This window comes from Pseudorhodobacter aquimaris (genome assembly GCF_001202025.1).
Classification (GTDB): domain Bacteria; phylum Pseudomonadota; class Alphaproteobacteria; order Rhodobacterales; family Rhodobacteraceae; genus Pseudorhodobacter; species Pseudorhodobacter aquimaris.
In genome coordinates this window covers 57672-168818 of sequence record NZ_LGHS01000046.1, presented here as the reverse complement: position 1 = coordinate 168818, position 111147 = coordinate 57672, and the positions used below count along the sequence as shown (strand labels likewise).

Genomic DNA, 111147 nt, shown 5'->3' with positions numbered 1-111147 from the left:
GATTTCCTCTTCTGAGGTGCCCGCGTAGATCGTGATCTGACCGCTGTCCTCATAGGCCCCCGATTGCGCGAATATGGAATAGCACAGGCCCCGCTCTTCGCGCACCTTCTGGAACAGGCGGCTGGACATACCGCCCCCCAAGGCCATTGCGTAAATCTGTGCGGTATAGACATCGGGCGAAAGATAGCCCGGCGCATCAAAAGCCAGCGCGAAATGCACCTGTTCCAGTGCCTTGACCTCGCGCCGCTCGGCACCTTTGAAGACGGCGGGCTGGATGAGGGCCTTGCCCGTGGCTTTACGATCTCCAAACAGCGCCTCGGCCTGTGCAACGATCGCGTCATGGTCCACCGCGCCCGCCGCCGAAAGGATCATGCGGTCAGGGCTGTAATGTTCGGCCACGAAGCCGGTCAGGTCCTCGCGAGAAAAGCCGCTAACGCGTTCGGCGGGGCCAAGGATGCTGCGGCCAAAGGGTTGATCGGGATAGCAGGCCTCTTGCAGCCAGTCGAAGACGATATCATCCGGCGTATCCATCGCCTGTCCGATTTCTTGCAAAATCACATGACGCTCGATCTCGATTTCTCTGGGATCAAACACCGGGTTAAGAACGATATCGCCGATCACATCCAGCGCCAATGCCACGTCATCTTCCAACACGCGGGCATAATAGGCCGTCATTTCGCGGCTGGTATAGGCATTTATATAGCCGCCGACATCTTCAATTGACTCGGCGATTTGCAAGCTGCTGCGCTTTTCCGTGCCTTTGAAGGCCATATGTTCCAGAAAATGTGCGATGCCGTTCTGTTCTACCCGTTCATGCCGCCCGCCTGCGGTGACCCAGATCCCTACGCTGGCAGATTTCAAGCCCGGCATCGCCTCGGTCACAATGCGAAACCCGTTGGGAAGTGTTGTCAGCCGGCTTTTCAATTGGCGATCCTTTCGCGGATAAGGGCTTGCAAGGCGGCAAGATCATTGGGCAGGCGTGTGACGCGTTCATCGCGCTCAAACAGATCGGCCATCCGGTCAGGAAGCGCGGGACGGCTGCCCATGGCCTCTTCGACCGCATCGGGGAATTTGGCGGGATGGGCGGTGGCCAGCGTGATCATCGGCACCTCGCCCAGATGTTCGGTCGCAACCTTCACACCCACGGCGGAATGGGGGCAAAGCACCTCTCCGGTCTCGGTGAAAAAGCGGCGGATGGTGGCGCGGGTTTCATCCTCGGAACAACGCCCCGAGGCGAATTGCTCGCGCAGCATTTCCAGGGCACCTTGCGAGATTGTAAATCCACCCTCACGCAGTTCCGCCATCAGCGCCGAAACAGCGGCCCCGTCGCGCCCATAGGCGTCAAACAAGACCCGCTCAAAGTTGGAGGATACCTGAATATCCATCGACGGGCTGATCGAGGGTTTGACCCCGTCGGTCCGATATTCACCCTGTTTGATCGCGCGGTCCAGAATGTCGTTCTGATTGGTTGCGATCACCAGCTTTTCAATCGGCAAGCCCATGGCCCGCGCGATATAGCCCGCGAAAATATCGCCGAAATTACCGGTCGGGACGGTAAAGCTGATCTTGCGCTGTGGCGCGCCAAGGTTGGTCGCCGCGCTGAAATAATAGACCACCTGTGCCAGCACCCGCGCCCAGTTGATCGAGTTGACCCCCGCAAGACGCACCTCATCGCGAAAGGTCATGTCGTTGAACATATCCTTGACGCGGGCCTGCGCATCATCGAAATCGCCGTCAATTGCGATGGCATGGACATTTGCCTCGCTCGGGGTGGTCATCTGGCGGCGCTGTACCTCGGACACACGCCCGTGCGGATAAAGGATAAACACATCCACATTCGAGAGCCCGCGAAAGGCCTCCATCGCCGCCGATCCGGTATCGCCCGAAGTGGCGCCGACAATGGTGATCCGCTCTCCCGATTTGGCAAGCGTGGCCTGCATCATCTGGCCGATAAGCTGCATCGCGAAATCTTTGAAGGCCAGCGTCGGACCGTGGAACAGTTCCAGCAGAAAGTGGTTTGGCGCAAGCTGGACCAAAGGCGCGCGCGCCGGATGGCCAAAGCCGCCGTAAGCCTTGGCGAGCAGCCCGCGGAATTCTGTTTCGGTAAATGTATCGCCCAGGAAAGGCCACATCACGCGAAAGGCCACCTCTTCATAGGGTTGCCCGGCGAGGGCCGCAATATCCGCCGATGACATCTGCGGAATCTCTTGCGGGACATACAGCCCGCCGTCACGGGCAAGCCCGGTCATCATCGCCTCGGAAAAGCTCAGCTCCGGGGCCTGACCCCGAGTGGAGATATAGCGCATCAAACGCCCCCTTTATGCATGTTTACGCCTCATACGCCACAGCAGCAGGACTGTCATCCCCGCCCAGACAATCGCCAAGGAAAACCATGTAATCGCATAGTTCAAGTGGTTATTGGGAATGCCCGCGCTATCCACGGGTAAAGGCTCTATTCCGTCGCCAGATTGGCTGCGGGCGACAATCAGAACGGGTTCGGTTTTCAGGGCGGTCGCCATCGCAGGCAAATCACGCGCAAACCACAGCCCGCTTGCCGCATCGGGCGCAGGCGTAAACCCGTCCACCTCATCCGGCCAAAGCAGATTTCCCGTCACCTCTAGCTTGTGGGTCTCACGGGGCAAGCCGCGCGAAGCCTCGGCCAGAAAGCCGCGGTCCAGCAAGATCCGTCGGCCACTATCGGTTTCAAGAACCGCAATCACGCGAACACCCGCGCCAATATCCTTGCGGCTGACCAGAACATCCACACCCTCACCCGTCAGATGGCCAGAGGTGATAACCGGCAAAAATCGATCCGCCACCGGGTCGGGCTGTGCAGGCAAATCAACGGCGGCCGCGCCAATACGGGCATCAATCGCGGCCAAGGTTTCCTCTTTCCATGTCAGACGTTGCATCTGCCAAGTGCCAAGCGCCAACAAAATCGCGACCCCAAATATCCCGAAAAGCAAAGGCGCCACTGTCTGCCGTATCATTCGTTCTGTTCCATCTGAAAGCGAAGGGCGCGGCCCTTTCGGCCCGCGCCCTTGATGTGTCCGACCTTAACCCGTCATCCGGGTTTATTGGCCCCAAACGTAGATAGCCGCAAACAAAAACAGCCAAACCACATCAACAAAGTGCCAATACCAAGCAGCAGCCTCAAAGCCGACGTGCTGTTCGGGGGTGAAATGCCCCTTTTGCGCGCGCACCAAACACACGATCAAGAAAATCGTCCCGATCACGATATGGAACCCGTGAAAGCCGGTCGCCATAAAGAAGTTCGCGCCATAGATATTGCCCGCAAAGCCAAAGGCGGCGTGGCTATATTCATAGGCTTGCAAAAGAGTGAACAACCCACCCAGAACAATCGCAAGGATCAGGCCATTCTTGATGTCCTTGCGGTTGTTTTCATGGACCAGCGCATGGTGCGCCCAAGTCGCCGCCGCACCGGAACACAGCAAGATCAACGTGTTGATCAGCGGCAGGTGCCAAGGGTCGAATGTCTCAATTCCCGCTGGTGGCCAAACACCATCAATGCCGGGCGATAGCGGCCCCATCGGATACATCGCATGCTTAAAGAACGACCAGAACCAAGCCGCGAAAAACATCACCTCGGACATGATGAACATGATGAAGCCATAGCGAAGACCGATGCGAACAACGGGCGTATGATCGCCGGTTTCGGCCTCATGGACCACCTCGGACCACCAACCGAACATCACATAAAGCACAAGGGCCAAACCGATAAGCCCCATCCATGGGCCAGAGCCGTGCATCCAAATCACCGCACCGAACAGCATGATGAACGCACCGAGAGAGCCCATGAGGGGCCATATCGACGGCGGTAGAATATGGTAATCGTGGTTCTTGGCGTGGGCCATAGTCGTCATTCCCTCGTTTAGCGCTGTGCCGCTTTGTTTCGCGGTTTTTCTTAGTTTACTGCTCCGCTGTCAGGCTGGGCAAGGCTTGCTTGCTCCGTCTCTGGCAGTTCGGATTCATAAAAGGTGTAGGATAGTGTGATTTCGTGGACATATTTACCTTCGCGGTCATCCACAATTTCAGGATCCACATAAAAGGTTACGGGCATCTGAACCCGTTCACCAGGCTGCAACACCTGTTCGGTAAAGCAGAAACAGGCGATCTTGGTGAAAAAGCCCCCGGCCGAATCCGGCGCGACGTTATAGCTGGCCATACCGGCGACAGGGCGATCGGTCGGGTTATACGCCTCATAGAACGCCAGCCCGGTTTCGCCGATCCGAATCTCCATCTCTCGCTGCATGGGTTTGAAATCCCATGGCATACCGCGCGTTTTAGAGCCGTCAAAACGGACGGTAATAGTCTGATCCAAGATCACGTCCGAGGCGGCGGCCGCGGTCTGCGTGGTGCCCGCAAAGCCCGTCACACGGCAAAACCAGTCATAAAACGGAACCGCCGCAAAGGACAGCGACACCATCATGATGGCAACGCCCGTAAGCTGGATTGCAGTTTTCTGAATTGGCGTCATTGGCTTGGACCCTCCTCAACCGGGATCATTTCAGGGCGGACCACATGGTCAAACGCCTGCATTTCCCCCAAATTCATCACCTTAACCACCGTCAACCCAAAGACCAACGCAACAAAGGCCACCAACACAAGGCCCAGCCCGACATTGCGGCCAAGGCGACGTTTGTGCATCTCATGCTCTGCGCGGAATGCCATATTACCAGCCCCCAAGCCCGTAAGGTTTCAATGCGGCCTCTGCCAGAAAGGCCCCGAAATGCAGGAACAGATACAGCAGTGAGAATTTGAAGACCTGCTTTTCAACGGCATATTTATCCGCCTCGGCCTGCACCTCGTCGCGCTGCCAAATTCTCCACGCCCCCCAAAGGAAGCCCGCGTTCAGCACCGCTGACACCGCCAGATAAAGCGGCCCGCCAATAGAGGTAAATCCCGCACCGATCGCAAAGGGCACCAGCGCAATCGTGTAGACAAGGATATGATTGCGCGTGACCTTCTTGCCATGCGTCACAGTCAGCATCGGCACACCGGCCTTGCTGTAATCACTGTTCATGAACAAGGCCAGCGCCCAGAAATGCGGTGGCGTCCACATGAAGATCAGCATGAACATCAGCACCGATTCCACGGACACCCCGCCCGTCACCGCCGCCCAGCCGATCATGGGGGGGAATGCGCCCGCAGCCCCGCCAATCACGATATTTTGTGGCGTGGATCGCTTCAGCCACATCGAATAGACAACGGCGTAAAAGAAGATCGTAAAGGCCAACAGCCCCGCAGCCAGCAGGTTCGTCGCCAGCGCCAGCATGACAACCGCGATCCCCGAAAGCGCCAGACCAAAGCCCAAAGCCTCACGCGGGTGGACCTTTCCAGCGGGAATGGGACGGCCCGCCGTGCGCTTCATGATCACGTCGATATCGGCATCCCACCACATATTCAGCGCACCCGAGGCCCCCGCCCCAAGCGCGATAAACAAAATCGCCGTCATCGCCAGAAAGGGATGCACCGGCACAGGCGCCACCAAAACCCCGACCATTGCAGTGAACACCACAAGCGACATGACACGCGGCTTGAGCAAGGCGACATAGTCGCCAAAGCTCGCCTCTGCGTCTTGTGTATATGCCTGCGTATCGCTCATCACGTGGGTCCTTTACCGATAGTCTGGCGACGAGAAATCCCCGTCGCCGATGCTTTTAATCCGCCGATGCGACAGTGACCGGGGCCGCCGGAAGTCCCGCAAATTCCTGCTTGGCACCCGCCAGCCACTCGGCATAGGCCTCCTCGGACACGACCTTTACGGTGATCGGCATATAGGCGTGATCCTTGCCGCAAAGCTCCGAACATTGGCCATAGTAAATACCTTCACGTTCGGCATTGAACCACAGATGCGCCAGACGGCCCGGAACAGCATCCTGTTTTACGCCAAAGGCGGGGATCGTCCAGGAATGGATCACATCCGCACCTGTAACCGTCATGACGATGGTCTTGCCGACAGGCACAACAACAGAGGTATCCGTCGCCAGAAGATAATCGCTTTCGGCATAGCCATTCTCGGCCAGCTCATCCTTGGGCAACATGAAGCTGTCGAAACCAAACTCTTCGTCAACATATTCATAGCCCCAGTACCACTGATAGCCGGTGACCTTGATATTGATGTCGCCCTTCGGGATCTCTTGCTGCTTGAAAAGCACCGGCAAGGAGAAGGCACCGATCAACACCAGAATCACGATCGGAACAATTGTCCAGGCCACTTCCAGCGGGCTGTTATGGGTGAATGTCGCCGGCGTCTTGTTGCGCTTTTCGTTGAAACGCCATGCACACCACAAAACCAAGCCGGTCACCATCAGTGTGATGACCGTGATGATCACCAGAATGAAATCATCCAGCCAGTGAATATCGCGGGCCAACTCGGTCGCCGCTGGTTGAAAGCCCATCGAGCCGTTCACCGGCGCCCCCACAACTTCCAAATCCTGTGCAAAGGCCATCCCGGCCATCCACAGGGACCCAAAACCAGCAGCGATGCCGGAAATTCCTGTCATAATGCGCATTAGCATTTCCCGTTCGTTACGCGGCAGTTTTTGCCTGCTTTTTGAGATCCGCCAAAAGATAGGGCAGAATCCCGTTGTTTCCATCTATGGTGAAACCATATTAAGTCAGAAACAACAAGAGAAACCATAGCGGCATAACGTAGCCGTTTGATGTAAATCAAGGACACGCCCATGACAGACGCCCCTTTCCGCCCCTTTGAGCAGCATCTGGACGAGGCAAACACCCTTGATCTGTTGCGCAAAGCCACCCATGGTGCCGATGATGGTGAGCTGTTTCTGGAACGTCGCCGCTCAGAGGCGATTGTTTTAGACGACGGCCGTGTCAAAAATGCAACCTATGACGCATCCGAGGGCTTTGGCCTGCGGGCCGTTCGGGGCGAGGTTGCGGGCTATGCCCATTCTACCGAAATTTCCGAAGCCGCCTTGGGCCGTGCGCTGGAGACCACCCGTCTGGCCGTGGGTGATGGCGGCGGCACTTTGGCTGATGCGCCCAAAGGTACGAATCAAAAGCTCTATACCGATGCGAACCCGATGCTGGATGCCAGCTTTGCCGGGAAAATCGACCTGTTGCGCGAGATTGATGCCTTTACCCGCGCGCTCGACCCCCGCGTGGTCCAAGTATCCGCGACCATCGCAGCATCGCTGCAAGAGGTAGAGATCCTGCGCCCCGAAGGGCTGCGCCTTGCCGATATACGGCCTATGGCGCGGCTGAATATTTCCGTTATCGTGGAACAGAACGGACGCCGCGAACAGGGCGGCATGGGCGGCGGCGGGCGCTATGGGCTGTCGGGGCTGATGGAGCCTGCGCATTGGCAATCCGTCGCGCGTGAGGCCTTGCGAATCGCGGTGCTGAACCTCGACGCGGTGCCCGCCCCCGCAGGCGTGATGGATGTGGTCCTCGGGGCCGGCTGGCCCGGTATCTTGCTGCATGAGGCCATCGGTCACGGGCTGGAGGGTGACTTCAACCGCAAGAAAACCTCGGCTTTTTCAGGTCTTATGGGGCAACAGATCGCGGCCAAGGGCGTAACCGTTCTGGATGACGGCACCATCCCCGACCGCCGTGGTTCCATTTCTTTTGATGATGAGGGCACCCCCTCGGCGCGCAACGTGCTGATCGATGACGGCGTGTTGGTCGGCTATATGCAAGACCGCCAGAACGCGCGTCTGATGGGTGTGGCCCCTACCGGCAACGGGCGACGTGAGAGCCACGCGCATATCCCGATGCCGCGCATGACCAACACCTATATGCTGGGCGGCGACACCGATCCCGCCGAGATCGTCGCCAGCCTCAAGGATGGTATCTATGCGGTCGGCTTTGGTGGCGGACAGGTCGATATCACCAACGGAAAATTCGTGTTTTCCTGCACCGAGGCCTACCGTGTCCAGAATGGCAAAATCGGCGCGCCAGTCAAGGGGGCAACGTTGATCGGGGACGGGGCGACCGCACTGAAAAAGATCCGTGCCATCGGCAATGATATGGCGATGGACCCCGGCATCGGCAATTGCGGCAAAGCGGGGCAATGGGTGCCCGTTGGAGTGGGACAGCCAACCTTGATGATCGGCGGGCTGACCGTGGGCGGATCGGCGGCGTAAACACGAATGGCAAAAGGGGGCAACAGCCCCCCTTGTCTAACGCCGCCCGCAGCCCTATCTGTTGAATTGGCGGATCTGCTCGGTTTGTGATCAGCACATTTCCAGTGGCCCATAAGCAACTCCGAGGGAGCTGGCTCTGCCAAGATCTTGGTCTTGGTATCTGGCGCCCACCTGAAAACTCAGGCTCTCGGGAAATTCACGCAGACACGACTGCTGCGGTCCCCGCCACCCATGTCAGCGCCGCTTGGCGCCGACATTAACCCGTGCCAACTCTCCGGTGATATGCTGTTTCAGGCCGCCCTTGGGGCCGTCGTCAGGCGCCGCAAGGCTCATCACCGCATAGGCGAATTGTACACCAGCGAAAACGATGCCGTTGAACACAACCATCATCACAAACGCAAGCCAGCCCATTTCGCTGCCAGTCACCAGATGCCGCAAGCCACCCACATCAAAGAACACGATCGCCGAAACAAAGGCCAGCGCCAAGGCAAAGCCGATGGCAACGTTTACGATATAGAGTCGGATCAGTTTTGGCATAATATCCCCCGTTTCACAGATCAATATAGCATGGCCGGGGCATATTTCCACAATCCTAATCGTCGCAGGCTCAGAACGCCTCGGGTTTTGCCTCACGCGCCATGTGATCAAGCACGGCATTGACGAATTTTGATTCGCGGCCTTCGGGGAAAAAGGCCTTGGCGACATCGACGAACTCGGTGATCACGACCTTGGGCGGGGTCGGCAGTTCCAACATCTCGGCACCCGCGGCGCGAAACAGCGCGCGCAACACCGGATCAATGCGGGCGATGGGCCATTTTGCGACCAGCGCACGGTCGGTCATCTGGTCCACCCGCGCTTGACGGTTCACGGCATGGTTCAAGAGCGCGCGGAAATGGGTTACATCCCCCTCGGCCATCTCGTCCCCATCATAGGTCGCGCCGAAACGGTGGTTCTCAAACTCGCGCTGGATCGCCTCAACGGTCTGGCCGGAGCTTTCCATCTGAAAAAGCGCCTGTACAGCATAAAGCCGCGATGCGGATTTCATTTGCTTTTTCTGGTCTTTTTTTGGGTCAGGCTTGGTCATGCGCGAAAGCTATCCTCAGACGGGCGAAAGCCGATGCCTTTGCGCGCGCTGGACCAGCGGCGCGACAGGGCGATCAGGTGAAGGGCGGCAGCAGCAGCGCCGCCACCTTTGTTTTGTTTGTCGGGATTGGCGCGCACCTCGGCCTGATCCATATTCTCAACCGTCAGGATGCCATTGCCAATGCAGGCCCCTTGCAAGCCAAGCAATGAGATCGCGCGGCTGCTGTCGTTGCACACCGTATCGTAATGCGTGGTCTCACCGCGGATAACACAGCCAAGGGCGACGTAACCGTCATAGTTGCTCTGGCGTTCGGCCATCGCAATCGCGGTCGGCACCTCCAGGGCACCGGGCACCTCGATGACCTCCACCTCGGCACCGCAGGCAGCTGCCGTGGCGCGGGCACCGGCCAGCATCTGGTCGGCAATCGTGCGGTAATAGGGGGCGACCACAACAAGCAGTTTCACCGGCTTGTCGAACTCTGGCAGGGGCAAGGTGTAATGCGATTCAAGCGAGGCCATGATTCACCCTTTCGGAATGGCACGTGTGCCGGTGATTGTCAGATCATATGCGTCCAGCCCGACAATCCGCGGTTGGGGCGAATTGGTCAGCAAAACCATCTCTGTGATGCCGAGGCTCGACAGGATTTGCGCGCCCAGCCCGTATTGGCGCAAGGTTTGCGGGCTGTCATCACTGGCAGGTGTCATCTTCATATGCACATCGCGCAACAAAACCAGGGCGCCCCGCCCCTCGGCGGCGATCAGGCGCATCGCATCGCCAAACTCACCCGTCCGCCCGGCAGGGCCAAGCCCCGCCACATCCAAAAGCGGGTCCAGCGTATGCATCCGCACCAAGACAGGTTCCGGCGTGGAGATATCCCCCTTAATCAGCACCACATGATCCGCGCCCTCGGTATCATCGGTATAGATCCGCAACGTCCAGTCACCGCCGAATTCCGAGGTGACCGTGCGTTCCGAGTTCATCCGCACAAGGTTGTCATTACGGCGGCGGTAGGCGATCAGATCGGAAATCGTCCCGATGTTCAGCCCGTGCTTTTGCGCAAATGTGACCAGATCAGGCAGGCGCGCCATGGTGCCGTCATCATTCATGATCTCGCAGATCACGCCCGAGGGGTCCAACCCTGCCAAGCGCGAAACATCTGTCGCCGCCTCGGTATGGCCCGCACGCACCAGAACCCCGCCGTTGCGCGCACGCAGCGGAAACACATGGCCGGGACAGGCGATATCTTGGGGGCCTGCCTTGGGGTCAATCGCAACCTTGATCGTCAGCGCACGATCCGCCGCCGAGATACCGGTCGTCACCCCCTCACGCGCCTCGATCGAGGTGGTGAAGGCGGTTTCATGCCTGCTGGAGTTCTTGGCGCTCATCAACGACAGGCCCAAGGCATCGATCCGCTTTTCGGTCAGCGTCAGGCAAATCAACCCGCGCCCGTAGGTTGCCATGAAATTCACATGGGCCGCGGTGCACATCTGTGCGGGGATGACCAGATCGCCTTCATTCTCGCGGTCCTCATGGTCCACCAGAATGAACATGCGCCCATTGCGGGCGTCATCGATGATTTCCTCGATAGAGGCAATAGCATGTGTATATTCGGTCTGGGTCATTGTGGGCCTCACGTCTGGATGCCTTGCCCTTACCGCGCCTTGGAACCGAATGCCAGTGCAAGCGATGTTAAAACGGGGCGCTTATTGTTGTGCCCAATCGCGAAGGCGTGCGACATAACGCGCCATCGTATCCACCTCAAGGTTGATACGGTCCCCTACAGCCACATCGCCCCATGTCGTGGCGTGCTGTGTATGCGGGATGAAATTAACGCCGAAATCGGTGCCCGCCACCTCATTCACCGTCAGCGAAGTGCCGTTCAGCGCGACCGAACCTTTGGGCGCAATGAATCCCGCAAGTGCATGCGGCGCGCGAAAGGTAACACGGGTGCTGTCGCCCTCAGGGTGCATTGCGATCACCTCGGCCACCCCATCGACATGGCCCGAAACGATATGGCCGCCCAATTCATCCCCGACTTTCAGCGCGCGTTCAAGGTTAAGGCGCTTGCCCACACGCCAGCCGCCGATATTGGTTGCGCCCACCGATTCCGCGCTGATCTGCACGTCAAACCAGTTTTGCGGGCTGCGTCCCAGTTCGATCACAGTCAGGCACACCCCGTCACAGGCAATCGACGCCCCGATATCAATGCCCGCAATGTCATAGCTGGTCCCGATCCGCGCGCGCAGATCGCCCTGTTGCTCCAGCTCCAGCAGCGTGCCGATGTCTGTGACGATACCTGTGAACATGCCCATAACCCCCTGATTGTCGTCCAAGGCCTAGCGCCCCCAAAGCGGCTATGCAAGCGGCCTTAAATTTGGCCTCCCTTAACGACAAATTGCGATATTGCAGGAATAGACCCTTTACCAATGACAGAATTTGCAGTGGATAGGGGAAAAGGGGGCTCGATGCGCATATCAGGTGTAAATCGCCGGTTTTTGTTGTTGCAGGGGCCACATGGCCCTTTCTTCGGGCAACTCGCCGGGATGTTGACCAAGGCCGGGGCAGCGGTCTGGCGTGTGGGCTTCAACCGCGGGGACCGGGCGTTATGGCCGCATCCTGAATCCTACATTCCCTTCAAAGGCACAGCAAGGGAATGGCCCGCCACATTCACGGCCCTTATCAATTCACGGAAAGTCACTGATATTGTGCTTTACGGCGATACGCGACCGATCCATGCACAGGCCGTGCGAATCGCCAAGAGGGCGGACATTACGGTGCATGTGTTTGAAGAGGGCTATTTGCGTCCGCATTGGGTGACCTATGAGCGCGGCGGATCAAACGGCAACTCGCGGCTGATGGATCTGACGCTGACACAAATGCAAACCGCGTTGGAACATTACGACATGGACCTGCCCGATGCCCCTGCCCGCTGGGGCGATATGCGGCAACATATGGTGTGGGGCGCGCTTTACCATTGGTTTGTGCTGACCGGCTTTTGGGATTATCGCAACTATCGCCCGCATCGCACCCTGACTGTGTGGCAGGAATTTCTGCTGTACTGCAAGCGCTTGCTTTTGCTACCCCTTCACCGCTGGGAACGGATGCTGGCAGGTTTTCGGATCAAACACGGTGGCTTTCCCTATCATCTGGTCCTGCTGCAACTGGAACATGACAGCAGCTTTCAGATGCATTCGCCCTTTTCCACCATGACCGATTTTCTGAGCGTGGTGATGGAGGGGTTCGCACGCGGCGCAGCCCCCCATCATCACCTTGTTTTCAAGGCCCACCCGCTAGAAGATGGCCGCGTCCCCGTCGCTCGCGAAATCAAGCGTCTTGCTCTGCTGCACGGCGTCAAGGGGCGTGTGCATTTCGTGCGGGGCGGCAAGCTTGCAGGGTTGTTGAACCACGCGCGATCTGCGGTGACGGTCAATTCCACCGCAGCACAACAGGTGTTGTGGCGCGGTTTGCCGCTCAGGTCCTTCGGGGCCGCTGTTTACGACAAGCCTGAGTTTGTCTCATCGCAACCCTTGGACCGTTTCTTCACGCGACCGACCCGACCCGACAGCCGCGCCTACCGCGCCTACCGTCATTATTTGCTGGAAACGAGTCAGGTTTCAGGCGGTTTTTATTCTGCACGTGGCAGGCGCGAATTGCTGCGCCAAGTGGTTGATATGATGCTTTTGCACGATGACCCCTATGATGCATTGACCAAAGGAAGCGCGGCACCACGGCAACAGTTGCGCGCCGTGACGTGACAAGCCTTGGAAAAGCTGGAATTTTATCAGTCCTTTATATAGCGTGACAAAAAAATACTGAGGCAAAATCCAGAATATAAGGAGCCCGGGCAGTGAAAATTACGGCAAAAAAGGGGGCCAAAGGTCTGGCCCTTGCGCTTATCGTTACGGCTTTGGCTTCTTGTGGGTTGCCACGATCCGGGCCGAATAAGAAAGAAATCTTTGCAGGGTCCGTGCTTAAACAGGGCGATGCTTTTATTGTGTCAGTCAACAGCCGCGTGACCCGCGCGACATCGGTTGTTCCCGCGCTTGGCTTTGGGTCTGATTTCCGAAATGCAAGCATGATAGGATCGGATACAATCTCACCCGGGGATACCGTCGCGTTGACCGTCTTTGAAAACGTCAAGGATGATCCGCTTTTGGGCAATACCGGGCAACGTGTCTCAGCGCTGGAAGAAGTGCAGGTTGACGGCGCGGGCTATATCTTTGTGCCATATGCGGGACGGATCAAAGCTGCGGGCAACACACCCGAGGGGCTGCGCCGCCTGATCACACGCAAGCTTGATAGCCAGACGCCCGACCCTCAGGTAACCGTACAGCGGGTTGCGGGGAACGGGGCCACCGTGTCGGTTTCGGGCATGGTCGGCGGTCAGGGCGTCTATCCGATTGAGCGCCCGACACGCACACTTACGGCAATGCTCGCGCAGGCAGGCGGATCTGCGATTGAGCCTTCGGTCGCCATTGTGCGTGTGACGCGCGGCGGGAAAACCGGGCAGATCTGGCTGGAAGATCTCTATGCCAACCCCTCGCTGGATATCGCACTGCGGGCGGGCGACCGGATTGTTGTGGAGCGTGACACTCGCGCGTTTGTCGCGATGGGGGCGACCGGATCGCAAAACCGCGTCCCATTCGAAACTCAGTCCCTCTCAGCGATTGAGGCCATTGCGCAGGTTGGCGGGCTGAACACCAGCCTCGCGGATCCGACGGGCGTGTTTGTGTTCCGCAATGAGCCGGCTGAAATCGCAAATTCCGTCCTTGGCCGTTCCGACCTGACCGGCGATCAGCGCATGGTCTATGTTCTTGACCTGACCCAGCCAACCGGCATGTTTGAAGCACGCGATTTTCTGGTCCGCGATGGCGATACGGTTTATGTCACCGAGGCACCTTTCGTGCAGTGGCAAAAAACCATCTCCGCCGTCACCGGCACGGCCGGGGCTGCCGATTCACTTTCCTCAGTTGGCACTTCGGACTGATCACAAATGCAGGATCTGCCAATCGGATCAAACGCCGCCGGGGCATCCCCCCGGCGGCTTTTCGCGTATAATGCCGGGTTCTGGCGCGCCCCGCGGTTGCGGCGGATACTACAGCTTGCGGGGTATGAGCTGACCCTTGGCATTCCCGGCAAAGGCGATGCAGTTGCCGTTTGGGGTCATAGCCCCTATGCCAAACGTGGTGAGGCCATAGCGGCATGGCGGACAGCCGATTTAATACGGGTCGAGGATGCCTTTTTGCGTTCCGTCCGGCCCGGCCGCGCTGGTGATGCACCGCTAGGTTTGTTGATTGATCCTATGGGCGCCCATTTCGATGCCAGCCAACCCTCGCTGCTAGAGCATATTTTGACGACCGCCGATCTGGACAATGCGCATCTTTTAATGCGTGCGTCACGGGGAATAGCGCGTCTAAAGGCCTTGAACCTTACAAAATACAACATTCACGACCCAGAGCTGCCCTGCCCGCCACCCGGCTATGTCTTGGTGATTGATCAAACCAGGGGCGATGCGTCGCTGCGGGGATGCGGGCCGGATGTGTTTGACGAGATGCTGGCAATCGCCAAGCGTGAGCACCCTGACAAGCCTATTGTGGTAAAATCACACCCCGAGACCAATCTGGGCTTGCGTAAGGGCCATTTTCTTCCCTCTGCCGATTATACGCTATTGACCGCGCCCGTTTCCCCCTGGGCGCTGCTGGCTGGGGCTGCGGCCGTTTATACCGTATCGTCACAACTGGGGTTTGAGGCGATATTAGCGGGTCATCGCCCTCGGGTTTTCGGGGCGCCTTTCTATGCGGGCTGGGGTGCATCTGACGATACCGTTGCGCTCCCACACCGCCAACACCACCGGACCCCCGAACAGATATTTGCCGCCGCGATGATCCTTGCGCCGACATGGTATGATCCATGCCGCGACCGGTTGTGCAGTTTTGAAGAGGCCGTCGACCAGTTGGAGGCCGAGGTCCGCAGTTACCGCGAGGATCGCGCCGGCCACATCGCGCTTGGCATGCGTCTGTGGAAGCGGGGCCGGTTACAAGCGATTTTCGGACGCCACACCCCGTTGAGGTTTGCGACCTCCCCCAAAAAGGCCGTAACCGCCGCCACGACATCCAATGCCGGACTATTGATCTGGGCGGGCGCAGAGCCGACGGGCCTGACAGCACCCGTAGTGATCCGGCGGGTTGAAGATGGCTTTTTGCGCTCGCGCGGTCTGGGCGCAGACTTAGTGCCGCCGCTGAGCCTCGTTGCCGATGATCTGGGGATCTATTATGATCCCACCCGTGAAAGCCGTCTGGAACGGATTATCACCAGCCCCACACCACCGGGTGCCCAAGATCGGGCGCAAGCCCTGATGGAACGGGTGATCCGTGACCGCCTGTCCAAATACAACCTGCCCGCCGTGACAGTCCCCGATCTGCCCGCAGGCAGGCGCATTCTTGTACCCGGACAGGTAGAGGACGACGCCTCGATCCGCTTGGGCACGATGCTGGTCCGCGACAACCTTGCCTTGGTGCAAGCCACGCGCAAGGCCAATCCCGATGCCGTTTTGATCTACAAACCCCATCCGGATGTTGAGGCGGGTTTGCGCCCCGGCCATATTGACCCGACAGCACTGACAGCGCTTGTTGACCACATCGCCCATAGGGCAGATCCCATCGCCTTACTGGACCAGGTGCAAGAAGTGTGGACCATGACATCCCTTCTGGGATTTGAGGCATTGCTACGTGGCAAAAGGGTTACCTGTTTGGGCACCCCGTTTTATGCCGGTTGGGGGCTGACCAATGATCTTGGCCCCGTACCAAAACGACGTCTTTTACAGCCCGATGGAACGGCCCGCCGTCAAACCTCATTGAACCTTCTGGTCCATGCAACGCTGATTTCATATCCGCGTTACTTTGATCCCGTCAGCCGGCTGCCCTGCCCCCCTGAGGTGGTTCTGGACCGACTACAAAGCGGCGTATTTCCACGCCGCTCAGGTGCCAACCGTCTGCTTGCAAAAATACAAGGCGCATTGGCCAGCCATACCGCGTTTTGGCGGTAAACCATCAATAGATATACCGGATCTGATCTGTCCAATAGCGCTCCATCCGCTTGAGCGACTGGTTGATATTTTCCATACCTTCGCTGTTGATTATTCCGCGCTGTTCAAACCCTTCGGTATGACGCGCAAAAAGGTCATTCAGCACGGTGCGAATGTAGCGCCCCTTTTCCGTCAGGCTAACCCGCACGGAACGCCGGTCAATCTCGGACCGCTGATGGTGCATGTAGCCCAGGTCCACCAGCTTTTTCAGGTTATAGCTGACGTTGGACCCTTGATAATAGCCCCGCGATTTCAGCTCACCGGCCGTGACCTCATTGTCACCGACATTGAACAACAGCAGCGCCTGCACCGAGTTGATCTCAAGCACCCCCAAACGTTCAAATTCGTCTTTGACAACATCAAGCAACAACCGATGCAGCCGTTCGACCAGCGCAAGGCTTTCAAGGTAACTGGACATCAACGCCTTATCAGAGCCATCCAGCAAATTCGTATGTAGGGTCATTCTTTTCTCCGCCCCGGAAATGGATAGGGACAGATTCGGGACAAAACACAAACATTCGGTAAACTCGTGCTAGATTAGTCTAGAATTTGCGAGAATAACGCGCTTATTTCTTCAGGCGGCTGCGGGCAAAAACGCCGATCTCTGAAATCAAACCCTTGTAATCGTTGGGAGATTCGGAGTTCCCTAAAATCCAAGGCAAAATCTCCTGATCGTTTTCCCACAGCAGGCGATCGTAAAGGGTCAATCGCGCCTCATCCATGCCCACCAGATGCTCATCGGCAAAGGGGCCAAGAATCATGTCCATCTCCTTGGTCCCGCGCCGCCAGGACCGCATCTTCATACGCTTAAGCCGCGCATCAGGGGTTTCTTGCAGCATCGATTCTGGCATGTGGCTCATTGTCCTGTTTCCCGTACCATCGCGCGCAAACGCTTTTCCAGATGCCCCATATCCTGAGACAGCGCCAAGGCCATTGCGCGCATCCGTGACAGTTCTGCCAAGGCCGCGTTCAGATCGGTATCGCGCACCGGTACGGGCGGCTCAATGCCCTCACCCTCACCCGTCAACAGCCACCGCATAGAGACATTGAGCATCCCCGACATCATTTGCAGTTTGTTGGCGCGCGGTTCCGAGTGATCGTTTTCCCAGTTCTGAATTGTGGTCAGCTTGACGCCGATACGCCGGGCAAGCTCCTCTTGGCGCAGGCCTGCGGCCTCGCGGGCGCCAGCGACGCGATCGCCAAAGGTTGCCGCTTCGGCACTATACCAGTTTGCGCTGTCTGTATCCGTCATTCATCGACTCCCCAAGGCTCGTTATCGCTTGATCGTATACTGCGCGCATTCTATGACAAGAGGCCGCCAAGTACAAACGGGGCCGTCGCGGCATCTATGCCCCCTGAGCCGGAGCCTGCCAATGGCCTTTTTGTCCGATACCCTCGCCCGTGTGAAACCTTCGCCCACCATCGCCGTCACCACCAAGGCTAATGAGCTGAAGGCCGCCGGCAAGGATGTGATCGGCCTCGGTGCCGGAGAGCCCGATTTCGACACGCCGCAAAACATCAAGGATGCGGCCAAGGCGGCGATTGATGCGGGCCGGACCAAATACACCGCCGTGGACGGCATCCCCGAGCTGAAAAAGGCGATCTGCGCGAAGTTTGAGCGTGAAAACGGGCTGACCTATGCGCCGAACCAGATCTCTGTCGGGACGGGTGGCAAACAGATTTTGTATAACGCGCTGATGGCAACCTGTAATCCGGGCGATGAGGTTATTATTCCCGCGCCCTATTGGGTGTCCTATCCCGATATGGTCTTGCTGGCAGGCGGCACGCCGGTTGCGGTGGCCGCAGGGATCGAGACTGACTTCAAACTGCAACCCGAACAATTGGAAGCGGCGATCACGCCCAAAACCAAATGGTTCATCTTCAACAGCCCCTCGAACCCCACAGGTGCGGGCTATACCCGGGATGAGTTGAAGGCCCTGACCGATGTCTTGATGCGCCACCCGCATGTCTGGGTGATGTCGGATGATATGTATGAACATCTCGTCTTTGACGATTTCGAATTCTACACCCCCGCACAGGTGGAGCCCGGCCTTTATGAGCGCACGTTGACCTGCAACGGTGTGTCAAAAGCCTATGCCATGACCGGCTGGCGCATCGGCTATGCCGGTGGTCCTGTGGCGTTGATCAAGGCGATGGGGACAATCCAGTCGCAATCCACCTCCAACCCTTGTTCTGTCAGCCAATATGCCGCCCTGGAGGGGCTGACCGGCCCGCAGGAATTCCTGACCGACAACAAGGCCCTTTTCCAGCGTCGCCGCGATCTGGTGGTCGGTATGCTTAATGAGGCCGAGGGCATCGCCTGCCCCAAACCCGAAGGCGCGTTTTATGTCTATCCCGATATCTCGGGCTGCATTGGGAAAACCTCGGCTGCGGGCACCAAGATCACAAATGATGAGGTTTTCGCCACCGCCCTGCTAGAGGAAACCGGCGTGGCCGTGGTCTTTGGCGCGGCCTTTGGCCTGTCTCCGAATTTCCGCGTCAGCTATGCGACCGCCGATGATACGCTAAAAGAGGCCTGTACCCGCATCCAGACCTTCTGCGCGGGCCTGCGCTGATCCGAACCACCCGGCTGCGCGTTTTGCGTGGCCGCGTGTTGCCTCCGCCTTTCGCAGCGGGCGCCAAATGATCGTGCAACAGGGGAAAACAGATGGATAACCTGCCAAAGTATTACTTTCGGGTGCGCGACAACGGGGCGCTGGTGTTTCGCATCGGCACCGACAACCGCCAGCGCCGCATCGACATGGACCAGATCGCAACCGTCAACATCCGCAACGGCGAGGTAAAGCCCCAAGGCGATCACAGCCTGACCCCTGAAGATCTCACTGAAATCCAAAGCTGGGTCGCATGGCGCACCACCCAACTGGCCGAGCGCGAGGTCGATGACATTCTACGCACCATCGACCATATGAACCTGACCAGCCAGTGGGTGCAAACCCGTGCCTCTGATGCACAGCTGGACCAAGTGACTGATGCGCTGCTTATGGCGATGCATGACCTCAAATCGGTGCTGATACGCAAAAAAGCCGACCGTATGGCGCGCGATTCCGACTTGGAAAGCTGAGCAGGCGCGCCTTCAACGGCCTGCCCGGCCCCTCCGCTCTCTGCCGCTATAATCGCCTATTGATGCGGCAGCCGAAAAAGGGTCATATTCCTGATGATCTTTAATCGGGGTATCGACGATGTTGAATGCAGAAGTGGCCAAGCGCAAGGATGAGGCAATCTCGCGCGGTGTAGGCATGATGACGCAGATTTATGCGGAGCGCGCGCTTAATTCCGAGGTCTGGGATATCGAGGGCAACCGCTATATCGACTTTGCCGCTGGCATCGCCGTGGTCAATACCGGCCATTGCCACCCCAAGGTAATGGCCGCCGTGACCGAACAGTTGGGCCGCTTTACCCACACCTGCCATCAGGTCATGCCCTATGAACCCTATGTCCGTCTTGCCGAACGCCTGAATGCGGCGGTTCCCGGCGATTTCCCTAAAAAGACGGTGTTTGTCACCACAGGCGCCGAAGCTGTTGAGAACGCAATCAAGGTTGCGCGTATCGCCACGGGGCGCCCTGCCATCGTGGCCTTTGGCGGGGCTTTTCATGGACGCACATTCATGGGCATGTCGCTGACCGGCAAGGTAGAGCCTTACAAGAAAGGCTTTGGCGCGATGATGCCGGATGTCTATCACGTGCCCTTCCCACAGGACATTCACGGCATCTCGACCGCTGACGCAATGTCCGCACTGAACAAGCTGTTTAAATCCGATCTGGATCCGGGCCGCGTGGCCGCGATCATCTTTGAACCCGTACAGGGCGAGGGCGGATTTTATCCCGCACCGCCGGAATTGCTACGTGAGTTGCGGGCGCTTTGCGACACGCATGGCATCGTGATGGTCGCGGATGAGGTGCAGACCGGCTTTGCCCGCACCGGCAATATGTTTGCGATGGACGGCTATGATGTGGCGGCCGATATCACCACCATGGCCAAGGGCCTGGCCGGCGGTTTGCCACTGGCCGCGGTCACCGGCCGTGCCGATCTGATGGACGCCGCCCAGCCCGGCGGTTTGGGCGGCACCTATGCGGGCAACCCGTTGGGCGTCGCTGCGGCCAACGCCGTGCTTGATGTCATCGCGGAAGAAAGGCTTTGCGACCGCGCCAACGAGCTTGGCAGCCGCCTGCGCCAGAAACTGGAATCGATGCGCACCACCACCCCCGAGATCATGGACATTCGTGGTCCCGGCTTTATGGTCGCAGTGGAATTCGGCAATCCGGCGACCAAGGCCCCTGATGCCGATTTCACCAACCGGGTGCGGCTTGAGGCCCTGAAGCGCAACCTGATCCTGCTGACCTGCGGTGTCTACGGCAACGTGGTCCGTTTCCTCGCGCCGATCACCATTCCCGATGATCATTTTGCCGAGGCAATGGATATTCTGGAGGAAGCTGTCGCCGCCGCGCGCAAGGGCTGAACCCTTTTGAACACCCGGAAAAGGAGGTTCTACCCTCCTTTTCCGGGCCTCATCACGTTTTTTTGAAACTTTGCGGAACAATTTGGCGGCTTGGGCGTTCCCACTTCAGTCAGTTATTTTGAATGAGGATGTCATGAAAACGTTACTGCTTTCCCTTCCCGTTGTCGCGCTATCCCTTGCGGGCTGCCAAACTGCCAACCAGAATGCGGCCGCAGGGGCCGTCGCGGGCGGCGTTTTAGGTGCCGCCGTTTCTGATAAGGATGACCGTTTGACGGGCGCCGCCCTCGGGGCCGCGGCCGGTGTTGCGGCCTCTACGTTGATCGGCACGGCGCCCGGCAATGACCAATGCTACTATCGCAACAGCCGCGGCGAACGTTTCATCGCTGATTGCTGATCTCGGGCGCAGAACCAATTGCCCCGAGCCTTGGCAGGGGCGGGCAGGCAGGTTAAACCCTCCCATAACCGCCTCCCCAATCGATTGCGACTATGCCCCTGCCAAACCATCCCGCCGGACTAATGCTTGAAAATGTCGGCCTTACCGTTGCCAGCCGGGTGATTTTGTCTGGCCTGACACTGACGCTGACCGAAGCGCGCATCGGCATTGTCGGGCGCAACGGATCGGGAAAGACCAGCCTGCTGCGGCTGCTTTCCGGCCTTGTGCCACCCAGTTCCGGCACAGTGCGCGTCGATGGGCTGGACCCTGCCCGCGCGCGTAAGGCGATGCTGTCGCGGCTCGGCATCCTGTTCCAGAACCCCGACCATCAGATTATCTTCCCGACCGTGGCTGAGGAATTGTCCTTTGGCCTGCACCAACAGGGCATGACGAAATCTGCCGCGCAAACCGCCATGCGCGCGATGCTTGCACAGCATGGCCGCAGCCATTGGGAGGATCGCCCCGTCACCGCCCTGTCACAGGGTCAGCGTCATTTCCTGTGTCTGCTCTCGGTGCTGGCAATGAAGCCCGCCACGATTTTGCTGGATGAGCCTTTTGCGGGCCTTGATCTGCCAACACAATCGCGGCTGACGCGGACCTTTGATGCCTTGCCGCAACGCCTGATCCTGATCACCCATGATCCGGCGGCACTTGCGGGTTATGACCGGATAATCTGGCTCGAAGAGGGGCGTATCCGTGCCGATGGCCCGCCATCCACGATCCTACCCGATTTCACAGCCGAGATGGCCCGTTTGGGAGAAGTCGATGCTGACACTGACCTGCCCGATTAAGACCCCCCTGCACCGCATCGCCGTGGGGCCGAAACTGCTGGCCCTCGCGGTGACCAGCGTCGCCCTATTCCAATTACAGAACCTCTGGCTGATCGCGGCGATCATGGCTGTGGTGGCGGGGCTTCATCTTGCTTTTGGGCGTGCCTTTGCCCGTCATGCGGCGGCCATGCTGCGCCCGCTTTGGCCGTTTTTGCTGATATTGGGGGTCTGGCACGGCTGGACCGGTGAATGGGCCACGGGGGCCGCTTTGGCTGGCAAGATGCTGGTGGCCGTGGCGCTGGCCAATCTGGTTACCATGACCAGCAGGCTAGAGGATATGATCGCCCTTATTGAACGCCTCTCGCGCCCTTTGGCCCGCTTTGGCCTGTCGCCCCGTGCGCTGGCCGTGGCAATGGCATTGGTCATCCGCTTTACGCCGGTTTTGATGGAGAAAACGGCCCAGCTTGGCATGGCATGGCGCGCCCGATCCACGCGCCGCGCCAATTGGCGCATCATGCTGCCCGTCAGCCTGATGGCGCTGGATGATGCCGATCATGTGGCCGAGGCCATCCGCGCCCGGGGCGGGTTGTGACGCCTTAGCCGTGGCTGGCCAGATAACGCCGTGCCAAAACAAGCGTGCGGGCGGCGAAATCGGGGGCGAGCATTTGCGGCTCGGGGGCCTCGATGTGGCTGCCGATCCACGCCAAAAGCGCCATACGACGCAGCATGATGAAGGTGTCGATCTCGGCCTCATCACGGGCAGAGAGGGGCCGCACCTTCCGGTAGCCCCGCAACCAAGCCGCGCGCAAGGCGGGGATCTGGGGGTGATCCTCAATAAAGCTGATGCCGGCTGCGAAATCGTACAGATGCCAACCCAACCCGCAATCGTCAAAATCGATCAACCGCGTGGTCGCGCCATCAATCAACAGATTTGCCAGACGCATATCCGCATGGATCAACCCATAGCGATCCGCCCCCTTGCCAAAGACGCACAGACGGCGGCGGACGGTGGCCTCGGCCTGTTCCAGCACCGTGACAATTTCGGGGGTGACATTCGGGGCGGCACGCCAATCCCCCCAAGTGGGGTTCGGGCCAAAGACCGCCTCATCATCCCAGATCAAACGCTCCAGCGGGGTGGTCGGCTGCCACTTTTGTGTGTGCAGATGCATCGTGGCGGCAATAGCGCCCAATGACGCAAAGGGCGCGGTCAGATCGTTATTCTCATCCGGTTGCGCGCCGGGGGCAAAATCAAACAGCACCATAAAGCGCGCCCCGTCCAGATCGGACGCATGGCCCTGCTGCACAAATTTGCCATCCCGCCCCGCGATCGGCGCAGGGGTCAGTATGGCACCCTCCGCAGCCAATGCCTGTGACCACTCCAGCTCTTGCTCTATCCCGCGGCGGGAATGATAGGCGGCACGGTGGATACGCAGGACCGCGCGCAAATCAGGGGCCTCCACCAGCCATGTGGTGTTTTCCGACACATTGATCAACCGCAGAGTCGCCCCTTCGGGCACAGGCCACAGCGGCAGCGATGCCTGTGCCAGCCGCTCCAACCGGGGCAAAAGATCGGCCAGAGACACCATCAGCGCGCAGCCTCCAACAAGCCAGAGACATCCAAGTGTGCCTCCAGATGCGCGGCAAGGCTGTCTAATGCTGCCTCAACCGCCGCGCTATGGCTATGGCTTGAGGATACGCCGAGATTGGCCAGAAAGGCCGCGCGAAAGGCATCATCCGAGAACATCCCGTGCAAATAGCTGCCCGTGACCCGCCCGTCAGCGCTGATCGCACCCTCGTCTTCGGCACCGATGCGGGCAAAGGGGCGGGCGCGGTCGGGGCCGTCGCTGCGGCCGATGTGGATCTCATAGCCCTCCAGCGGTGTATCGCTGACGATATGGCGGCCCTGCGCTTGGGTCAGGCGTTTATCGCCGGTCATCACCGTGTCGACATCCAGCAAGCCCAGCCCCGCGGTGGTGCCCGCAGGCCCCTCCGCCCCCTCAGGGTCCGCGATAGAGCGGCCAAGCATCTGGTAGCCCCCACAAAGCCCAAGGATCCGGCCACCGCGCCGGTGGTGGGCGGCAAGGTCGATATCCCAGCCTTGCGCTCGCAAAAACGCCAGATCGCCGCGCGTCGATTTGCTGCCGGGCAGGATCACCAGATCGGCATCGCCGGGAATCGCCTCTCCGGCGCGCAGCATCGTCAGCCGCACGCCCGGCTCTTGGGCCAGCGGGTCGAGGTCGTCGAAATTGGCAATGCGTGAAAAGGTCAGCGCGACAATGTGCAACCCCTCAGCCTTGGGGCGCGCGGCGATATCCAGCGCATCCTCGGCGGGCAGACGCCACGCTTGGGGGAACCAAGGGCAAACGCCAAAGCCGCGCCAGCCCGTGCGCGCGCCGATCAGCGCATAGCCGTCCTCAAACAAACGCGGATCGCCGCGGAATTTATTGACCAGAAATCCCGCCACCATTGCCGCATCTTCCGGGTCGATCACCGCTTGGGTGCCGATGATCTGCGCAATCACCCCGCCGCGATCAATATCCCCCGCCAGTATCACCGGCACATCCGCCGCACGGGCAAAGCCCATATTGGCAATATCATCGCGCCGCAGATTGACCTCAGCGGGGCTGCCGGCCCCTTCGACAATCACCAGATCATATTGCGCCTTGAGACGGGAAAAACTGTCCAGAACCGCGCCCATCAGCTGTGGTTTCAGCTCCGCATAATCCGCCGCGCGGGTCGAGGTCAGCCAGCGCCCCTGCACGATCACCTGCGCCCCGGATTCGGTTTCCGGCTTGAGCAGCACAGGGTTCATATCCGACACCGGCACCAGCCCCGAGGCCTGCGCCTGCAATGCCTGCGCCCGCCCGATCTCGCCGCCATCCACCGTTACGGCGGCATTGTTCGACATATTCTGCGGCTTGAAAGGTGCCACGGTCAAACCGCGCAACCGCGCCGCCCGGCACAGCCCCGCCACCAGCATCGACTTGCCCACATTGGAGCCGGTGCCCTGGATCATCAGCGCGCGGCCCATCCCCTAGAACTCAACCCCTTTTTGCGCCTTGATCCCGTCACGGAAGGGGTGCTTGACCAAGGTCATCTCGGTCACCAGATCGGCGGCCTCGATCAATTCGGGCTTGGCGTTGCGCCCCGTCAGCACGACATGGGTCATCAGCGGCTTTTGCCTTTGCAGGAAATCCACCACCTCGTCGATCTCCAGATAATCATTGCGCAGCGCGATGTTGATCTCGTCCAAAAGCACGAATTGGATCTCGGGATCGAGGATCAGCGCCTTGGCCTGTTCCCAGCCATTGCGGGCGGCGGCGATGTCGCGTTCGCGGTCTTGGGTCTCCCATGTAAACCCTTCGCCTGACACAACAAATTTGCACGCATCGGGGAAATGTTCTTGCAAGAAATCGCGTTCGCCTGTGGCGCGCCCCCCCTTGATGAACTGCACCACGGCACAGGGCATCTGATGGGCGATACAGCGCATGATCATCCCGAACCCCGAAGAGCTTTTGCCCTTGCCGGTGCCGGTGTGAACGATGATCAGCCCGCGTTCCTCGGTCTTGGTTTGCATCATCCGGTCACGCGCGGCTTTGATCTTGCGCATCTTTTCGGTGTGGCGGCTGTTGGTGTCGTCCATCCGTCCCTCCCTTAGGGGTTCATCGGCCTGATGTGTGGCAGCCTGCGTGCGGGGCGTCAATATGGCAGCTTGGGCTCTTGACTTGGCAGGGCCAAGCGGTCAGACCTGACCTTGTGTTGGTGCCCGGTCTTGACCGGGTGAAAAGGGAATTTGCAATCGGGCCGAGCGCGCAAGCGCTTGATCCGGTCAGCAAAGCCGCCCCCGCGACCGTGACCGGAGAGGTCACCCGAATGCCACTGGCCCAAATGGCCGGGAAGGGCGGGTGACCGACAAGGGCTGCCATCCGGCACCCCCTGACATCCGCAAGCCGGGAGACCTGCCAGCACGGATTGATCGAAACCGGGCGGGGTGCCTCGGTGGCGGGTCGCTATCGTTTTGCACCCTGTCGCCTTGCCCCGTTCTGCCAAATGAACGGGAACGCAGATGCCTCAGGACCACCCCCATCCAGTCGAGCTGCTGGTCTGCACCAGTTGCCGCGCAGGCCAACCCGTGACCGAAGGCCAGCCGGTTCCCGGTGCCGCATTGCATGCCGCATTGATGGCCCAAGAGCCTATGGATGGCGTTAAAATCACCGCTGTGGAATGCCTGTCGAACTGCGCGCGCGGCTGCACGGTTGCGCTGCGCGGCGGCCCTGCCCGCTGGACCTATGTCTATGGCAACCTGTCCGAGGCCACAGATGCCGCGATGGTCCATCAAGGGGCCGCGCAATACCGCGATACCGCCGACGGGCTAGTGCCCTGGCGCGAACGCCCCGTACATTTCCGCAAGAACTGCATCGCCCGTATTCCCCCCATCCCAGAGGTTGATCATGTCTGATCTTTCGAAACTTCCCGTTACCGTCATCACCGGCTTTTTGGGCGCGGGTAAAACCACGCTGATCCGCCACCTGATGCAAAACCCGCAGGGCCGCCGTCTGGCTGTTGTGGTCAATGAATTTGGCGATGTGGGGGTCGATGGCGAGATCCTCAAGAGCTGCGCGATCCCCGATTGTCCGGCGGAAAACATTGTCGAGCTGGCAAATGGCTGCATCTGCTGCACGGTTGCGGATGACTTCATCCCGACGATCGAGGCGCTGATGGCCTTGACCCCGCGCCCCGATCACATCCTGATCGAGACCTCGGGGCTGGCCCTGCCCAAGCCCTTGCTCAAGGCCTTTGACTGGCCCGATATCCGGTCGCGCATCACCGTGGACGGTGTGATCGCCGTGGCCGATGCCGAGGCCGTAGCCGCCGGCCGCTTTGCGCCCAATGAGGCGGCAGTAGAGGCGCAGCGGGCGGCGGACGGCTCACTTGATCATGAAACTCCGCTGTCCGAGGTGTTCGAGGATCAGATCGCTTGCGCCGATATCGTCTTGTTGACCAAGCCCGATCTGGCCGGCCCAGAAGGCGTCGCCCGCGCCCGCGCCGTGATCGCCGCCGAGGCGCCCCGCCTGCTGCCGGTGATCGAGGTGGCCGAAGGTGTAGTCGATCCCCGTGTGATCCTGGGACTGGAAGCCGCCGCCGAGGATAGCCTCGACGCGCGTCCCAGCCATCACGACGGTGCCGCCGATCATGACCATGACGATTTCGAATCCGTCGTCATCGACATCGCTGAGCTGTCCGACCCCGCCGATCTCGCCACCCGGATCGAGGGTTTGGCCCGCGACCACAACATCCTGCGCGTCAAGGGCTATGCCGCCGTGGCTGGCAAGCCGATGCGCCTTTTGGTGCAGGCCGTGGGCGCAAGGGTGCGCCATCAGTTCGACCGCCCTTGGGGGGCCGATGAACCGCGGCGCGGCCGTTTGGTGGTAATCGCCGAGCATGATGATATCGATCCGGTGGCACTGCATGCCGCGTTGAACGCTCCGGCGGGATAACCCCGATGCACGTTGTCTTTCGCGAAAGCCACGGGTTGGACGAGACCGATACCCCCACCGATCTGGGCCAAAGCCCCGGCGATCTGGTGGTGCTGTCGTTTTCTGACAGTGACCTTGGCGCTTTCGCGGCGGGCTGGCGTGCGGGTGGCGGGCAAAGCGGCCAATTGCCCAGCCTGCGTCTGGCCAATCTGGCCGCGCTGAAACACCCTCTTTCGGTCGACACCTACATAGAGCGCACGCTTGAGGGGGCCAAGGCCATCCTTATCCGGCTGATCGGCGGGGTGCCCTATTGGCCCTACGGGCTGCAAAGCGTGGCCGACCTGGCCCGCCGCAAGGGGCTGGCGCTGGCGGTTTTGCCCGCAGACGGACGTCCCGATCCACGGCTGGATGAGGTGTCCACCCTGCCCAAATCCACCCTGCGCCGTCTGTCACAGCTTTGCGATACCGGCGGGGAAATCGCGGCACAGGCCGCATTGGCGCAACTGGCATTGGCGGCGGGGCTTTATGCCGGCCCTGTGATCGGGGCAAAGCTGTTGCCGCAGGTGGGTTCATGGCTGCCGGAACATGGCGCCTGTTGTCCGCTGATGCGCGACCCCAGCCGCCCGCTGGTTTTGGTCACATTCTACCGGACATGGCTGGCCGCGGCCGATATGGCCCCGATGGTCGCACTGACACAGGCGCTGCGGGATGCGGGCTTTGGTGTTTTGGGGCTTTTCGCGCCCTCGCTCAAAGCGCCCGAGGCCGCCGGATGGATGGCCCGACAGCTGGCCGCGCTTGGGCCGGTGGCGATCATCAATGCCACCTCCTTTTCCGGCAAGGGCGCGGATGGGACCTCGCCGCTGGATGTGGCGGGGGTGCCGGTGTTTCAGGTCGCGCTTTCCACTGCCACGCGCAAAGCTTGGGAAGACTCGGCGCGCGGGTTGTCGCCTGCCGATCTGGCGATGCATGTCGTACTGCCAGAGGTGGACGGGCGGCTGTTTGCCGGTGTCGCCTCCTTCAAGGACCCCGATACCCGCGACCCCGATCTGCAATTCTCGACCCATGCCCATCGCCCCGAGGCGGATCGGATTGCGGCAATCGTGGCCAAACTCACGGGCTGGACCAGCCTTGCCGCCCGCCCGGCGGCAGAGCGCAGACCTGCCTTGATCCTGTCCACCTATCCGGGTCAGGACTGGAATATGGCCCATGCCGTGGGGCTGGATGCGCTGGCCTCGGCCGAGGCGATTCTGGACGATCTGGCAACGGCAGGCCATAGCATCCCGCCCGCCGCGCAACCGTTGCCCGATGCATTGGCCACCCCCTCCGAGGCATGGCCGCTGGCCGATTACCGCGCGGCCCTGTCATCCCTGCCCCAAGAGTTGCACGACGATCTGGCCGCCGTCTGGGGCGCGCCCGAAACCGATCCCGCCTGCCATGACGGCGCGTTTCATTTTGCCGTCACGCGGCGGGGCGGCGCGCTGGTCGCGCTTCAGCCTGAACGCGGCACCGCCGATCTGCGCGATGTCGAATATCATGACCTGATGCGCACGCCGCGCCATGGCTATGTCGCCTTCTATCTTTGGCTGCGCCAACAAGCGGATGTGATGATCCATATCGGCGCGCATGGCACGCTGGAATGGTTGCCGGGCAAATCGGTTGCTCTTTCGGGTGAATGCTGGCCCGAGGCGCTGGTGGGCGCGATGCCTGTCATCTATCCCTTTATCGTCAATGACCCCGGTGAGGCAGCACAGGCCAAGCGCCGCATCGGGGCTGTGACCTTGGGCCATATCCCGCCGCCCCTGCGCCAATCGGGCGCGCCACAGCGGCTTTCGCGGCTGGAATCCCTGCTGGATGAGTTTTCCAATGCTGACGGGCTGGACCCGCGCCGCCGTGACCGCTTGCAAGGCGACATCCGCGCCGAGGCACAGGCCTTGGGCGTAGAGGCCGATCTGGGCCTAAGTGCCGCGACCTCATTGGCCGAGGCGATCACCCGCATCGACAGCTTTGTCTGCGATGTCAAAGACAGCCTCTTTGGTGACGGACTGCATATCTGGGGCCGCGCGCCCGCCAGTCAAACCGCCTTTGATGGCGCAAGCGCAGCGCAGGCCGAACGCCAAGCCTTGCTGGATGCGGTGGCGGGGCGGCGTATCCCCGCGGGGCCGTCCGGCTCCCCCTACCGTGGACGGGGGGATGTTCTGCCAACGGGGCGCAACCTTTATACCACCGACCCCCGCGCCGTCCCCAGCCGCGCCGCCCATGCCCAAGGCGTCAAGCTGGCCGAAGAGCTGGTCCGCCGCCACCTGCAAGAACAGGGTGACTATCCGCGCGGATTGATCGTCGATCTTTGGGGTTCGGCCACCATGCGCACGGCGGGTGAGGAATTCGCCATGGCCCTGCATCTGCTGGGGGTGCGGCCCGTCTGGGATGCCAATAGCGAACGGGTTTCGGGCATCGAGGTGTTGCCCTTGGCCGAGATGGACCGCCCGCGGCTTGATGTGACCCTGCGGGTCTCGGGGCTGTTTCGCGATGTGTTTCCCAATCTGTCCGCGCTTTTCGCAAGTGCCGTTCGGGCGCTTGTCGCCCGCGATGAGGCGCCCGACTGGAACCCCTATGCGGGCAGGGATGCGGGCGCGCGGGTCTATGGCCCGATGCCCGGCAGCTACGGCTTGGGCATGGGGGCCACCCTGTCCGATTACAGCGCCGAAGGCCGCGCCGAGGCAGGGCAGGCCTGGCTTGCGGCCAGCGCCTGGGCGCTTGATGGCGATGCGGCGGCGCGCGATGACACCGGCATTGCCCAGCGGGTCGCGGCGGCGGATGGTTTTGTCCACCTGCAAGACCTGCCCGAAACCGACCTGTTGCTGGCCGTGGATTATGCCGCCCATGAGGCAGGCTTTGCCGCCGCCAAGGCAGTCACCGGCGGGCAAGCCGCCCTTTGGCATCTGGACAACACCGACCCCGCCCGCCCCCGCGCCCGCAGCCTGCCCGAGGAAATCGCCCGTGTGGTTCAGGCCCGTGCGGCCAATCCGGCATGGATCGCGGGCATGCGCCGCCACGGGTTTCGCGGTGCCGCCGAGATTGCCGCGACCTTGGACAACATGGCCGCCTTTGCGCATCTGGCCGATGTGGTCGGCCCGCATCTGTTTGACCTGTTCTATGATGCGACCTTGGGCGATACCGATGTCACGGCCTTTATGGAGGCGGAAAACCCACAAGCCCTTGCCGCCCTGCGCGCCCGTTTTGCGGCGCTGCAACAGGCGGGGCTATGGCAATCGCGCCGCAACTCCATTCTGGCGGGGCTGGCCGATGGTTGACCCGATTATCCAAGGCTGGTGCCCCGGCAGCTATCGCCCGATGATGGCTGGTGACGGCTTGGTGGTGCGGGTGCGCCCGCCTTTGTCGCAGGTCTCGCCCGCGCAACTGGCCGCTTTGGCCGATCTGGCCGAAGAGCACGGCACCGGCGTGATTGAGGCTACCTCACGCGCCAATCTGCAAATCCGGGGCGTGGCCGAGGCCCGCTTTGCCGCGCTATTGGCCGCACTTGACGGGCTGGGGCTGATCGCCGCATCGCCCGATCTGGAGGCCCGCAGCAACCTTATCCTGTCGCCAAGCCACGAGAATAGTCTGGCCGAGGATATCGCCCGCGCCTTGCCCAACGCCCTGATGGATCTAGCGCCTCTGCCCGCGAAATTCGGCTTTGTTATTGATACCGGCCCAATGCGCCATCTGGCAGGCACCAGCGGCGATATAAGGGTTGAGGGTGCCAAAGACGCGCTGATCGTGCGGGCAGATGGCGCGGATGCGGGGAAAAAGGTGGCGGATGCAGATGCGGCGGTGCTGGCCTGCGTTGATCTGGCGCAATGGTTCCAAGCATCTGGCGGGGTTGGTCCTGACGGGCGGGGCCGGATGCGCCGTCATCTGGCCGCAGAGGCCGTTCTGCCACCCGCTTGGACGAATACCCCGCCGCCGCCAACCGCCGCCCCGATGCAGGCCGGATCGGGGGCGGTCGGGGCGGGTTTTGGCCTTTTTCCCGCCGCCGCCCTGCGCCAGATCTCAAGCGCCACAAGCCACCCCATCCGGGTTACGCCCTTCCGGCTGCTTTTGCTGCGCGATGCCGATATGGCACGCTTGACACATCCCGACCTTATCCTGTCGCCCGATACGGGGCTGGCGGCGATCCACGGCTGCACCGGCGCACCCGCCTGCCCCCAAGCCAGCGTTCAGACCCGCGCAACCGCCCGCGCCCTTGCGCCATTGCTGCCTGCGGGCAAAACCCTGCATGTTTCGGGCTGTGCCAAAGGCTGTGCGCTGCAACGCCCCGCCGATTTTACCTTGGTCGGACGGAATGGCCGCTTTGACCTTATCAGGGATGGCACGGTTGACGCGCCCCCTTCACAATATGGCCTTGCGCCGGATCAACTTCCTCACATCTTCGGACCCCAGAATGCCTTATAAATATGAAACCGACGGCGCCGCGATTTACCGGCAATCCTTTGCAATGATACGGGCCGAGGCCGATCTTGCGCGTTTTGATGTGGATGATGAACAGGTCGCAGTGCGCATGATCCATGCCGCCGGGATGGTTGATCTGGCGGCGCATATCTGCTTTTCATCCGGGTTTTCCGCCGCCGCACGCAAGGCCTTGGCCGGTGGCGCGCCGATCCTATGCGATGCGCGTATGGTCAGCGAGGGCATCACCCGCGCGCGTCTGCCCGCCGAAAACGCTGTGATCTGCACCCTGCATGACCCCGGCGTCCCAACACTTGCCGCACAGATGAACACCACAAGATCCGCCGCCGCATTGGAGCTGTGGCGCCCCCATCTGGAGGGGGCCGTCGTCGCCATCGGCAATGCCCCCACCGCGTTGTTCCATCTGCTCAACATGCTTGAGGACCCTAGCTGCCCACGCCCTGCCGCGATCATCGGCTGCCCTGTCGGCTTTGTCGGCGCCATGGAAAGCAAAGAGGCGCTTTGGCAGGCACAACCCACCCCCTGCTGCATCGTAGCGGGGCGTTTGGGCGGAAGTGCGATTACCGTCGCCGCCGTCAATGCCCTTGCGAGCCGTTCCGAATGAAGCCCGGCGTCATTCATGGTGTGGGCCTCGGCCCCGGCGCGGTAGACCTGCTAAGCGTGCGGGCCGACCGTCTGGTGCGCAATGCCAAACATATCGCCTTTTTCCGCAAGGCAGGCCGCGCGGGGCGTGCGCGCAAGATCGTCGAGGGCATGTTGCGTGCGGATGTTACCGAATTCGCGATGGAATATCCGGTCACAACCGAAATTTCGCTGGATGATCCTGGCTATAACGCCGCGCTTTCTGTATTTTATGAGGAGTGCACAGCCCATCTGCGCGCCCTCTCGGCAGCGGGCAAAGATGTCGTGGTGCTCTCCGAAGGGGACCCGTTTTTCTACGGCTCTTTCATGCATCTTTATGAACGGCTCAAGGACAGCAATCGGGTTGAGGTCGTCCCCGCAATCACCGGCATGTCGGCCGCCTGGACCGCAACCGGCCTGCCGATCACTTGGGGCGATGATATAATGACCGTGCTGGCAGGCACCCTGCCCATGGAGGATCTGATCCGTGGCATGTCGGGGGCGGATGCCATCGTGGTGATGAAAATCGGGCGCAACATCGACAAGGTTGTCGAGGCACTCAAAACCTCGGGGCGTTATGATGCTGCGTGGCTGGTAGAATTCGCCAGCATGGAAGAACAGCGTGTCACTCGCTTGCGCGATGCAACCGCACGCGTAACGCCCTATTTCTCGATCATCCTTGTGCATGGTCAGGGGCGGCGGCCATGAAGGGTTGGTTGGTCATAGCGGGCCTCGGGCCCGGGTCGGATGCGATGGTCACCCCCGAGGTCACCCAAGCCTTGGCCGAGGCAAGTGATGTCATCGGCTACATCCCCTATGTCGCACGGATTGCCCCGCGTCCGGGCCTGACCCTGCACCCCACCGACAACCGCGTCGAGATGGACCGCGCCCGCCACGCCCTTGCCCTTGCGGCAGGGGGCGCGCGGGTGGTTGTGGTCAGTTCGGGCGATCCGGGGGTCTTCGCCATGGCCTCGGCCATTTTCGAGGCCGTTGAGGCCGGTGATCCGCAATGGCGCGCGTTGAATATCCGCGTTTTGCCCGGCATCACGGCGATGCTTGCCGCGGCGGCGCGGGCAGGCGCCCCCTTGGGGCATGATTTCTGCACGATCAACCTGAGCGATAACCTGAAACCATGGGCAGTGATAGAACAACGCTTGCGGCTTGCCGTCGAGGCAGATTTCGCGATGGCCTTTTACAACCCACGATCGGCCAGCCGCCCTGAGGGGTTCGCACGTGCGTTAAACCTGTTGCAACAGACCTGCAATGATGCGCGCCCCGTGATCTTTGCCCGCGCGGTTTCCACCCCAGACGAGGTGATAAACGTGGTTCCCCTGCCCGAGGCGCGCCCCGAGATGGCCGATATGCGCACCATGGTTATCGTGGGCTCATCGCGCACGCGGGTGATTGCGCGGGAGGGGGCCCCCTATGTCTATACGCCAAGGTCAATCCCGAAATGAGCCAGCCACGCCAGCACATCATCGACAGAGCTTACCTCCTCGCGCACAGGAATGGCAGGCCGGTCGATCATCAAAACCGGCAGTCCAAGCGCGCGGGCGGCGGTCAGCTTGGCCACGGCCCCGCTGCCACCTGCATTTTTCGACACGATCAGGTCAATACGGTGATCGCGCAGCAAGGCCATATCCCCGGCCTCGGTAAAGGGGCCGCGCGAAATCAGGGTGTGATGATGCGGGAACGGCAAGGGGGTTTGCGGCGGATCAATCAGGCGCAACAGATAGAAATGTTGCGGATGGACGGCAAATTCCGCCAGATGCATGCGCCCGACGGCCAGAAACACCCGCGCGGGCGAGCGGTCCAGCGTGGCAACGGCGGCGGCCATATCGGGCACCAGCTGCCAGTTGTCTTGCGGCTGTGGGTGCCAAGCGGGGCGGGTCAGGGCGACCAGCGGGGTCCGGGTGGCGGTACAGGCCCCTACGGCATTTGCGCTGATCTTGGCGGCAAACGGATGGGTAGCATCAATCAGATGGGTGATGCGATGGGCGCGGATATACTCTGCCAGCCCCTCGGCACCGCCAAAACCGCCGACCCGCTGTGGCAGGGCCAAGGGCGCGGGGGCTGCCACCCGCCCCGCAAGGCTGACGGTGGCAGTCAGACCCAGCGCGGCGATGCGGCGAGACAGGGCGGCGGCCTCAGTCGTGCCGCCGAGGATCAAAAGGTTGGGCGACATGGTTGAAACCCCTTGGCTGACGATCATCGGACTTGGCGAAGATGGACCGGAGGGGCTGTCCGCCGCAAGCCGTGATGCGCTAATGCAGGCCAAAGTTGTGATGGGCCCGCCCCGCCATCTGGCATTGCTGGGTGAAACCGGGGCCGAACAGGTGGAATGGCCAGTGCCTTTTGCGGATGGCTTGCCGTTACTGCTGTCCCTGCGCGGGCAGCGGGTGGTCGTTCTGGCATCGGGCGATCCGTTCTGTTTTGGCGCGGGCAATGTCATCGTCGCCCGTCTGGACCGGCACGAATGGCGCGCCTTACCCGCCCCCTCGACCTTTTCGCTTGCCGCTGCACAACTTGGCTGGCGGCTGGAAGAGACGTTGTGCCTGGGTCTGCATGCCGCGCCGTTGACCCGCCTGCGCCCGCATCTGGCAAGCGGCGCACGCGCGATTGTCCTGTTAAGGGACGGCCAAGCGCCGCATGATCTGGCCGCATGGCTCTGCGCCCAAGGGTTTGGCGAAACCCGCATGGCGGTGATGGAAGCATTGGGCGGGCCAAGGCAACGGATCACAGAGGCAACGGCACAGAACCTGAACGATGATTTCACCCATCCCCTTTGTGTCGCGCTGGAGGTTGCAGGCAACGGCTCCGCCCTGCCCCGCAGCAGCGGCATCGACGACAATTTGTTTGAAACCGATGGCCAGATCACCAAACGTCCGATCCGCGCGCTGACCCTCTCGGCGCTGGAACCGCGTGCGGGGCTGCGCCTGTGGGATATCGGCGGGGGGTCCGGCTCTATCGCGGTTGAATGGCTTTTGGCCCATCCGACGACCCAAGCCGTGGCGATAGAGCCGCGTGCCGACCGCGCCGCCACCATCCGCCACAATGCCGACCGGCTGGGCGTCGACCGTTTGCAAATCATCCAAGGTCACGCGCCCGAGGCATTGACCGGTCTGCCCCATCCCGATGCGGTCTTTATCGGCGGCGGCCTTTCGGATGGGCTGTTGGAGCATCTGACTACACTATTGCCCAAAGGCACAAGGCTGGTCGCCAACGCCGTCACGCTGGAATCCGAGGCATTGCTGGCCTCTGCGCAGGCCCGTCTGGGGGGTGCATTGCTGCGGATCGAACTGGCACGCGCCGCACCCTTGGGCAGCAAACGCGGCTGGAAGGCCAGCTATCCGGTGGTGCAATGGACGGTGGTGCTATGATCGTCGCGGGATTTGGCTTCAGAACGGGTGTCAGCGCCGCAAGCCTGTATGAGGCGTTGATGCTGGCCATGGGCGGGCATAGGCCCGACTGTCTGGCCACCGCCGCAGACAAGGCCCAATCCGCCGCGTTTCAACAGCTTGTCACCGAAACCGGCCTGCCGTTTCGTGCCATTCCCGCCCGCGATCTGGCCGCCATAAACACCCCGACCCAAAGTGCAGCCGCACAAACAAGCCATGGCACCGGCAGCGTCGCCGAGGCCGCAGCCCTTGCAGCCGCAGGCCCCCAAGCGCGGCTGCTTGCACCGCGCATCATCTCAACCGACCGGCAGGCCACCTGTGCCCTTGCTATGACAGAGGACCCATGACCGTACATTTCATCGGCGCCGGCCCCGGCGCACCCGACCTGCTGACCTTGCGTGGCCGCGATCTGATCGCCGCCTGTCCGGTCTGTCTTTACGCCGGATCTCTGGTCCCCGAGGCGGTTCTGGATCATTGCCCAAAAGGCGCGCGGATCATAAACACCGCCCCCCTTGATCTGGATGCCATCCTCGCCGAAATCCGCGCCGCCGATCAGGCCGGGCTTGACGTGGCGCGGCTGCATTCGGGGGATCTATCAGTCTGGTCGGCAATGGGTGAGCAAATCCGGCGTCTGCGTGCCGAGGGTATTGCCTTTACCGTCACCCCCGGCGTGCCGTCCTTTGCCGCCGCTGCCGCAGCCCTTGGGGCGGAATTGACGCTGCCGGGTGTGGCGCAATCGCTGGTCCTGACACGCACGCCGGGGCGGGCCTCCTCTATGCCGCCCAAGGAAACGCTGGCGAATTTCGCCGCCACAGGGGCCACGCTGGCGATCCACCTGTCGATCCAGAATGCAGCACAAGTGGCCACCGATCTGGCCCCCGCCTACGGCGAGGATTGCCCCGTCGCCGTGGTCTGGCGTGCCAGCTGGCCTGATCAGCGGACCATCCGCACCACCCTTGCAGAGCTTGTCTCCGCGATCCCCGAGGGGGTTACCCGTACCGCGTTGATCCTTGTGGGACCCGCCTTGGGACAAGAGGGTTTTGGCGAAAGCTGCCTTTATGCCGTGGATTATGACCGACGCTACCGCCCACAATCGGCAAACAGCCCTTGGGCAGATTGGACAGATGGCGATGACTGACCCTTATGATCGCAAACTTCCCGGATTGATGATCTCGGCCCCGGCATCGGGGACGGGCAAGACCACCGTGATGCTGGGCCTGCTGCGCGCATTGGCCGAGGACGGGCTGGCGGTGCAACCGTTCAAAAGCGGCCCGGATTATATCGATCCCGCCTTTCACCGCGCCGCCAGCGGGCGGGCCTCGTTCAATTTTGACACTTGGGCGATGGCCCCTGCACTTCTGGACGCGGTTTCGGCACAAGGGGCGGGCGCAGATATCGCCGTCGCCGAAGGGTCCATGGGCTTGTTTGACGGGGTCGCCACACGCGGGCAGACGGGTTTTGGTTCCAGCGCAGAGACGGCGCTGCGGATGGGCTGGCCTGTGATTCTGGTGATCGATGTCAGCGGGCAGGCGCAATCGGCGGCAGCAACGGCGCTTGGCTTTGCCCGCTATAACCCCGATCTGCCCTTTGCAGGCGTAATCCTGAACCGGGTCGCAAGCCCCCGCCATGAGCGGCTGACCCGCCTTGGGATGGAGGCCGCAGGCATTGAGGTGCTGGGCGCCCTGCCCCGGCGCGGTGATCTTTCCCTGCCCGAGCGCCATCTGGGCCTGATACAAGCGGTGGAACATCCCGATCTGGAAACAGCGATTGCAGGCTATGCCACCTTCTTGCGCGCGCATGTCGATCTGGCGCGGATCAAGGCCTTGGCGCAGGGCCATGCCTTGGGGCAAGGCACGCTGCCCAAACCGCCAGCACAGCGGATCGCCTTGGCACAGGATGCGGCGTTTTCCTTTACCTATCCGCATTTGCTGGAAGGGTGGCGCGCGGCAGGGGCCGAGATCATACCGTTCTCCCCGCTTGCCGATGAGGCGCCGGATGCGGCGGCCGATCTGGTCTGGCTGCCCGGCGGCTATCCCGAATTGCACGCGGGGCGACTGGCCGCAGCGGCACAGTTTCGGGCCGGATTGCAACACCATGCCCAAAGCCGCCCCGTGCATGGCGAATGCGGTGGCTATATGGCATTGGGACAAGCACTTATCGACAAGGAGGGGGTGCGCCACCAGATGGCAGGCCTTTTGGGCCTTGTGACCAGTTATGAGACGCGGCGCTTTCACTTGGGCTACCGGCGGGCGGTCTTGCGCGCGGGGCTGCCGGGCTTTGCCGCCGGTCACGCCCTGCGCGGGCATGAGTTCCACTATTCCACCATATTGGAGCAACCCGACGCGCCGCTTGCCGATGTATTTGACGCCGATGGCGGGCCCGTCGCAGAAACCGGATCCATGCGTGGCCATGCCAGCGGCACCTTCTTTCACCTTATCACGGCAGAGACATCATGACCCCAATCGTCAGCTTCATCGGCTCTGGTCCCGGCGACCCCGAGCTGCTTACCCTGAAGGCCGCCGACAGGTTGAAACGCGCCGACGTGGTGCTTTTCGATGATCTGTCCTCGGGGCCGATCCTTTCGCATGTGCGGCAGGGCGCGGATCTGGTGGCGGTGGGCAAACGCGCGGGGCGGCCCTCGCCCAAGCAAGATCACGTCAGCCAGTTGCTGGTGGAATATGCGAAAACCGGCCAGCGGGTGGTGCGACTGAAATCCGGCGACAGCGGGTTGTTCGGCCGTCTGGAGGAAGAGCTGATCGCCCTGAATGCCGCAGGCATCGGGTATGAGATCATCCCCGGCGTCCCCTCGGCCATCGCTGCGGCGGCTGCGGCGGGGCTGCCGCTGACGCGTCGCCTGACCGCGCGGCGGGTGCAATTTGTGACCGGTGCCGATACCAGCGGCGGCTTGCCACCCGATCTGAATATGGCAGCCTTGGCCGATCCCGAAGCCACCACCGTGGTGTTTATGGGCAAGCGCAGCTTTCCCGCTTTGGCGGCGGTCTTGATCGCCCATGGCTTGCCCGCCGATACCCCAGCACTTTTGGCCGAAGGGGTCAGCACCCCCGACCAGAAGCTTCAGCTGACAACGGTTGAACAGCTGGCACGGCAACTGGATGCACATCGCGGCGCAGCCCCCGCGCTTATTCTTTTCGGACCACTGGCCACCGATTGCGCAAAGCTGGATTGAAACACAGGCGACTTGGCGTCATAGTAAACCTCGAACGGTTCCCGAAAGGGATCAAAAGGGAACGGGGTTAAAAGCCCCGACTGCCCCCGCAACTGTAGGCGGATAGCGAGACTGGAAAAACCACTGGCCCCTTTGGGCCGGGAAGGGCCAGAACCGCGATGACCCGCAAGTCAGGAGACCTGCCGTTCGAAAACGCAACGCCGGAGCATCCGGCACCCATGGCCGCCGGGTGGGCGGTCCGGAGAGACTGATATGCATATCGAACCCGGCGTCGTAGATGGCGCCAAGATGGTCTTTGCCTATGCCACCGCAACCGCGACTGCGGGCTATACAGCCAAGCTGATCATCGATGACCTGAAAACCCATAATGTTGTGTCATTGGCTCTGCGGTCAGTGATCGCAATGGTCGGAACCTTTATCTTCTTTGAGGTGCTGCCGCATTTTGCCGTTGGCGTGTCAGAGGTCCACTTGATCCTAGGGACGACGCTGTTCTTGCTGCTGGGGACGCCTGCCTCGGCAATCGGGCTGGCGGCCGGGCTTTTGGTGCAATCGCTCTTCTTTGCGCCGACCGATCTGCCGATGTATTTCGTGAATGTCACAACGCTGTTGTTCCCGCTGTTTGCGATTGATCTGCTGGCGCGGCGGGTTGTTCCGACGAATGTGGCTTATGTCGACCTTAGCTATAGCCATGTTTTGAAAATGTCGGCGGCCTATCAGGGCGGCGTGGTGCTTTGGGTGGGTTTTTGGGCGATCTACGGGCAAGGCGTTGGGGCCGATAATCTGGCGGCCATCGGGTCATTTGGCGCGGCCTATATGCTAGTGGTCCTGATAGAGCCGCTGGCCGATCTGGCTGTTCTAGCGGGGGCGAAATCCTTGCACGGGCTGAAGGGATCACCGCTGTTGACCAACCGCCTGTATCATCAGCACAGCTAATGGATCAAGCGTTCGGGCCACCGCAAAGGCCCGGACGCGTTCAACAATGCAGACATTATTTCTTATTGGTATCGGCACCGGCAACCCTGACCATCTGACGGTCGAGGCCCAAAAAACCTTGGCCGAGGCTGACCTGATCCTGATCCCGCGCAAGGGAAAGGATCGCGCCGATCTTGCCGATCTACGGCGGCAAATTGTGGTCTCGGTCTTGGGGGCGGATGCGCCTGTGGTCGAATTTGACCTGCCCCGCCGCGACCCTGCCTTGCCCTATTTAAAGGCGGTCGAGGACTGGCACGACCGGATTGCCGCCGTTTGGACCTCTGCCATCCCGCCTTCGGTCAAGCGGGTGGCCCTGCTGGTTTGGGGGGACCCTTCGCTTTATGACAGCACGCTGCGAATTGCCGCGCGGCTGTCGCCTGCGCCAAAAGTTCGGGTCGTGCCGGGAATCACCGCGCTGCAAGTGCTGACGGCGGCGCATGGCATCCCCCTAAACACATTGGGCGGGGATTTCACCGTGACCACCGGCCGCCGCCTGCGCGATCATGGTTGGCCCGAGGGCGCGACCACGCTGGCGGTGATGCTCGATCAGGGTGGTGCCTTCGAGGTGCTGGAGGGCAGCGCCTATGATATCTGGTGGGGGGCCTATCTGGGGATGGCAAACCAATTGCTTATGGCCGGTAGGCTGGATCAGGTGGCACCCGAGATCCTCACCATGCGCCAAGCCGCGCGGGCGGCGCATGGCTGGATCATGGACATCTATCTACTACGCAGGATTGAGCCCTGACAGCGGGGTGTAGCGGTGTTTGTCATCCAACCAGATCCCGTTCCATCGCGCACCCGGCGTAAACTCCCCCGCGCCCAGCCTCATCTTTAACAATGCGGCGGGGCCGGATGTCACCATCGCATAGGCGCGCGCCGGATCAATCCCGACCTTATCGATCATCACCGAAAGCGCGCGGGAGAAATCCAGATCTGCGCCGGCCAAAGTGCCATCCTCAAGCCGCAAATCACCGTTCCGCCGCAAGACCCGCCGCCCGTTAAGGGTAAATTCCGTAATATCCGATCCGGCGGTGGCCATTGCATCCGTCACCAGAAAAATCCCCGCTGGCCCCTGTTTGGCCGCCAGTGCCAGACGCATCGCGGCGGGATGCACATGGATGCCATCAGCAATCAGCCCGGCGGAAACCGTCCCGGCCTGCAAAGCGGCCCCGACCAGCCCCGGCGCGCGGCTGCCAAGCTGGCTCATGGCGTTGAAAAGATGGGTGACACAGCGCGCACCCGCGGCAAAGGCGGCCTCAGCCTGATCAAAGCTGCAATCACTATGACCCAATGAGACGATAACGCCCGCGCGGTCCAGCCGTGCAATCTGTGCGGGGCTGACGGATTCGGGCGCAACCGTGACCATCACATTGGGCAAACGTTGCGCGGCATCACAGAGGAAATCTTCGTCCACTTGCCCCATCTTACGGATGAGCGCGGGATCATGCGCCCCCTTGCGCGCCAGCGACAGATGCGGCCCCTCCAGATGGATGCCGATAATCCCCGAAACCCCTTGGCGGATCGCCGCTTCAACCGCATTGACGGCGGCGCGGGTGCGCTCGGCGGTGTCGGTGATCAGGGTCGGCAACAGCGCCCGCGTACCTGTTGTGGCATGTGCCTGTGCGATTGCGGCCAGACCTTTGGTCGAGGTTTGCCCGTTGAACATCACCCCGCCGCCGCCATTGACCTGAAGATCGACAAAGCCCGGCATCAAGGTCCCGCCTTTCAGCGCAATCTGCGAAAACCCTGCCGGAATGTCCCCCTTTGGCACGATACCGCGGAAAACATCGCCCTCCAGCAAGATCGCCATACCCGAATGCAGACAGGTGTCGTCAAAAATATCCGCACCGATATATGCCCGCCGTTTCATAAGGTTTCCGTTACTTTTTTAAGGTGGCGCGGGGCGTCGGGATTGATCCCGCGCGCAACGGCGAGTTGTTCCACCATCGCATAAAAGGACACGACCAGCGAAACCGGATCGGTCAGCGGATGGGCCGTGCGGGCACAAGGCAGGGCCGTTGCCTGACCGGCCTTGTCAGAGGTCACAAAGACCGCAGCCCCCTTAGCCGCCATCGCATCGGCCACATCCGCCACCGATTGCTCTGCGGCATCAACCGCAGCAAAGGCCAACACCGGAAAGCCGCGATCCACGATCGAGACCGGCCCGTGCAACACCTCGGCCGAGGAAAAGGATTCCGCGTGAAGCTGACAGGTTTCCTTGAATTTAAGCGCCGCCTCATCGGCAATCGCAGAGGCCGGACCGCGCCCCAGACAATAGAGCGACGGTCGCGACGCGATCTGCGCGCCAAGCGCACTCCAATCCTTCGTGACCGCTTGAGACAGCACCTCTGGCAGGTCGTGAATCGCCGCCCGCAAGGCCCTATCCTGACGCCATTCCGCCAGCAACCAGACCAGAGAGACAATCGAGCTAACAAAGGTTTTGGTCGCAGCAACGCTTTGCTCGAGGCCCGCATGGAGCTGTAGGGTATGGGTGCTGGCCTTGGCAAGCGCGCTCTCGGGGTGGTTGGTCAGGGCCAGCGACACCGCCCCCCCGGCCGTGGCCATTTCGGCCATCCGCAGAATATCGGGGCTTTTGCCCGATTGCGACACCGCCAGACAGGCCGCCCCCTGCAAGGACAGTTTGCGCCCGTAGATGGAGGTCACAGATAGCCCGACCGAAGCCACGGGAATACCTGCCTCCATTTCACAGATATATTTGAAATAGGTGGCGGCATGATCCGACGACCCCCGCGCGACCGAAACGATAAACCGTGGGTCACAGGCCGCCAGAGCACCGGCAGCCGCCTCCATACCGGGCTTTCCCTGTGTCAGCAGAGTTTCGACAACATCGGGAATTTCAAGGATCTCTCGCCGCATATGGGTTTGATGGGGCATGTTCACTCCTTTAACCTTCATGGCGGCGTTTCCATATTCTTATGCGCCTCGCGCGCCAGAAACAACGCACCGTCAAGGGCGGTGCCAAGCGGGGCGACCAAACGGTCCCGAAACCGGGGTTCAAGATAAAGCGCATAATGCGGGCCGACCCCGCCCGACAGGCAAAGCGGGCCAGATTGCGCCACGGGCAGCGCTGCAAAACAGCCGTTCAAATAGGCCGCACCCTGTCGCATCAGATCACAGGCGGTTTCATCACCTGCCTCGGCGGCCCTTATGACTTGGGGTGCGAATGTCGCATAATCGGCAGGCAGGGCGGTGCGTGCGAATTCAACCAGCGCCGTCGGCACATCCGCGAATTGCGCCATGATCGCACGTGTCAGGACGCTGTCTTGCGCCAACCCGTCATAGGCCAGCAGGCAGCGCATCAAAGCACCCCGCCCCAACCACGCGCCCGAGGCCTGATCCGACAGATCAAAGCCCCAGCCGCAGAAATACCGGCGGGTCCGGCCAAAATGTGCGGCAACCAAAGTGCCTGTCCCGACAGCGGCCAGCACGCCGTCGCCCTCCCCCAAGGCCCCCGCAAAAGCGGTGGGCCGGTCATCCGTCACAACCGCCCGCGCAAAGGGCAAAACGGCCCGAAACCGTGCGGCGTCAGCCTCTTGCATGATACCGGCCAGCCCGAAATGGATGGCGCAATCATAGAGCTGCGCGGGATCTATGCCCAAACGCGCGGCCGCCTTGCCGATTGCGGAAATCACATTGGCCCTTGTCTGATCCGGGTCGGTGGAAAAATTTGCGGGACCGGCCGTTGCGGTTGCAAGCACGCGCCCGTCAAGCGTCGCAATTCCTGCGCGGCAGCCGGTTCCACCGCCATCGACCCCGATGACGCAGCCTTCTTCAACAATCCCCATAGGATACCCCCAGCATATCTATTTGCCCGCACGTCATCCCAATAGGTATTGCGTCAACACAGCCGCGTAAATCGCCGAAAATGAAATCCAAGCCCCCGATCACAGATGCCCGGCCTCTAGCACTCAAAACATTGCTGCCTTGAATTCTGCCGTTTCAATCACTATCAAGTCAATATAGTGAAACATAGCCGTCCTTCCGATTGGAATTGCCCCTTGGCATTGACCATCCCTAAAAAATTGACGATGCAAATCACCGTAACCACAGATAATCCCAATCGACCAACAGCACAGGGAATATGCTTATGACCCACAAACCCCTCTCGTCACTTTGCCTCGTAACTGCGCTGGCGCTTGTCCCATTTGCGTCAAGCGCGCAGACCCTGCGGTTCGCGGCACAGGGGGATGCGGTAACGATGGACCCCTATGTGGTCGAAGAGGTCTTTACCTCGGGGTTTCTGGGCAATGTCTATGAAGGGCTGATCCGCCGCGCGCCGGACCTGTCGATCCAGCCCGCATTGGCCGAAAGCTGGGAGCTGCTCTCCCCCACACACTGGCGGTTCCACCTGCGCAAGGATGTGACCTTCCACGACGGCACCCCCTTTACCGCCGATGACGTGATTTACAGTGCCGAGCGGGTGCGCGCAGGCGCCTCCGATTTCAAGAACCGTCTGGCCGCGGATACCGAGGTGGTTGCCGTCGATGATCACACCGTTGATTTCATCACCACCGAGCCGAACCCGATCCTGCATTACACCTGGGCCAACTGGTACATCATGAACCGCGATTGGGCCGAGGCGAACAATATCGGCAATGCCGATAAGGCCGCCGCCGAGGAAAGCTATGCCACCCTGCATGAAAACGGCACCGGCCCCTTTCGGGTTGAAACCCGTGAGCCGGGCGTAAAAACCACGCTGACCGCCTATGACGGCTGGTGGGGCAAGGGCAGCGTGCCGATGAATATTTCGGATGTGGAATATACCCCCGTCCCCAATGCCGCGACACGGGTGGCCGCCCTTTTGTCCGAACAGCTTGATGTGGTCTTCCCGATCTCGGTACAGGATATCGCCCGGATCGAGGCCGCGCCCAATGCAGGCATCAAGGCCGGACCGGAAGTGCGCACCATGTATCTGACGATGAACCAGTGGCGCGACACCCTGCCGGGTTCGGGTCTGGAGGAAAACCCCCTCAAGGATCGCCGCGTGCGTGAGGCGATCTACCGCGCGATTGACATTGAAACGATCCACGCCCGTATCCTGCGCGGTCGGGCCACGCCCGCAGCCCTGATGGTTGCCCCCGGTGTGAACGGCTATTCCGATACGTTCAAACGCTATGACTATGATGTTGAACGGTCAAAGGAACTGCTGGCCGAGGCGGGCTATGCCGACGGGTTCTCCTTTACTTTCCAATGTTCCAACAACATGTATGTGAACGATGAGGCGATCTGTCTTGCCGTGTCAAATATGCTGGCCAAGGTGGGCATTGATGCGCAGGCCAATGTGCAGGCCAAGGCGCAATATCTGGAGGCGATCCTGGCCCCCAATATGGATTTCGGCATGGCGATGCTGGGCACCACGCCCGCCAGCCTCGACAGCCATATCGCGCTTTATTCGCTACATATGTGCCCGCGCGCCGATGAAAACAGCGCCATCTGGGCGCCCGAGGATCAGGGCCAGATCATCGCCGGTAAATCTAATTTCGGCGGCTATTGCAACCCCGAGATCGATCGCCTTGCCAATGAGATCCTGATCGAGACGGATGAGGACAAGCGCAACGCCCTGATCAACGAGGCATGGACCATCACCACCGAGGATGTCGCCTATCTGCCACTGCATCAGACATGGGCCGCTTGGGGGATCCGCGACAAGGTCGACCTTCAGATCCGTGCCGATAACGTCTTTGACTGGCGCTATGTCGTGATGCCAGAGTAACCGCCCCTTCAATCGCGGCCCGCATCTGTTTTGCGGGCCGCCTGATGTCCCGGAGAACCCCATGATCCGCTTCTTGCTGGAACGCCTTTTGCAGGCCGCATTGCTGTTGCTTGTGGTCGCCTTCCTTGCCTTTGTCATGTTCCGTTTCGCCGGTGATCCCGTGGCGCAGATGGTCAGCATCGACACCACGATGGAGGATCGCACCGCCCTGCGAGAGGCCTTGGGGCTGAACGATCCCCTGCCTACGCAATTCGCGCAATTCGTGATGCGCGCGCTACACGGCGATTTCGGCCTCTCCTATCAGTTGGGCCGCCCCGTTGCAGCCCTTCTGGCCGACCGGCTGCCTGCCTCGATAGAGCTGAGCCTGATCGCCTTCGGGCTGGCGCTTCTGGTTGGGATTCCGATGGGGGTCTATGCGGGGCTAAAACCCGAAAGCTGGCTGTCGCGGGCGTTCTTGATCTTTTCGCTGGCGGGGATCTCCTTGCCGACGTTTTTCATCGGCATCATGCTGATCCTGATTTTTGGGGTGGAGCTGGGCGCCTTTCCCACCTTCGGGCGCGGCGATACCGTTGATCTGGGCTGGTGGACCACGGGGCTTTTGACCCCCTCGGGCTGGCATTCCATCATCCTGCCCGCCTGCACGTTGGGGCTGTTCCAGATGACCTTTATCATGCGTCTGGTGCGGGCCGAGATACTGGAGGTCATGCGCAGCGATTACATCAAGTTCGCCCGTGCGCGGGGCATCTCCAAGACCCGCATCCATTACGGTCATGCCCTGAAAAATACACTTGTGCCGGTGATGACCATCGCGGGGCTGCAACTGGGGTCGATCATCGCCTTTGGCATCGTCACCGAAAGCGTGTTTCAATGGCCGGGCATCGGGCTGTTGTTCATTCAGGCGATCTCCACCGTCGATATTCCGGTTATGTCAGCCTATCTTTTGCTGGTCGCGCTGATTTTCGTCTCGATCAACCTCTTGGTCGATCTGTTGTATTTCCTTGTCGATCCGCGTTTGCGGATGTCATCCAAGTGAGGCGACATGACACCTGAGCAACGCCCCAACCTGTTCCTGCGCGCCTATGACAGCGACGCGGGCTATAAATTCCGCCGCTCGCCGCTGACGGTCCTTGCGGGGCTCATACTGGTGCTGATGATCGGTGCAGCAATGCTGGCGCCGTGGATTGCGCCCTTTGATCCGTTCGACAAGGCCTCGATTGATCTGTTCAACGCGCTGATTCCGCCTGCGTGGCAAAGCGGCGGCGATCCGGCGTTTTTGCTGGGCACCGATGATCAGGGGCGGGATCTGTTCTCCACCATCCTTTACGGTACGCGCACCTCGGTTTTTGTCGGCGCAATCTCGGTTGCGCTGGCGGTTTGTGCGGGGGTGACCTTTGGCCTGATCGCGGGCTATTTCGGCGGGCTGGTGGATGCGGTCATCATGCGGATCGTCGATATCCAGATGACCTTTCCCGCCATTATGGTGGCCCTTCTGATCGACGGCGTCACCCGCAGTTTCATGACCCGCGACCAGCATAGCGAGATGGCCATCGTCGTGATCATCATCGCGATGGCCCTGTCGATCTGGCCACAGGTAGCCCGGACCGTGCGCGCCTCTACCATGGTTGAGAAAAGCCGCGAATATGTTTTGGCGGCACAGGTCATTGGGCGTGGATCGGGCGCGATTTTGGCGCGTCATATCCTGCCCAATGTAATGGGGCCGGTCCTAGTGATCGCCACGATCAACCTTGGTGTGGCGATTTTGGGCGAGGCCACGCTCAGCTTTCTTGGCCTTGGTATTCCGGCGGGGGAGCCGTCGCTGGGCACGCTCATTCGCATCGGCAATGATTTCATCTTTTCGGGCGAACGCTGGATGCTGATCTATCCGGGGCTGACGCTGGCGCTTCTGGTGCTTTCGGTCAACCTTCTGGGGGATTGGCTGCGTGATGTGCTTGATCCGAAACTGCGTTGAGGAGAGACCATGACATTGCTTTCCATCCAGAACCTGACGGTTGAATACCCCGGCCGCAAAGCGACCTTCACCGCCGTGCGCGATGTGACCCTGACGCTGGAACGCGGTGAGATCCTCGGGCTGGTCGGGGAATCGGGCGCGGGGAAATCCACCATCGGCACCGCGATCATGGGGCTTTTGGACCGGCCGGGCCATGTTGCGGGCGGGCGTATCCTCTTGGACGGGACGGATACCACATCCATCCCCGATCTGCTGGGGGCGCGGGTCTCGATGATTTTCCAGGACCCGCTGACCAGTCTCAACCCGCTTTATACCGTCGGGCAGCAGCTGGTTGAAACCCTGCGCACCCATCACCGCCTGACCCCGCCCGAGGCGCGGGGCAAGGCGGTTGACCTGCTGGATCAGGTCGGCATCCGGGAGCCTGAAACCCGTGTCGACCAATATCCGCATCAGTTTTCCGGCGGGATGCGGCAGCGGGTAGTGATCGCGCTGGCGCTTTGCTCCGACCCCGATCTGATCATCGCGGATGAGCCGACAACGGCACTGGATGTCTCGGTTCAGGCGCAGATCCTTGACCTGCTGTGCAATCTGGTGAAGGAGCGCGGCGTGGGCGTTATCCTTGTGACCCATGACATGGGGGTGATCGCCCAGACTGCCGACCGCGTGGCGGTGATGTATCACGGCGAGGTCGTCGAGGAAGGGCCAACCCAGCAGATCATCCACGCGCCGCGCCATGCCTATACCCAAAGCCTGCTGGCCGCCGTCCCGCGCGGGGATCGCAAGCTGGACCGCTTTCCAAGCCTGAGCTATGCGCCCATAGGGGCAGATGTGCAAACCGCGCCCGACCTTTCCCTTACAAGCACATGGCTGCGCAGCAAGGCACCGGACGTCGGGACGGGTGCAAGCACAAAACCGCTGCTGTCGGTCAAGGGCCTTGGCATTCGGTTCCTGACCAAAAACGCGATCCTGCCGCGCAACCGGCGCTATGTCGATGCGGTCAAGGGGGTCACTTTTGACATTGCGCGCGGTGAGGTGCTGGGCCTTGTGGGTGAATCCGGCAGCGGCAAATCCACCGTTGCGCGGATGATTGCGGGCATCCATCCCCCCGATACCGGGCAGATTCTGTTCGACGGGCAGGATATCGCCGCGCGGCAAGGGTCACACGACCGGCAGGCGCTGCGCCGTCAGATCCAGATGATTTTTCAGGACCCGTTCTCCTCGCTCAATCCGCGGATGCGGGTGCGTGATATTGTGGCCGAGCCGATCCACCACAACCGCCTTGCAGGCTCGGGGGCCGAGACGCAAAAGATCGTCGGTGATCTGCTGACGATTGTCGGGCTGGGGGCGGCGGCAGGGGATAGATTCCCGCATGAGTTTTCGGGCGGCCAACGTCAGCGGATTTCCATCGCGCGGGCGCTGGCCACGCGGCCAAGGTTTTTGATCTGTGATGAGCCGACCTCGGCGCTGGATGTCTCAATTCAGGCGCAGATCCTGAACCTGCTCAAGGATCTGCGCGATGCCTTGGACCTGACCGTGCTGTTTATCAGCCATGATCTTCCGGTTGTGCGCCAGATGTGTGACCGTGTGGCCGTGATGCAAAAGGGCCAGATCTGCGAGTTGTCGGAAACGGAACGGCTGTTCGAAACCCCGCAAAACGCCTATACCCAAGAGCTGATCGACCTGATGCCCAGCCTCGGGCCTGCCTGACGCGCACCCGCCGTCAGACACAGCCAATCTCGGAGTCGCGCCGTTTTCCGGGGTTTCCAGCCCAAAGGCCCGCTCATAACCGCTGCAATAACGGCGGCTAAATGCAATTAAACCCTCACGGGAATTTTAAAGCCGAACCATCATAATAATACCTGCAAATATCCCGATTATTAAACTGCCACGCGCTTATAATATCCGACATGGGCGTGAAAGTGCCTAAATAAGCATGTGTTTTTAACGCGTAACTTGAGGATGTTTCCTTGGGCCGATACTGTTCTCCAAACTGGGGAATTACACGAATGCTACGAGAATTACTGATTAAGTTTTTGCGACGATCAGCGATCGAGCACGGAAAATATGTCAAGATTTGGCGCAAATTTGGCAATCCGTCTTTGGATGACTGGACAGAATATATGCGCCGCCATGCCGGTTTTGAAAGCATGGGCGACAACTGCTCTATTAATCCCGCGGCTGTTTTTACGGATCCGCATCTGACAAGGATCGGAAATAACGTCTGGATCGCGGGCGGCTTTGTGTCGGGCCACGATGGCTCGGCGATTATGCTCAATCAGGCGCATGGAACCACGTTTGATGCCGTCGGGCCTGTTGTTATCGGTGACAACGTGTTTATCGGGGTGGGCACTTGTATCCTTCCGGGAACGAATATCGGGCCCAACACCATAATCGGCGCCGGCAGCGTGGTCAGCGGTCCGGTTGAGGGGGGGGCCGTCTATGCCGGCAATCCGCCGCGCAAGATCAGAACGATGGAAGAGCATATGGCCATCCTTGAAAAGCGCAATTTCAGCTATCCTTGGCGCGCCATGATCGAGGCCCGCAAAGGGGGATATGACCCCGCGATGGAACCAGAGCTCATCAGGCAAAGGGTCGCGCATTTCTTTAAGGGCTGATCCGGTCGTTGGCCTCTCGGGTCGGGTCCAAACGCAACAGGCGCAAAGCGTTCAGCGTCACCAGAACAGTCGCGCCGGTATCGGCCATGATGGCAATCCAAAGCCCCGTAATCCCCAGAACCGATGTAACAAGGAACACCGCCTTCAACCCCAATGCCAATATGACGTTCTGACGGATATTGGCCATCGCCCCCCGCGCCAGCCGAATTTGCGCAGGTACATCAGTGACGCGATCGCGCAAGATGGCCGCGTCGGCCGTTTCCAACGCCACGTCGGTGCCTGACCCCATTGCCACCCCGACGCTGGCCTGTTTAAGCGCTGGTGCATCGTTGATGCCGTCTCCGACCATCATCACATGACCCGATTGACCCATGGCCTTGATCGCCGCCAATTTGGTTTCGGGCATCATTTCTGCCTGAAACGCGATACCCAGACCGCCCGCAATAGCGGCGGCTGTGCGGGGATTGTCGCCTGTCAGAATAATCGGCGTGATCCCCATGGCCCGCAACTGACGCATGGCGTCTGCTGCGTCCTTGCGTGGCTCATCACGCAGCGCGAACAGGGCGAGGGGGCTGTCGGCGCGGTACAATACGGCAACGGTCTTGCCCTCTTGTTCGAGGGCCGTTGCCCGCATTGATCCAACTGCATCCAGACCACCATGCTCTGCCGCGTATTTTGGATTGGTGACCCAGGTTTTAATGCCATCGACCACCGCCTCTACGCCCCGACCGGGGATCAGTCGCGATTCCGTTGCCGTCATCACGGGGGTATCCGCCGCCTGCGCGCGGATGGCAGCGGCAAGGGGATGACTGGAGCCGGCCTCTACGGCAGCGGCAAGCGATAGAACCTTGCGTTCGTCCAAATCGCCCAAGACAACCACATCCGTCACCACCGGACGGCCAGAGGTCAGGGTGCCTGTCTTGTCAAAGGCAACATGGGTCGTCTTTGCTGCCGCCTCAATCACCGCTCCGCCCTTCATCAACAACCCGCGACGCGCACCCGCCGACAAGGCCGAAGCGATCGAAGCGGGCACCGAAATGACCAACGCGCAAGGGCAACCGATCAAGAGAAGGGCGAGGCCGCGATAGATCCACGTCTCCCAAAGCTGACCGAATACAAGGGGTGGCAGCACGATGACCAAGGCCGCAAGCCCCACGATCGCGGGCATATACCACCGGCTGAAGCGGTCGATGAAACGTTCGGTCGGGGCGCGGGCATCCTCGGCCTCTTCGACCAGTTGGATGATACGAGAGATCGTGTTGTCTTGCGCGGCTTTGGTCACCGCGACCCGCAAAACAGCCTCGGTATTGATAGAGCCTGCAAAAACAGCGTCGCCCGGCCCTTTGCTGCGCGGCACGCTTTCGCCCGTCACGGGGCTTTCATCCACCCCGCTGGTGCCCGATACGATATTGCCATCCGCCGGAATTCGATCACCCGGTCGCACGACTATGACCTGCCCCACGGCCAAACGCGCGGCGGGCACCTCGCTTGTTGCCCCGTCTTCCTCTAACAAGGCGGTTTTAGGGACAAGGTCTGCCAGCGCGCGAATACCATTGCGGGCCTTGCTGGCAGCGACACCTTCCAGCATCTCGCCCACGGCAAAAAGGAACACAACCAGCGCCGCCTCTTCAGCCTCATTGATGAACAAGGCGCCAAGTGCCGCAATCGTCATCAAACCTTCGATGGTAAAGGGCTGACCAAGCCGCAATGCGGCATAGGCACGGATGGCCACCGGTGTCACCCCGATCAAACAGGCGACGACAAAGGCCCAATGACCAATTTGTGAAGAGGTCAGCAAATCAACGCCCCACGCCAGACATAAGAGGGTTCCCGTAACGGTTGCCAAGCGGCCCTTGGCCGTTTGATACCAGCGCTGATGCCTTTGGGAATGGTCTTGGTTTTCCTGCTGGGCGTTGTGCGTCGGTGCCGCGCCTTTGGCCACAATCCCATAGCCAAGCGATGTAACCACCTCTTCGACCTTGGCAGGCGACGTCTGTGCCGCGTCCAGTGACAGGCTCAACCGTTCGGTCATCAAGGCCACGTTGATATCAGAAACGCCCGCCAGCCGTCCCACGGCATTCCTGATCTTGCTGGCACATGACCCACAATCCATGCCGGTAACTGTCCATTCGCGCCGCGTCGGGGTCTGTTCAAGCATGGGTTTGGCCATTGGGTTCTCCGGAAATGTCAGGCATCGTTCGCATTGAGTCTTATGCCTAACGCCTCTAGGAACTAGAGGTTCAAGAGTTTTTTTACTCAGGTCGGCCAGTCGCGGCCAAAGCCCCTAAATCCCCTCACTGACATAGTTTTCAACCTTCATCGTATTCAATGACAACCGGTAATTAGAGACCATTATCGGGCCGGACAATGCATCGGCCAAAGGCTGTGCCACCGTGAATGGGCCCCCCATCACATAGCCTCGTAGCCCGATGATCTGCAAAGCACCCTGGCATATTGTGATCAACAGCTCGGAACACGTCACCTTAAGCCGGTTAATGCGCGCCGATTGGGTAAAGCCCACAGCCTGCCCCCCTTTTTCATAACCCCGAAGTGCCTCGGAAATCAGGGCGTTCATCATCTGGTGTTTGCTAATCAGCCGCGTTAGGTCATGACGTGCGAACTGCGTGGCCTCATCATCGGGCTTTAACTGTGTGGCGATAAAATTGCGTGCTTTGCCAAGGGCATGATCTGCAATGCCTGACCAAAGCGCCGCCCAGAGGATTTGAATTGCCGGCGTCATGGTCGACCGTGCAATCACGGCAAAATCCTCATCGAAAATCGCCTCATTGCCAAAGCGCACCGTGAAATCCCAAGGCGCATTCAAAATACCGCGCATGCCCAGCATTTTGGTCTCATGGGCAGAGATGAAGGCATCCCTGTCCACCTTTGCGGCAACAAGACGCTGTCTTTTGCGACCTGACGTATCTGTGCCATTGGCGGTGACCAGAATCAGGTCGGCATGATTGATATAAGAAATATTGGGGCTGGATTTGGTGATTGTCTTTGGCCCATCGGCAGGCCCGTCCACTGAACAAAGCGAGTTCAGAATATCACCGCCCGGCCCTTTTCCGAGGTACCCGAGGCGATCAACAGCTCATCATCCACAATTCTGGCGCAAAGTACGTTGAAATATGCGCCCCTACCATGATGCGCGACGCATAGGGCCTGGCTGCTGTGCATCGCATATATCAAGCCAGCAGATCCGTCTTGCTTTCCGATTTCAAAGGTGATCCGCGCTATATCGGCAAGCGCCAAGCCTGGCCCGCCATATTGCGGCGACATTGCAACCGATAACAAATTATCCACGCGCATTTGCGCCAAAAGCGCGTCTGTAAACTTCCGTTCCTGCCCGTTTTCTGGTTTTACGCCGCAGCTTTCGGACAGATTGCGTGCTGCGGCAATAAATGGTTCTGGGTCACGTGTCATAAAACCCCTCCTATAAAATAATAAGGGTTCGCCAACATCGAAGCTATCGACGCCCTGTGCACATATTAACATCGCCCCGCGTCATATTTCTGCGGCTGCACGTTTTTTAAGGGAAACATAATCAACCTTTTTATTCGGATTTCGGGGCAAGGCATCCAGAAGAAAAAACAATCGTGGCATCATATAGGGGCTAAGGCAATCACGTGCCTTTTGTTTCAGCGCCTTAAGGTCGGCCTTATGATCAGCGTTCGGGTGGCCGACGACAAATGCAACGATCATATCCCCGATGGTGTCATCGCGCCGTGAGGTGATTGCCACCTCCGCCATCAAACCGGTGGCGGCCAGAATATCTTCGACCTCATCAGGTGAAACGCGCACCCCCATCGACTTCATCTGACGGTCCCGACGTCCTGTGATGACCAGATGCCCCTCCTCATCCAGATGACCAAGATCACCGGTATATACCGCCACCCGACCAGAGCCGGGATCCAGCGGATCGGGCCTGCGCACCAAGGCGGTGCGTTCGGGATCATTCCAATACCGCTCAAATATCCCCGCGCCCCGATGGATGATCTCGCCGGTGACATTGGGGGGGCATGGCACCCCGTCCTCATCAAGAATAATGATCTGTGCCCCCGGAAAGGCGGGGCCGACTGAATGGGGCTTTGCCTTGGCTAATGCCACCGGCAGGGATGCAGAACGGTAGGTCTCGGTCAAACCATAGTTCAGCGACAGCGCGGCCGTTGGGAAGGTCTGCCAAAGTTGCTCTTGTACGGTTTCGGGCAAGCGGGAGCCCGTATTGGTGATCAGCCGAACCGAGCTGCAATCCGTTTCGCGGATGGGGGACAGTCCGCTAAGCAGATTTGCAAAAACCGCAGGCACGCCCGCAAAGACTGTCGGGCGATGTCGCGTGATCGCGTCGCAAAGGCCAAAAGCATTCTGCGGTTCGGGCAGCACCAGAGTGACACCGGTTAACAGCATCGACAACAGCTGTCCCCAGCCATAATCGAACGCGAAAGGAACCGGGCAAAGAATGCGGTCCTGCGCGCGGTAGCCAAACGTATCGGCAACCCGCCGCGCCCCGTCGATCAGCGTTTCGGCCTTTTGGACCACCCCCTTGGGCCGCCCGGTAGAGCCGGACGTATAAACGATCGAGCCGAGACTGCTGCCATCCCCTTCAGGTTGGGGCAGTTCCAGCGCCCCACCAGACTCGGGCGCGCGGTAGACCGGGCAAGACAATCCCGAATCCTCTAGGGCTGAAGCGACAATTGCAACCGCGCTCGTCTCTTCCAAGGCCAGCCTTACATGGTCTAGCGGTGCTGCCGAATTGATCCAGACCGGCACCGCCCCCAAGCGCCAGATCCCCAAAACAGCCGCAGCTGTCGTTGCCGTATTTTCGGCATATAAAAGAACCCGCTCGCCCGGTTTTGCATTCAAGGTCGCAGCCCAGCAAAGCGCCAGCTCTTCCAACTCAGCAAAGCTATAGGTCGAAGCGCCGTGCAAGACCGCAGGCTGTGTCGGTGCGGCCCGTACAATGTTTTGAAAGGTAAGCCAGGCTTGGAATGACATAATGTGCCCTAGTTGTTTTTCGCCGAATTGCGCTTTAACTCTGCCGCCATCAAAAACTGCCGTATGGCGGTCTCACGATCTGGCAACTTCGGAACCTTTGGCACCGCATAGCCGTGTTTTTCCATCAGCTCAGCTGCCAGAGGGATAATCCGCGATGCCATTGTACGCGGCAGACGTTTGCGCCAGCCATCCTTTTTGGGCGTTCGGATACTCGTCGTTTCATCAATACGAAAATCACCAAGGCCAATCCGGCCAGTTTGCGAAAATGCGGCTGAAATCTGCTGCTCTATATCCGCCTCGACGCCCATAAATTTCATGATCGCACCCAAGGATTCTGCCGGATTCTCGGTCAGATCCTCATAGCGCAGATAATGGCAATCCGCGCCGTGGCGGCCTGCAAATTCATCCAGCACCTTGGTGCGGTCAATCCACGCGCGCATCAGGCCTTCTTGAGAAATATCAGACCCTTGCGTCAAGGCATGAAGATCCGACAGCTGCGCCCCCATGTTGCTGGCCAGATCCATGTTTGAAGCCACAACGTCAAGCGGATTGCGCACAATATAAATGTAGCGGACATGGCCCGCCAGAAAGGGCTCCAACGTTTCGATATGAAAGATGTTCGTCGCGGTTTTCTCGACCCAGATAGGGCGTTCGCCTGCGAGCTTTTCTTGAAACCCGAAGACCGTATCCCGCAAAGGGGCCATGACCTCCTCGGCGGCAAACCCCAACATGCCCAAACCCGAAAGAACCCCGATATGTGGCCCTTCGACACGGGTTTGCTCCGACAGAAATTTGCCCGCCGCAGCAAAGGAGAAAGTCTCCGGCGGACAGGAAACATCGGGATGCCCGTTCAAAAGCCGGGCCAGAAGCGTTGTCCCAGAGCGTGGAAAGCCAAGGACAACATAGCGCGTATTTTTGCTTTTCATCGCTCTGCCCCCCTTGGGTTGCTGCGGTCAAAGGAGTGATAGCGCAACGGCTCTGTCGCTTCGCGCATCTCGCCGTTTTGGATGACCACCTCGCTGGGATAGGGATGTGAGATGAACTGCGAGGGTGACGCTGTCAGCCCATAGGCACCAGAAGAGGCGACCGCGATCACATCACCGACCCGTACTTCGGCAAGTTCCACATCCAGTGCCAACCTGTCGATTGTGGTGCAAAGCGGGCCGACCAGCGTATAGGGTGCGGTCGTACCCGTCTTGTTGCTGATATTCTCATAAATCCAATTGCGCCGCAAAACCGACCCCATCATCCCGCAAGCCGCCAGATGATTGTTGAAACCGGCGTCGCACATCCGGATTTCACGACCCCGAGAGGTTTTTTGCGAAACCACCGTCGTCAACAACCAGCCGCAGAGCCCGACAAGCCAGCGCCCCAGTTCCAGATTGCATGAGGCATTTGCAAAGGCCGGCTCGGCCAGCAGATCGTCGATGATCGGGTTGATCAGGGCAGGCAATGCTGCGTGATCCAGCTCTGCCTCACCGGGCAGATAGGGCACCCCGAAACCGGAACCGAACACCAGCCGTTCGGGGCTGATCCCGGTGATCTTTTGTGCCTTGCGGAAGATCGCGGCAAAAAGCCCGAAATTTTCAGCAATGGCCTCAGAGTTCAGGCAATTGGTGCCGGAATAGATATGGAACCCGACCAGCTTCAATCCCGGCAGTGATTGCAGGGCGGGAAGATCCACTTCCATGCTCTCTTCGTCGATCCCGAACTGGCTTGACGTGCCCCCCATCGAGGCTCCGAATTTGCGCGGAACCTCCAACGGATTGAGCCGGACAAGGATGGTTTGTTCCACCCCCATCCGTGTCGCATAATCGCTGGCCTGCCGCGCTTCATGCAGGTTTTCGATGACCAGTTCACCCACGCCGACATCAATCGCGCCAGTGATTTCGGGCAGCCGTTTTGCGGGGCCCGAAAAAGTGATCCGGTCGGCATCCATGCCCGCATCAAGCGCACGGTGCACCTCGGCAATCGAGGATGCGTCAAAGGTGCTGAGCAAAGGTTTGATTGCAGCCAGAAGGGCCGGGTTGGGATTTGCCTTGATGGCATAGCTGATGCCAAAGCGCCCATCGAACAGATCACGCAACACCTCTATGCGCTGACAAATTGCGTCAAGATCATAGAGGTATGCTGGCGTTCCAAAAGTGTTTGCCGCCTTGAGAAGATGTTCCGTCATCCCTCTTTGCTTCTTTTTACAAAGGCAAGAATACGGTCGATACTATCGAGGTTTTCAAGGTTTACGTCAGCCGGGCTGATCCGGAACCCGCCTTCGGTTTCCAAGAACATCATCATGTTCACCAAGGCAAAACTGTCAATAATGCCGGTGCTGAACAAAAGGCTGTCATTTTCGACCTCGGCAAGGTCGGCCCCAAGTTCATCCTCCAAGAAGGCCTTAAGGGATGTTTCGTCAATCATACTTACCTCACATAGTTTTGAAACTCGGTGCCTTGTTAGCACCCCAGGAACGAGACAGTGTCAATTCAGAATATAGCTTTGTATCATCATCGTTATCTTGCGCCGGTTTTGTGAACCGGCCCTCATATTCCTGTCAGACACGAATACCAAAGGCATGCAGCATAATTCTAAAGGAATCCCAAATAGAGCCATGCTGGTATAGCCCGGTAAACGCACCGCCCAAAGAAACATAGGAAAGTGTCAAAATACGGGCTGAAATTCCACCAATCCGTGTTTTAAAAAACCGAACCTTATGGCGGGTTGCATATCTGTGCCACATTACAAATATGGCAAGCCCCACACCATGCCACATACCCCAAGCAGCCCAATGCGGCGACGCGGCATGCCACAGCCCCATCATGGTAAATGAGATAATGACCGCCCAATAAGGGTTTCGCGTCAACCCGATAATCGACATATAGATATAGGTTCGCACCCATTGTGCCAAAGTCATATGCCAGCGTTGCCAAAAATCCGGCAGTGATGTTGCAAGGAACGGGAGGTTGAAGTTCTCCATAATTCTTAGGCCGAACAACCGCGACGACCCGATTGCAATATCCGAATATGCCGAAAAATCCAGATACAGGTAAAGGAAGGACAGAAACAACAGCCCCCAGATCTGCAAAACGCTAAAGTCGTCCAGGTGCCTTGCCATCGCGAAAATGCTTGGGCTGCCCATTTGCTGCATCGCTTCCAAAACCAGCATGCCAAGCATATATTTCTTGACCAGACCAACGGCTATTCGCTCAACCCCTTCGCGAATAAACTTGAATTTAAATGTCACAACTTCGCGATTATGCAGGAAATGATCAAAACGCTCGATCGGCCCGGCAGTGAAAATCGGGGCGAGGAACAACCAAGAGATAAAATCATCCAACCCATGCGCCGGCAGGTTCCCGCGCCGGTTTTCAATCGCATAATGCAATAGCTTGAAGCTGAAGTAACTTACCCCCAACGGCACTGCAAAATCGATAAAGCTCGCCTGCCCGGCAACCATTTTAGCAATTGTTGGAATGTATTTGGAAACAATGAAATAGATAAAAACCAACCAAGCCAGCGCGGTTGATTTGCCCGCCCTGACGGCCCATTCCGGCCAACGCTTTTCATCCAGCCCGCGCCCGTAAAACACGACAAGCGCAAGGCCGCACATCAAAACCAAATCGAGCTTTGCAAAATATGCCAGCAAAACAAGGCTAATGGCGCTTAAAAACCATGCCCGGTAGGCGGCAGGAATGAGCCAGTAAATCGTCGGAGCGGCAATAAGGTAGAGCCACCATATTTCATATTGAATCATGTTACCGTCTCAACCTGCTGTACATAATCAATACCCCTGATAGGCAAAGGCCGAAATATTGCCGAGAATTGCAATCAGCCCACAGCAGGCGGGCACGAGGAACAGCCCGATCAGCACCCCACGCGTCACCCTGCCGGTCGTACGCATTTTCGAAGGTTTCTCCAAGGTTCCGCTCATTTCACCACGCCATCAATTTCTTCTGCAAACTTAATGAATTGCGTTGCAAAGGCGGCCCTGACCCGTTCTTGAGGAACGCCAATTTTGATGTGATAGTCGTCATGATAATCCTCGGTCCCCAGTGCGGCATTCTTCATCGCCGGGATAAAGACCGAACCATTCCGTGACGCGTGATCGGCAAAACGCGCATAAATTTCATCGCTCAGCCCCGCAAACCCGTATTCCGAAATAAAAGCAGGAGAGAGCCTTTCGTCGAACAGTACAAGATGCACGTTCGGCATGCCGGACAAACGCCCGTACAGCGCATCGAGAAACTCCGTATAATCCGGTGCCGCATAGCCCGCCTCGATCCATGCCTTTGCAGCATCGCGGTTGCGGGCCTCGACAGGCACCGCCGGCCCCGATGCGTAGCTGGCAAAGTTACATCTGGCCGGTCGCAACACCGCCATCCTCGCAAGGGTCACTGGCGTTTGCTGCACCACGAAATTGAAGTTCTCGACAACAGAAAGACCTGACCGTGGCCGCGGCGAAGCGCCCATTTGCAGCATCGCCTCATCCGCCCAATCCGACCGGACACCAAGACGGCCCATCTGCTCCAGCTCTATCAATCTGGACTCATTTGTGGCCAGCCGGTGAATCCCGACACCAATGGCAATCACCAAGGGCGGATCGTCCGGCCTGCGGTTGCGAACCGCGTTCTCGATCAGGGTGAGTTGGTCCAGCCTGGTCTGCAAGGGCGTCGCTAGCATGTGAACATCCCAATCCGCCGCAAAGGGGCTGCCGTCGAGATGTTTTTCAAGCGCCTGCGGGTCGCCAAATGCCTGTGCGATCGTTGAGGTGCCAAGCAACAGCAACCGCGGGTGCTCCTGCTCACTATGTGCAAGGCGCAACACCTCGACCGTCGCAAAGGCTGCCGCATCCCGTGCCGAGCGCGCCGCATAATCCCCCAACGGGCCCGTCAAACCCGAAGGCGAAAAAAGCCAGACCACCGCCGCAAGCACTAGCGAGGCCGTAACAATCATCGACACGAATGCTGCACGGGACAGTTCAATAAATCCTGACCAGAACGCAGTGGCACCGGCGCGGAATCTATTGGTGCCGGTGCCAGAAATCGGTGGGGGTTGATTGTCGGACTTCACATTCGCACCCCACTAAAACCAACAGACCGGGTCGCCATCGCGCGCCAGAAAAACATATTATTATCAACGGCAAATGCCCGACTGGCAGTCTTTACAAAGCTTCGGCAAAAGTAAGCGAAAGCTGCGGCAGCCAAAAGCGTCACATCTGTAAAGGAAATTCTATTTCTATCAGCTTTTCCGCGATCCAGCATAACCAACTACTTTACGTCAATCAGAAAAGAACCCTTCACACAACTCATCTGCGAAACAGATCGGATGGCCATAGTCATTTCTTTGGGGATCAAAGTCAGGCCGGCCTTTCGAGCAACCGTATCATCTATGTAATTGATATTGTCCAGTACAATCCCGCGCGCGCCCGCATATTGCGCGGCTGTCAGCGCATGGGCCAAAAGCATTGCCAGCTCGTCCGGCTCCTTCCCCAAAATAACCTCGGCAATAACATTGCGTGAAACCTGACCCTCCTTGATCCAGTCCAGAACATAGGTTGAGATAAATCCCACCATTTGCGAATCCCGTTCTGCGACCAGACAAACGGCGTCCGGCGCATTTGAAAAATGATGCCATGCCGCTTCCGGGGAGGGCGCAAGAAAGAGTGAGGCGCCCATGTCACGCAGCAAGCCTTGCACCCCATCCATATCCGATTTTTGAGCCGGGCGTACCACCACCCCCTCAACCGATTGCGCAAGCGTTCTGGCCTTATGCGCGTTCACGATTGCCTGCCGAAACTCTAGCTGGTCCACAACAATGGATTGCGCAGCAGCCAGTTTTTTCGTGCTCCGCGACAGGCCCTTATCTTTTTCGAAAAATGCAATCGAGAGGTCACTGAGAATATCGAACTCATTTTCCCGTCCAAGCGTATGATTTTGCGCCAGCATCGACGCCAGGGCCAAACGGGTGCCAAGGTCCAAAGCGGGCTCGATTGTAAGATGGGTCGCGATGTGGGCAGAATATGTTTCGGTGCCATCGGACAATTTACGATAAAGTGCGGCCTTCAGGGCGATCAATTCCCCTTCGCGGCGCACTCCGAGAATCATGTGTTGATCGCTTTGCGGCCCACCATAAAGCCAGTTCAAATAGTCATGCGTAAAAACAGGACAGCCAGTTGCACCATATAATGTTGGCCAAGCCCTATTAAGCAACTCCGCAATTTGTGGCGTGTCGGCAAAGGTAAGGCGCTCAAATTGGAAATCGCCATTCATATTCATAACCATATTTTTTACCTGACAAGTCCATGGTTTCTAGTTCATCGCCGCAACCGGCACGATTCGATAAGATTGTTCCGTTTCCCGCAAGAGATAGGGTAATAGGAAATTATTGCACATTTGCGAGGAAACTATGGCAAAAAAATGCGCATAATAATCAAACGCTGTCGCGGCCTGCTTAAACCCTGAAACATAGGCGTAACAGTTTTTCAGGACGCGAGTGGGCAAGCCTGAATTTGGTGCAGGCAGACAAACCCTCAATTTTGATGTATCAAAGCATAAGCGTCAGAAAAACGCTGTTGGGGTCTTCGCGATAACCCCCAAACGGGGGGCACAGGTCAAAGCCCGCCTTTTCATATAGGGCGCGTGCGGCGACAAAGGTAGGCTGGATGCCGGTTTCAAGGCTAAGCCTGCGAAAACCGCTTGCCCGCGCTTCATCCACCAAATGCGACAGCATGCGTTTGGACAGGCCACGACCGCGGGCTTCGGCCAGAATATGCATTGATTTTATCTCGGCATGGGTACTGTCAATCCGCTTGAAGGCCCCCATACCGACCGGAACGCCCGTGTCACGCATCACGAAAAAGGACACCTCGGGCACCGCGAGCTGGTCGGCATCCATCATGTGATTGCTCTCAGGAGGGGTATCCGCATGCATATCCGCCGTGTGACGGGACATCAACAATGCCAGATCCTTGCCCGTGGGGCTTTCTGTCGCGATGGAAATCATACACCGAACCCAAGTCTACACAAGTTTACGAACCTTTGCACCTCTATACACAGACAGCCCAACCTATGACCAGAGCATTCATTGCGCAAAGCGACTGCGTGGAGTGACGCAGGCTTGAGTCCGGACCAATTCCCGCTTAAAACCTCTATAAAACATAGGTAAGGGCCTTTTTGTGTATTCCATCGGCGCGCTTTCAAAACGCACCAAGGTCAAGGTGCCAACGATCCGCTACTATGAGGATATGGGGCTGATGACGCAGGCCCAGCGCACAGCGGGGAACCAGCGGCGATACGACAAGGCTGGTCTGGAACGGCTGAGCTTTATCCGGCATGCCCGCGATCTGGGGTTCTCGATAGAGGCGATCCTGTCCCTGATCGAGCTACAAGAGCATCCCGACAGATCATGTGAGGCCGCCAATCAAATCGCATCCTTGCAACTTGCCCATGTGCGCGAAAAGATCAAACGGCTGAAGACACTGGAAAAAGAGCTTGCCCGGATTACCAAAGGCTGTAGCGGGGATGGCGCGCTGGAAAATTGCTATGTGCTTGCCTCTTTGGCCGACCACGGTCTTTGTGACAAGGACCACTGACGCGCCCGATGTTCGGACGGCCCCGCGCGTGCAGGGCCGTGCGCGGTTTTATTCAACCAGCCAGCTTTGATCAAACCAAGCCGAAACATCCCCCGGCCATTGCAACGGCGCGCCCTGCGCATCCTTCAAGACACCGCTGTCAAAAAGGAACCGCGCCATGGCGGCAAAACGATCCGCATCAATCTTTCCGACCGCCGTATCGCCATCGCGCAAATAGCCACCCGCGACAATACTTTCGAGAGAGGCGCCAACCAGGGCCGGATTCGGAAACTCGCCCGCCGCGATCAACAAATCCGCCGCCTGCTGCGGATGGTCGGCAGCCCATTCATACCCCTGCTGCGTTGCCTTCATAAAGGCGCTCACCATTTCGGAATCTTCTTGCAACACAGCGGCACGGGTGCCGATATAGCCGTTTTGCTGGTCAGGAATGCCATAATCAGCATAGGTGAAAAAGGATTGCTGACGCCCCAAAAGAACACCGTTCACCCCCTCCCAAGTCGCTACCTCAAGGGTGAAATCCACCCGGCCCGCCGCCAAGGCCTCATAGGCACCAGTGCCAAGCGTCACCGTGTCATAAGTCGGATCACCACCATCGTTACGGATCATCGTGCCGATCAGCGCATCCTCCCATGCGCTGCCAAAACCTGCGTAGGTCTTGCCAGACAGATCGGCAGGACGGGTAATCTCTTTATTGCTGCTATTATATACCAGCCGTCCGTTTTCATGTTGCATCGTGGCCCAAAGCGCCGTGATATCAGCCCCAGCACCGCGTGCGCTCATGAAACCAAGCGAGGTCATATAGGCGAAATCCGCAACGCCAGCGGCCAACAACGCGGTGGAACTGGTATCGGAATAGGGCAGTATCTCTACCTCCAGCCCAACTTTTTCATAAAGCCCTTGGTCACGCGCGGCGATCAGGCCGATATGGTTGGTGTTCAGCACCCAATCCAGGGCGATGGTTACCTTTTCACGGGCTTCAGCCGCGATTGGCAAGGTCAGGCAAACAGCAAGCAACAATGGCCGGAACATATAATCAATTCTCCAAAAGCAGGGTTTTCAACGTTGTGCGAATATCGGCCAGCGCGGCCTCGGTGCGGTGCGGGCGGGGGGTGGTGATGGGGATATTGGCAGCAAGGGGGCCCGGCCCGGCCGACATCACAAGGATACGATCGGCCATCTGCGTGGCCTCATGCAGGTCATGCGTAACCAATAGGACCCCGCGCGGTGTTGCCGCCAAACGGGTGCAAAGCCAATCCTGCATCCGCAGACGTGTCACCGCATCCAAGGCCGAGAACGGCTCATCCAACAGAACAAAGCGGCTGTCTTGTGCCATGGTTCGCAAAAACGCCGCGCGTTGTCGCATACCCCCCGAAATCTGTTCAGGGTAAAGGCCTTCACAACCAGAAAGGCCGAATGTATCAAAATGCGCCACAACCGCTCTATGTGCCGCCGCCGTGGTCATCCCGGCCATCTCAAGCCCCAGCGCGGCATTGCCCGCAATCGTGAGCCAGGGAAACAACGCGTCACTTTGCGGCTGATAAGCAATATCGGGATGCGGACAGCCGATCGGGACGCCGTCGATTGTGGCGCTTCCCTGCGCATCTACCTCGGCAGACAGAATGCCCGCCAACCACTTTACCACCGATGTTTTACCGCACCCCGACGGGCCGATCAGACAGGTAATCTCTCCTGTTTTCAGCGTGCAGGAAAACCCTGCAACCAGCACACGTCCGCCGACATCAAGTGTAAGCCTCTCAACGCACAGCATTGCGCCCCCCCCGATAACCATGCGCCGTCAGCCGTTCAATCAGCCGCAGCCCCGCCAGCAAAAGCAAGGTCAGCCCCGCAGAGACGACAACAGCCGCAAGAACCAGATCAGCGCGAAAGCTATTCTTGGCGGTCAGGATATAGATGCCCAAGCCCTGCCGTGCCCCGGCATATTCAGCAAAAATCGTAGCAACGATGGCATAGGTCGCCGAAATCTTGAGCCCCGCGAAAAAGGAGGCTCGCGCCATCGGCAAGGTTGCACGGCGAAATATCTGCCATTTGCCCGCCCGCATGGAATGCAACAGATCCAGATAGGCCTGCGGAACCTGACCGTAGCCTGAAAGCAGGCTGATAAGGACAGGAAAGAACGTAACGAGAATGACCAGCAGGACCTTGGGCAGCAAACCGAAACCGAACCAAAGGATCATAAGCGGTGCCAGCGCGACAAGCGGGATGGTCTGGCTGACGACAAGCAGCGGCATCAGTCCCCGTTGCAACCATGGACTAAAATGCAGCGCTACCGAGGCCACAAAAGCAAACATTACAGAGGTTGAAAAGCCAAGCGTCGCGACCTTGATCGTGCTCAGCGCATGGGGACCGATCTGGGCCCGCTCTGCAAACAGCGCACCCACAACATCAGTCGGCGCGGGCAAAAGCAACGGCAACACTGCGGCCAGCAGGCAATAGGTTTGCCACGCCAGCAAAAGCGCCGCTGCAAGCAGAATGGTCGGCAGAATTTGTCGCATAAAATGCATGACGCCTCCGAACGCGGTCCAGACTCGGCTGATTGGGAATTAACCGAGGCTGGGACTGTTGGCCGAGGCCGTCAGATCGATCGTGACATGACCTTCGGCAGGACCGAACCGCAAGAACGCTTGCCGCACAGTCTCAAACACCACGCCCGCATCACCACGAAGGCGCGTACAGAAGTTCTTGGATTTCAGGAACGTACCCGACTCTTTGAGGAAATCAATACAGCCATAGATTTCATCCATATGCCTGTCCTGCCCCAGCACATAAAGCGAGAACTGCACATCGATCGGGGCGGCCAGATCAGGGGCCGCGCGAACGGCCGCAAGCGCAAGCGCCTGGCGTTCCTTGAGGGGTTGGCCCTGCGCACGGGCCAGCGTGTCACAACGGCAGCTTGGATCGTCAGGCTCTCCGGGACAACCACGCGACAGGGTAACGTGCATCGTGACATGATCGGGCAAGCGCGCGGTCGCCGCAAACAAATCACGGACCGCATCGATCAGCGGATCAGGCGCACCGACCATCAAGGTCGACATATCGTCCGTCTCGATCCGAAGCTTGTCTTGATAGGGTGTAAGGGCTGCCAGCCCCGAAGTGATAACGCCAACGAAATCAGACGTCATCGGATAAAGTGACACTTGCGCGCCTATAAACATTTTCCCTCGCTCCGCCGGTATTATCCGGATCAGCTGTGAAGGGTTCACGCGGTATCGCGCATCTCAGCTCTGGTCAGAGCACCCCTGGTTATCTGCCCTTATCTATAGCCACGCCCGACGGCCCGTCAACCCGCATGACGGCACGGCCGTGGGAACGAAAACGCAAAGCCCGCCTGTTATCGACTATCGCCAGCCACGGCTTTCGCCGGTCAGGAAAGGTCTTGAAAACCTATTGAATTTAAAAGGTTTTTTTCGACGTCCTTGTTTTCATCAGCCCGACGTTCTACGAATTGGATATGACGCAGGCAGCGTCCCCCACCCATAAAGGTAGGTAAACTATGTCACATCATCCGAAATATCCCAACAGGCGTGGCTTCTTGAAGGCATCCGCCGCAGGCGTTGCATTGTCGGGGATTGCAAGCGCTGCGACTGCACAGGACGCGATGCCCCTGCCCGCTCTTGAAGACTATTCCCCTGCATACCTCAAGGCCGAGGAATGGGCGTTTGTCATGGCAGCAACAGCACGCCTGATCCCGTCAGAGGGCGATGGCCCCGGTGCCCTTGAGGCACGCGTTCCGGTGTTTATCGACCTTCAGCTTGCCGGCGATTACGGGACTGCGGATGACTGGTATATGGAAGGTCCGCATGACGCGAATGCAGATTTTCAACTTGGCTGGCAAAGCCCCTTGAGCCCTGCGCAGATCTACCGCGCGGCCATCCCTGCCTTTGACACATGGTGCACAGAAACCTATGGGGTGGCCTTTGTCCGGCTGGACGCTGCACAACAAGACGAGGCCCTGACCGCGCTACAGGCCGGTGACGTCGCGCTGGATGCCGAACTGCGGGACTTCTTTACGATCCTTCTTGCCAATACCAAAGAAGGCTATTTCGCCGACCCGATGTATGGCGGCAACCACCAGATGCAGGCCTGGTCCTACATCGGGTTTCCCGGCGCGCGCGCGGCCTACCGCGAATGGCCGGAACGTCACAACATCAAGTATCCACTTGGTCCGGTTTCCATTAACGGCGAGAGGGCATAACCATGGCACGTCAGGAAAAGAAAAAAGACGTCGTCATCGTCGGTCTTGGCTGGACGGGCTCCATCGCGGGGATCGAACTGGCGCGCGAAGGGCTCGACGTTCTGGCGCTGGAGCGCGGTCACGATCAGGCAACGGTTCCGGACTTCAAATACCCCAACCAGATTGACGAATTGAAATACGGCGTCCGGTTGAAGATGATGCAAAAGCCGTCGCAGCAAACGCTGACGGTACGGCGCAATGCCGGCGAAACCGCCCTGCCCTACCGCGCGCTTGGGTCCTTCTTGCCCGGCAATGGCGTTGGCGGCGCGGGCACCCACTGGAACGGCCTGAACTGGCGGCCACAGCCCGAAGAATTGCGCCTGCGGTCCTATGTTACCGAAAACTGGGGCGAAGAGATTATTCCCGAAGGGATGGACCTTGGTGATTATCCCGTCACCTACGATGAGCTGGAACCCTTCTTTACCTACTTCGAAAAGGTGGCAGGTATCGCGGGCAAGGCGGGTAACCTGAACGGGCAGATCCAAGAAGGCGGCAACCCATTTGAGGGCTGGCGGTCGGAAGACTATCCGATGCCTCCGCAAAAGACGACCTATGACAGCGCCAAGTTCCGCGAGGCCTGTCTTGCCGCCGGTTATCACCCGTTTCAAGCGCCTGCGGGTATCGCCTCCACGGCCTATGTGAACCCGTATGGGATGCAGATGGGGCCGTGTAACTATTGCGGCTTTTGTGAGCGCTTTGGCTGCTATCAATATTCCAAATCCTCACCGCAAACGACGATCCTTGACGCGCTAAAGATGATGCCGAATTTCGAATACCGCACGGAATCCGAAGTGTTGCGCGTCGAAATGGCCGCCGATGGCAAGACCGCAACCGGCGTCACTTATTGGGATGAAAAGGCACAGGAAGAGGTCTTTCAGCCCGCAGATATCGTGATCCTGTCGTCCTATCAGTTGAACAACGTCCACCTGATGATGCTTTCGGGCCTGGGAGAGATTTACAACCCGCTGACCGGCACTGGCACTTTGGGCAAGAACTATGCCTATCAGATGAACGGTGGCGTTTCGATGTTCTTCAAGGACGCGGAGTTTAACCCCTTTGTGGGCCACGGCGCGAACGGCGTTGCCATTGATGATTTCTCGGTGAACCAGAACGATTTTGGTGCGCTCGGGTTTATCGGCGGGTCCTATTGGCGTTCGGGTACCTTTAATGGCCAGCCGATCCGCAACATGCCTCTGCCCAGAGGCACGCCGTCATGGGGTGCGGGGTGGAAGAAAGGCGTCGGCGAGTGGTACGGCCACGCGATGTCGATCGGGTCGCACGGTTCCCATATGGCCTATAGGAACAACCATCTCGATCTTGACCCGACCTATACCGACCGTCACGGCCGTCCGATGATGCGCATGACGTTTGACTGGCAAGACAATGACCTGCGCATGAACGAATACATGAAGTCGCAAATGGAACCGCTTGCGGCCTCTATGAACCCCGACATCATGCAATCAGGATTCAAGGGCATTGGCGCACATTACGATGTGCGGCCCTATCAAACCACGCATAACACCGGCGGCCATTCCATGTCCGAGGCGCCACAAGACGGGGTGGTCAACAAGTACAGCCAGACATGGAAGGCGCATAATGTCTTTGCCATGGGCGCAGGCAACTTTGTGCAAAACACCCAATACAACCCCACGGGCCTGCTTGGCGGGCTGGCCTATCATACGGTCAACGCGATCAGGACCCAATATTTGTCCAACCCACGTCCACTGGTATAAGGAGAGCTGAAAATGAATACCTTTCTCCGTATCATTACCGGGCTGGTGCTGCTTGGCATCGCGGGCCTTTTGGCCTTTATCTTTGTGCCCCTGCAGCGCAGCCAACCGGCCCAGCAACTGGCCGCAGACTGGCAACCGGCCGAGGGTCAGGGTGAATATGTGATGCATGCCTCGGATTGCGTGGCCTGTCATACCGCCGAAGGTGGCGCTCCGCTTGCCGGTGGGCGCCCGATCAGCAGCCCCATGGGCACAATTTGGTCAACCAACATCACCCCTGATACCCAGACTGGGATTGGTGACTGGTCGCTGGATGATTTCCGGGGCGCAATGATCGACGGTATCGCCGCTGATGGCACGCATCTCTATCCTGCGATGCCCTACGAAAATTACCGTATTTTGTCAGAAGAGGATATCGCTGCCCTCTACCACCATCTGATAAACAATGTTGAACCAGTGAAAAACACCGTGCAGGAAACAGGCCTGCCCTTCCCCTTCAACTTGCGGTGGGGCATTCGGGCATGGAACTGGCTGGCGCTCCGCCACGGTCCCGGCTTTGCTGCTGCGGGCACATCCGAGTTGCAGGATCGTGGTCAATACCTGGTCGAAGGTCCGGGCCATTGTGCGGCGTGTCACAGCCCGCGCACCGACTTCATGACCCAAGACGGCGTGCAGGACGGGGATAAGAACTTCCTCAGCGGGGGTGTCATTGGTGGCTGGAACGCCCCACCCCTTACCGGCGATAACTCTGCCGTGGCAAATTGGAGCGTGGCAGAAACCGCCGACTACCTTGCCACAGGCCGTAACACACATGCCGGTGCAAATGGCGAAATGGGCCTCGTGGTGCAACATTCGCTGCAATACCTGACGGATGAGGATAATATCGCCATCGCCTCCTATCTGAAGGGTGAAGACGGCGAGGTGATCGAATCTGCCGAGTTCAAAAGCATGCCCGACGCGCCTGCAAACAAAGCGGGCGAGGCAACTGCGCAAATGCTTACCCAAGCATCGCCGGACATGGATCTGGGACCGCGTCTGTACCTCGATAACTGCTCCGGCTGTCACTTTGTGACCGGGCAAGGCGCGCCAGAAATCTTTCCGCCACTTGCGGGGAATCCGCTTGTCACAGGGTCAGAGGTCAAACCCCTGATCTCGATCATCCTGAATGGGGCGGATATTCCCTCTACGCGAAAACGACCCGCACATCTGGTTATGCAAGGTTACGCGGATCGTCTGGATGACGCTGAGGTGGCCGAGCTTGCCAGTTTCATCCGGTCCGCCTGGGGCAATAACGCATCGTCGGTATCACAAAGTGATGTGGCAGGTATTCGGGGGCAGTAGGGATGACAGGATTAACGGCCAGCAACAGCCCAGCTCTTTCAAATAGTAAGAGCTGGGTTACCCGTTTCCTAAAGGTTGGAGCCCACATTCCAAACACGGGTTTACCTCAGATAAAGTTAAAACTCCGCAACCGCCTCTTTCCATCAATGCGCAACATTCGGACGCCCGAGGAAATTCACGGCAGAGCCGAAAAATTATATAGACTCAAGGTAGGTTAAGATCTCCGAAGATGTGACCACATCGCCGTATTTTTGCTGAATGTCGTACAATGCGGCATCGTGTGGGGGCTGCGCACGGTCCGCGCAGGCATCGCTTGCCACCAAAACGTTAAAGCCACTTTGCACCCCATCAACCGCCGAAGCGCGGATACAGCCTGATGTTGTCGCCCCGGTCAAGACAATGGTGTCCACACCAGCCCCGACAAGATGAGCTGCAAGGTTCGTCCCGAAAAAGCCCGACGCGCCTTTTTTGACGATAACCACATCCCCCGGCTGCCGGTCCAGCCTGTCATCGATTTCGACATGGCGGCTACCATCAACAAGCGCTTTCATTCCTGCCGCTTTCTTTAGCCAGGCAAGTGTGTCCAGCTCTCTTTCATTGAAGGAGATAACCGTGAAAATCACCGGAACAGACTTTTTGCGAGCGGCGGCGATAAGCGTATTGGTGACCGCAATCTGCGCATCGGCATCAGATGCCGTGGGGTATGAAAGATCGGTGAAACCATAACTGAAATCAATGACGATCAGCGCGGGGTTCGGACCCCGGGGGACTTGCCCCCCGAAACCCGCATTTTTGTAGGTTTGATCCTGACTCATATCACTATCCTCTTTGCGGTGCGGTTAACCGCGATCCATCTGCATTTCCTTCACGACAATACCCCCGTCGATCACGATGGGTTCATCATCAAGGAACAGCGAGCAGTTCCGCATCGGGATATCCAAATGGCAGTCGGTATCATTGGGTCCACCAAGCTCATTGTTGGGGCCTGTTGAAAACATGACGTTTCCGTAAAAGCTCCGCGGTTCCATACCCATGCCGCCGGGGAATTCACCCGGTGTCATCCGGTGCCATTTCGCGTCCGGGTTCATGCCCCAGCCGACGTGGCTCATGCCTTTGCCGCGCTCATCATTGAAGCTGTCCATATAGGATTTGACCAGTTCGCAATCGAGGCCGCCGCGCATATCGGTGATAAAGCCCTTTTTGATCGTGTAAATGATCGGGTCGCGAACATACATATTCTGCGGCAACAAAACATCGCCAGGTGCCACAACAATCTGGCCGTCAACGCCATCATCGTCACCCCCCGTAAAGACAAAACCCGATGGCCAGTGATCCCAGCGGCCCGGCTGATCCGTGCAGGCATATTCGGCAACCGTAGGATAGGTATTCAGCTTATAGGTAACATCGGTGCCATGCGGCGACGTGATACGCATTACTTTGGCCTTGGACAAAAGCTCGGCGCCGATCTCGACCTTCTCGCGCAGTTCCTGTGAAGGAAGCATCCGCGCAAGCAGTTCAGGCGGCTCCACCGCGGTCAGGATACGCGTTCCAGCCTCCTGAATGGCGAACTGCTCGGGTGAAAACAGCAAGAATACACAGTCAATTAGCATATCGCAGGCTTTGAGCGCCTCAACAGCGTCAGGTATGGCGGCAAGGCCGGTCACGCCGACATTCCACCCACCGGCCGCCGAAGGCGCGGGCAAGCGCATGTGATACATATTCGCACCCAATCGCGCACCGGCGGCCATAAAGGCATCTGCATAGTCAAGGCGCTCATTGCCTTGTGTCAGTACAACAAGCTTTTCGCCCTCATGTACGCCCGACATTTTAAGCTGATGCAGGCAGATCTGCGTGAAACTCTCGTGGTCCATTTTGTAACTCCCTCTTCTTTAAGCGCGCGCGTCAAAATCCATAACAGCGTCCAGAAAACCCTCGAGGTTATCCCAAGGGATCATATGTCCCGCGTTCGGGACGGTTTTCACATCGAGATGTGGTGCCAACGCCTTGAGTTCTGCGATGTCATCCTCGCCGATCACCGGCGCATCGCCCGCCTTCAGCAGTCGCATCGGCAGTTTGAGGTGCAACAGGTCGGCATGTATGTCATCGGTATGAAAACCATCAAACGCCGTTTTGATTGCATCAAGCTGACAGCTGTGCAGCCATTCAGCCCGTAAAGCGACCTGATTGTCGGTCCATGTGGGGCAAAATGCCCGCATATCCTTGGCAGAACAGCCTTTGGTCGCGGCAATAATCGAATCTTCGTACCATGACCATTTAGCGGGATATTCACGCCGCCCCGGCCCACTCACAGGTGGGTCTACAAGTATCAGGCCTGACATTGCCGCACCGTCTTTGCGCGCGGCGCGAATGGCATTCCTTGCCCCCATCGAGTGGCCAAGAATGACCGGCTTATCCAGACCTGCGGCATCAATCACACCAAGCGCGTCATCTGCCATAGCATCCAAAGAATAATCGAGATCGCCAGCCTGACTAAGGCCGCGACCGCGCACATCTAGAACATGGACATCAAACTTTTCGGCCAAGTGTTCCGCGATGAAGCCCCAGGTGATCGCAGGCGAGGTTATACCGGGGATAAGAAGCATCTGGGGCCCCTCCCCCGCATAGTGGAGCAAATGCTGCCGAATGCCATTTGCATGCAGATTGTAACCGCGAGACATAGGGACCTCCTTCAGTATTTGCCTGATAAAAGCGCGCCACCGCCGGGCACCAATGTGTCGAGATCAAGTGCTTTCAGCATCGCCCATGTTGTTGCGATGGCTGCGGTCACGACGGGTTTGCCCGTCACCGCCTCGGCGGCAGGGACCGCACGCAAAGACGGCATTTGCACACAGGCAGACAACACCACGGCATCAACATCGCTGGTGTCCATCTCGGCAACAATTCCCGGCAGGTTCATCGGATCATGCGCTGCAACTGCAAGGTTGTCGCTGATCTCAAGCGCCTTCCAGACCGTGACCTCAATCCCTTCGGCACGGATGTAATTCACCACCATCTCTGTCAGCGGCTTCATATAGGGGGCGACCAGCGCAATTTTCTTGGCGCCCATTGCCCGAAGCCCATCAACCAGCGCACCCGCCGATGTAATGACGGGTGCCTCGGCGTCATTATCCTTTGTCACCTGACCAAGCCGTTGCGCTGATGTGCAGTGATAACCCTCGCCCATCGACATGATTGCAACAAGACACGCATAACCAAGCACGTCGACCCGCGCATCGCTTAATTCAAGCGCGCACCGATCGCTATCGGCATCCATGGCTTTCAGCTCTTCTGCGGTCACTTTTTTCATCCGCATCCGCGATGAATGATAAGTGAATTTTTCTGGATGAACCTGCCCGCGTGCAGTCAAAAGGGCAGGTATCTCTGTTTCCATCGTTACATTTGAACTGGGCACAATCTGGCCCACGCGAAAGGTCTTCATGCTGATTCTCCGTTGCTGCTGTCCCCATGATTAATTAAACGATTGATTAATTACAAGCGGAACTTTCCCCCGACCTCCCCGTTCTGTTGCAAAGCTCGAAAATGCCTGGCTGCCCGCCAGATGCAGCGCCCGCACTTGCGCCGCTACCGCTGCATCTGGCGGGCCACCTCACATGGCCACATTCACCCTATCTCAAAGCTGGCCCAAGAGTTTCCACCAGAGAAAATCAAGCGGCAGCAAAACCAGCAAAGTGACCACAAACAATGACAGCGTGATCTTTAACAGGGGCCGCGTGCTTTCGCCTGCAAGGCCCATCGCGACGATCAATGGGCCGACCTGATACGGGAACAAAATGGTCGAAAACCCGATAACCTGTGTCATCAAAACCGTGTTTACGGAAAAACCGGTGGTCTGGGCCAATTCCGCCGCGAGCGGTGTCAACACGGCAGGCATGCCCGGTGCTGTCGTGAACACCGATGTGCCTATGCCCAGCAAGGACAGAGAAATGAAGTTGAGGAAGTCGTTGCCCACTTCAAAAGGCAAAGCTGCCAATACCATATGCGCAATTATGTCGCCCAAGCCGCTGGCGTTAACGACTGTTCCAAGCGTCAGGGCCCCCGCGACAAACAGGATCATTGAAAAGTCGACCGAGGATTTGAAAACGGGTGGTGGAACAAAACCAAGCTTAGGTATCATCAGCACCAACGACGCCGCCAGCCCGATCCATGCGGCATTGATCCCATGGATTTGATCAGTCGACCAAAATCCCAAAGTCACCAGCAAGATAACCAACAGCGCCCATTGGCGGCGGCTGGACCCACTGGCCGAAACGGGCGTGGCGACAGAAGCTGAGACTCGGGCGGGAAAGAAATACAGTACAAGACCAACGATGAACGCCGACTTCAGCAGACCCAAAACCGGATAGTGCAGCAGCAAATAGTCAGCATAGCTGAATTGCACGCCCAATGATTGCTCGGCCACGCCCGACAAGATGATGTTCGGGATGTTTGAGGGTAGAATGGCAAAACTTGGCATATTCGTCCCGATCGCAATGATCACAGCAACGCCGGTGCGCCCCAGCGACCCCCTCTGCAATCCCAGCAAATCCGCAAGCGCCATACCGACCGGCACAAGCACCGCCGCACGCCCCAGCGATGACGGCATCACAAATCCCAGTGCCATCCCCAAAACCATCAGCCCCGCAATCAAGGCGGCGTAACTCTTGGAAAGATGCGGACGCGCCAAAGTTCCCAGACGCGCGCCCAGCCCTGAATGGGTGATCGCCGCGCCTATAACAAACCCCGCCACGACCAACCAAATCGCAGAGGATGAAAAGCTTGAGAAAACCTCCTGCGGGCCGGATAATCCCGTCAGGATCAGCGCGACAAACAGAAAGGTTGACGCCACATAACCCGGAACAAGACCAGTACCCCAAAGCGCCAATGTAATCAGCACGATGCCAAAGGTCAGGCCTTGATCGGCTGACATCCCAACCGGAAGCGCGAGCGCCGCCCATGTGGCCAACACAAGCGCCAGCGCAAAGATGGTTTCTTTCATGAAGGTCATAGAAGGGACTCCGTTTAATTGCTCTATGGGCTACCAAAGGTCGACGGCTTGCAATAGAACGACATAATGCCAATTCATGTCGCTTTTCCGCCAAACGGGCTGTTACCTGTCGTCGCGTGGTCCGGCCCTTTGCCCAAGGACACTCAACTGCCCGCACACAGCGGTCAGGCAATGGTGCTGTTTTGCTTTGACGGATTGATGCGGGTCGAGGTGGATGAGGATCGCTGGTTTATCCCCGACCGCTACGGCATCTGGATACCTGCAGGCACTGTGCCGCGGGTCAAAACATCTGACGATATTGAGTTTCAGGCGTTTCAGTTGCACCCCAAGTTCGACGCGCGCATTGCCATGCCACAGCAGCCGACCGTATTGCGCGCCACGCCTTTGATCCGCGGTATCGCCCGCCGGCTTACACAACCCGCCCCTTTGACCGTCGCACAGCAACGCCGACTAGGCTGGGTCGCATTGGACGAAATTGCGCGATTGGAAAGGCCGAACCTCCACTTACCTGGCAGCGATGATGCACGCGTATCTGCTGTGATGGCGCATGTGATGGCCGACCCGCGCAGGGCTGCCAGTCTAAGCCAGCTCGCACGGACCATCGGCTCTAGCGAGCGCACCCTCAGTCGGCTTTTCCTGACTGAAACCGGAATGACATGGCGGGACTGGCGCGACAGGTTGCGCTTCGTCCTCTCCTTGGAGGGGTTGCAAGCGGGTAAAGGCAGCACGGATATTGCCGTGTCTTTGGGCTACTCCAGCCCATCGGCGTTTGTCGCGGCCTTCCGCAGACAAAGCGGGATGACGCCAACTGAATGGCGCCATCAACGCTAGGCTCGGCGGCCATTGATTTCACTATCCGCCGTGTTTTGGAACGCCCCACCGAAGCGGTCAAGCAACTGGGACATGGATACTGCTTGACGGCCTGCGCCCCATTGGTTGCGCCGTTTTCGGTCCAACCATTAGGCGTACGCATATAGAAGGGCTAGCCGAAGGCATCATCCACTTCTGGCGCGGCAAAACCGGTACAGAGAAACTTGATAAGATTGTTCATCATTTCAGTCTTGCTGATTACGTCCACGCGCGTTTCTGTCAGATCACTGATGCGGCCCAGGTCGTTCAGCATGAACAGATATGTTCCGATCATAAACGCTAACCGAAGACCAACTGTGCGTTCCGACAGATGTGGCAGACTGTCGTTTAGCGCTCTGAGATAGCGCTTTGTCGATCGGTCATACACCTCTCGCCGCAGCCGGATCGCATGTTCGTCAGGCTCTGCGTGCATCCGCGCCTGCAATTTCACGAATGCTGCACCCCGCGGGCCACTGTGCTTCATTTCCCATTGCGGCCTTAGATAGGCAGTCACGAGGCACTCAACCGTTGGAGGCGTTGATTTAGTCAGCAATTCATCCAGCAATTTTTCCCGCTGACTTGTGATTTCGCGACCCAAGCTCAGGAATACCTGATCAAAGAGCTGCTGTTTTGAATGAAAATAATAGTTGATAAGCGCCTGATTGACACCTGATAGTGCTGCGATCTCTCGAATGCGGGCGCCCGCAAAACCCTTTTCGGCGAAGGTGATGCCGGCACTGTCAAGGATCGCCGCTCGCAAGTCCTTGTCTTGTGCGGGTCGCCCGGGCCCTCGCTTGTCGGCAGTGGCAACCGCATCCCCTTTTCTCGACCGCCTCGCTGTGTTGGCACCGCTGCTTTTATCTGAAGACGTCGATTGTTTTGTCATAGGCGGCGCCTTGGCAAAGTTACGTTATGAGTATCCACATCAATCTAGGGTCGAGGACCATACATGCCAGCGGTTCCGAAGGAGATCGTCGTTTCCAAAAGATCGTACATCGGGGTTTCTTCTCCTTCAACCAACAGTTCGCCAAGGCGGCTCGTTCCGGAAAATGCGTAAAGATAGGCACCCACCAGCAATGTGACCCTTTGATAAACTTTACGCAGGGGCGCGTCGGGCAGCAATTCTGCAAAAGCATTGGCATAGGCATGGGTTGATTCGTTGTGAACCATACGGCGCAATTCAAATGACAGTTCGGCAGGTTCCATGTGCAATCGCGCGTGCAGACGCAAAAACGCGCGCCCCTGCGCATCAGACCACAAAGCTGCCGCCGGCTCGATGAATGCCGCCACCAGATCGCGCACATCATACCCGCCGCGCGCCTTTAGCGTGGCAAGGCGTTCCATCCTCTCGGCGGAAATGGCATAGCCGCGGCGTGTAACGACTTCTCTGAAAAGATTATCCTTGTTTTTAAAGTAGTAAGCCACCATCGCAGGATTGACATCCAGCTGCTCTGCTACCTGACGCAAGGTGGTACCGGCGTATCCCCGCTCTGCAAATAAGACTTCGGCGGCATCAAGAATGCCTTCGGACAAGTTTGTCTGACCTTCCGGCCGACCGGGGCGGCGCGCTTCAAGCGCCTTTTTGTTAGCTGAACGGGACATAATGATACCCACTAATCCTCATAATAACCATGGCTTGCCAAGCCGGTGTTTTCAATAATCACGCAGATAAAGTCGCGTGACGCGTCGGTCACCGATCTTTCTCTAGACTGTTTTGCCTAGCTGTCGAGCCCTTGAAGAAATATTAATTATACACTTGATTAATTGTCTCGCTCGATAAAGTGATTCCTAACAAAAGAAACAACACAACAGGATGGACCCATGAAGAAGACTTCAAAACGTAGTTTATTTGCCGCTGGATTGGTGGCGGTCGCACTGCCAGTCGCCGCCGAAGACACATCTGTGACCCTTCAGGCAGTCGCAGGAAGCATCGGCGGCGTGCCAATGATGATTATCGAAGGTGAGAACCTTGACGAAAAATATGGATTTGAGGGGACGTTCGAATACCTCTCCAGCGACGGCCTTTTTCAGAATTTTCTAATCGGAAATTCCGATGTGTCGATGGATAACGACATGCTCGGCGTTGCCATTGCCCGCGAAGAAGGGTTCGAGGTTTCTGCAATCTACCCTGTAGGCAACCTTTATCTTGGCATCGTTGTTCCCGGAACATCAGACGCCCAGACCCCTGAGGATTTGCGCGGCAAGCGTGTCGGACATTTCGGCGCGGATTCCGGCACCACCTCCTTCATTCGCTTGATCGTCCAAGAGATGTATGGCTTCGATGTTCTGGAAGAATACGACATGTCCCAAGTTGGTCCGGCGGCATTGGTCCAATTGCTGGCACAGGGCGAAGTTGACGCGATCTTCAATTTTGAGTCCTTCATCTCCGAGGCGATGGTCGCAACCGACGGTCGTTACCTGTTGCAGGCCTATGCGGATTATTCCAAATTCACCGGCGGCTTTGCGCCTTGGATCACCAATATCGTGATGCATGACGACTGGATGCAGGACAATCCGGCAACGGCCTATGCCGTCCGCGATGCCTATGATGAGGCAATTGCCCTTCTGGAAGAAAGCAACTACGAAATTCTTCGCAAGCCATATATCGTTGAAAAGCTAGGAATTACCAGTGAAGCGGTCCTCGATCAGATCATAGAGAATGGCAATACCTATGGCTACTTCGGCAACGATTGGTCCGAAGACAAACGCGACGCTGCGCAGGCATTCCTTGAGAAGCTCGCAAAAGAGGGGTCGGTCATTCAGAACGTGCCCGAAGGCATCATGGTCACCCTCGAAGATGCAATCGGCCCGCGGCCCTAAGCCAAAAAAGGAGGGCAGCCATGTCCCGGATAGAAAGATTAACCTGGGCTTCAGCGGCCCTCCTTCTCCTCATCCCGCTATGGTATTTTGCAGCCGACCGCGCAACTTTTATCGAACGCCCCGATGATGTTTTGCGCGCTCTGCCCCACTTTTTGGCCCAAGGAGATACCTGGACCAATATTGGAATTACTTTGCTGCGGGTGGTTATCGGACTTGCCATAGGGATCGTCGCGGGCGTTATCGCCGCCTTCGTCATGTCCAGATCGAAGTTCATGGGTTACGTTCTGACGTATTACGTCATCGCAGCCCTTCGAACGCCAAGCGCGATTGCTGCGATCCTTGGTCTGGCAATTTTCAAAGGCTCCGAAGCGGGCTACATCCTTGTGGTTGCGTTCATCACGTTCCCCTACATGGCGATCGGCATGCGGGATGGGCTTAACAGTGCGGATCACGAACTGGATGAGATGGCCCAGATCTATCATCTGAATCTGTTCGCACAGGTGCGCAATATCTGGCTCCCTTTGTGGCACCCTATATTTTCTCGGCCCTGCGCAACGCCCATGCCCTGTCGTGGAAAGTGATTGTCGTCGCCGAAATTTTTGGCGCTGCGCGATCAGGGTTCGGTGCACGGTTCGAACACGCTTGGGAATACATGATTATGATCGAAGTCCACCTCTGGCTGCTCGTTTTCATGCTCATCGTTCTCATCGCTGAATACGGCCTTATCCGTAATCTGGAAAAGTTTACCTTCCGCTGGCGCTAAGCGGCCTCACTGTTTGAATAAGGTACAATACAATGACTTCAGAAGTAAAAAACTCGGTGCTGAAGGTTGAAGACCTCGGTGTTTCATACGGTACATATGAAGCGGTTTCCAAGCTGGATTTTGACATCCAGCGCGGCGAATTTGTCGCGATCCTCGGGCCATCCGGCTGTGGTAAATCCTCAATGCTGAATGTGATTTCCGGCCTGAGGGCGCCTACGCGTGGGCGGGTCTATGTCGAAGGCGAGGAATTGTTCACCCCTCAGTCAAAGGCGCCGCGTCTTGGCTATGTGTTCCAGTCGCACCGCTTGTTGCCATGGCGGACCGTGCGCCAGAACCTTGAAATAGCGTTGGCCCCTTCCGGGGTGCCCCGCGCCGAGTGGGATGCAAAAATTGACGAAATTCTGAGCATCCTGCACATTGACCAATTCAAGGATTCTTGGCCGATGCGATTGTCGGGCGGCCAGCGTCAGCGTGTTTCCATTGCGCGCGCGCTTGTGGTCGATCCGTCGTATATCCTTATGGATGAGCCGCTGTCGACGCTCGATGAGGTAACTGCGCGCTCTCTTCGGCAAGAGCTGACCGGCATTTGCCAACGCACTGGCGTTACGGTTGTTTTTGTAACCCATTCGATCCGCGAAGCGGTCTATCTGGCTGATCGTATCCTGATCCTGTCACGCGGCCCCGGACGTGTCCATGAAAACTATAAGGTTCCGCTTGAGCGGCCCCGCGACTATGATGACCCGCGTATTTCTGAGATTGAGGGAGATATCATCGCGCGCGTTCAGACACCTTGGGGTCTTGCCAAAAGCGAGGGCCGGGACGTTGCATAATTCGGATATCTCACCGCAACTGAACGGCGTGACTGTTGGTCCGCTCGCCCGATTCACAGGCTCACTGAGGCTTAGGGCTGCCGTGATTGCCTTGGGGACCATGCTTGTCCTTTGGTATATCATGTCAATTTACTTTCGGCCTTGGGTGCCCAGCATTGATGCTACGGCAATTGCCATGGTTGACAAGCTTGGCTCAGGCCAGTTCTGGGACAGTTTCTTTATCACGCTTGGTCGCATCTTGATGGCCTTCATCTGTGCAACATTTGTCGGTACGGCACTGGGGCTGACAATCGGGCTGAGCGAACGTGCCGAAGCCTTCTTTCAACCGCTTCTTGCGCTTGCATTGGCTGTGCCCGATCCGGTCTATATTATCTTTGCCATCCTGGCGCTTGGCACCGGAGAGGCCGCTGGCTTTGTCGCACTGACGGTCGCTGTGACGCCTTTTGTCACAAACATCGTGCGCTCGAATATCCACGCCCGTGACAAGTCACTTGATGAAATGGCCCAGATTTACCACCTGCCACGCAATGTGCGTTTAACGACTGTTCTTGCACCCCAAATGGTGCCTGCCCTCTTGACGGCAATCCGCTTTTCCTTCGCTCTTTCGTGGAAACTGGTCGTTGTTGTGGAGGCTATTGGCCAGCCAAACGGTATCGGCGCCGACATTTTCCACAGCTTCCGATTGCTTCGGATGCGGGAAGTGGCGGCCATCGCAATCATCTTCATCATTGCCATGCAGCTTCTGGAGTTGGGCGTTTTGGGAAGACTGGAAAAGCGACTGACCCGCTGGCGCGACTGACAGCTGGCTCTGACAAAAAATCAAGGAGACTAACATGAAAATCGCAATCATCGGCGGTGGCATTGGTGGCACCGCGACTGCTCACGCCCTTCTCCAAAAGGGATTTGACGTAACAATCTTTGAAAAGGCGCCTGCCTTTGGTGAAGTGGGCGCCGGCGTTCAGATCACACCCAACGCGGTCAAAGCGCTGAAAGGACTGGGCCTGGCGGAAAAATTGTTCGACAGCGCGTTTTACCCGCAGGCGGTAACGGGTCGGCACTGGAAAACGGGGCGTGAAAACTTCCGCATTGATCTTGGCGATGAGTTTCGCGCCCATTATGATGCGCCGTTCATTCACGTGCATCGTGCCGACCTTCTGGATGTTTTTGTGAATGCGTTGCCCAAAGGCGTGTGCAAATTCAACATGGCGTGCACAGGGGTGGAGCAAACCGAAAACGGTGCCCGCGCAACATTCGAAGACGGAAGCCACTTTGACGCTGATCTTGTGATTGGTGCCGATGGCGTCCGGTCGGTCGTGCGCAAAGCTATTTTTGGTGACGACAATCTGCGTTGGACGGGTCATCAATGCTATCGTGCGCTGGTGCCGACGGGGGGTGTTGTTGATCATGTCGCCCCTGAAAGCGCCTTTTGGATGGGGCCCAAAGCCCATGTCGTTACTTATTACGTCAAAGGCGGCGATGCGGTGAACATTGTGGCAGTGACTGAGGCCCCCGAATGGGTCGATGAAAGCTGGAGCACCCGCGCATCGGTAGACGCCATGCTGAGCGATTTCCAAGATTGGCACCCCGATCTGCAAAAGCTGTTTTCCGGCGTCGGAGAGGTGTTCAATTGGGGTCTGTTCGATCACGATCCGATGGAAACCTGGTCAAAGGGTGCGGTCACCCTTTTGGGCGACGCCTGTCATCCGATGCTGCCTTTCTTGTCGCAAGGTGCGGCCATGGCGATTGAGGACGCCTATGTGCTGGCCAAAGCGCTGGAACAAAGCCCTGACGATCTGGCTGTGGCGCTTGGCGCCTATGAGGGTGAAAGATTGCCACGCACTGCCCGCGTCCAACTGGAGGCCCGTGAGCGGGGCCGCACCTATCACCTTCCGTCAGAAGAAGAGATGGCAATTCGTGACGCAGAATATGCCCGGCGCGCCAAAGAAGACCCGCGCACCACAGGCATCAACACCGATTGGGTTTACGACTACGACCCTCGCAAGTTCTCTGTACGCGCCGTTGAGAACGCGCAATAATTCAACTTGTAAACACTTCCGGCCTTCACTCTGGGGTTGGGCTTTTTGATCAGGGTGGCGTGCGCATTGCGCCGCCCTTTTTTGCAACTGCATTGGCGGTTGCAGTCTTTGACCCGCTCGCTGCGGCAATGATGTGCGCGCAGGTTGGCAATGGATAGGTTGCGCGCACCCTATTTACAGATGACGCATCTATTGTATTCAGTGTCGGCAGTTTCGTAAATGGCGGCCCGGGCTCCTTGTTGCTCTGGTCGCAGAGTTTTCAGGGCCTTGGTGAGATAATGGCGTAAGGGCCGGCGTTGTAAGGGAGAAAGCGATGTTCTATCTGACGAAAGAGGGCTCTGGCCTGCCGCGTGATCCATTCGCCGCGCTTGTGTCGCCGCGCCCGATCGCTTGGATTTCAACGCGTGGCGCGAATGGCGCGACGAACCTCGCACCCTATTCGTTTTTCAACGCCGTCGCCTATACCCCACCGCAAGTCATTGTCTCATCCATCGGTGGCAAACCGGACCGGGCCAAGGGCAAGGACAGCTATAGCCACATACTGGAAACTGGCGTGTTCAGCATTAACATCGCGGGATTTGCGGATCGCGAGGCACTCAATGCCTCATCGGCGGGCTATCCTGCGGATCAAAGCGAATTCAACGCTTTGGGGCTAACGATCGCTGAATGCGAAACTATCGACTGTCCCCGCCTCAAGGACGCCCCGGCGGTATTGGAATGCCGCCTGACGCAGGCGATTGATCTTGAGGGACAGGGGAATTTGATGATCCTTGCCCGCGTCGAGGCGATCCATCTGCGCGATGACTGCCTGACCGAAGAAGGCCGTTTTGATGTGTTGCGCTACAAACCGCTGACACGGCTTGGCTATCAGGACTACGCAGTGATCGACACCTTGTTTCAGATGCGGCGGCCGTAGCACTGATATGCCAACCCTTCATTCGCCGAGGTTGTTACCACGCTTGCGCGCAAGCATCCTGGCAAGCCATGATTTAGGTGGTGGAGCTTTCCGGATGGCCAAACGGACGACGGCTATCACGCCGGAGGCGTACATTCGCACGACGCGCCTGAAATTAGCAATCGCCTTATATCGCACTGTCTCATTTTTGAGGTTCGACCCAAGGTTTGTCGCTTACCGGTCGACGTCTGCTTTGGTACAAGCCCGCGACCCAGGCTGCAAATTCTCGGCCGTTAGAAAATTTTTCTATCGGCGGCGCAAAGGCCGGAATGGTCGTGGCATACATAGGCCCAACCCTGGGGGTCGTCATGATCCGTTATGTTGCGTCATCTGTTTTTGCCCGGCCTTTGATCTCTGATCCAGCGCGCCAATCCTGTCGTCAAAAAGAGCGATCCGACCAATGTATGCGCGGCAAAGGCTCAGTATTTGCGCGGGTAGGCCAGCCGCGGCTTCATCAAAGCTGGTTATCATACGTCCAAACTGAACCATCCCTTGCATGACGACGACACCGTATTTTGCTAGGCTCTTCGGAAAACAAGCCCGAAGCCGCGCCATCTGTTCCTCGTTCAGCCAGTAAAGATTGCTTATCAAACCCCCTCAATTTGAGAGTTCGAATAATACAGACCAGATAACCGCAAATAAATTAAGGGGTTCTGAGCCTGCCTTTTTCGTAAACCGAATGCCCTTCTTCATATCCGTCTTTCCTTGGCTCCAAAATTTACCAAGTAAACCGTCTACAAACCTAGCGGCGCCTCAGTCATCCGGCAACGGCCAAGGCCCGACGTAGTAACGCGTTAATACCCGTTCCGGTTTCCAATGCGCTATCAAGAGCGACTGGCAGTTGCTTATAGCAGGAGAAACCGATGGCCAAGGCAATTCACTCAATGATCCGCGTTCTTGAAGAGAAGCGCTCAGTCGAATTTTACGAAACAGCACTCGGGCTGACGGTCGCGGAACGGCTGGATTTTGACACGTTTACGTTAGTCTATCTTTCAAACTCCGAGACCGGTTTTGAACTGGAACTCACCATAAACAAAGACCGCACGGAGCCCTACGATCTGGGCGATGGTTACGGGCATCTGGCGGTTACCGTCGAGGATCTGAACGCAGAACATGCGCGGTTTACAGCGGCCGGCCTGGCGCCGCGCAAGATCGTGGATTTCAATAAAGATGGGGGGCTACTGGCCCGGTTCTTCTTTGTGAAGGATCCGGACGGATATGAGATAGAAGTTATGCAAAGGCATGGCCGCTATAAATAAAGCTATAAATAAAGACGACTTAGGGAGGACGAAAATGACACAAACATTGAAGACGATGACACGGCGGCAATTGTTGTCGCGAAGCGTTGCGGCAAGTGCCGCGATCGTTGTCGGACCCGGCTTTATTGCGGGGCACGACGCGGCATGGGCACAAACCATGGATGCACTGAAACCTGAAACAATGGCCACATAGGTCCAGATGGCGCGCGATATCTATCCGCACGATCAGGTCGCAGACCAGTTTTATGCGATTGCGGTCAAACGTTATGATGTGCCCGAGGCGGTGGATGAAACCGAGGCCGGCATTCTGGCGCTGGATGAGGCAGCGCGCGCTGCTGGCTTCGACAGTTACATCAAAACCGGTTGAGAAAAAGACCGCGTGGCGATCTTGACCAGTATGGAGGACACGGTCTTTTTTCAAAAGGTGCGCGGCGGTTTGGTGACGGGGCTTTATAACCAAAAAGAAATCTGGCCGATCTTTGGCTATGAGGGCGAGAGCTTTAGTCAGGGCGGCTATATCAATCGCGGTTTCAACGACATCAATTGGATATAAGGGAGGGACGGCACCATGACGGCACCTTTTAACCTCACCGACGACAGTGTGGTCGTTATCATCGGAACCGGCGCAGGCGGCGGCGTTCTGGCCAATGAACTGGCCCAGAAAGGCGTCAGCGTTGTAGCCCTGGAAGCAGGCGGGCGGTACCTACCTGACGATTATATCAATGATGAATGGGACAGTTTCGGGCAGCTAGCATGGCTGGACGGAAGAACCACATCGGGCGACTGGCGCGTGGCCAATGATTTTTCGGGCTTGCCTGCGTGGATCGTCAAGGCGGTCGGCGGCACAACGACCCATTGGGCGGGCGCGTCGCTGCGGTTTCAGGATCATGAATGGAAGGCCAAAACGAACTATGGCGAGGTCAAGGGTGCGAACCTTTTGGACTAGCCAATCGATGGGACCGAAATGGCCCCCTATTATGACAAGGCCGAGAAAAAGTTGAACGTCACCCGCACCAACGGCAATGCGGGCCTGCCGGGAAGCAATAACTACAAGGTTTTTGAGGCAGGCGCCAAAGCGCTTGGGTATAAGGATGTCCATACCGGGCGCATGGCAATCAATTCAGCCGAGACCAAGGATCGTATGGCGTGCCAGCAAACCGGCTTTTGTTTCCAAGGCTGTAAATGGGGGGCCAAATGGTCTTCCGCCTATACGGATATTCCGGCGGGCGAAGCGACGGGCAACCTTGAGGTTCGCGAAAAAGCGCATGTTCTACGGATTGAACATGACAAGACCGGCAAGGTCACCGGCGTTGTCTATATGGATGCCAACGGCAAAGAACAGATGCAAAAGGCACGGGTGGTTTGTGTCGCGGGGAACTCTATCGAGAGCCCGCGCTTGCTGTTGAACTCTGCATCCTCGATGTAGCCTGACGGTATGGCCAATTCATCCGGTCAGGTCGGTCGCAATTATATGCGTCACCTGACAGGATCGGTTTACGGTATCTTTGATAAACCCGTCAAAATGTGGCGCGGCACAACGATGGCCGGCATCATGCAAGACGAAGCGCGGCATGATCCGTCACGCGGATTTGTCGGCGGGTATGAGCTTGAGACGCTTAGCCTTGGTCTGCCGTTCATGGCGGCTTTCCTTGATCCGGGAGGATGGGGGCGTGAGTTTACCACCGCCCTTGACCACTACGAAAACATGGCCGGTTTGTGGATCGTCGGCGAGGATATGCCGCAGGAAACCAACCGCGTAAAGTTGAATACCGATGTACTGGATCAATATGGCATGCCGGTGCCCAATGTGCATTATTCGGACCATGAAAACGACAAGGCCATGCGCGCCCACGCCTATGATCGCGGGCAGGCAATCTATGACGCGGTCGGGGCCACGCGCACATTGCCGACACCTCCCTACCCGTCGACGCATAACCTTGGCACCAACCGGATGTCAGAAAATGCACGCGATGGTGTCGTGAACCGTTGGGGGCAAACCCATGACATCGCGAACCTCTTTGTCTCGGACGGGTCGCAATTCACAACGGGTGCATCAGAAAATCCGACACTGACAATCGTCGCGCTGGCCATTCGTCAGGCAGATCACATTGCTGCGGAAATGGGCAAAGGCAACCTTTGACCTGCCCATAGCGAACGAAGGCCCGGCGTGGAGCTGTCCATGCCGGGCCTCACGTCAGTGCTGCTTGGAATGAACCGCCCGATGGGTGGCGGCTTTTGCCCGAAAGGCACGCTCACGGGTCAAAAGATCCTCGGCTGGCAGCGCCTCGAAATCGGTGGTGGTATCGGTTGGCAACAAGCCGGTCAGTTGCAAATCAAGAAAGCGCATGCAGCAGACCCGAAGGAACGACGTAAAGTTCCCTAAATCATGGCCCTCATCAATGGATTCATTGTAAAGCTGGTGCAAAAGCTGCGGCATGTTCAAATCCTGACGCGACGCAATATCTTCCAGCGCGTTCCAGAACATGGCCTCAAGGCGCACACTTGTGACCATGCCGTCCATCCGAAACGATCGCGTGGTGCTTTCCCAAAGGCTCGGGTCAGCACCGATAAAAACACGGCACATGGGTGCTCCTTTCAAGAGGTGATTTCTCCGGTTAGCGTATCAAAAAGAATGCGCCATGGTCAAACCGGCAAGGGCAACAAAGCGCACCATCAACACATGGCAACCTCGCAAGGTTTCACAGGGATGTCGACTGTATCCGGATTCCCGCTCTTTTTGGTCGTGGCACTTCTGCCTCAGGCAAGCACTTATAGATTTTTCCTATTATTTTTATAATTATATTCAATTTCCCCTATTTGTGTGCAGCCGCTATCGATGTGTCATCGAAATGTTGCCAAGAAGGACACAAAACATGACCGATCAGATCAACGCCGCCGGCGCCCGTTTGAACGAGCCCGCGCCCGCATTTGACGCCCCAACCACCCATGGTCGCAAAACGCTGCAAGACTACCGCGGCAAATGGCTTGTTCTGTTTTCCCACCCGGCTGACTTCACCCCTGTCTGCACAACCGAATTCATTGCCTTTGCCAAAAAACAGTCCGATTTCAATGCTCTCAACACTGAACTTTTGGGCTTGTCCATCGACAGCCATTACAGCCACATCGCGTGGATGTTGAACATCAAGGAAAAATTTGGCGTTGAGATCAAGTTTCCGATCATTGCCGACCTCAACATGGCGGTTGCACAGGCTTATGGCATGATCCAGCCCGGCGCATCCGACACGGCCGCTGTTCGTGCAACCTTCTTGATCGATCCTGAGGGCGTGTTGCGTGCGATGGTTTATTATCCAATGAACGCGGGACGCTCGGTGGACGAGATCTACCGTCTGCTGGTCGCCATGCAGACAGCAGATGAGAACAAATGCGCGATGCCAGAGAACTGGAAACCCGGTGATCCGGTGATCGTGCCAACTCCGGCCACGCCCGAGGCGGCAATGGCCCGCGCCGGTGAAGGCTATGACACGGTTGATTGGTATTTCTCAACGCGCGCGCTTTGACGCAGGGGGCAGGCCCTTGTGGCCTGCCAAACAATACTTAGTTCAAAAACAAGTACTTCTTACATTTTCGCGTGTAACAACAGGAGACTTTTCATGTCCACCGCATCGCAAACAAACATCGCCGCCCTGAATGCCGTTTTGGGCGAAACTTTCCGCCTTTATGTCCAGACCCACGGCTATCACTGGAATGTCGAGGGGCCGAACTTTCGCCAATTGCATGTGATGTTTGAAGAGCAATATCAAAACCTCTGGGCAGCACTGGACGAGATCGCCGAACGCATCCGTACCCAAGGGGCCTATGCGCCCGGAACGGTTGCCGATCTGATGGCATTGGCCCGCCCCGAGGACACCGCCGCGCAATCAGCGGATGAGATGATAGTAAAGTTGATCGCGGGGCATGAGGCCCTTGCCAAGACCCTTCGCGATGCGATCGCCGCGAACGGGGAGGCAGGCGATGAGGTTTCTGCCGGTATCTTGACCGACCGTCTTGAGTGGCATGAGAAAGAGCTGTGGATGATGAAAGCAAGCAGGAACTGAACCTTGACGGCCAAGCCTGCGGGCTTGGCCACCCCCCAAGTATCAGGAGAAAATGAATGAGTAATCCAATCGTAAAAGGCTTTTGGGATGAACCAACCGGAAGCTGGCAATATGTGTTCCACGACCCCGAGACCATGAAAGGGGCAATCGTCGACCCCGTACTGGATTACGATCCGCTGGCGGGGGCGACATCCACCAAAAACGCAGAAAGGCTTCTTGCTTATGTGCAGGAAAAGGGGATCGCGCTGGTCTGGATTCTCGACACCCACCCCCATGCCGATCATTTCTCGGCAGCGCCTTGGTTGAAGCAGCAGACAGGGGCGCCAACCGCCATCGGGGAAAAGGTCACCGCTGTGCAAACCCTCTGGCAGGGCATTTACAATCTGCCAGACGACTTCCCCACTGACGGTCGCCAATGGGACCGCCTGTTTGCCGATGGCGAGGACTTCATGGTGGGCAATGTGCCGGTAAAGGTCATGTTTTCCCCGGGTCATACATTGGCGTCGATCACCTATATCGCAGGTGATGCGGCCTTTGTGCATGACACGTTGATGATGCCCGACAGCGGCAGCTCGCGGGCTGACTTTCCGGGCGGCAGCTCGGCACAACTCTATGAGAGCATTGCGTCCATTCTGGATCTACCAGAAAAGACACGGGTATTTGTCGGCCATGATTACGCTCCAGACCGTCAAGCCGCGTGCGAAGCGACAGTCGCCGAGCATCGCACAACCAATATCCACTGGAAGGGCAACCCTTCGAAGGCCGAATACCGTGCCGTACGCGATGCCCGCGATGCGACGCTAAGCCTGCCGAAATTAATGCTGGCGGCCTTGCAGATCAATATTCGTGGAGGTCGCATGCCTCCGCCCGAAGACAACGGGCGCTCTTACTTGAAGATCCCACTGGACTATTTCGAGAGCCGATGACCCCAAGGGTCAGACCCCTTTGGTTTTCACTTTTCAGCCTGTGTTAAGCGGCGTTATCTTGCTCAATCCCAATGAGTTACGATGGTGCGACGCACCAGCAAGAGTATGGCCCGGAACATGGCCGCTATTGTCGCACCTCAAGGCGCACCGATCACCTCTGCTGAAAAGAGAATTCCGTGGCATTCGGTGGATCAGAACTGCACCGTCAGTTGCGCCAATACGCAACGCTGAGGCCGCAAGACGGCCCTAGCCCGGTCTGATCTTTCGCGATCATCTCTGACGCAGGGCGCCGGTTCGGATGACGATAAAACGAGCCAGTGCCCTGCTGTCTGCTTGTGCGCCCAGTAAGTTCATATGATCTTTACATTCAGTCCATATGAGCTATTATTGATGCAAAGGAGACCCTCGATGCAAGTTGTCGCCAAGACCTGCGAACCCGCTCAGATCAACGCCGTTGCGCTCAAAGCTTATGCGCGCATTGTCGATGCTTGGGCCCTCAGCCTGAAGGATGCTGCAGGCCTTGCGGATATGTCCGACAGCACATGGAAACGCGCCAAGAAGCCCGATTTTGCGGGAGAACTGACCAAGGATCAGCTTCTGCGCCTCAGCGCGGTGATCGGCATCTATAAGTCGCTCGAGCTCTATTTTTCCGAACCCCTCGCGAGAAGCTGGTTTACGCGGCCGAACGCGGGCCCCTTGTTCGGTGGCCAACGTCCCGTTGAGACAGCAATCGAGGGCGGCTTGCCCCAGATCCTTGTCATTCGGACTTATCTCGACGCCCTGCGCGGTGGCGCATGAAACAAACCGAGATTTCTGATCGCGGTCTCGTTCGGCTCTTGCCCGCAACGTATCACAAGCCACCCGCGCTGCGGGGTCTGGTCGATACGGATGATCAACTTGAAATCCTCGCCCAGATCGAAGGTTTGACCAGTGGGCGTCTTCAGGCTGAGCGGGGTCGGAACCCACATCTGGATCCGCGCGAGCTTGCCTGGCAGCGGCGAAGTCAAGACCTGCGTATTTATGGCGAGAGCCACGTTAATGCGGCCTTCACCTACACGCGGGCGGGTGGGAACCGCTTCAACTCCGGCAATCGTGGTGCGTGGTATTGTGCCTGGAACGTCATGGTCTCCGTAAGTGAAGTGGCGTGGCACAGGACGCGAGAGCTTGGCTACACGGGCTGCTTTGAAGATAACACCCGCTATGTCGAGTTGCTGGCCGACTTCATCGGGGTTTTTGATGATATTACCGACGAACCAGATCATCCGGCACTGGGTGCCAATCCCGATGTCGGATATCCCGAGGGCCAAAGCCTTGCCCACCACCTGCAGCGTAAAGGCTCACGCGGTTTGATCTATCCATCGGTCCGCGCGCCGACGCCGGGCGGTAACTGCCTCGTGTGTTTTGAGCCCCGCGCCATCCAGAATGTCCGCCCGGGCGCGTCCTGGGATCTGGTTTGGGACGGCACGCCAGACTATTCGATCATCGCAGTCGCCTGAACCATTATTATCAATCCACCTTTTCGCGTTCAGAAAACGCCCTCGACCGATCAGGCCAGATCAACGCGACTGCCTTGTCATTTCCGGCGCTATGCGGCCTTATCAGTTACAATGGGCGCTTTAAGATCGGGCGTGATTGAATTTTTTGCGTCCTCCTCTTCTACCACAGACAGGAAGGGCCAGAAGGTCCATAGCCACATGAGAAAACCGGCACCCCACGCCAGTGACGCCAGCGCATGCAGCGGCCCCGGCAGGTCGATGCCCAGATCGGGTAGCACCCTTAGCGCAACCGCCGCCACCATAATCACAGCACCCGCGCGTGCCACCGCAGGCACGCCCAAACTGCGACCGCTGTGCAAAAGGCCCGCGATGCAGAAAACCGCTAAAACACCCAGCCCCAGCCCGCCCATCAACGCCACATGCAGCCCCGCCACCTCGGACCAAGGCGCCTCAAGTCGCGCCGCTCCAACCATCAAAAGCCCGATGCCTGCCAGTAGGCTGGATCCCGCCAACATCAGGATTTCCGCGCGTAGTGCAGCGCGCCCGATGAACGCCTCGGCCACACGGTCCATGAAAGCGGCACCAGCGGCCAGAAAAAGATAGGCCGTGACAGCCGGACTAAGCCCTGCCACATCGCCTGCCATCGCCACCAGAACCAGCCCCGGCGCAAGGTTCTTACGTCCGGGGTGGGGTCGGAAGGGAGAGGTACGCTCGCTCGGGTCAAGAATCTGGTTGGTGACAGGCACGGTGATGCGCGACAGGGCCAATCCCAAAAGGCCAAGGAAAGCAAAGCCTGCAAGGTGAATAGCCTGCGTTGCCATCTCAAGCTTACCCAGAACAAAGCCCGCGCGCGCGGTTGCGGTGCAACAGATCAGCACAAGGATCCAGAAGACAAAGGGCAACAGCCGGTCGGTGCGCTTTTGCCACGACGACCACAAAAGCCAGACCGGCAGGGCCACCATCCAGCCCAGATCGGCCACCGCCCCCAACAGGCCCAACCCGTCCCAGCCCAACAGGCCCACGATCCGGCCAATGGCCCAAAGCCCCGCCAGCGCCCAAAGCGGACGACCGCGTGGTGGTTCGGTGTCGGTCCATTCGGGTGCTGCGGTGGTAATGAACCCCAAAAGCGCCGCGCCAAAACCGCCGATCAGCATTTCATGCGCATGCCAGAGCGCGGGTGGCACTGTACGCGCCAGTGGCAAGTCGAAATCCCACGCCAGCACCCAAAGCAACGGAAACAGCGCGAGATAGAGCGCCGAGATTGGAAAGAACAAACGGAACCCCTCGTGCGAAAGGTCCGTAATCCGATTGGGGAGCTTGGCGTCAAATGGCCGCGTGGCTGCCGAAGGATATGTCATGCGATCTGCCTTTCATCAACATCGTGGATATGGCGAAAGATCGGGTCACCCTGCAACGCGTTCTGCACCCAATCAAAAACCTGCGTATCCGTTCGCGTGCGTGGGCTGCCGGGTGGGCTGCGATGACCAAGAATACCGTTGCCACGCGTGTCCAGAATGGCAACCCTATGTGCAATACGGGCGGCCTCATTCAGATCATGGGTGATGAAAAGACCCGAGAGGTTTCCATCGGCGCAGGTTTCGATCACCAGATCCTGCATTCTGCGTCTGAGCGCAACATCAAGCGCCGTGAACGGCTCATCAAAATACATGAAATCCGGCTGGATGGCGAGGGCGCGGGCGATGGCCACGCGCTGACGCATCCCGCCAGACAGCTCAATAGGGTATTTCGCCAGATCCTCGGACGTCAGCGCCACATGGTCCGCGACCGCGACCAGCCGCGCATGCCGGTCGCGCCGTTTTGCACCTGACAGCCGCAGCGCATAGTCGATATTGCCTGCCGCCGTCGCCCAAGGCATCAATGCGGAATCCTGAAAGATCATCGCGTGGCGGGCATAGCCGCGTGTAATGTGGCCCGAACGCGCCGCGGTCAGACCCGCCGCGATGTGGGCCAAGGTGGATTTCCCGCACCCGGAAGGACCAACAAGCGCAACAATCTCACCGGGGGCGACGCGCAGGTTGATGCCCTCCAGGATGGTGCGGCCCAGATAAGCATGGCCAACGTTCGAAAGTTCCAACACGTTCATCGCTTGACCCCCCATGGCTGTGCCGCGTGACGCCACCGGTCAATTTCGGATTTGACCGGTTGGACAAGTGTGTATTCGACCATGATCAGCAGGATCACAGCAATGCTCACCCAGGCCAGCGCCTGCGCGATATCAAGGTTCATCCGCGCCATTGCCAGCGCGCCGCCAATGCCGCCCGCGTTGGACAAAAGCTCGGCCATCACTGCGACTTTGAACGAGGTGCCCAGTGCCAATGCAAAAGCCGGGAAGAGCGTGGTTGTTGTCTGCCTAAGCCCGATGCCGAAGAACCGCCGCACCGCCCCTGCGCCGAACGCTTCCGACATCTTGTCAAGCACAGGGTCACGCGTGGTAATCCCTCGTGCCGCCCCCATAAAAACGGTGGGCAGCGCCGAGATCACGATCACGACCCGCACCGTGGCATCCGAACCGCCAAACCAGATCATCGCCAAGACGATCCAGGCAATGGGCGGCACCCCCATCAGCACGGTGATAAGCGGTGTGACCAACCGCATTGTGGCCGGCGAATAGCCGCCAGCGACGCCAAGTGCCGTACCTGCAAGCGCCACCAAGGCAAAACCGCTGACCGCGCGTTGCAGTGTCAGCGCCGCGATTTCCCAGGCCTCACGGCTGCTGGCCAGCACGCCGATGGCTTGTATCGTTTCCAGAGGCGAGGTGAGGATAAAAGGCCCGTAAGCCTCGTGCCCAGCCTGCCAGACAGCTGCCAGCAAGCAAAGCGCCGCCAGACCGGACCAGCCAGACCAGAGAAATTCCAATATACGGTGTGCGCGTGTCATATTGCCATTTTCCTTAGATTAGATCGTCAGTACCGTGGCCAGTTTCGTACGACAAGTGAGGCAAGTCCGCCCGCAATGCAGGCGGCCAGAAGTGTTGCCGCGCTCAGAGATAGAAGCCATCATTCGGCAAGCCCCCGCCTAGATTGGCAAAATCAGGTGCGCCCATGGCCGTCAGCATTTGTTCCACATCGCCACGCGCCTCGACCGCGGGGCGGGCAACAAGGTTTGAATGCGGGATAGAGCCGGCCAAAAGCGGCGCAGGCATCCCCAGCTGTTTTGTTGCGATGGAAAGATTGGCCGCCGCCGGATCGGCGAGCACCTCGGCAGTTGCGGCTGCGATCACATCAAGGATAGCAGGCAGTGCATCACCGTGGCTGTCCAGAAAACCCTGCATCACTGCCAACCCGGCTTGTGGCAAAGCGGCAGAGCCGGCGGTCATCTCGCCGAACGCCTCTTGCAGGTTGATCGCGCGGCGCAGCGCCTTGCCGGCCTGTTTGGCCATGGTGATCCCGGCTGTGCTGGCAGGTTCCGCTGTCAGCGCCGCATCGACCCGGCCCGCCAACAAGAGTTGCATCGCCTCGATCGGGGTGCCTGCATAGGTCAGCTTGATGTCAGCTTCAGCCTCAATGCCATGATGGGTCAGAAGCTGGCCAAAGATGATCTCGGGCACGTCGCCACGAAACGGCACAGCCACATGCTTGCCCTTCAGGTCAGAGATGCTGTTGATGCTATCGTTGCCTGTCAGGATGTAAAGCAACCCGTTGGTCATGACGTTCGCCAAGCGGATCGGAAAACCCTTGTTGTAGAGCCGAGCCGCCGCCTGGATCGGAACCACAGACAGAAGCATCTGCCCCGAGGTCAGCCCGGCCCGCAATTCGTCAGGTGTGCGCCAGGCGTTCATCGTCGCCTCTGTCGCGATGCCTTTGAACATGTCTTGTGCGACGGCGTGCGACAGTGTGATTGAGGGCCCGGCAGGTGGCCCCCAAAGACCCAGAGCTTCGATTCTTCCTATATTCGCGCGCGCAATGGCGGGAAGGGCAAGGCTGGCGGCGGCACCTGCGAGGATGCTACGGCGTGTCAGGTGGAAACAAGTCATGAGTTAGTCCTTTACGTTTGCGAAGCAGGCTTGGCCTGCGTTTGCCTATGAGGTCTTGCGGGCAACTGTGCCAACCGCTGAGCCAACGACCAGCGCCAGTGCAACGGGTGCGAGATACAGAATTACCCCGCCAAAGAATGTCAGTGCGTTCAGTGGTGCAAAACCGCGCCCCGGGCCAAACGCCCAATGCAACGCGACAAAGCCCAAGACCCCCAATGGCCAAAGCGCGATGCGCGCAGAAAGCGGCCTCACCAAAGCTGCCAGCACAACAGGTGCCAGCCAGACCAACCCCCATCCATGCACCAACAGCACAAGCCCCGCCCCGGCCACCAATACCGAGTAGCGCAGCTCAAACGGCCAGAGCCCGCCACGCCATGTCGCCAGCGCAATCGCCGCCGCGCAAAGCAGGACGAGAATGCCCAGATGGATTAGGAGTGATTTCGACTTTGCCACTTGTTACGCGCCCCTAATCCGCTTTGCCAAGGGCCAGAATAGGGGCCGACAGAAACGCGGCGAGGCAGATGCACTTCATAAGGTTCAGGTTCATATCGTTCTCCTTGTAAGTTCCCGGCTGGGTTTGGCTCAGGAAAAATCAAAACTGCATTGTTGCCATGACCCAAACTGAACGGCCGGGCGCAACCAGATTGGCATAGAACGGATCATTGAGGTCGCGGCGTTCGATGAGCGGCGTGTACACCTTGTCGAGCACGTTATCGGCGCCGAAACGGATGGCCACATTGGGCTTGGGTTTCCATGTCGCCTCAAGGTCAAGAACACCATAGCCACTGGACAGACCATCAACGCCTGAACCGGTCGTTATGTCATCGTCAAGCCTGCTTGACGCGGCCACCAAATGGAGATCGGCCTGAACCGACCATTTATCCTTGCTCCATCCAAGCTTGAGCGCAGCCTCTGCGGGGGCGATCTGGCCAATGGCGCGGTCGTCGGTTGTGTTCTGGCCATGTGTCAGCCACAGGTCGGCGCCCGCCCAGTATCCATTGCCGAACTCATATTTGGCTGAAGCTTCAATCCCGGCAATAAAAGCATCAACATTGCGGAATATGTTGGCGCCGTCGCTTCGTGCAACACCAGACTGTCCGCGCGCCCGATCCCAGAGGATGTAGTCTTTGACGTAATCTGCATACCCTCTCCCCGCCAATGTCCAGGCACCACCTCGGATGCCCGCGCCTGTCTCCATCATCAGATGGCGCTCAGGGTCGAGATCAGGGTTGCTGATCCAACTGTTCAAAACAGCGGGTGACGAAGTGGAGGTGAAAGATGTGAAATAACGCTCGAATGGTGAGGCAGTTCGGCTTTTGTACGAAAGCCCGGCGAAATACTGCCCTTTGCCCTGTTGCAGATCCAGATCTTGTTCATAACGCAAGTAAGCGCTCGGGTTGATTTCGCTGCTTGTGCCGTCGCCAGTGTAGCCATAGGTCGCGGCAAACAACTGACGCGGAGTTGGTGTAGCTGCGCCGCCAGTAAAAAGCCCGGTCCGGTCGATCCCGCCAAGCGAAGCCTCAACATAATCAAGTTGCAGCCCCGCTTTGATCCGCCGATCCTGCGCCAAGGCCCAGATACCATCAGCAGTAAATGCATAGCTGGATACCTCGGCATCGGCAAAATTGGGCGATTGTGCAACAAGCGACGCGCCTTGATAGCGGGTCCCATCACGCCGATCCAAGCTGTATTCAAACCCCAACGCCCATGAAACCGCATTGTCGCCACCATCAAGCGCAACGCGGGCATCGGCAGTTTCACGGTGCAAGCGCACCTCGGTCGGCGGGGATGCAACTGTACGATAGGTGAAATTGTCGTTGGTCCGGTCCATTTCCGACCAGTTCCCCGTGAAGCTGAGCGATTTCAGACCCGGGCTGTTCAACATCAGCTTTCCCGCAAGGTCGTAACTGTTAACGTCGAATTGTCTTGTATCGGCCGAGGCACCGGGAAACCGGATCTCGTCGCGACGCATCTGCCGCGCGTCAAATGTCAGATATGAGCCGTCAGGGGCCACATAACCGGCCCCCAAAGCATAAGAAAGCCGGCCGCTGCCCTGATTGACCGCTGCGCCGGCAGGCGTGTCGTAACTGCCGAGCGATTCAGAATAGATCGTGCCGCGAAGAAAAAAATTATCGACACGGGTCGAAACGTTGGCAAAGGCTTCAGCACGTTCGCAACCCGCGTTATAGGACAGCCCAACAACGCCATGGGTGCCTTGCACCGGCACCGGCGACGGTGTCATGCCCATCGGCATCAAAGTGCCCTGTGGGCCGCCGCGCCACTGCAGACAGGTCGCGGTATCGGCGCGTTTTAGGTTGTGGCCCTGAAACCCGCCCGCGGGATTATAAATTGGCGTAGTGCGCGGTGTGGCATTGCGCTTTTTCGCCGCCATCTGCGCCTGCATCTTACGCATCTGCTGCTGTTTTTTCTGCTTGGCGGTCATCGTGGCTGTCTCAGCTACGGCATCGCTTGGCTCTCTGGCAGTTTGCGCCAGTATAGCCGTGCCACAAAGGGAAAATGCCATGGTTAATATAAGTGTCCTACCAAGGCGCGCCTTGACGCAGCCTGCTCTATTGGTGGTTTGCTTGGTCATTATTATTGCCCGTCTCCAGCGCTAGCAGGCCCGCGTTATCGGCCCGAAATCTCGGTTTGTGCTGGCTAGCTCGGGCGGTGTGGCCTCCCTGCTGGCTTGGCTGCTCTGCCCTCCCTTCATCCAGATGTACGCAACGTCAGACGAGGCGTAAAACAACCAGACTTGCTTCCAATGGTTTGGCCGAACAATGCCCTTCTATCGAATCCTGCGATACACTTAACAGGAACCAAGGCATCGTAATTTGATCTTGATCAAAATACTCAAGTATTTATGCGGCCGATTTTTGGACCGGCAATATCAGCAAAGTCTGCCATTTTCTAAATGATGAATGGATAGACAAGACTGCGGTTAATCATGTTCTGATGCGCGCCATAGATAATGACTGCCCCCACTGATCCCTTATTCAGAATGAGAGCCTGACCATACGCGAAGGAGGCCTGAACGCTATTCGCGCCGACCCGCGCAAGCATCGCGCCTTTACGAAGATTATACCGGTGATGACGGATCAAAAACGATGCCCGCACTATCGCTGCGGCGATGCGCGTCGACGGATGCTCCAAAGTCCATATCAAATCGAAGTCATTGCAAGGCTGAGGCTGCTTCTAACCAACCGGAAAATACTGCTCAACAAGCAGATAGGCATCGATAAAGCTGTGTCTCGGCACTCTGCAGGTCTTTGGTATAAAGGGCGCAGGCCGGATCAGTCAGAGGTGGTCGCTGAAATTTGGACCGGTTGTTAAGGTGGATCGCATGGCGAAAGAAGTGATCCCCAATGCAGAAACGCAAGAACCATTCGCCCTTGCTCAAAGCCAAGGGTGCGCTTGAAGCAACCCGCAAAGAGATGACGCTGGCGGGCTTGTACAAGAAATATGGCGTCCATTCCACCCAGACAAACACATGGGAACGCATGGCGCCAGAGAACATGACAACACCGCCAAGGATAAGATAACTTTATGCTGCTCATAAAGAACAGCGCAGGATTCTTGGTCGGCCGGATTGCGGTTTTTGACTCCGCATGTACATTTGTCCGCTGGATCGAGGATGAGATGTACTCATTCAAAATTCTGGCACCAATCAAATTCCCGAAAACCTTTACCTTTCCCGAAGACGACATGATCGAATGCCCAGAGTGCAATACTCAGGTTAAATCCAAAAACCTTGCGAAGCATTTCCGAAAGAAGCACAGCTTCATGATGTTGTGAATGGAGCCCACTTTTCGAGCACCATTCACAATCGCAAAGTCGTAATCAAGCCAAGCAATTCCGGTATGACCTCTGCAAATCGCTGACTCAATCAGTCGCCCACATCGTCGCCACCAAGCTGACGCACGGCGTCAAGCAAATCCGAAATCGCGTCTTCGGCAGCCGCGAGCTTGATGGCCACCATCAGATCCTCGCGCCCAGCCATCGCCAGGAAGGTGCCCAGCACCTCGACAGAGTGCCGCGCCAGCGCAATCAGGTGCGCGCCGCTGGGACCGTACGTGCCCGAGAACCAGTTCTTCACCGTCTTCTCGTTGGCACCCTTCCAAGCCGCCACCGTTTTCACACCCGCCCTACTGTCGCCGAGTGACCGTTTTAACGCCGATGCGATTTCTTCGGCAAAGCATCCACTCGTCTGATGAACAGCATTTCGATTATATCCGTTTTCTTTTGGAAAGAACTTGCCCTTTTTTGGAAACGACATTCCACACTCCTTCGCTTTACATTGATGCGCAGAATTCAACCGTTGATTCCGACGGGAGCGATGGATTTGCCTGGAATTATGAGGAGATACGCATGTGACTGGTCGATGGGTGGCCCATTCCGACAAGAGCGACGAGCCGCCTGAAACGGATGTGCCCGCAGTCGCCTATGTGCGGATGTCGACCGATCATCAGAAGTACTCGACCGAGAACCAACTCGACATCATTCGAAATTACGCCTCCGCCCGGGGTTTGCAGATCCTGCGCGTGTTCGAGGACTCTGGGCGGTCCGGGTTGCGGTTGGACGGCCGCGAAGCGCTTCAGAACCTGATGGCTGAGGTCCGAACCGGCCAAGCGGATTTCAAGGCCATTCTGATCTATGACGTGAGCCGCTGGGGTCGGTTTCAGGACGCCGATGAAGGTGCCTACCACGAGCATGTCTGCTCTCGGGCGGGGATCCGGTCCATTATTGCGGTGAGCAGTTCGAAAACGACGGCAGCATCGGCTCCAACGCACCTTGCGCGCTAGGTCATCTCGACCGGCCACCTTCAACGCGGATTTCTCGTGTGCAACAACGCGTTCTTCTCCCGCCCTGCCAAGGGCCCGGTTGCGTTCGTCTCGACCCGCCACGTCGAATTTTAGGGCGACATGCAACATCTGCTCCAGTTCTTGCGGCGGCGGTTGGTTTAACAACGTCGGTGGCGATGGCCTCGGCCAGCGACATAAAGCGCGACTGCTTCAGCCGGTCGCCTCATCCATCGGCCAGCAGTTCAGCTGCGAGAGTTCGCAGCGCATGCGCCGCAACCAGTGGAACCACGCCGTTGCCACAGAGGCGAAGCCGGTCCACCCGGTGGGCCAGCCCATCAGCGCCTCGACGAACAGCGGGTTCAGCGTCCGGCGCTGCTCTGAGGTATCGCTCTCAGCCATCGGCGTCACCAGGACCTGGCGGCCAAGCAGGCCGTTCACCGGTGTGTTCGCCAAGCTCCTTGCCCCATCCTTGTGATCGCGCGCCGTCGGCGTCATCCACATCTGACTAGCGCGGGTCAGGTCGGCCGACTTGCGATTGCCTGCGCTCGGCTTGTTCCCGTCCGTCGCCATCGGCGTCGGCCAGTCCCGGGCCATCCCGTCCAACCCCTTCTCGTGCTTTCGGGCACCGCCCCGGCTCCGGAAACTGTCGGTCTGTGGCGTTGGCCACATCGCGGCGCTCATTGCCAGCCTTGTTATAGCGTTGCCCAGAAATGTCATCGGCCAGCATCGCAAAGTAATCTGCGACGATCAGGTCGTTTTCTTCATCTGTCCAAGGCCCGTTCGACATCCCGCCAGGCTATGAGCGGAAAGTCTGTTTTTTATCAAAGACTTCTCGCGGTCATTCGCACCACCCCGCACAACCACGCCGCCTTCGGGTGTCTCTGACCGTTTCGATAGCGGTCGAACCTGCCTCAACTGCGGCGCAATCCATTTTCGGTAAGCACCTGAAAAGAAATACATTTCCGAATGCGTCTCAATTTGGATGAAGGGCGGGTGAAAGGAGACGCGGGGCGTTCAGAGACCGATTTCCGGCAAACGGCCAGTCTCCGAAAGTCGGATGGCCTCGTTAAACCCCTTTGAACCAAAAAGAAAAAAACCCACACTGGGGCCTTGTCTCGGGTTCGCGAATGGTTTGTGGCGGAGCGAGAGTTCGTCAGCTTAAAGCAGAAAAAAATAATATCTCATAAGTAACAATCACTTATAAAATTATGCCATCCATGCCTGTAGCGAATTGAGTAGCATTTTGTGTAGCAATTTGCGCGCACTTTGAAAAGAAACCGTTCAAATAACATGCGACCGCATTCTGAGCATCTATATCCTGAAGATATCGGCTCTCAAGAACAACCTCCCAGCGAAAAACAAAAATAGTGTTGGTTGCGCGAGCTCGACTTCATAAATACTTGCCTTTATATGATGTTCGAAATTAGGTGCCGCGCCCACTAAAAGATGACCATTCCATAAGTTGAACATTTTTATATGTTTCTGTAATTATTATATAATTATTGAATCGACCTCGCGGTGGGCGTCGAACTTGTTTCTTAAACCCACAGTTCCTGTCCATTGAAAGTTCAAAGAAAAATACCGCCCGAGGGCGACATTTAACATCGTTGGAACAGGTCCGAAGCAATTTGCGAAAGTTGGCTAACCCGACAGTATCAAAGCCTTGCTGTTTTCCTACTTTCCGTGGCTTTATGGGATTGCGGCTTACAGCGACGCCAATAATTTTGTGTGATGTGGCGATAGCTTTCGTTTCGATTATGTGTTGACGAAGCGCATCGCGGATTGGGCCAGGATCATTGTGGATAAATTTGAGTGCAAATCAATGGTAAAGCGTGCTGAATTTATGCTCACGACTGCGATCATGGGCGCCGACGCATGGCAAAGCGCGCTTTCACGGTGCCAATACAAGCGCGCACATCAATTTTGAGTAGACCTGCGAATTTGAAGCCTTCCCCGTGAAAACTCCAGCATGGCTGTGCGGAGGTTAAGACGCTATCCATGGCGATCTTGCCCTAATCAAAAAGAGGCAATCAAGAATAAGCTCAAATGGCGAACAGATGCACCGATGGTGCAAGTCTGATGTCATTCAAAGTTATCGGCACCTAAAAACCTCAATCACTCTATCCCATTTTCTCTTTGCAAGGCGCGCACATAGGTGACGATGTTCAACACATCGGCATCGGTCACGCCCTCAACCGCAGGCATATTTCCAAAGGGCCAATGGTGGGCGGCAACGCCATTCTTGGCGGCCAGAACAAATGCCATATCGCCGTGATGACTTGGCTCGTAAATCCGATGCACGAGCGGAGGCGCGACGCCGTCCTTGCCTTGTGCATTTGTCCCGTGACATGCTGCGCAAACGGCATCAAAGCCGCGTTTCCCCATATTTTCTTGCTCGGTAAGGGTGGCTGGCTCTGCGACAAAGACAAGGGCATCGTCGGGCAATGGCGCTTCGGCCTGATCGGCTATTCTCGGAGTTTGGAATTGCGTAAAGGCATAAGCACCGGCCGCAATGGCGATGGCTACAAATATTATAGCTGCTCGTTTCATATGTGATATTCCTGATCTTAACGCGTGCATGGAATTGGGGCGCAGGCATGTGCCAACGCCCCAATGGGTTTACTTCAGGGCAGTGACGGTCAACTTGCCATTCACGCGGTCTGCCACAAACTCGATCGCTTGCCCTTCAGCCATTTTGGCAATCATGTCCTTGTCGGCGCGAAACACCATGGTCATTGCTGGCATATCTAGATCCACCAGTTCCTCATGGATGATGGTGACCTTGCCAGCTTTGGTATCCAGCTTCTTGATGGTGCCTTTCGTAAAAGTCTCCGCCGAAGCAAAAGACAATGATGCGACCAAAACAGTTGTTGCCAGCGATAGCGTTTTCAGAAGTTTCATGGCGTTTTCCTTTGATTTTTTGAGGTTCAGTTTACGGTCAGGGCGCCGTGCATTCCGGCCTCATAGTGGCCGGGGATCAGGCATGCGAATTCGAACGTGCCAGCATTGGCAAAGGTCCAAATGATCTGGCCGCTTTCACCGGGTTGAAGACGCACGGCGTTTGGGTCGTCGTGTTCCATTTCAGGAAATTTCGCCATCAGTTCTTTGTGCTCTGCTACGGCGTGAACCGTGTCCATCACAAATTCATGCTCATTCTCACCGATGTTCTTGATCGCGAGAATAACGGTTTCACCCGCCTTGAATTGCAAGTCGCGGGGTTCAAACAGCATCTCGCCATCGTCGGTTTCCAACAGTTCGATGTTGATGGTGCGCATGCCTGATTTTTTTTGGCCTGCCATACCAATGTCCATCATTTCGCCGTGGCCGCCGCCATGGGTTCCACCCGCGTAAGCTGCACCAGTGGACAAGGCAAAGAGTGTTGCAAGTGTCATCAGTTTCATTTTGGTATCCTGTATCAATACGGCTTTTCGCCGTGGTTACGTTAGCCTTCGGTGGTATTCGCAGGCCGAGGGGTAATTTGGGTTTTCGGGTTGGTGTTGGTGGCAAATTCCGGCAGCTCGCCTGTCCATTCGTAGGCTTGCTCGCCGGGTGGGTTTTCATACCAGCCGGGGTCGGAATAATCGTCAGAGCCGATGCCTTCGCGGACTTTAACAACCGAGAACATGCCGCCCATTTCAATCGGGCCATATGGCCCCCAGCCGGTCATCATTGGCACGGTGTTGTCGGGCAGTGGCATTTCCATCGTGCCCATGTCGGCCATGCCTGCCGTGCCCATCGGCATGTATTCGGGCTGAAACTGGCGGATTTTTTGGGTCAGCGGCTTTTTATCGACGCCGATAAAGGTAGGAACATCATGGCCCATCGCATTCATGGTATGGTGGGATTTATGGCAATGGATGGCCCAATCGCCCAGATGATCGGCCACAAATTCATAGGCACGCATCGCCCCTACCGGAATGTCGATGGACACCTCTGGCCATTGCGCAGACGGCGGCACCCAGCCACCATCGGTGCAGGTCACCTTGAAGTCATAGCCGTGCATGTGGATCGGGTGGTTGGTCATGGTCAGGTTGCCGACCCGCACCCGCACCTTATCGCCCCGGTTCACGACCAGCGGGTCGATGTCGGGGAAAATACGGCTGTTCCAGGTCCACAGATTGAAGTCCGTCATCGTCATGATGCGTGGAACGTAAGTGCCAGGATCAATGTCGAATGCATTGAGCATGATCAGGAAATCGCGGTCCACGGGCATGAAGTTTGGGTCTTTGGGGTGAACGATGAAAAACCCCATCATCCCCATTGCCATTTGCACCATTTCATCTGCATGCGGGTGATACATGAAAGTGCCGGATTTGGTCAGGTCAAACTCATACACATAGGTTTTGCCGGGCGGGATACCGGGGTGCGACAAGCCGCCCACGCCATCCATGCCCGAGGGCAGGATCAGCCCGTGCCAATGCACTGTGGTATGCTCGGGCAAGCGGTTGGTAACGTAAATGCGCACACGGTCGCCTTCGACCGCCTCAATCGTCGGGCCTGTCGATTGGCCGTTATAGCCCCAAAGATGCGCGATCATACCATCGGCCAGTTCGCGCTCCACCGGTTCGGCAACAAGGTGAAATTCCTTGACGTTGCCGTTCATCCGAAACGGCAGCGTCCAGCCGTTCAGGGTGACAACCGGCGTGTAATCCGGCCCCGAGCTTGGGCGCGGTGTAATAAGCGTTGCCGCGCTGTCCATTTCGGCAGCGTCCGGCAGGCCCATGTTGGTCGTTTTTCCCCAAGCTTGCGTGGAAACCAGTGCAGCCCCCGCACCAACCCCGATCAATTGACGTCTGTTCAACATATCATAAGTCCTTTCAATGCCCTGCGCCGCCAGCGGCGATTGCTGCACCTGTGTCACCGCCCGCACTGCCTACGCCGCCGCCATAAATCGCAGCGGTCAGATCGGCCTGAGCCATGTAGAATTCGCGTTTTGCATTTGCGGCTTCCAGTTCGGCGCTCAGTTTTTCGCGCACATCTGTAAGCAGCTCGAACGTATTGGTGATCATGCCGTTGTAGGACAGCAGGCCTTCTTCCTCGACGGTGGCCCGCAAGGGGACCAGAACATCGCGGTAATGGCGCGCGATTTTATAGGCAGAGTGATAGGAGGTCTCGGCCACCCGCGCCTCGGACCGCACGTTCACGGCCTTTTCCGCCAGCACATTTGCGGCTTGCAGATACATCAGCTCGGCCTTGCGCATCCGCGCTTTGCCGCTGTCAAAGATCGGAATGGCAAACTCAAGCTCGACCTGCTGGGTGGGAACCGTTTTGATAGCTCCTCCGGCATCGACCTCACGCTCCAACTCGGCGCCGGCAACGATCTCCAGATCACTGACGATGCGCGTTTGATCGGTCAGGCCAAAGGCTTTGGCTTGGGCATCAAGCCCCAGCTTTGCAATCCGTAGATCGACCCGATTGCCAAGCGCCTTTGCCTCGATACCCGCGATGCGACCAACCGAACGCGGAAGGGCGGGTAGGGCGTTGGGCACGGTGTAATCCACCTCGGTGCCCCACAACCCCATCAGCCGCGTCAGATCTTCCTTGGTCCGCACTGCATTCAGGCGGGCTTTCGCCAGTTGCCCTGCTAGTTCCGCATTGAACGCCTGCTCGCGGGCTTGTCCGGCTTTGTTCAACGCGCCTGTTTCGCCCAGTTTTCGTGCAAGCTCTGACCCTGCATCCGAGGTCTGCTTGGCGCGGCTAAGGTAGCCAACAGTCTCAAACGCTGAAACCGCATTGATCCATGCCGCCCGTGTTTGATTGGCCAAAGCCAGCGTGTCATTCACTGCCGTCAGTTGCGCTTTTTGAAACCCTGTCTCGGCAAGGGCCATGCGTTGTTTTCGGGTGGTCGCATCCAAAATATTGGCGCGCACCAGCCCTTCAATGGCGCGATACCCGCCAAGTTCCGGCGCGCCGATACCCAGCAGCCCTATGGACACAATGGGGTTTACGGGGGTCGCCTGCTGCCAAGCCTCGGCAGCCGACAACCCGACATTCGCGTAAGACGCCTGCAAGCCTTTGTTATTCAACAAAGCCACTTGAACGGCGGTGTCCGCTGATATGGTCTTTTGGTGAACCATGCCGTGAACTTCGCGCGACAAAGCCGCGTTTTCAGCTTGGGTTTGGGCAAATACCGTGCGCTTGCCGATCGCCGTTGATATTTGACCCGACACGCTGGCAAACCCGGCTTTGGCATCGGTATAGTCGCTTGGCACCAATCCGGAGCACGCGCCTAAAACCAGTGGAAACCCAAAAATAAGCGGGAATTTGGAGGATTTCATCAATTGCCCTCCGTCTGTTCTTGATTGACTTCGCGCCAATCGCGCGGGCCTGTCGGGCCGCGATAGGTGTAGCCCGCAAGCGGGTCGCCATAGGTCATCTTGGAGACAATTGTGGGATCAGTCGGTGCAGTTTGGGCAAGCGTGACCGGAAGCGGCGTGGGCGTATACGCACAGGCGCCAAGCGCAAGGGCAGATGCCCCGGCAAGGATATTGGATTTCATTATGTCTAACCCGATTGTTGATCTGAGTGCGCGTTGTGCGCGCAGAATGTCAGCCCGATTACGGGCTTACGGTCAGATCAAGCGTTTTGGGGGGCGCAAAAAACCTGTCGGGTCAACATGGGTCATCCGTGTAGGAGCAACGATATATTGGCTGTTTGACACCTGACCGACGCGCAAAATTGGCCCTTCGATCAAAATCGCAGTCAAACAAATGCCACTGCAACACTGATTGGAACCGGCATCAGAGTGACCACCCTGCGCCTGCACATCCTTTGCTGCCTCGGCATGATGTGTTGCGTCGTTATGGGCCGCGTGGTGCGGCGGCACGGCGTTGACGTGCCGATGATTGGTATCAATACTAGAGTGCATGCCCGAGGCGGCATGCGCGGCTGATGGCGGAAACAGCGCAATAGAAAACACCAAAACAAGGCACGCGAGAGCCTTGATCAGCATTGTTATGGCGCGGTTTGCTATCATTCTTTACACTTGACCGAATGGCATACAGCCGTCAAGCCATCCTGCTACTGGAAGGTTTCTAACAATTCTGTGACTTGGATGTTGTGCAGCTATTCCTTGCAAGAAATGTGCAACCCTTTGGCTGCACACTGCAAATACCCGCATGACGTTCATACCCAAGCCTCAGATCGGGGTGGTGGGATATCCTGCAACCTCAAGCGCTGCCTGTATCGCTGCCATACGAGACCCGCTGTTCACCGTGATCTGGCGTGCGTCCATATCGAAATCAACCCGTGCTTCGGGGTCGAGGGCGTGGATCGTCTTTGCAACCGTCGCTTTGCAGTGGCCGCAGCTCATGTCGGGAACGTGAAGTTTGGTCATGGTTTTCTCCTTTTGATGTTCTTACAAATCTATGCGCCGCAAACGCAACGCGTTGGTGATGACAGATACCGAAGACAGGCTCATCGCTGCTGCCGCAATCATGGGCGACAACAACAGGCCTGTTACGGGATAAAGCAGCCCCGCCGCGATCGGCACGCCAACAGCATTATAGGCAAAGGCAAAGAACAGGTTTTGCTTAATATTGCGAAGAGTAGCGCGGGCCAGTTTACGCGCCCGCACGATGCCCATTAGATCGCCGCCCAGCAAGGTGATGCCCGCGCTTTCCATTGCGACATCGGCGCCGGTGCCCATCGCAATCCCAACATCGGCAGCGGCCAAGGCTGGGGCGTCATTCACACCGTCGCCTGCCATCGCGATCTTGTGGCCCTCTTTGCGTAGCGCGTCAATTAACGCCTTCTTGTCTTCTGGCAAAACACCCGCGCGCACCTCGTCAATGCCTAACTTTCCAGCTACAGCCTGCGCCGTGCGTTCGTTGTCGCCGGTTGCCATAATCACGCGTAGCCCTTGAGCGTGCAGCTCTTTGATGGCCTGCGCGGTTGAGTCCTTGATCGGATCTGCCACCGCCACGATACCGGCAAGAGATCCATCGACCGCTACAAACATCGCAGTCTTGCCCGCAGCCCGCAGGCTATTGGCCGCTTCTTCGGCCTGCGTCGTCGCAATACCCATGTCCTGCATCATAGCCGTATTGCCAAGCGCCACGTTGCGCCCGCCAACGGTGCCGCGCACGCCCTTGCCTGTGACCGCTTCAAAATCCGCAGCTTCGCGCCGTGTGGCACCTTGCGCTTCGGCCCCTTCAACAATCGCTTCGGCAAGGGGGTGTTCCGAGCCACGCTCAAGCGCCGCCGCCAGCGAAAGAATCTCGGCCTCATTTACATCGCCAAACGCCACGGTATCGGTCAGCTTTGGTTTGCCCATGGTCAGGGTGCCAGTTTTATCGACGATCAAGGTATCAACCCCCGCCATGCGTTCCAGCGCTTCGGCATCCTTGATCAGCACGCCTGCTTGCGCCCCACGTCCGGCGGCCGTGGTGATAGAGATCGGGGTGGCTAGGCCAAGTGCGCAAGGGCAAGCAATGATCAGCACCGAGACGGCAGATGCGATGGCATAAACCAATGCAGGCGAAGGGCCGAACACCATCCACACTATGAATGCGAAAATCGCCGTTCCTACTACGGTCGGCACGAAAATCGCAGAGACCCGGTCGGCCATGCCTTGGATTGGCGCGCGCGAACGCCGTGCATTCGTCACCATAGCCACGATTTGCGCAAGCACAGTATCGGCCCCAACCTTGCCCGCTTCGATCACCAGCGAGCCGTTCTTGTTGATTGTGGCGCCTGTCACAGCATCGCCCGGACCTTTCTCGACTGGCATAGCCTCGCCCGTCAGCATGCTCTCATCAAGGCTGGACCGCCCTTCAACCACCACGCCGTCTACCGGAACCGCATCACCTGGGCGCACACGCAGCCAATCCCCTTCCATGATGTTTTCCAATGGCGCATCATATTCTGTGCCGTCTGGCAAAATCCGCCGTGCGGTCTTTGGGGCTAGATCCAAGAGCGCCCGGATCGCGTCACCCGTGCGCTCGCGCGCCCGCAATTCCAGCACTTGGCCGACAAAGACCAGTGCAATAATGACAACCGCCGCTTCAAAATAGGTGCCGACACCTTGGCCCATTCGGTAAGCCTCGGGGAAGACGCCCGGCAGAAACGTCGCGACGATGGAATAAAGATAGGCCGCAGCCACACCAAGGCTGATTAGGGTCCACATATTGGGCGCGCGGTTGGTCATCGAATCCCAGCCCCGCTTGAAAAACGGCAATGCGGCCCAAAGCACGATTGGGGTTGCCAATACAAACTCCAGATAGCTGGCCGTCTGATGGCCGAGCCAGTCGCGCACGGGCAATCCGACAAGCTCGCCCATTGTCAGCACGATAAGAGGCACCGCTGCCGCCGCCGATATCCACATCCGGCGGGTGAAATCCGTCAGCTCATGGCTGGGTTCATCCGAGGGCATAACTGGTTCCAGTGCCATGCCGCAGATCGGGCAAGACCCCGGCTCATCGCGGAGAATTTCGGGGTGCATCGGGCAGGTATACTGCGCATCTGCGGGGGCAGCTTTCTTACCCGCCGCAGCCCGGTCCGACGCATAAAACCACGGATCGCCTTTGAACTTCGTTTGGCATTTTTCGGAACAGAAATGGAAGATTTTATCCTCAAACTTGGCGTTTCGTGTATCGGGGCAAACCTTTACCGTCATTCCACAAACCGGATCTGTTTCCGTCTCTGCCCCCTCGGGAATCCCAGGCGTTGAGTGCTGATGATCGTGTTTCATAACGTGCCGACTTTCGTTTGATTTGTTCCAGTCCGAGGCTTCCAGTCACTGGAAGCTCAAGCATTTTCTCAACTTTTAGCGCGGCAACCCAATTTCATCACTTGGCGATGAAGAAAGACAAACGGGTGACATCGCAAAAGCACAAACCCGACGCAAATCACGGCGATGGTTTTTGCGTCGGGTTTCTGCGCTTGTTCAACCAAGAAGAGGTCAGTTGCCTTGGTTGCGAGGGGTGCCCGGAGCGGCCTCGCCATTCGCCTCGATATCTACGATGTATCTTTTCATCTCAGCGATTTCGCTCAGCTGTGCTTTAATGATTGCGTCGGCAAGTGCCCTGACGCGAGGGTCGGAAATATCGGCCCGTTCACTGGTCAGGATGGCGATAGAATGGTGCGGGATCATGGCGCGCATCCAAGATAGATCGTCGACCGTCTCTTGGCTTCTGACCAACCAAAGCGAAAGCGCGAAAGTCACAACGGCGCCGGCGAAAATCGCAATGTTGACCCTTTTATTGGTATACATGCCCAGCATGAAAGCGAGCATGATGATTGCCATAACAGCGCCCATGTAAATCGCCATCCACATGCGCGTTTGCGAAAAGAAGATGTGGTCAAGTGCGTAAGTGTTCAAATACATCAACCCAAACATAACGACAGTCGATGTCGCGATCATCGCAAAGAAGCGTCCATAGATCATCTGATACCTCCCAATTATGACTTTGTAGTCCAACGGTTTTTGGGCCTTGACGGTTCCCAATTTGAAGGCGCTTTGCGCAAACATATGTTGGAAACGGACCTATTTGCGTAGATATTTAATCAGCGCTGCAATCGCGAGACCGACCAGCACAAGAATAACAATCATCCAAAGCCAGCCGAAACCAATGCCCATACCATAGCCCCCCATCATCACATCCTCCTGATTTGTGTTTACGTTGGGTCTGCCAACCGGACCACGCCCGATTGGCAAGCATTGCGTGCGCTTTAGTTGTTATCCATCATGCCTTTGCGCATGCCTTGCATGCCGTTCTGTTGTTCGCCCATGTGGTCTTGCATCATCGCGGCCATGCCCGCCATTTCGGCCTCTGTCACCTGCGCATCGCCGTCTGCATCATGCATCTGGAAGGCTCGCACGGTCATTGGCCGGGTATGGGCCGCGTGCATTACGGCGAATTCTTCAAGCGACAGCGTGCCATTCGCGTCGGTGTCATAGGCTTTGAGTTCGGCTTGAATGCCCGCAGTCATTTCTTCGGTGCTAAGCGTGCCGTCTTTATCAGTGTCAAACGTAGCCATCGCATAGTTTTGGGCACCTCCCATCATCATCCCCATGCCGCCACCCATCATACTGT

Annotated in this window: 117 protein-coding genes, 1 other RNA gene, 5 pseudogenes and 3 riboswitches (2 of these 126 running past the window's edge); of the genes and pseudogenes, 53 read left to right on the top strand and 70 right to left on the bottom strand. The window is 58.2% G+C overall.

All coding sequences use genetic code 11. The annotated features are described in order from the left end of the window. From AKU94_RS07350 to coxB, 8 genes are all read right to left on the bottom strand, one after another. Window positions 1–924, bottom strand: partial view of a M16 family metallopeptidase gene (locus AKU94_RS07350; RefSeq protein WP_083444984.1) — the 5' portion only. The gene continues 336 nt to the left of window position 1, outside the view; only the first 924 of its 1260 coding nucleotides appear in the window; the start codon lies at window positions 922–924; its stop codon lies beyond the left edge, outside the window. Next, window positions 921–2306 carry a threonine synthase gene (gene thrC, locus AKU94_RS07345; protein ID WP_050526642.1) on the bottom strand — a complete coding sequence of 462 codons (1386 nt, stop codon included), beginning with the start codon at window positions 2304–2306 and terminating at the stop codon, window positions 921–923. The genes AKU94_RS07350 and thrC overlap by 4 nt, the downstream gene beginning before the upstream one ends. A 12-nt stretch (window positions 2307–2318) precedes the next feature. Beyond that, the gene (locus AKU94_RS07340) at window positions 2319–2990 is read right to left on the bottom strand and encodes an SURF1 family protein (protein WP_050526641.1); all 672 of its coding nucleotides are present in this window, start codon (window positions 2988–2990) and stop codon (window positions 2319–2321) included. Between the two features lie 84 nt (window positions 2991–3074). Next, a complete protein-coding gene (locus AKU94_RS07335) occupies window positions 3075–3875 on the bottom strand; it encodes a cytochrome c oxidase subunit 3 (RefSeq protein WP_050526640.1) in 801 nt (266 codons plus the stop codon). 50 nt (window positions 3876–3925) lie between these two features. After that, window positions 3926–4498: a cytochrome c oxidase assembly protein gene (locus AKU94_RS07330; RefSeq protein WP_050526639.1), complete on the bottom strand. Its 573-nt coding sequence runs from the start codon at window positions 4496–4498 to the stop codon at window positions 3926–3928. Further along, window positions 4495–4692: a hypothetical protein gene (locus tag AKU94_RS07325; protein ID WP_050526638.1), complete on the bottom strand. Its 198-nt coding sequence runs from the start codon at window positions 4690–4692 to the stop codon at window positions 4495–4497. The genes AKU94_RS07330 and AKU94_RS07325 overlap by 4 nt, the downstream gene beginning before the upstream one ends. A 1-nt stretch (window position 4693) precedes the next feature. After that, window positions 4694–5626: a heme o synthase gene (cyoE, locus tag AKU94_RS07320; protein ID WP_050526637.1), complete on the bottom strand. Its 933-nt coding sequence runs from the start codon at window positions 5624–5626 to the stop codon at window positions 4694–4696. Between the two features lie 55 nt (window positions 5627–5681). Beyond that, the gene (coxB, locus tag AKU94_RS07315; RefSeq protein ID WP_157056466.1) at window positions 5682–6527 is read right to left on the bottom strand and encodes a cytochrome c oxidase subunit II; all 846 of its coding nucleotides are present in this window, start codon (window positions 6525–6527) and stop codon (window positions 5682–5684) included. A gap of 180 nt (window positions 6528–6707) precedes the next feature. Between coxB and tldD the strand changes: the two genes are divergently transcribed. Both tldD and ssrS read left to right on the top strand, forming a co-directional pair. Then, window positions 6708–8129: a metalloprotease TldD gene (tldD, locus tag AKU94_RS07310; RefSeq protein ID WP_050526636.1), complete on the top strand. Its 1422-nt coding sequence runs from the start codon at window positions 6708–6710 to the stop codon at window positions 8127–8129. A 69-nt stretch (window positions 8130–8198) separates the two neighbouring features. Next, window positions 8199–8355: non-coding RNA, 6S RNA (gene ssrS / locus AKU94_RS20985), on the top strand. Window positions 8356–8363: 8 nt separating this feature from the next. On the opposite strand, the gene AKU94_RS07305 is transcribed toward ssrS, so the two are convergent. The 5 genes from AKU94_RS07305 to AKU94_RS07285 form a co-directional block, all read right to left on the bottom strand. Further along, window positions 8364–8615 (bottom strand): hypothetical protein, encoded by a 252-nt coding sequence (locus AKU94_RS07305; protein WP_408633681.1) that lies wholly within the window; start codon window positions 8613–8615, stop codon window positions 8364–8366. A 121-nt stretch (window positions 8616–8736) separates the two neighbouring features. Continuing rightward, window positions 8737–9174, bottom strand: a complete 438-nt coding sequence (gene nusB, locus AKU94_RS07300; RefSeq protein WP_408633676.1) for a transcription antitermination factor NusB — start codon at window positions 9172–9174, stop codon at window positions 8737–8739. 35 nt (window positions 9175–9209) lie between these two features. Next, window positions 9210–9731 (bottom strand): 6,7-dimethyl-8-ribityllumazine synthase, encoded by a 522-nt coding sequence (locus AKU94_RS07295; protein ID WP_050526633.1) that lies wholly within the window; start codon window positions 9729–9731, stop codon window positions 9210–9212. Window positions 9732–9734: 3 nt separating this feature from the next. Continuing rightward, window positions 9735–10835 carry a 3,4-dihydroxy-2-butanone-4-phosphate synthase gene (gene ribB, locus AKU94_RS07290; RefSeq protein WP_050526632.1) on the bottom strand — a complete coding sequence of 367 codons (1101 nt, stop codon included), beginning with the start codon at window positions 10833–10835 and terminating at the stop codon, window positions 9735–9737. An 81-nt stretch (window positions 10836–10916) separates the two neighbouring features. Further along, window positions 10917–11519 carry a riboflavin synthase gene (locus tag AKU94_RS07285; RefSeq protein ID WP_050526718.1) on the bottom strand — a complete coding sequence of 201 codons (603 nt, stop codon included), beginning with the start codon at window positions 11517–11519 and terminating at the stop codon, window positions 10917–10919. A gap of 159 nt (window positions 11520–11678) precedes the next feature. Here AKU94_RS07285 and AKU94_RS07280 point away from each other — a divergent pair, with 159 nt between their 5' ends. The 3 genes from AKU94_RS07280 to AKU94_RS07270 all read left to right on the top strand — a co-directional run bounded on the left by AKU94_RS07280 (window position 11679) and on the right by AKU94_RS07270 (window position 16258). Continuing rightward, on the top strand, window positions 11679–12968 hold the full coding sequence (locus AKU94_RS07280) for a capsule biosynthesis protein (protein ID WP_050526631.1): 1290 nt from the start codon (window positions 11679–11681) through the stop codon (window positions 12966–12968). Between the two features lie 92 nt (window positions 12969–13060). After that, window positions 13061–14200, top strand: a complete 1140-nt coding sequence (locus tag AKU94_RS07275; protein WP_050526630.1) for a polysaccharide biosynthesis/export family protein — start codon at window positions 13061–13063, stop codon at window positions 14198–14200. Window positions 14201–14206: 6 nt separating this feature from the next. Then, window positions 14207–16258 (top strand): capsular polysaccharide biosynthesis protein, encoded by a 2052-nt coding sequence (locus AKU94_RS07270; protein WP_050526629.1) that lies wholly within the window; start codon window positions 14207–14209, stop codon window positions 16256–16258. Between the two features lie 4 nt (window positions 16259–16262). Here the strand turns inward: AKU94_RS07270 and AKU94_RS07265 are convergent, their stop codons facing one another. From AKU94_RS07265 to AKU94_RS07255, 3 genes are all read right to left on the bottom strand, one after another. Then, window positions 16263–16760 (bottom strand): MarR family winged helix-turn-helix transcriptional regulator, encoded by a 498-nt coding sequence (locus AKU94_RS07265; protein ID WP_050526628.1) that lies wholly within the window; start codon window positions 16758–16760, stop codon window positions 16263–16265. A gap of 103 nt (window positions 16761–16863) precedes the next feature. Next, window positions 16864–17133 (bottom strand): FAD assembly factor SdhE, encoded by a 270-nt coding sequence (locus tag AKU94_RS07260; protein WP_050526717.1) that lies wholly within the window; start codon window positions 17131–17133, stop codon window positions 16864–16866. Between the two features lie 20 nt (window positions 17134–17153). After that, the gene (locus AKU94_RS07255) at window positions 17154–17549 is read right to left on the bottom strand and encodes a helix-turn-helix domain-containing protein (protein ID WP_050526627.1); all 396 of its coding nucleotides are present in this window, start codon (window positions 17547–17549) and stop codon (window positions 17154–17156) included. A gap of 121 nt (window positions 17550–17670) precedes the next feature. On the opposite strand from AKU94_RS07255, the gene AKU94_RS07250 reads away from it, so the two are divergent. The 6 genes from AKU94_RS07250 (at window position 17671) to AKU94_RS07225 (ending at window position 22570) form a co-directional block, all read left to right on the top strand. Further along, window positions 17671–18873, top strand: coding sequence for a pyridoxal phosphate-dependent aminotransferase (locus tag AKU94_RS07250; protein WP_050526626.1), 1203 nt, complete (start codon window positions 17671–17673; stop codon window positions 18871–18873). Between the two features lie 92 nt (window positions 18874–18965). Then, window positions 18966–19379, top strand: a complete 414-nt coding sequence (locus tag AKU94_RS07245; RefSeq protein ID WP_050526625.1) for a hypothetical protein — start codon at window positions 18966–18968, stop codon at window positions 19377–19379. A gap of 118 nt (window positions 19380–19497) precedes the next feature. Beyond that, complete coding sequence (locus AKU94_RS07240) at window positions 19498–20775, top strand: 4-aminobutyrate--2-oxoglutarate transaminase (RefSeq protein WP_050526624.1); 1278 nt, start codon at window positions 19498–19500, stop codon at window positions 20773–20775. A gap of 133 nt (window positions 20776–20908) precedes the next feature. Beyond that, window positions 20909–21169, top strand: coding sequence for a glycine zipper 2TM domain-containing protein (locus AKU94_RS07235; protein ID WP_050526623.1), 261 nt, complete (start codon window positions 20909–20911; stop codon window positions 21167–21169). A 92-nt stretch (window positions 21170–21261) separates the two neighbouring features. Continuing rightward, complete coding sequence (locus AKU94_RS07230; RefSeq protein WP_050526622.1) at window positions 21262–21999, top strand: energy-coupling factor ABC transporter ATP-binding protein; 738 nt, start codon at window positions 21262–21264, stop codon at window positions 21997–21999. Continuing rightward, window positions 21974–22570, top strand: a complete 597-nt coding sequence (locus AKU94_RS07225; protein ID WP_050526621.1) for an energy-coupling factor transporter transmembrane component T family protein — start codon at window positions 21974–21976, stop codon at window positions 22568–22570. Before AKU94_RS07230 ends, AKU94_RS07225 begins: the two co-directional genes overlap by 26 nt. Before the next feature lie 4 nt (window positions 22571–22574). On the opposite strand, the gene AKU94_RS07220 is transcribed toward AKU94_RS07225, so the two are convergent. Genes AKU94_RS07220 through cobO form a run of 3 tightly spaced genes read right to left on the bottom strand, consistent with a single transcriptional unit; the run spans window position 22575 to window position 25621 of the window. After that, entirely contained in the window at window positions 22575–23564 is a 990-nt protein-coding gene (locus AKU94_RS07220; protein WP_157056461.1) for a phosphotransferase enzyme family protein, read from the bottom strand. Further along, entirely contained in the window at window positions 23564–25009 is a 1446-nt protein-coding gene (locus AKU94_RS07215; RefSeq protein ID WP_050526620.1) for a cobyric acid synthase, read from the bottom strand. Before AKU94_RS07215 ends, AKU94_RS07220 begins: the two co-directional genes overlap by 1 nt. A 3-nt stretch (window positions 25010–25012) precedes the next feature. Next, the gene (gene cobO / locus AKU94_RS07210; protein WP_050526619.1) at window positions 25013–25621 is read right to left on the bottom strand and encodes a cob(I)yrinic acid a,c-diamide adenosyltransferase; all 609 of its coding nucleotides are present in this window, start codon (window positions 25619–25621) and stop codon (window positions 25013–25015) included. 100 nt (window positions 25622–25721) lie between these two features. After that, a riboswitch (cobalamin riboswitch) is annotated at window positions 25722–25959 on the top strand. Between the two features lie 85 nt (window positions 25960–26044). Between cobO and AKU94_RS07205 the strand changes: the two genes are divergently transcribed. The 7 genes from AKU94_RS07205 to cobJ are packed head-to-tail and all read left to right on the top strand — an operon-like array spanning window position 26045 to window position 34000. Beyond that, on the top strand, window positions 26045–26437 hold the full coding sequence (locus AKU94_RS07205; RefSeq protein ID WP_050526618.1) for a DUF1636 family protein: 393 nt from the start codon (window positions 26045–26047) through the stop codon (window positions 26435–26437). Next, window positions 26430–27476: a cobalamin biosynthesis protein CobW gene (gene cobW / locus AKU94_RS07200; protein ID WP_050526715.1), complete on the top strand. Its 1047-nt coding sequence runs from the start codon at window positions 26430–26432 to the stop codon at window positions 27474–27476. Before AKU94_RS07205 ends, cobW begins: the two co-directional genes overlap by 8 nt. 5 nt (window positions 27477–27481) lie before the next feature. Then, a complete protein-coding gene (cobN, locus tag AKU94_RS07195) occupies window positions 27482–30766 on the top strand; it encodes a cobaltochelatase subunit CobN (RefSeq protein WP_050526617.1) in 3285 nt (1094 codons plus the stop codon). Next, complete coding sequence (locus AKU94_RS07190) at window positions 30759–31907, top strand: hypothetical protein (protein ID WP_050526616.1); 1149 nt, start codon at window positions 30759–30761, stop codon at window positions 31905–31907. Before cobN ends, AKU94_RS07190 begins: the two co-directional genes overlap by 8 nt. Then, window positions 31897–32526, top strand: coding sequence for a precorrin-8X methylmutase (locus tag AKU94_RS07185; protein ID WP_050526615.1), 630 nt, complete (start codon window positions 31897–31899; stop codon window positions 32524–32526). The genes AKU94_RS07190 and AKU94_RS07185 overlap by 11 nt, the downstream gene beginning before the upstream one ends. Next, window positions 32523–33251 (top strand): precorrin-2 C(20)-methyltransferase, encoded by a 729-nt coding sequence (cobI, locus tag AKU94_RS07180; RefSeq protein WP_050526614.1) that lies wholly within the window; start codon window positions 32523–32525, stop codon window positions 33249–33251. The genes AKU94_RS07185 and cobI overlap by 4 nt, the downstream gene beginning before the upstream one ends. Continuing rightward, window positions 33248–34000 (top strand): precorrin-3B C(17)-methyltransferase, encoded by a 753-nt coding sequence (cobJ, locus tag AKU94_RS07175; RefSeq protein ID WP_050526613.1) that lies wholly within the window; start codon window positions 33248–33250, stop codon window positions 33998–34000. The genes cobI and cobJ overlap by 4 nt, the downstream gene beginning before the upstream one ends. Here cobJ and AKU94_RS07170 read toward each other — a convergent pair. Beyond that, a complete protein-coding gene (locus AKU94_RS07170) occupies window positions 33973–34728 on the bottom strand; it encodes a cobalt-precorrin-6A reductase (RefSeq protein ID WP_050526612.1) in 756 nt (251 codons plus the stop codon). The genes cobJ and AKU94_RS07170 overlap by 28 nt on opposite strands. On the opposite strand from AKU94_RS07170, the gene cbiE reads away from it, so the two are divergent. The 7 genes from cbiE (at window position 34727) to cobF (ending at window position 40845) form a co-directional block, all read left to right on the top strand. Next, entirely contained in the window at window positions 34727–35923 is a 1197-nt protein-coding gene (cbiE, locus tag AKU94_RS07165) for a precorrin-6y C5,15-methyltransferase (decarboxylating) subunit CbiE (protein WP_083444983.1), read from the top strand. The two genes, AKU94_RS07170 and cbiE, sit on opposite strands and share 2 nt — an antisense overlap. Then, window positions 35920–36288 (top strand): cobalamin biosynthesis protein, encoded by a 369-nt coding sequence (locus AKU94_RS07160; protein ID WP_050526610.1) that lies wholly within the window; start codon window positions 35920–35922, stop codon window positions 36286–36288. Before cbiE ends, AKU94_RS07160 begins: the two co-directional genes overlap by 4 nt. After that, window positions 36285–37079, top strand: coding sequence for a precorrin-4 C(11)-methyltransferase (cobM, locus tag AKU94_RS07155; RefSeq protein ID WP_050526609.1), 795 nt, complete (start codon window positions 36285–36287; stop codon window positions 37077–37079). Before AKU94_RS07160 ends, cobM begins: the two co-directional genes overlap by 4 nt. Beyond that, window positions 37072–38397, top strand: a complete 1326-nt coding sequence (locus tag AKU94_RS07150) for a cobyrinate a,c-diamide synthase (protein WP_050526714.1) — start codon at window positions 37072–37074, stop codon at window positions 38395–38397. Before cobM ends, AKU94_RS07150 begins: the two co-directional genes overlap by 8 nt. Beyond that, window positions 38394–39128 carry a uroporphyrinogen-III C-methyltransferase gene (gene cobA / locus AKU94_RS07145; protein ID WP_050526608.1) on the top strand — a complete coding sequence of 245 codons (735 nt, stop codon included), beginning with the start codon at window positions 38394–38396 and terminating at the stop codon, window positions 39126–39128. Before AKU94_RS07150 ends, cobA begins: the two co-directional genes overlap by 4 nt. Window positions 39129–39146: 18 nt before the next feature. After that, a riboswitch (cobalamin riboswitch) is annotated at window positions 39147–39329 on the top strand. 51 nt (window positions 39330–39380) lie between these two features. Continuing rightward, complete coding sequence (locus AKU94_RS07140) at window positions 39381–40061, top strand: energy-coupling factor ABC transporter permease (protein WP_050526607.1); 681 nt, start codon at window positions 39381–39383, stop codon at window positions 40059–40061. A 46-nt stretch (window positions 40062–40107) separates the two neighbouring features. Next, window positions 40108–40845, top strand: coding sequence for a precorrin-6A synthase (deacetylating) (gene cobF, locus AKU94_RS07135; protein ID WP_050526606.1), 738 nt, complete (start codon window positions 40108–40110; stop codon window positions 40843–40845). Here the strand turns inward: cobF and nagA are convergent. From nagA to AKU94_RS07120, 3 genes are read right to left on the bottom strand one after another with little or no spacing between them, the layout of a single operon-like run. After that, window positions 40825–41970, bottom strand: a complete 1146-nt coding sequence (gene nagA, locus AKU94_RS07130) for an N-acetylglucosamine-6-phosphate deacetylase (RefSeq protein ID WP_050526605.1) — start codon at window positions 41968–41970, stop codon at window positions 40825–40827. The two genes, cobF and nagA, sit on opposite strands and share 21 nt — an antisense overlap. Continuing rightward, on the bottom strand, window positions 41967–42995 hold the full coding sequence (locus AKU94_RS07125) for an SIS domain-containing protein (protein WP_050526604.1): 1029 nt from the start codon (window positions 42993–42995) through the stop codon (window positions 41967–41969). Before AKU94_RS07125 ends, nagA begins: the two co-directional genes overlap by 4 nt. 17 nt (window positions 42996–43012) lie before the next feature. Then, window positions 43013–43906: a BadF/BadG/BcrA/BcrD ATPase family protein gene (locus AKU94_RS07120; protein ID WP_050526603.1), complete on the bottom strand. Its 894-nt coding sequence runs from the start codon at window positions 43904–43906 to the stop codon at window positions 43013–43015. A 302-nt stretch (window positions 43907–44208) separates the two neighbouring features. Here AKU94_RS07120 and AKU94_RS07115 point away from each other — a divergent pair, with 302 nt between their 5' ends. The 5 genes from AKU94_RS07115 to AKU94_RS07095 all read left to right on the top strand — a co-directional run bounded on the left by AKU94_RS07115 (window position 44209) and on the right by AKU94_RS07095 (window position 50418). After that, a complete protein-coding gene (locus AKU94_RS07115; protein ID WP_083444993.1) occupies window positions 44209–45834 on the top strand; it encodes an ABC transporter substrate-binding protein in 1626 nt (541 codons plus the stop codon). 61 nt (window positions 45835–45895) lie between these two features. After that, window positions 45896–46867 (top strand): ABC transporter permease, encoded by a 972-nt coding sequence (locus tag AKU94_RS07110; RefSeq protein WP_050526602.1) that lies wholly within the window; start codon window positions 45896–45898, stop codon window positions 46865–46867. A 6-nt stretch (window positions 46868–46873) separates the two neighbouring features. After that, complete coding sequence (locus AKU94_RS07105; RefSeq protein ID WP_083444982.1) at window positions 46874–47803, top strand: ABC transporter permease; 930 nt, start codon at window positions 46874–46876, stop codon at window positions 47801–47803. A gap of 9 nt (window positions 47804–47812) precedes the next feature. Next, on the top strand, window positions 47813–49510 hold the full coding sequence (locus AKU94_RS07100) for an ABC transporter ATP-binding protein (RefSeq protein WP_050526601.1): 1698 nt from the start codon (window positions 47813–47815) through the stop codon (window positions 49508–49510). A 413-nt stretch (window positions 49511–49923) separates the two neighbouring features. Then, window positions 49924–50418: an acyltransferase gene (locus AKU94_RS07095; protein ID WP_232295717.1), complete on the top strand. Its 495-nt coding sequence runs from the start codon at window positions 49924–49926 to the stop codon at window positions 50416–50418. Here the strand turns inward: AKU94_RS07095 and AKU94_RS07090 are convergent. The 12 genes from AKU94_RS07090 to AKU94_RS07040 form a co-directional block, all read right to left on the bottom strand. After that, a complete protein-coding gene (locus AKU94_RS07090; protein ID WP_050526711.1) occupies window positions 50408–52576 on the bottom strand; it encodes a heavy metal translocating P-type ATPase in 2169 nt (722 codons plus the stop codon). The two genes, AKU94_RS07095 and AKU94_RS07090, sit on opposite strands and share 11 nt — an antisense overlap. 126 nt (window positions 52577–52702) lie before the next feature. Then, on the bottom strand, window positions 52703–53446 hold the full coding sequence (locus tag AKU94_RS07085) for an acyl-CoA dehydrogenase family protein (protein ID WP_050526599.1): 744 nt from the start codon (window positions 53444–53446) through the stop codon (window positions 52703–52705). 14 nt (window positions 53447–53460) lie between these two features. Beyond that, window positions 53461–53844 carry an acyl-CoA dehydrogenase family protein gene (locus AKU94_RS07080; RefSeq protein ID WP_050526598.1) on the bottom strand — a complete coding sequence of 128 codons (384 nt, stop codon included), beginning with the start codon at window positions 53842–53844 and terminating at the stop codon, window positions 53461–53463. 81 nt (window positions 53845–53925) lie between these two features. Further along, window positions 53926–55413 carry a class I adenylate-forming enzyme family protein gene (locus AKU94_RS07075; protein WP_050526597.1) on the bottom strand — a complete coding sequence of 496 codons (1488 nt, stop codon included), beginning with the start codon at window positions 55411–55413 and terminating at the stop codon, window positions 53926–53928. Window positions 55414–55421: 8 nt separating this feature from the next. After that, complete coding sequence (locus AKU94_RS07070) at window positions 55422–56339, bottom strand: sulfotransferase family protein (protein WP_050526596.1); 918 nt, start codon at window positions 56337–56339, stop codon at window positions 55422–55424. Beyond that, complete coding sequence (locus AKU94_RS07065) at window positions 56336–57589, bottom strand: type III PLP-dependent enzyme domain-containing protein (protein ID WP_050526595.1); 1254 nt, start codon at window positions 57587–57589, stop codon at window positions 56336–56338. Before AKU94_RS07065 ends, AKU94_RS07070 begins: the two co-directional genes overlap by 4 nt. Beyond that, a complete protein-coding gene (locus AKU94_RS07060) occupies window positions 57586–57828 on the bottom strand; it encodes an acyl carrier protein (protein WP_050526594.1) in 243 nt (80 codons plus the stop codon). The genes AKU94_RS07065 and AKU94_RS07060 overlap by 4 nt, the downstream gene beginning before the upstream one ends. Window positions 57829–57961: 133 nt before the next feature. Then, window positions 57962–59161 (bottom strand): MBOAT family O-acyltransferase, encoded by a 1200-nt coding sequence (locus AKU94_RS07055; RefSeq protein ID WP_050526593.1) that lies wholly within the window; start codon window positions 59159–59161, stop codon window positions 57962–57964. Between the two features lie 27 nt (window positions 59162–59188). Beyond that, entirely contained in the window at window positions 59189–59338 is a 150-nt protein-coding gene (locus tag AKU94_RS19650) for a hypothetical protein (protein ID WP_157056460.1), read from the bottom strand. Further along, window positions 59335–60477: a hypothetical protein gene (locus AKU94_RS07050; protein WP_157056459.1), complete on the bottom strand. Its 1143-nt coding sequence runs from the start codon at window positions 60475–60477 to the stop codon at window positions 59335–59337. The genes AKU94_RS19650 and AKU94_RS07050 overlap by 4 nt, the downstream gene beginning before the upstream one ends. A gap of 197 nt (window positions 60478–60674) precedes the next feature. Beyond that, a complete protein-coding gene (locus AKU94_RS07045; protein ID WP_157056458.1) occupies window positions 60675–61511 on the bottom strand; it encodes a hypothetical protein in 837 nt (278 codons plus the stop codon). A gap of 439 nt (window positions 61512–61950) precedes the next feature. Then, window positions 61951–62409, bottom strand: a complete 459-nt coding sequence (locus tag AKU94_RS07040) for a GNAT family N-acetyltransferase (protein WP_050526590.1) — start codon at window positions 62407–62409, stop codon at window positions 61951–61953. Between the two features lie 172 nt (window positions 62410–62581). Between AKU94_RS07040 and AKU94_RS07035 the strand changes: the two genes are divergently transcribed. Further along, window positions 62582–62998 carry a MerR family transcriptional regulator gene (locus tag AKU94_RS07035; protein WP_050526589.1) on the top strand — a complete coding sequence of 139 codons (417 nt, stop codon included), beginning with the start codon at window positions 62582–62584 and terminating at the stop codon, window positions 62996–62998. Between the two features lie 48 nt (window positions 62999–63046). Here AKU94_RS07035 and AKU94_RS07030 read toward each other — a convergent pair whose 3' ends face one another. From AKU94_RS07030 to AKU94_RS07015, 4 genes are read right to left on the bottom strand one after another with little or no spacing between them, the layout of a single operon-like run. Next, window positions 63047–64027: an ABC transporter substrate-binding protein gene (locus tag AKU94_RS07030; RefSeq protein WP_050526588.1), complete on the bottom strand. Its 981-nt coding sequence runs from the start codon at window positions 64025–64027 to the stop codon at window positions 63047–63049. Between the two features lie 4 nt (window positions 64028–64031). Then, window positions 64032–64766: an ABC transporter ATP-binding protein gene (locus AKU94_RS07025; RefSeq protein WP_050526587.1), complete on the bottom strand. Its 735-nt coding sequence runs from the start codon at window positions 64764–64766 to the stop codon at window positions 64032–64034. Next, the gene (locus AKU94_RS07020) at window positions 64753–65520 is read right to left on the bottom strand and encodes an ABC transporter permease (RefSeq protein ID WP_050526586.1); all 768 of its coding nucleotides are present in this window, start codon (window positions 65518–65520) and stop codon (window positions 64753–64755) included. The genes AKU94_RS07025 and AKU94_RS07020 overlap by 14 nt, the downstream gene beginning before the upstream one ends. 39 nt (window positions 65521–65559) lie before the next feature. Next, the gene (locus tag AKU94_RS07015) at window positions 65560–66153 is read right to left on the bottom strand and encodes a Ykof family thiamine-binding protein (RefSeq protein WP_232295715.1); all 594 of its coding nucleotides are present in this window, start codon (window positions 66151–66153) and stop codon (window positions 65560–65562) included. Window positions 66154–66160: 7 nt separating this feature from the next. Further along, window positions 66161–66267, bottom strand: a riboswitch (TPP riboswitch). A gap of 242 nt (window positions 66268–66509) precedes the next feature. Here AKU94_RS07015 and AKU94_RS07010 point away from each other — a divergent pair. The 3 genes from AKU94_RS07010 to AKU94_RS07000 are packed head-to-tail and all read left to right on the top strand — an operon-like array spanning window position 66510 to window position 70321. Continuing rightward, complete coding sequence (locus AKU94_RS07010; protein ID WP_050526584.1) at window positions 66510–67211, top strand: gluconate 2-dehydrogenase subunit 3 family protein; 702 nt, start codon at window positions 66510–66512, stop codon at window positions 67209–67211. Window positions 67212–67213: 2 nt separating this feature from the next. Next, window positions 67214–68983: a GMC family oxidoreductase gene (locus AKU94_RS07005; protein WP_050526583.1), complete on the top strand. Its 1770-nt coding sequence runs from the start codon at window positions 67214–67216 to the stop codon at window positions 68981–68983. Window positions 68984–68995: 12 nt separating this feature from the next. After that, window positions 68996–70321: a cytochrome c gene (locus tag AKU94_RS07000; protein ID WP_050526582.1), complete on the top strand. Its 1326-nt coding sequence runs from the start codon at window positions 68996–68998 to the stop codon at window positions 70319–70321. A 194-nt stretch (window positions 70322–70515) separates the two neighbouring features. Here the strand turns inward: AKU94_RS07000 and AKU94_RS06995 are convergent, their stop codons facing one another. From AKU94_RS06995 to AKU94_RS06975, 5 genes are all read right to left on the bottom strand, one after another. Then, the gene (locus AKU94_RS06995; RefSeq protein WP_050526581.1) at window positions 70516–71136 is read right to left on the bottom strand and encodes an isochorismatase family protein; all 621 of its coding nucleotides are present in this window, start codon (window positions 71134–71136) and stop codon (window positions 70516–70518) included. 24 nt (window positions 71137–71160) lie between these two features. Next, a complete protein-coding gene (locus AKU94_RS06990) occupies window positions 71161–72192 on the bottom strand; it encodes a M29 family metallopeptidase (RefSeq protein ID WP_050526580.1) in 1032 nt (343 codons plus the stop codon). A gap of 18 nt (window positions 72193–72210) precedes the next feature. Continuing rightward, complete coding sequence (locus AKU94_RS06985; protein WP_269744960.1) at window positions 72211–72924, bottom strand: alpha/beta fold hydrolase; 714 nt, start codon at window positions 72922–72924, stop codon at window positions 72211–72213. Window positions 72925–73010: 86 nt separating this feature from the next. Beyond that, a complete protein-coding gene (locus AKU94_RS06980; RefSeq protein ID WP_050526578.1) occupies window positions 73011–73760 on the bottom strand; it encodes an aspartate racemase/maleate isomerase family protein in 750 nt (249 codons plus the stop codon). 192 nt (window positions 73761–73952) lie between these two features. Beyond that, entirely contained in the window at window positions 73953–75326 is a 1374-nt protein-coding gene (locus AKU94_RS06975) for an SLC13 family permease (protein WP_050526577.1), read from the bottom strand. A gap of 66 nt (window positions 75327–75392) precedes the next feature. Here AKU94_RS06975 and AKU94_RS06970 point away from each other — a divergent pair, with 66 nt between their 5' ends. Beyond that, the gene (locus AKU94_RS06970; RefSeq protein WP_083444980.1) at window positions 75393–76157 is read left to right on the top strand and encodes a helix-turn-helix domain-containing protein; all 765 of its coding nucleotides are present in this window, start codon (window positions 75393–75395) and stop codon (window positions 76155–76157) included. 151 nt (window positions 76158–76308) lie between these two features. Here AKU94_RS06970 and AKU94_RS06965 read toward each other — a convergent pair whose 3' ends face one another. Further along, a complete protein-coding gene (locus AKU94_RS06965; RefSeq protein ID WP_083444979.1) occupies window positions 76309–77061 on the bottom strand; it encodes a TetR/AcrR family transcriptional regulator in 753 nt (250 codons plus the stop codon). A gap of 44 nt (window positions 77062–77105) precedes the next feature. Next, window positions 77106–77789, bottom strand: a complete 684-nt coding sequence (locus tag AKU94_RS06960) for a TetR/AcrR family transcriptional regulator (protein ID WP_198144862.1) — start codon at window positions 77787–77789, stop codon at window positions 77106–77108. Between the two features lie 207 nt (window positions 77790–77996). Here AKU94_RS06960 and AKU94_RS06955 point away from each other — a divergent pair, with 207 nt between their 5' ends. From AKU94_RS06955 to AKU94_RS06925, 7 genes are all read left to right on the top strand, one after another. Beyond that, window positions 77997–78995 carry an ABC transporter substrate-binding protein gene (locus AKU94_RS06955; protein ID WP_050526574.1) on the top strand — a complete coding sequence of 333 codons (999 nt, stop codon included), beginning with the start codon at window positions 77997–77999 and terminating at the stop codon, window positions 78993–78995. Between the two features lie 20 nt (window positions 78996–79015). After that, window positions 79016–79576 carry an ABC transporter permease subunit gene (locus AKU94_RS06950; RefSeq protein ID WP_050526573.1) on the top strand — a complete coding sequence of 187 codons (561 nt, stop codon included), beginning with the start codon at window positions 79016–79018 and terminating at the stop codon, window positions 79574–79576. Continuing rightward, entirely contained in the window at window positions 79519–79758 is a 240-nt protein-coding gene (locus AKU94_RS06945) for a hypothetical protein (RefSeq protein ID WP_157056457.1), read from the top strand. The genes AKU94_RS06950 and AKU94_RS06945 overlap by 58 nt, the downstream gene beginning before the upstream one ends. Window positions 79759–79790: 32 nt before the next feature. After that, on the top strand, window positions 79791–80588 hold the full coding sequence (locus tag AKU94_RS06940; protein WP_050526571.1) for an ABC transporter ATP-binding protein: 798 nt from the start codon (window positions 79791–79793) through the stop codon (window positions 80586–80588). 175 nt (window positions 80589–80763) lie between these two features. Then, window positions 80764–81387, top strand: coding sequence for an ABC transporter permease (locus tag AKU94_RS06935; RefSeq protein WP_198144861.1), 624 nt, complete (start codon window positions 80764–80766; stop codon window positions 81385–81387). 34 nt (window positions 81388–81421) lie between these two features. Beyond that, a complete protein-coding gene (locus tag AKU94_RS06930) occupies window positions 81422–82624 on the top strand; it encodes an FAD-dependent oxidoreductase (RefSeq protein ID WP_050526569.1) in 1203 nt (400 codons plus the stop codon). Between the two features lie 313 nt (window positions 82625–82937). Next, on the top strand, window positions 82938–83540 hold the full coding sequence (locus AKU94_RS06925) for a flavin reductase family protein (protein ID WP_050526568.1): 603 nt from the start codon (window positions 82938–82940) through the stop codon (window positions 83538–83540). 181 nt (window positions 83541–83721) lie between these two features. Here AKU94_RS06925 and AKU94_RS20865 read toward each other — a convergent pair whose 3' ends face one another. After that, on the bottom strand, window positions 83722–83865 hold the full coding sequence (locus tag AKU94_RS20865) for a hypothetical protein (protein WP_408633675.1): 144 nt from the start codon (window positions 83863–83865) through the stop codon (window positions 83722–83724). Between the two features lie 20 nt (window positions 83866–83885). After that, window positions 83886–84170, bottom strand: a complete 285-nt coding sequence (locus tag AKU94_RS06920) for a hypothetical protein (RefSeq protein WP_050526567.1) — start codon at window positions 84168–84170, stop codon at window positions 83886–83888. A gap of 272 nt (window positions 84171–84442) precedes the next feature. Here AKU94_RS06920 and AKU94_RS06915 point away from each other — a divergent pair, with 272 nt between their 5' ends. From AKU94_RS06915 to AKU94_RS06905, 3 genes and pseudogenes are all read left to right on the top strand, one after another. Continuing rightward, complete coding sequence (locus AKU94_RS06915; protein WP_050526566.1) at window positions 84443–84838, top strand: VOC family protein; 396 nt, start codon at window positions 84443–84445, stop codon at window positions 84836–84838. Window positions 84839–84872: 34 nt separating this feature from the next. Then, a pseudogene (locus tag AKU94_RS06910) lies at window positions 84873–85391 on the top strand (Twin-arginine translocation pathway signal). Between the two features lie 15 nt (window positions 85392–85406). Then, window positions 85407–86978 (top strand): annotated as a pseudogene (locus tag AKU94_RS06905) (GMC family oxidoreductase). Window positions 86979–87032: 54 nt separating this feature from the next. Here AKU94_RS06905 and AKU94_RS06900 read toward each other — a convergent pair. Beyond that, window positions 87033–87422, bottom strand: coding sequence for a ribbon-helix-helix domain-containing protein (locus AKU94_RS06900; protein WP_050526565.1), 390 nt, complete (start codon window positions 87420–87422; stop codon window positions 87033–87035). A 289-nt stretch (window positions 87423–87711) separates the two neighbouring features. On the opposite strand from AKU94_RS06900, the gene AKU94_RS06895 reads away from it, so the two are divergent. The 5 genes from AKU94_RS06895 to AKU94_RS06875 all read left to right on the top strand — a co-directional run bounded on the left by AKU94_RS06895 (window position 87712) and on the right by AKU94_RS06875 (window position 91315). Beyond that, window positions 87712–88356 (top strand): peroxiredoxin, encoded by a 645-nt coding sequence (locus AKU94_RS06895; protein WP_050526564.1) that lies wholly within the window; start codon window positions 87712–87714, stop codon window positions 88354–88356. A 93-nt stretch (window positions 88357–88449) separates the two neighbouring features. Next, window positions 88450–88893 (top strand): Dps family protein, encoded by a 444-nt coding sequence (locus AKU94_RS06890; RefSeq protein WP_050526563.1) that lies wholly within the window; start codon window positions 88450–88452, stop codon window positions 88891–88893. A gap of 56 nt (window positions 88894–88949) precedes the next feature. Next, window positions 88950–89819 (top strand): MBL fold metallo-hydrolase, encoded by an 870-nt coding sequence (locus AKU94_RS06885; protein ID WP_050526562.1) that lies wholly within the window; start codon window positions 88950–88952, stop codon window positions 89817–89819. 408 nt (window positions 89820–90227) lie between these two features. Continuing rightward, the gene (locus AKU94_RS06880) at window positions 90228–90617 is read left to right on the top strand and encodes an MbcA/ParS/Xre antitoxin family protein (RefSeq protein WP_083444977.1); all 390 of its coding nucleotides are present in this window, start codon (window positions 90228–90230) and stop codon (window positions 90615–90617) included. Beyond that, a complete protein-coding gene (locus AKU94_RS06875; RefSeq protein WP_050526560.1) occupies window positions 90614–91315 on the top strand; it encodes an RES family NAD+ phosphorylase in 702 nt (233 codons plus the stop codon). Before AKU94_RS06880 ends, AKU94_RS06875 begins: the two co-directional genes overlap by 4 nt. Window positions 91316–91404: 89 nt before the next feature. Here the strand turns inward: AKU94_RS06875 and AKU94_RS06870 are convergent, their stop codons facing one another. From AKU94_RS06870 to AKU94_RS06845, 6 genes are all read right to left on the bottom strand, one after another. Beyond that, a complete protein-coding gene (locus tag AKU94_RS06870; protein ID WP_083444976.1) occupies window positions 91405–92673 on the bottom strand; it encodes an NnrS family protein in 1269 nt (422 codons plus the stop codon). After that, the gene (locus tag AKU94_RS06865; RefSeq protein WP_050526559.1) at window positions 92670–93419 is read right to left on the bottom strand and encodes an ABC transporter ATP-binding protein; all 750 of its coding nucleotides are present in this window, start codon (window positions 93417–93419) and stop codon (window positions 92670–92672) included. The genes AKU94_RS06870 and AKU94_RS06865 overlap by 4 nt, the downstream gene beginning before the upstream one ends. Further along, window positions 93416–94213, bottom strand: coding sequence for an ABC transporter permease (locus tag AKU94_RS06860; RefSeq protein ID WP_050526558.1), 798 nt, complete (start codon window positions 94211–94213; stop codon window positions 93416–93418). The genes AKU94_RS06865 and AKU94_RS06860 overlap by 4 nt, the downstream gene beginning before the upstream one ends. Window positions 94214–94316: 103 nt before the next feature. Further along, a complete protein-coding gene (locus AKU94_RS06855) occupies window positions 94317–95309 on the bottom strand; it encodes an ABC transporter substrate-binding protein (protein WP_050526557.1) in 993 nt (330 codons plus the stop codon). A 45-nt stretch (window positions 95310–95354) separates the two neighbouring features. After that, a complete protein-coding gene (locus tag AKU94_RS06850; protein ID WP_050526556.1) occupies window positions 95355–95762 on the bottom strand; it encodes a hypothetical protein in 408 nt (135 codons plus the stop codon). Window positions 95763–95901: 139 nt separating this feature from the next. Continuing rightward, window positions 95902–97833, bottom strand: coding sequence for a TonB-dependent receptor plug domain-containing protein (locus tag AKU94_RS06845; RefSeq protein WP_157056455.1), 1932 nt, complete (start codon window positions 97831–97833; stop codon window positions 95902–95904). 841 nt (window positions 97834–98674) lie between these two features. Between AKU94_RS06845 and AKU94_RS19640 the strand changes: the two genes are divergently transcribed. Both AKU94_RS19640 and AKU94_RS19995 read left to right on the top strand, forming a co-directional pair. After that, a complete protein-coding gene (locus AKU94_RS19640; protein ID WP_157056454.1) occupies window positions 98675–98851 on the top strand; it encodes a hypothetical protein in 177 nt (58 codons plus the stop codon). 4 nt (window positions 98852–98855) lie between these two features. Continuing rightward, complete coding sequence (locus tag AKU94_RS19995) at window positions 98856–99104, top strand: hypothetical protein (protein WP_050526554.1); 249 nt, start codon at window positions 98856–98858, stop codon at window positions 99102–99104. A gap of 91 nt (window positions 99105–99195) precedes the next feature. Here the strand turns inward: AKU94_RS19995 and AKU94_RS06830 are convergent, their stop codons facing one another. Beyond that, window positions 99196–99585, bottom strand: coding sequence for a hypothetical protein (locus AKU94_RS06830; RefSeq protein WP_050526553.1), 390 nt, complete (start codon window positions 99583–99585; stop codon window positions 99196–99198). 175 nt (window positions 99586–99760) lie between these two features. Here AKU94_RS06830 and AKU94_RS06825 point away from each other — a divergent pair. Further along, window positions 99761–100095: pseudogene (locus tag AKU94_RS06825) on the top strand (recombinase family protein); the annotation flags it as partial. Here the strand turns inward: AKU94_RS06825 and AKU94_RS20335 are convergent. The 14 genes and pseudogenes from AKU94_RS20335 to AKU94_RS06760 all read right to left on the bottom strand — a co-directional run. Beyond that, window positions 100091–100300: pseudogene (locus AKU94_RS20335) on the bottom strand (DUF3883 domain-containing protein); the annotation flags it as partial. The pseudogenes AKU94_RS06825 and AKU94_RS20335 sit on opposite strands and share 5 nt — an antisense overlap. Before the next feature lie 21 nt (window positions 100301–100321). Next, window positions 100322–100705, bottom strand: coding sequence for a hypothetical protein (locus AKU94_RS19990; protein ID WP_198144865.1), 384 nt, complete (start codon window positions 100703–100705; stop codon window positions 100322–100324). A gap of 52 nt (window positions 100706–100757) precedes the next feature. Further along, window positions 100758–100898, bottom strand: a pseudogene (locus AKU94_RS20980) (DUF3883 domain-containing protein); the annotation flags it as partial. 1328 nt (window positions 100899–102226) lie between these two features. Next, the gene (locus tag AKU94_RS06810) at window positions 102227–102661 is read right to left on the bottom strand and encodes a c-type cytochrome (RefSeq protein WP_050526549.1); all 435 of its coding nucleotides are present in this window, start codon (window positions 102659–102661) and stop codon (window positions 102227–102229) included. Window positions 102662–102730: 69 nt separating this feature from the next. Next, the gene (locus tag AKU94_RS06805) at window positions 102731–103012 is read right to left on the bottom strand and encodes a copper-binding protein (protein ID WP_050526548.1); all 282 of its coding nucleotides are present in this window, start codon (window positions 103010–103012) and stop codon (window positions 102731–102733) included. Between the two features lie 26 nt (window positions 103013–103038). After that, the gene (locus AKU94_RS06800; protein ID WP_050526547.1) at window positions 103039–103512 is read right to left on the bottom strand and encodes a cupredoxin domain-containing protein; all 474 of its coding nucleotides are present in this window, start codon (window positions 103510–103512) and stop codon (window positions 103039–103041) included. A gap of 41 nt (window positions 103513–103553) precedes the next feature. Next, window positions 103554–104915, bottom strand: coding sequence for a multicopper oxidase family protein (locus AKU94_RS06795; protein WP_157056453.1), 1362 nt, complete (start codon window positions 104913–104915; stop codon window positions 103554–103556). A 13-nt stretch (window positions 104916–104928) separates the two neighbouring features. Further along, the gene (locus AKU94_RS06790) at window positions 104929–106389 is read right to left on the bottom strand and encodes a TolC family protein (protein ID WP_050526546.1); all 1461 of its coding nucleotides are present in this window, start codon (window positions 106387–106389) and stop codon (window positions 104929–104931) included. Beyond that, complete coding sequence (locus AKU94_RS06785; protein WP_050526545.1) at window positions 106389–106610, bottom strand: hypothetical protein; 222 nt, start codon at window positions 106608–106610, stop codon at window positions 106389–106391. Before AKU94_RS06785 ends, AKU94_RS06790 begins: the two co-directional genes overlap by 1 nt. A 72-nt stretch (window positions 106611–106682) precedes the next feature. After that, window positions 106683–107087: a hypothetical protein gene (locus AKU94_RS06780; RefSeq protein WP_157056452.1), complete on the bottom strand. Its 405-nt coding sequence runs from the start codon at window positions 107085–107087 to the stop codon at window positions 106683–106685. A gap of 162 nt (window positions 107088–107249) precedes the next feature. Further along, window positions 107250–107447, bottom strand: a complete 198-nt coding sequence (locus AKU94_RS06775) for a heavy-metal-associated domain-containing protein (protein WP_050526543.1) — start codon at window positions 107445–107447, stop codon at window positions 107250–107252. 21 nt (window positions 107448–107468) lie between these two features. Then, the gene (locus tag AKU94_RS06770; RefSeq protein WP_050526542.1) at window positions 107469–109802 is read right to left on the bottom strand and encodes a heavy metal translocating P-type ATPase; all 2334 of its coding nucleotides are present in this window, start codon (window positions 109800–109802) and stop codon (window positions 107469–107471) included. A 210-nt stretch (window positions 109803–110012) separates the two neighbouring features. Further along, the gene (locus AKU94_RS06765) at window positions 110013–110498 is read right to left on the bottom strand and encodes a DUF305 domain-containing protein (protein ID WP_050526707.1); all 486 of its coding nucleotides are present in this window, start codon (window positions 110496–110498) and stop codon (window positions 110013–110015) included. A 284-nt stretch (window positions 110499–110782) separates the two neighbouring features. Beyond that, window positions 110783–111147, bottom strand: the 3' portion of a protein-coding gene (locus AKU94_RS06760) for an EF-hand domain-containing protein (RefSeq protein ID WP_050526541.1). The gene runs 142 nt beyond the window's last position; only the last 365 of its 507 coding nucleotides appear in the window; the start codon falls outside the window, past its right edge — the gene reads right to left on this strand; its stop codon occupies window positions 110783–110785.

What these genes read in the sequence shown, in the direction of transcription:
- thrC (WP_050526642.1), bottom strand. Translation starts at nt 2,306, where the DNA reads ATGCGCTATATCTCCACTCGGGGTCAGGCCCCGGAGCTGAGCTTTTCC.
- AKU94_RS07340 (WP_050526641.1), bottom strand. Translation starts at nt 2,990, where the DNA reads ATGATACGGCAGACAGTGGCGCCTTTGCTTTTCGGGATATTTGGGGTC.
- AKU94_RS07335 (WP_050526640.1), bottom strand. Translation starts at nt 3,875, where the DNA reads ATGGCCCACGCCAAGAACCACGATTACCATATTCTACCGCCGTCGATA.
- AKU94_RS07330 (WP_050526639.1), bottom strand. Translation starts at nt 4,498, where the DNA reads ATGACGCCAATTCAGAAAACTGCAATCCAGCTTACGGGCGTTGCCATC.
- AKU94_RS07325 (WP_050526638.1), bottom strand. Translation starts at nt 4,692, where the DNA reads ATGGCATTCCGCGCAGAGCATGAGATGCACAAACGTCGCCTTGGCCGC.
- cyoE (WP_050526637.1), bottom strand. Translation starts at nt 5,626, where the DNA reads ATGAGCGATACGCAGGCATATACACAAGACGCAGAGGCGAGCTTTGGC.
- coxB (WP_157056466.1), bottom strand. Translation starts at nt 6,527, where the DNA reads ATGACAGGAATTTCCGGCATCGCTGCTGGTTTTGGGTCCCTGTGGATG.
- tldD (WP_050526636.1), top strand. Translation starts at nt 6,708, where the DNA reads ATGACAGACGCCCCTTTCCGCCCCTTTGAGCAGCATCTGGACGAGGCA.
- nusB (WP_408633676.1), bottom strand. Translation starts at nt 9,174, where the DNA reads ATGAAATCCGCATCGCGGCTTTATGCTGTACAGGCGCTTTTTCAGATG.
- AKU94_RS07295 (WP_050526633.1), bottom strand. Translation starts at nt 9,731, where the DNA reads ATGGCCTCGCTTGAATCGCATTACACCTTGCCCCTGCCAGAGTTCGAC.
- ribB (WP_050526632.1), bottom strand. Translation starts at nt 10,835, where the DNA reads ATGACCCAGACCGAATATACACATGCTATTGCCTCTATCGAGGAAATC.
- AKU94_RS07285 (WP_050526718.1), bottom strand. Translation starts at nt 11,519, where the DNA reads ATGTTCACAGGTATCGTCACAGACATCGGCACGCTGCTGGAGCTGGAG.
- AKU94_RS07280 (WP_050526631.1), top strand. Translation starts at nt 11,679, where the DNA reads ATGCGCATATCAGGTGTAAATCGCCGGTTTTTGTTGTTGCAGGGGCCA.
- AKU94_RS07270 (WP_050526629.1), top strand. Translation starts at nt 14,207, where the DNA reads ATGCAGGATCTGCCAATCGGATCAAACGCCGCCGGGGCATCCCCCCGG.
- AKU94_RS07265 (WP_050526628.1), bottom strand. Translation starts at nt 16,760, where the DNA reads ATGACCCTACATACGAATTTGCTGGATGGCTCTGATAAGGCGTTGATG.
- AKU94_RS07255 (WP_050526627.1), bottom strand. Translation starts at nt 17,549, where the DNA reads ATGACGGATACAGACAGCGCAAACTGGTATAGTGCCGAAGCGGCAACC.
- AKU94_RS07250 (WP_050526626.1), top strand. Translation starts at nt 17,671, where the DNA reads ATGGCCTTTTTGTCCGATACCCTCGCCCGTGTGAAACCTTCGCCCACC.
- AKU94_RS07245 (WP_050526625.1), top strand. Translation starts at nt 18,966, where the DNA reads ATGGATAACCTGCCAAAGTATTACTTTCGGGTGCGCGACAACGGGGCG.
- AKU94_RS07240 (WP_050526624.1), top strand. Translation starts at nt 19,498, where the DNA reads ATGTTGAATGCAGAAGTGGCCAAGCGCAAGGATGAGGCAATCTCGCGC.
- AKU94_RS07235 (WP_050526623.1), top strand. Translation starts at nt 20,909, where the DNA reads ATGAAAACGTTACTGCTTTCCCTTCCCGTTGTCGCGCTATCCCTTGCG.
- AKU94_RS07230 (WP_050526622.1), top strand. Translation starts at nt 21,262, where the DNA reads ATGCCCCTGCCAAACCATCCCGCCGGACTAATGCTTGAAAATGTCGGC.
- AKU94_RS07225 (WP_050526621.1), top strand. Translation starts at nt 21,974, where the DNA reads ATGCTGACACTGACCTGCCCGATTAAGACCCCCCTGCACCGCATCGCC.
- AKU94_RS07220 (WP_157056461.1), bottom strand. Translation starts at nt 23,564, where the DNA reads ATGGTGTCTCTGGCCGATCTTTTGCCCCGGTTGGAGCGGCTGGCACAG.
- AKU94_RS07215 (WP_050526620.1), bottom strand. Translation starts at nt 25,009, where the DNA reads ATGGGCCGCGCGCTGATGATCCAGGGCACCGGCTCCAATGTGGGCAAG.
- cobO (WP_050526619.1), bottom strand. Translation starts at nt 25,621, where the DNA reads ATGGACGACACCAACAGCCGCCACACCGAAAAGATGCGCAAGATCAAA.
- AKU94_RS07205 (WP_050526618.1), top strand. Translation starts at nt 26,045, where the DNA reads ATGCCTCAGGACCACCCCCATCCAGTCGAGCTGCTGGTCTGCACCAGT.
- cobW (WP_050526715.1), top strand. Translation starts at nt 26,430, where the DNA reads ATGTCTGATCTTTCGAAACTTCCCGTTACCGTCATCACCGGCTTTTTG.
- cobN (WP_050526617.1), top strand. Translation starts at nt 27,482, where the DNA reads ATGCACGTTGTCTTTCGCGAAAGCCACGGGTTGGACGAGACCGATACC.
- AKU94_RS07190 (WP_050526616.1), top strand. Translation starts at nt 30,759, where the DNA reads ATGGTTGACCCGATTATCCAAGGCTGGTGCCCCGGCAGCTATCGCCCG.
- AKU94_RS07185 (WP_050526615.1), top strand. Translation starts at nt 31,897, where the DNA reads ATGCCTTATAAATATGAAACCGACGGCGCCGCGATTTACCGGCAATCC.
- cobI (WP_050526614.1), top strand. Translation starts at nt 32,523, where the DNA reads ATGAAGCCCGGCGTCATTCATGGTGTGGGCCTCGGCCCCGGCGCGGTA.
- cobJ (WP_050526613.1), top strand. Translation starts at nt 33,248, where the DNA reads ATGAAGGGTTGGTTGGTCATAGCGGGCCTCGGGCCCGGGTCGGATGCG.
- cbiE (WP_083444983.1), top strand. Translation starts at nt 34,727, where the DNA reads ATGGTTGAAACCCCTTGGCTGACGATCATCGGACTTGGCGAAGATGGA.
- AKU94_RS07170 (WP_050526612.1), bottom strand. Translation starts at nt 34,728, where the DNA reads ATGTCGCCCAACCTTTTGATCCTCGGCGGCACGACTGAGGCCGCCGCC.
- AKU94_RS07160 (WP_050526610.1), top strand. Translation starts at nt 35,920, where the DNA reads ATGATCGTCGCGGGATTTGGCTTCAGAACGGGTGTCAGCGCCGCAAGC.
- cobM (WP_050526609.1), top strand. Translation starts at nt 36,285, where the DNA reads ATGACCGTACATTTCATCGGCGCCGGCCCCGGCGCACCCGACCTGCTG.
- AKU94_RS07150 (WP_050526714.1), top strand. Translation starts at nt 37,072, where the DNA reads ATGACTGACCCTTATGATCGCAAACTTCCCGGATTGATGATCTCGGCC.
- cobA (WP_050526608.1), top strand. Translation starts at nt 38,394, where the DNA reads ATGACCCCAATCGTCAGCTTCATCGGCTCTGGTCCCGGCGACCCCGAG.
- AKU94_RS07140 (WP_050526607.1), top strand. Translation starts at nt 39,381, where the DNA reads ATGCATATCGAACCCGGCGTCGTAGATGGCGCCAAGATGGTCTTTGCC.
- cobF (WP_050526606.1), top strand. Translation starts at nt 40,108, where the DNA reads ATGCAGACATTATTTCTTATTGGTATCGGCACCGGCAACCCTGACCAT.
- nagA (WP_050526605.1), bottom strand. Translation starts at nt 41,970, where the DNA reads ATGAAACGGCGGGCATATATCGGTGCGGATATTTTTGACGACACCTGT.
- AKU94_RS07125 (WP_050526604.1), bottom strand. Translation starts at nt 42,995, where the DNA reads ATGCCCCATCAAACCCATATGCGGCGAGAGATCCTTGAAATTCCCGAT.
- AKU94_RS07120 (WP_050526603.1), bottom strand. Translation starts at nt 43,906, where the DNA reads ATGGGGATTGTTGAAGAAGGCTGCGTCATCGGGGTCGATGGCGGTGGA.
- AKU94_RS07115 (WP_083444993.1), top strand. Translation starts at nt 44,209, where the DNA reads ATGACCCACAAACCCCTCTCGTCACTTTGCCTCGTAACTGCGCTGGCG.
- AKU94_RS07110 (WP_050526602.1), top strand. Translation starts at nt 45,896, where the DNA reads ATGATCCGCTTCTTGCTGGAACGCCTTTTGCAGGCCGCATTGCTGTTG.
- AKU94_RS07105 (WP_083444982.1), top strand. Translation starts at nt 46,874, where the DNA reads ATGACACCTGAGCAACGCCCCAACCTGTTCCTGCGCGCCTATGACAGC.
- AKU94_RS07100 (WP_050526601.1), top strand. Translation starts at nt 47,813, where the DNA reads ATGACATTGCTTTCCATCCAGAACCTGACGGTTGAATACCCCGGCCGC.
- AKU94_RS07095 (WP_232295717.1), top strand. Translation starts at nt 49,924, where the DNA reads ATGCGCCGCCATGCCGGTTTTGAAAGCATGGGCGACAACTGCTCTATT.
- AKU94_RS07090 (WP_050526711.1), bottom strand. Translation starts at nt 52,576, where the DNA reads ATGCTTGAACAGACCCCGACGCGGCGCGAATGGACAGTTACCGGCATG.
- AKU94_RS07080 (WP_050526598.1), bottom strand. Translation starts at nt 53,844, where the DNA reads ATGACACGTGACCCAGAACCATTTATTGCCGCAGCACGCAATCTGTCC.
- AKU94_RS07075 (WP_050526597.1), bottom strand. Translation starts at nt 55,413, where the DNA reads ATGTCATTCCAAGCCTGGCTTACCTTTCAAAACATTGTACGGGCCGCA.
- AKU94_RS07070 (WP_050526596.1), bottom strand. Translation starts at nt 56,339, where the DNA reads ATGAAAAGCAAAAATACGCGCTATGTTGTCCTTGGCTTTCCACGCTCT.
- AKU94_RS07065 (WP_050526595.1), bottom strand. Translation starts at nt 57,589, where the DNA reads ATGACGGAACATCTTCTCAAGGCGGCAAACACTTTTGGAACGCCAGCA.
- AKU94_RS07060 (WP_050526594.1), bottom strand. Translation starts at nt 57,828, where the DNA reads ATGATTGACGAAACATCCCTTAAGGCCTTCTTGGAGGATGAACTTGGG.
- AKU94_RS07055 (WP_050526593.1), bottom strand. Translation starts at nt 59,161, where the DNA reads ATGATTCAATATGAAATATGGTGGCTCTACCTTATTGCCGCTCCGACG.
- AKU94_RS19650 (WP_157056460.1), bottom strand. Translation starts at nt 59,338, where the DNA reads ATGAGCGGAACCTTGGAGAAACCTTCGAAAATGCGTACGACCGGCAGG.
- AKU94_RS07045 (WP_157056458.1), bottom strand. Translation starts at nt 61,511, where the DNA reads ATGATTCTCGGAGTGCGCCGCGAAGGGGAATTGATCGCCCTGAAGGCC.
- AKU94_RS07040 (WP_050526590.1), bottom strand. Translation starts at nt 62,409, where the DNA reads ATGATTTCCATCGCGACAGAAAGCCCCACGGGCAAGGATCTGGCATTG.
- AKU94_RS07030 (WP_050526588.1), bottom strand. Translation starts at nt 64,027, where the DNA reads ATGTTCCGGCCATTGTTGCTTGCTGTTTGCCTGACCTTGCCAATCGCG.
- AKU94_RS07025 (WP_050526587.1), bottom strand. Translation starts at nt 64,766, where the DNA reads ATGCTGTGCGTTGAGAGGCTTACACTTGATGTCGGCGGACGTGTGCTG.
- AKU94_RS07020 (WP_050526586.1), bottom strand. Translation starts at nt 65,520, where the DNA reads ATGCATTTTATGCGACAAATTCTGCCGACCATTCTGCTTGCAGCGGCG.
- AKU94_RS07010 (WP_050526584.1), top strand. Translation starts at nt 66,510, where the DNA reads ATGTCACATCATCCGAAATATCCCAACAGGCGTGGCTTCTTGAAGGCA.
- AKU94_RS07005 (WP_050526583.1), top strand. Translation starts at nt 67,214, where the DNA reads ATGGCACGTCAGGAAAAGAAAAAAGACGTCGTCATCGTCGGTCTTGGC.
- AKU94_RS07000 (WP_050526582.1), top strand. Translation starts at nt 68,996, where the DNA reads ATGAATACCTTTCTCCGTATCATTACCGGGCTGGTGCTGCTTGGCATC.
- AKU94_RS06995 (WP_050526581.1), bottom strand. Translation starts at nt 71,136, where the DNA reads ATGAGTCAGGATCAAACCTACAAAAATGCGGGTTTCGGGGGGCAAGTC.
- AKU94_RS06990 (WP_050526580.1), bottom strand. Translation starts at nt 72,192, where the DNA reads ATGGACCACGAGAGTTTCACGCAGATCTGCCTGCATCAGCTTAAAATG.
- AKU94_RS06985 (WP_269744960.1), bottom strand. Translation starts at nt 72,924, where the DNA reads ATGCTTCTTATCCCCGGTATAACCTCGCCTGCGATCACCTGGGGCTTC.
- AKU94_RS06980 (WP_050526578.1), bottom strand. Translation starts at nt 73,760, where the DNA reads ATGAAGACCTTTCGCGTGGGCCAGATTGTGCCCAGTTCAAATGTAACG.
- AKU94_RS06975 (WP_050526577.1), bottom strand. Translation starts at nt 75,326, where the DNA reads ATGACCTTCATGAAAGAAACCATCTTTGCGCTGGCGCTTGTGTTGGCC.
- AKU94_RS06970 (WP_083444980.1), top strand. Translation starts at nt 75,393, where the DNA reads ATGCCAATTCATGTCGCTTTTCCGCCAAACGGGCTGTTACCTGTCGTC.
- AKU94_RS06965 (WP_083444979.1), bottom strand. Translation starts at nt 77,061, where the DNA reads ATGACAAAACAATCGACGTCTTCAGATAAAAGCAGCGGTGCCAACACA.
- AKU94_RS06955 (WP_050526574.1), top strand. Translation starts at nt 77,997, where the DNA reads ATGAAGAAGACTTCAAAACGTAGTTTATTTGCCGCTGGATTGGTGGCG.
- AKU94_RS06950 (WP_050526573.1), top strand. Translation starts at nt 79,016, where the DNA reads ATGTCCCGGATAGAAAGATTAACCTGGGCTTCAGCGGCCCTCCTTCTC.
- AKU94_RS06940 (WP_050526571.1), top strand. Translation starts at nt 79,791, where the DNA reads ATGACTTCAGAAGTAAAAAACTCGGTGCTGAAGGTTGAAGACCTCGGT.
- AKU94_RS06935 (WP_198144861.1), top strand. Translation starts at nt 80,764, where the DNA reads ATGGTTGACAAGCTTGGCTCAGGCCAGTTCTGGGACAGTTTCTTTATC.
- AKU94_RS06930 (WP_050526569.1), top strand. Translation starts at nt 81,422, where the DNA reads ATGAAAATCGCAATCATCGGCGGTGGCATTGGTGGCACCGCGACTGCT.
- AKU94_RS06925 (WP_050526568.1), top strand. Translation starts at nt 82,938, where the DNA reads ATGTTCTATCTGACGAAAGAGGGCTCTGGCCTGCCGCGTGATCCATTC.
- AKU94_RS20865 (WP_408633675.1), bottom strand. Translation starts at nt 83,865, where the DNA reads ATGTATGCCACGACCATTCCGGCCTTTGCGCCGCCGATAGAAAAATTT.
- AKU94_RS06915 (WP_050526566.1), top strand. Translation starts at nt 84,443, where the DNA reads ATGGCCAAGGCAATTCACTCAATGATCCGCGTTCTTGAAGAGAAGCGC.
- AKU94_RS06900 (WP_050526565.1), bottom strand. Translation starts at nt 87,422, where the DNA reads ATGTGCCGTGTTTTTATCGGTGCTGACCCGAGCCTTTGGGAAAGCACC.
- AKU94_RS06895 (WP_050526564.1), top strand. Translation starts at nt 87,712, where the DNA reads ATGACCGATCAGATCAACGCCGCCGGCGCCCGTTTGAACGAGCCCGCG.
- AKU94_RS06890 (WP_050526563.1), top strand. Translation starts at nt 88,450, where the DNA reads ATGTCCACCGCATCGCAAACAAACATCGCCGCCCTGAATGCCGTTTTG.
- AKU94_RS06885 (WP_050526562.1), top strand. Translation starts at nt 88,950, where the DNA reads ATGAGTAATCCAATCGTAAAAGGCTTTTGGGATGAACCAACCGGAAGC.
- AKU94_RS06880 (WP_083444977.1), top strand. Translation starts at nt 90,228, where the DNA reads ATGCAAGTTGTCGCCAAGACCTGCGAACCCGCTCAGATCAACGCCGTT.
- AKU94_RS06875 (WP_050526560.1), top strand. Translation starts at nt 90,614, where the DNA reads ATGAAACAAACCGAGATTTCTGATCGCGGTCTCGTTCGGCTCTTGCCC.
- AKU94_RS06870 (WP_083444976.1), bottom strand. Translation starts at nt 92,673, where the DNA reads ATGACATATCCTTCGGCAGCCACGCGGCCATTTGACGCCAAGCTCCCC.
- AKU94_RS06865 (WP_050526559.1), bottom strand. Translation starts at nt 93,419, where the DNA reads ATGAACGTGTTGGAACTTTCGAACGTTGGCCATGCTTATCTGGGCCGC.
- AKU94_RS06860 (WP_050526558.1), bottom strand. Translation starts at nt 94,213, where the DNA reads ATGACACGCGCACACCGTATATTGGAATTTCTCTGGTCTGGCTGGTCC.
- AKU94_RS06855 (WP_050526557.1), bottom strand. Translation starts at nt 95,309, where the DNA reads ATGACTTGTTTCCACCTGACACGCCGTAGCATCCTCGCAGGTGCCGCC.
- AKU94_RS06845 (WP_157056455.1), bottom strand. Translation starts at nt 97,833, where the DNA reads ATGGCATTTTCCCTTTGTGGCACGGCTATACTGGCGCAAACTGCCAGA.
- AKU94_RS19640 (WP_157056454.1), top strand. Translation starts at nt 98,675, where the DNA reads ATGCAGAAACGCAAGAACCATTCGCCCTTGCTCAAAGCCAAGGGTGCG.
- AKU94_RS19995 (WP_050526554.1), top strand. Translation starts at nt 98,856, where the DNA reads ATGCTGCTCATAAAGAACAGCGCAGGATTCTTGGTCGGCCGGATTGCG.
- AKU94_RS06830 (WP_050526553.1), bottom strand. Translation starts at nt 99,585, where the DNA reads ATGTCGTTTCCAAAAAAGGGCAAGTTCTTTCCAAAAGAAAACGGATAT.
- AKU94_RS19990 (WP_198144865.1), bottom strand. Translation starts at nt 100,705, where the DNA reads ATGGCCCGGGACTGGCCGACGCCGATGGCGACGGACGGGAACAAGCCG.
- AKU94_RS06810 (WP_050526549.1), bottom strand. Translation starts at nt 102,661, where the DNA reads ATGAAACGAGCAGCTATAATATTTGTAGCCATCGCCATTGCGGCCGGT.
- AKU94_RS06805 (WP_050526548.1), bottom strand. Translation starts at nt 103,012, where the DNA reads ATGAAACTTCTGAAAACGCTATCGCTGGCAACAACTGTTTTGGTCGCA.
- AKU94_RS06800 (WP_050526547.1), bottom strand. Translation starts at nt 103,512, where the DNA reads ATGAAACTGATGACACTTGCAACACTCTTTGCCTTGTCCACTGGTGCA.
- AKU94_RS06795 (WP_157056453.1), bottom strand. Translation starts at nt 104,915, where the DNA reads ATGTTGAACAGACGTCAATTGATCGGGGTTGGTGCGGGGGCTGCACTG.
- AKU94_RS06790 (WP_050526546.1), bottom strand. Translation starts at nt 106,389, where the DNA reads ATGAAATCCTCCAAATTCCCGCTTATTTTTGGGTTTCCACTGGTTTTA.
- AKU94_RS06785 (WP_050526545.1), bottom strand. Translation starts at nt 106,610, where the DNA reads ATGAAATCCAATATCCTTGCCGGGGCATCTGCCCTTGCGCTTGGCGCC.
- AKU94_RS06780 (WP_157056452.1), bottom strand. Translation starts at nt 107,087, where the DNA reads ATGATAGCAAACCGCGCCATAACAATGCTGATCAAGGCTCTCGCGTGC.
- AKU94_RS06775 (WP_050526543.1), bottom strand. Translation starts at nt 107,447, where the DNA reads ATGACCAAACTTCACGTTCCCGACATGAGCTGCGGCCACTGCAAAGCG.
- AKU94_RS06770 (WP_050526542.1), bottom strand. Translation starts at nt 109,802, where the DNA reads ATGAAACACGATCATCAGCACTCAACGCCTGGGATTCCCGAGGGGGCA.
- AKU94_RS06765 (WP_050526707.1), bottom strand. Translation starts at nt 110,498, where the DNA reads ATGATCTATGGACGCTTCTTTGCGATGATCGCGACATCGACTGTCGTT.